This is a genomic window from Odoribacter laneus YIT 12061, from assembly GCF_000243215.1.
GTDB classification, from domain to species: domain Bacteria; phylum Bacteroidota; class Bacteroidia; order Bacteroidales; family Marinifilaceae; genus Culturomica; species Culturomica lanea.
Window position 1 is genome coordinate 1,358,648 of sequence record NZ_JH594596.1, and the last position, 115,343, is coordinate 1,473,990.

Genomic DNA, 115,343 nt, shown 5'->3' on the forward strand with positions numbered 1-115,343 from the left:
CACTCAAGCGGTCTTCCCTCACTGTCCAATGCCGGGACAGGCGAAAAGAAGGGGTATTTTCAGGAGAACGAAGATTACGGCGATACCAAAAACCGGGCAGGTAAAATAAACAACTGTCCTGACGGAAAGGTAATACCAAACGCTGGGAAAAATGGAAATATACATCCTGATGAGCTGTCAGCGTCACTACCAATTTTTGTGTACCGGAATTTCCCGTTACCCGACGTACAATCTCTACAGGAAGAATATCCGTTGCCGGCCAATGTGCCGGACAGATTCCTTCTTCGTCCGATGCGGCATTTAAAGGGTAAACAATAGCCGCATTACCCGGTTTTTTCAAAACGATCTCCGATTTTAAACAAAGCGTATTCTCTCCATTCACACCCTTGAAAAACCCGAAGATCCCCACAAGAATGATCCCTATATATTTCTGAAGCATATTTTCCGATTAAAAATGTTTATGATTCTTGTATTTTCATTTCTATTCTTTGACGGTTTTCATTTCAATAAAAGGAACTTCTGCCTCCAGAGCCGGTTCTTCTTTCCGGACGCTCGGCCAACCTTTTTCCCATTCGACACGATCCAGCATCAATACCCGACCTCCCGGTTTTCTTCTATCAAACGCATGATAAAAAATCCAGTCTTTTCCCGCATCATCTGTCACTATCTCTGAATTATGTCCTGTACCCGCAAAAACATCGTTTCCATGCAGGAAAACTTCAAAATAATTTTCCAGTAAAAGTCTTCCTGATTTGTCCGTATACGGTCCCCAGAGATTTTCAGCCCGGCCGACAACCGTGGTATAAGTACTATTCACCCCTTCACAACAAGTCCCGATAGAACCGAAGAAATAATAATATTTTCCTTTTTTATGAATGTATGTCGCTTCGAAAGCAGTACCAGCAATCTGTTTCTTTTCCGCTCCTTCCTTGAGAGATAGTCCGTCTTCACTCAATTCTATTCCGAATATCCCGTGGAAGCTCCCCCAAAAAAGGTAATTCTTCCCCTGATCGTGAATATAAAAAGGATCAATAGAATTTGTTACGCCTATCGTACTACTGCGAAATAATATTCCCAAATCCTGAAAAGGACCTGCGGGCTTATCCGCTATCGCCACCCCAATACCACAACTTTCTACTCCGCCCCACTTCGACATCGAATAGTATAACACATAACGCCCTCCAATAAAATTGATATCAGGCGCCCATAATCCCCCTCCCGGTTCAAAATCGGGACGGGAATTTTCTGCAAAAACAGATCCGCATAATGTCCATTCCACCATATCCCGGGAATAGAAAACCGGCATATTGCGGATGTCCTCAGTGGCATATAAGTAGAACATTCCATCTTCTGCCTTTATGACAGTAGGATCGGGAACACTGTAGGCAAGGATCGGATTCCGATATTTTCGAACTTCCTTTTCTTTCTTCTCTCCTGAAAGACTGCAACCGACAGTCAACAACAGAAGTATTCCGATTATAATTTTCTCCATCTTTTTATCTTTTATAAATAGCATCTGTAAAAGGCCCTTCAATCACCATCTTATCCGGTCCCTCCTTCTGGGAAACAAAACGTACATAGCCGATATGCATGGTACGGGGGTGAATTTCCTCTGCACTCCAATGGGCATGGAACACAATTCTCAATTTTCCCTCTTTATCGGTAAACAAAGCACTGTGACCGATTCCGACCATCCCAGCTGTTTGCTGCAAGAGAGGATTATCGGCATATTTTACCCACGGACCTTTTATATTTTCAGCCGTAGCAAACCCAATTCCATAGTAAGGACTCTCATAACTGTTAGCAGAATAGGTCATGTAATAGGTCCCCTTGTGCCGGATCACAAAAGCCCCCTCGTTCACCCGGGGCCATACCTGCTCCCATTCCTGGGAGACATGTATGCAAGGATACATTGTTTCTTTGCGAAGACTCTGCAAATCTTCGTTTAGTTCAGCCCCCCAGATATTTAGTCCGTCGTTAAAGCGGTCAAAAAACAAATAAGCTTTCCCGTCCTCGTCTATAAATAAAGTGTTGTCAATACTTTTCTCTCCTGTCAGCATCGGCTGTTCTCCTTCCTGACGAAAAGGTCCCAAAGGAGAATCAGCAACGGCCACACAAATCTGCTCTTCTGCCGTATAATACATATAAAAACGCTCTCCAACCGCATATACTTCCGGTGCCCAAAACCAACGGTCTCCCCACACATCTTCTTTTCTCAAAGCCAATCCGTCTTTTACATCTGCAATTTCCCACTCCTTTAAATCCTCCGAGACCAAAACCTGAATCCCATTTTCAGCAAAAGTGCCATAAGCATAATATTTTCCTTCAAACAACATAATAAAAGGGTCTCCCAATAATACCGGCCCGGATGCGTTATGATCCGGAATGCTACCCCACACCAGGCAAGGCATACAAAAAATTCCGACGAACAAAAACCACATCTTACTTTTCATATCCCCTAATTTTCTGTTAAGGTATGATAACGCACCAATCCTTCCATGGGAGAAATGACGATACGCCCTAAAGGCATATGGTATTTTTCAGCCACTTCAGCCAATATATCCTGAAAATAATAAGCCACAGAACCGATACAATTAAACGAATAGGTTTCATAAGCCGGATAACGGCAAACCAATTTCTCAAAAAGCTGTTCAAAAGCGTTCCGAACGATACCCATCAAATAAGGATGAGCCGTCGGATCCGAAGTGATAAATTTACAAAAACCGGCACAAAACCGATTGGCCATAGGCTGGGTATAAATCCGGTCGATCAGTTCATCCGCCGTATAACCGTATGTTTCCCGGAAACGGGATCCAACTTCATCCGGCATTTCCCCCCGTATATAATCGCATACCAACTTCTTGCCGATATATCCTCCGCTCCCTTCATCTCCCAAAATAAACCCCAGAGAATCAATGTTATGAGTAATCCGATTCCCATCGTATAAACAACTGTTGGTCCCGGTACCCAGGATAGCAGCAAATCCGGCATTTCTTCCTAAAAGAGCCCGGGCCGCAGCCAGTAAATCCATAGCTATAAAAATCCGGGCATGCCGGAATACTTTCGACAAAGCATTCCGCATAAAATCGTATTTATCCTCTGCACAACCCGCACCATAAAAGTGAACTTCCTCCACTTCGTCCCAGTCATAACCCGGAATTAAACTTTCCTTTAAGGAAGTAACCAGATATTTTTCCGTAATATAATAGGGATTATAACCCTCCGTAAAGAAAAAACGAGTATCCGTATGCCGACCTGTCACACACCAGTGAGTTTTAGTCGATCCTCCATCTGCTATCAGTATCATAATATTTTCAGCGATTATTGATTTTTATTTTCTCCACGATTATAGGGAGTATGTTCTTGGGAAAACAAGCGGGTTGTCCATACCAAAAAAAGGACCCGTATCCTTCATAGTCTGCAGCCCGGATATGCGGATCAGTGGGCAGATAACTCGGCACATCGTTACAATAAGCAGCCACTGAAACGAGTTGATCAGGCCATATATTACGGATAGCTATACCGTATTCTGTCACCGCTTCCCGCGACAATCCGACAAGTTTCCAGTTACCAATCCGGAGGGTTTGTACATATACCGGCATATTAACCGGCATGCAATTCTCCTCATACCGCTTTAACATTAAGTCTGCCCAGCGTACATTTTTTTCGGCTTCTAAATTTCCAGCCTGACCGCTGTTTTCCTCTTTAAAGTTTTTTATTTTTTCTTTATCCCAAGCCTTTATCGGAATCAATACAGAATCCCAGCCCCAGGAAAGCTCTCCCCGAATCTCTACCAATTGTCCGGACAAAGCTTTTTGTACATCTGCCGCCAAAATCTCACCGGTTTTCCAATGATCCTCGTGCATCGGATTAATATCCCCTGCACAGCCCTGAATAAACAAAGCATTCTTTATTCCCGCAGCTTCTACAAGCTGACGGGCTACTCCCGGAAAATTCGGGCTGATCCGGAAGCCTTCCGCTCCTGCATTGCGAAAAACCGCATGACAACCTGTGAGAAACAAAACATTTTTCTCTCCATTTTTGGAGTCTACGGTCTCCAATACATCCAGAGTCGAATCGTATAATGCCTCCTCTCCGGAAAGACTCCGATTCCCTCCGATAGAGGTATGCGTACGGGCAAAATAAAGGCGAACTTCCCGCCTGTTTTTCAAAGCTTCAACAGCCGCTTTCACCAATCCCGGTTTTACCACTCCATGCAGATAAAGGGTATCCGGTAGTTGGTTGTGTTCCGCCCAAGTATACCATCCTTGAGAAACCGGAGCAAAATGTGTATGGGAAGCATTTACTAAAATAGCTTCAGCCGGTATACCTGTGCGGGCTTCGATTTCTGCCTTTACTTCTGTAATCATAGAAATATCAAACCCACACAAATCCGCTGTTATCACCAGTACAGTCTTTTTTCCAGAGGTTAAAGCCAATGCCCGGGCTGTCAATCCCCCTTCCGTACTGTGAACGGCCTTGTAGAGTTTTCCCTCTTTTCCGACAGCAAAAAGCCGGTTCGCAGCCACAGCAATCTGGTAAACCGGTTCCTTCCAGTTTATCCCATTCTGATACCCGATTTTTAACCAGGGAGTATACGTTTCTCCCCAAGGATGTTGCCATAAAATCTGATTGGCCGTAAGAGCATACAGACGATCTTGTGCTACCGCCAAACCCAGCACTTGCTCCGCTTTTCCTATTTTTCGCCAACCGATATGATCGCGGTCCGGAACCCCTTCCCACATCTCGTCTTTATCTGTTGCCAAATAGAGTTTTCCATTTCCGGAAGTGAATCCTCTCGCGGTATGCACCGTCTCCATCTCCTTCCACTTCCTACCGGAAACCGCCTTTACCCACAATCGATTTTTACTGTCTATGGCATATATTTTATTGCGGCAAACTGTTATAAAACAAAAATCCGTATTTTTTTCCAACGTTTTCCATTCCAACCGTCCTTTCTCCCATCGTCCCCGACGTAATTCCCCCTCAGCTGTCAAAGCATATAAGCCTTTTTCCTCTCCCGCCAATCCTTTTACACCAGGGATTTCTCCGCTCTCTTCCCATTTTAGCGTAAAACGACCCTCTCCCGGATAACCGTATCCGGCTAAGGAAAGCGAAAACACAGAAGAATCAGGTTCTATACTTACCCGGGCAGTACCGGCTAGGTATCCGTCAGCCCAGCATTTATACTGTAATAAAAGCAAAACGAATCCGCAAATAAATATTTTATATCTCATCGTATCCCGATTTTAATGACTTTTAAAATTTTTCTTTCACTTTTTTTATGACCACATCGAAAACATTTTCCGGAAAAAGACAAGGCTGTGCATTCCAGAAAAAAGAATTATATCCCTCATAAGTACCCGCTTTAATATGCTCTGCATTGGGTAAATAACTGGGTACATCGTTGCAATATCCCAAAACAGAGATATATTTGTCCGGCTGTAAGGCCTTTATCGCTATTCCATACTGGGTAACGGCCTCCCGGGAAAGCCCTACTAACCGCCAATTCCCGATGTTGATAATTTGTATGTAAACAGGCATGTATTGCGGCACAGTACCAGCTGCATAATGTGAAAGCATCATATCTGCCCAACGCACGTTTTTCTCGGCTTCCACATCTCCCTCCTGTCCCCTGTTTTCTTCCCGGAATTGCCGGATCCGATCTTCACTCCATACCCGGGCCGGTAACAAAACAGAATCCATTTCATACGTAATTTTTCCCCTCAAGGGAATACCTTCTTTTTCTATAATCCGCAGCACCTCATCTCCCAATACCACTCCCGTTTCCACCGGGTCCCAAGCCCGGGGATTAATATCTCCGGCACATCCCTGTAAAAACAATGCCATGTCCGCCCCGGACTTCTCTTCTATGCGGCTTCGGGCGTAACCGGGAAAATTCGGACTAATGGTATACCCCGAACGCCCTTCGTTCCGGAACACAGGATGGCAACCCGTCAGAAATATAAATCCCTTGTGATTTTTCGCCTGAATCTGAATGACATCCAAAGCTGAATCATATAAGGCATCCGCTCCGGAAAGACTGCGGTTCGCTCCAATAGCTGTCGTTCCACGTCCGAAAGTCAGCTTTGATTTCTCCAGGCGGTCCAAAGCCTGCTCAATCGCTTCTATCATTCCTTTTTTTACAAATTCATTTAAATATAAACTGTCCGGCAATTGCTGGTGTTCTCCCCAAGTGGGAAAAGCTTGTGCCACCGGAGCAAAATGAGAATGAGAAGCATTGATCAATATCGCCTCGGCCGGAATCCCTCTTTTTCGGGTAATTTCTCTCTTTACGGCCGCTCCCAGAGAATAATCAAATCCCGTTAAATCAACCCCTACAATAACGGCTGTTTCTTTGCCGGATTTTATAGCTACTGCGCTGGCAGAAAGGGCATGTAAACTGCTGTGTTCAGCAATATACACCACTTCCTCCTCCGATAATCCGTACAACCGTCCCCCTGTTACGGCAATCTTCTTCATACGAACGGCACAGGTAGAACCGTTTAACCAGGCTATTTTCAGCCAAGGCTTGTCTGCTCCCAAATACCTCTGCCACAGCAATCCGTCTGCTGTTAAGGCATACAACCTCTCTCCGTAAGCCGCCAAAGAGATAATAGAACCAGCCTCCCCAACTCTCTTCCAGCGAAGTTGCCTATTTTCCCACCTTCCTTCCCATAAACCCTTCCCTTCCACTACTGCATAAAAACATTCACCAAGGGTGGTTAAAGCCTGAATTCCCGGGAAAGTACCCACTTTTTTCCAAGCTCCCGGAAAATTTTCCGGTTTCCCTTTCCAGATATTCCCGGTTTTATCACATGCATACAAATCTTTCCCCAAGCCCGCCAACAGGCAAAGAGAATCGGAAGGAGCACCGATAACTTTCCACTCTCCTTTCTGATCGCTGATTTCTCGTTTTAATAAACGGCCGTTTCTATTCAGGGCATAGAGACAACCGGCATAACCGGTCATCTCTGTAACATCCACTCCCATGCCCTTTTTCACCCATTCCAATGTAAACCGGCCTTCACGCGGATAACCATATCCGGCTAAAGGCAATGAAATCAAGGAACAATCGGGCTCTATACTCACCCGGGCAAAACCCACTTCATATTCCGATTGAGCATTTGCCACAAACGAGCATCCCCAAAATAACACTCCCAACATAAAACTCCGTTTCATACGTTCTTATTTTATTTTTTATCCTCGCAGAAGAACAGCATACTCCCAACCGATACGCTTCATTCCCCTGCTTTTTTCGTTTTTAAAGTCTGTTTTTTAACTTTACAAGCGGTTCCCTATTTCGATTTCTGATGAATAAAAATAGTCGTAGCAGTAGTACTTCTCTTTCCGGAAGGAGCTACCGTTATAGCTTTCAGTTCGCGCTTTTGTCCCTCCGGAACAATGATCCGGAAAGGCTTCTCATACAGATAATCCGTCTCCCGGGCAGGCTGTCCTTCGAAATTGTAATAAATCTTTCCTCCTTCCACCGGAACTTTCAGACTAACAGTAAATTCAGCCCCGTAAAGAGTATCCCGTTCCATCCCGATCGGTTCCGGTACCCGGTAAATAATTCCGGTAGTGTCCAGCCAGGCCAAATGTACCGGCAAACGTTCTTCTTTAAAATTTTTCAAATCTTTTACTTCCGGAACAGACCAGGCAATCTCCGACAAGGCCATTAAGCGGGGGAACAACATATACTCTGCCTTCCGGTAGGTATCTATATGTTCGGTCCACAAGGGAGCTTCTACCCCAATGATATAGGGACGATGTTCGGGAGCCAATTGTTCGGGAACCGGCTCATACACATACACTCTTTCTGTCGGGTTATATCCCCAACCAATGGCTAATGGTTCCTGTGCCCGATCTCCCTGAATATAATCGAAATAAAGAAATGCGTTCGGAGCCATAATGACATCGTGATGCTGACGGGCCGCTTTAATTCCTTCACTCGTATCTCTCCAATTCATAACCGTAGCTCTCGGAGCCAATCCCCCTTCCAAGATCTCGTCCCAGCCGATAATCTCACGCCCTTTTTCATTGACGAATTTCTCTATCCGCTTTACAAAATAGCTCTGTAATTCAAATTCGTCTTTTAAACCTTCCTCTTTTATCCGTTTTTGGCAATACGCACATTTTTTCCATCTTTCTTTGGGACATTCATCTCCACCGATATGAATATACTTTCCCGGAAATAATTCCATCACTTCCGTCAATACGTCTTCTAAAAAACGGAAAGTTTCCTCTTTGCCGGCACAATAGACATCCTCATATATTCCCCACCATTCTGCCACCCGGAAAGGTCCCGGCTGATCCCCGCAGGCCAAATGCGGATAAGAAGCCAACGCAGCCAGCGAATGCCCCGGCAACTCGATTTCCGGAATAATAGCTACATGCCGAGCCTGGGCATAGGCTACAATATCTTTCACTTCTTCCTGAGTATAATATCCTCCGTAAGGAATACCGTCCCCACCTGTCATTTCCTCATCATAATTACTGACGCAGGTCTGAGCCCTGTATGCTCCTACTTCCATCAGTTTCGGATATTTCTTTATCTCGATCCGCCATCCATGATCTTCCGTCAGATGCCAATGGTAAACATTCAGTTTGTATTTGGCCAGCAAATCAATCTGTCTTTTGATAAATTCTACCGGAAAAATATGATATCCGACCTCTTGCATAATACCCCGGTAAACGAAACGAGGAGCATCGTCTATCTCAGCACAAGGTATTTGCATTTTTCCCTTTCCGGAAGCTACAGAACACATTTGCATCAGAGATTGCAAACCGTAAAAACCCCCTGCTTCCTTCCCCCGTATTTCTATACGGGAAGGAGTTACCAGAAGATGGTAAGCTTCTGCCCCCATCTCCTGGGTTCCGGAAGATTGAAAACAAATTGTCTCTTGGTATTTCTTTTTGGCACGGTCTGTAACAGGCAGATCCAAACCGAAATTCCGGCATAAATATTCCTGGAATAAACGGGCGTTAGCTAAATCCGCTTCCGTTTCATACAAAATAGCCGCCTTTTTTACATTCGTAATCTGAAAATATCCCGAATGAACCTTCACGGACAAAGGTGCCGGAATAATTCCCAAGTTCCGGTCAGACACTTCCGCAACTGCCCCTAAAGGCATATATCCTGCAATCAAACCGAATAAAATGATTTTCCGTATACTAGTAAAACAAATTTTTCCCATACTTTTCTTTTTATACATTTTTACCGGACCGAATAAAGTCCATGGCTTTTTGCACATTCCCACACTTTAAGATAAGCGATTTTGCTTCCTCGTAATCCGTCAATCCCATTTCCACCATCAGCGTTTTAGTTGAACGATCTACCAGTTTATTATTAGTCAGCCGGGCATTTACCATTCGGTTGCCTTTTACCCTCCCCAGCCGGACCATTACAGTCGTACTGATCATATCGAACAACATTTTCTGTACTGTACCACATTTCATACGGGTACTGCCTGTTATAAATTCCGGTCCCGTAATGACTTCTACCGGATAATCCGAATACGTTGAAATAGGAGAATCGGGATTTCCCACGATAGACCCGCAAGGAATGGAATGTTCCCGGCACTTTTTCAACGTTTCCAGTACATAAGGAGTTGTTCCGCTGGCCGAAATTCCGACGACAATATCTGCCGACGAAATTTTTGCCTCCTGTAAAGTTTCCCATCCCTCTTCCACATCGTCTTCTTTTTCTTCCAAAGCTTCCACCAAGTGTTCCACCCCACCGGCCAGAACCACATTTACAATACCTTTCTCTATTCCATAGGTATTGGGCAATTCTATGGCATCCAGGACTGAAAGCCGGCCTCCGCTTCCACATCCCAGATAAAACATCCGGCCTCCGTTTTTCAGCTGTTTTTCGACAGCCGTAATCAAGGCAGCAATATCCGGCAATACTTTTTGTATAGCCAAAGCCACCAGCTGATCTTCCCGGTTGATATCCCGGATTAATTCCTCTACCGATTTTTTCTCCAAATCCTTGTATTTAGAGGGTTGTTCTGTCAATCTTTCCATGATTTATTTTTTTGTGTTAGTGTGTTAATATTATTTTGATTGAATTCACTCTTAAAAATTTACGTCATAAACTTGCTGTAATTTTTTTATGTATTTACCGAACATTCTCTCGGAAACGACCACCGGATCTCCCTGAGGAACTGCCGGATATTTTTCCTGTCCGTTTACCCATTCCCACTCCCAGCTTCTTACCCTGTCGTCGCTTGCAGTATGATCGTATTTCCGGCCTGTTTTTATGCAATCGTATACTTCATCGATAAACAATTGCCAACGTCCTTTGTAAAATCCCTTAAACAAACCCGACCACTGTTTACTGGCATAGTCGTGGAGGACAGCATCCTTTCCTCCCCACAATGTAATCTGATCCCGGGCATTTTTTTCATACAATTGTTTTTCCGAGGCTGTCTTTCCCCAACTCCTGGCATCTTCTAACCATTTCCCTAAAAGAAAAGCCTCATGAGTACCCATCAACTCGTCCATATCGTCTATTAATTCCATAAATTCCCGACTATTCCGCGTAAATGCAGGTAAATCTTTTGTCCGGTAGTCTTCTCCGAATTTTTGCTGGATAATCGTAGCATAGTTGGCCAGAACTTGTTTCCCAACCAAAATCAAATCATAGCGATAACACGGATTTTCACCCAACCGATCGGCAGCCTGAAGCAAATATTTCCATGCTTTTATCACTTCTACCGGATTATAAGGTATATCCGTATAAGCCCAATTGTTGTGCTTCTCAAAAGTCGGACGAGCCGTTATCGCACTTTCGTAATTTCCCTCGTTGGCATAAACCGTTTTGCGGAGAATATCCCAGGCTTTCTCAACAGCCTCATCCCGGCAGCCATAACGGCTTTCCAGATAAGTCTCAAACCATTCATCCAGCTCCACTGCCGTATTCCTCCAGATATGACTGAAAAGTAAACTATAGATAACCGGGTTTTGTTCTATCCCTTCCGGAACAGCTCCCAACCCTAATAGCTGCCCTTTAGCCGGATCAGCCAATACCCGGGACGGTTCTTCCGCCAATTTAAGGGCATTTCCAAACAACATATTACGGCCTCCGAAATTGTGCAACATACACCAAATCCAAGGTTTCCCATAGAAAGCTTCTGTCCGGTCCCAAATCGGAAATTCTTCTCCCCAAAGATCTAATACAATCAAATGTTCATCCGGAACAGCCCCTAAATAAGCTTTCATTTGTGCCGGTTTCCAAAAATCCCGTTTGTCGTGGAACAACCACCCCTGCATCACCCATACTGCTTCCGGATCTACTGCCGCCATGGATTGATAGACAGCTTTACTGATTCCATCCAGATAAGTAGAATCTTCCGAAGGAGGAAACATCTCATTAAACGTATCGGCCCCGTATAAATGATCTGTACCAAAAGTCCGGATCTGTTCTTCCATAAAACGATTTCCGATCGTCTGAAACAAAGGATCATCCGCTTCTAACAAATAAGTATCGTCGAAACGTCCTTCCCAGTTCACCTGCCGGAGACGGGCCTCCGGGAAATGCTCTTTAAAGGTAGGAGGTACATGCCCTGTAAAAGCCGGTAAAATAGGCGTCATACCTAACTCCCGCTCCCGGGCCAATATCTTCTTCTGCAATTCCTCATGACTTTCCATCCAGCTTTTCGGCAAAGGACCACACCAACCATCGATATTTCCGGCCCAAAACCACATAAAGTAACCGGGACCGGTAAAAAAGCGGTCCATATCCTCATCCGTAAAGCCCATACTCCGGTATACACGGTCCCACACCGCATTCTGCCCGGTCATAGCCAAAGGCATATTCACTCCGTGCAAAGCCATATAATCGATCTCTTTCTGCCAACGCTCCCAATCCCACCACGCAGCCGTATAACTAAACGTACAGTAGTTAAAATAATGCCGGTAAACATAAGGGGTTACTTTTCTCACCTTCTGTTTCACCTCCGGAAGCGGATCCGGCAACTGCATATGAGAAGCATTCCAACCATATTGGCAATGAGCATATTCGTTGAGGTAATGGTTCAATGCACTGGCTACAGAAATACCATTATTTCCCCTCAACACAATCTTTTTCCCTTTCTGTTCCAGCTCAAAAACGTCTTTTCCATTCTCCCGGGCCACATATTCTACCTTAAAATGGTCGGCTTTCTCACCGACGACCCGTTTAATTAAAGCATAGGCCGCTTCCTTATCCAGTGTTCCTTTTTTATCAGTACACCCGGCAAGCATACAGCCGATACATAGCCATACTATCCCTATTATATATCTCATACCTTATAAGTTTTTTAATTATTCAGTTTCCGTATTTTCTTCCTCCGCTTTCAAAGGCCAGAAAGCCCTCGGATCAAACTCATACCGCCAGAGATCTCCATTGGCATCCAAAGCCAGCAAATCCGTTCCGCACACGACCAACTTTTCGAAGATCCAGCCAGATCCCACTTGTCTCCTAGCACTCGTAACATAATCATCACTTAGAGGTATTTCCCATAAATTACCTCCGGCTTCCAAGGCCAGAATAGAATTCCCATAACACAGGATTTGTTTATAATCCCCCCACCCCTGACTTTCAATATCGGAGCAATTGGGGAAATCGAAGTCTCCATTCTGATTAATCGGGTACTTTGTCAATGCATCCCCATTGACGGCTAAAAATGCCAGATTTTTGAAAGGCACGATTTGAGAGGCTCCTCCCCAACCCCAGCCAATCTCACGCTGTCCCAGGAAGTTATACTGATCGTCGATTATATATTGCGCCAGATTCTGATCAGGATTCCGGATAATAAACCGATTGTCGGGCATATAAAACATCACGTCGATACCATTCCAGCCCTGGCCGATCTGACGAGGCTCCTGAAAAATACCGTCTTCATCGGACTGATACAATTGCAAATTATCGTTTTCATCTATCCGGATCAGATCTTTCTCCCGGCAAAGAAGCGGTTTTGTCACGGCCTGCCCGAAAGAATAAACCTTCACGGAAGGTACCTGTCCGGGCAAATAAGAACCGGTAAAAAGGAAATAAGTCGTCTTGTAATTCTCCAACACCGGAATTTCACTGTTTGTCTCTGCAAGGGTCACCGGCAGTAGATAAGAATCCGGCACGGAGACATACCCCATAGCACTTACATTGATATAAAGCGGTAAGCTCTGCTGATTCCCGGCCGGGATGTAAGTTTCCTGTTGCGGAAATTCCCAGCATTCCCGGGGAAGTAAACTATAATCCGTCCCTTGACGGGCATTAAATTCTTCCACTAATTTTTCATCAATCTGAAAGGTAATATGAATATCCGAATCCGCCGCTTGCGGTCCCCCCAGATAAGCAGCTACCAAATAAGACTGTACCCCTTCTTTTACATATACCGTCTGATTGGAAGGTCTGTAATAAGCCTGCGGCATATAAAGAGAAGTATACTGTCCCGGATCGGGAATATCTTCCAGATAAGCTTTCACTTCGTCCGAACAAGCTTCTGACAACACAAACAGTCCGGCCAATATCATATAGAATAATCGATTTTTTTTCATCACTTTAATATTACAATTATACAAGCTGTCATTGCGACTAAACAATCTATTCGGATTTGATAAACTTACCAACCCGGATTTTGTACCAAATTCGGATTCTTATCAATCTCATCCTGGAAAATCGGGAATAAATAATGAGTAGGAGCTTTAAATATACGGTTCTCTATAAGAGTACGCTTGTAATAAGCCTCATCTTGTAAAGAAGCCCCGGCAGAAATATTCATCCCCCAGATCGGACCGTTATCTGTTTTTTCGGCAATCTTCCAACGGTGGCAATCAAAATAGCGATGGGTTTCGAAAGCCAGTTCGATCCGTCTTTCATGCCGGATTCGCTCGCGCATCTCCGATTTCGACAAGTCCTTCGGTAATGCAGGCATACCGGCTCTATCCCGAATCTGATTTACGTAATAATAAACATCGCTAACAGGCCCTTCCGCTTCATTTAACGCCTCCGCATAGTCCAGATAGATTTCTCCCAAACGGAACAATATCCAGGTTTTCAAGGAGAAAATTCCCTGAGGAATATTACAGGTTTCGTCTACATATTTTTTCAGTAAATAACCGGTCGTACAATAATCCCGCCCTTCATTTCCACGGCCGTCAGCTCCGGTATTCCACAATTCTATCTGTTTGTCTTTAAACATAGCTCCATTGTAAGCTACAGTAGCATAAAAACGAGGATCCCGGTGAACATACATATTTCTGACACCTGCCGGCCAACGTCCCGCCGGACCGGCTTCTTCGGCATATCCCGTTTCTTTATAGCCGGAACGGGAATCAATGATAGGAGACCCATCGCTGGTATAACCGGTGATCGGAATAATTCCATTGTCCATTTCGTAGGCATCCACTTGCTGCTGAGTAACATTCCAGCCGGCCCATCCGCCCTGACTACGCGGGAAACCGCATTTTTCCGGTACAGGTTCTACCCCACAATTACGGCCCAATATCACTTCGTCATTATAACGATCCAAAAACAGACGGTAATAGTTTTGTACCGGATCATCATCCGCTGTCCGATAAAGCGTATAACCTGCAGCTTCACATTCTTCAATACATTTTTTTGCGGCAGCAGCAGCCTCAGCCCACCATTTCTCTTCTTTTACCTGCGGAAACAACTCGACCCCCGCATTATCTTTAAAATTCGCATAGTCCGGATTGCCGTTCCATAAATCACTGGCTCGGTAAAGAAGCAAACGGGCTTTTAAAGCATAAGCGACAGCCGCAGTCATACGCCCGGTCTGACGATTGTTAATCGCCCGCATAGGCAATAAAGGTATAGCCCGGTCGCACTCCCTCAACACAAAGTTGATACAACTATCTAAGGGCTGACGTCTGATTTGAGTAAAATCGTCCGAAACGTCGGCAGCATAATTCATGATAGGACTAGGGCCGTAAACACGCATGACATAAAAATGATAAAGAGCCCTCAATAAAATTGCCTCTCCTATCCAACGGTCTTTGTCTTTCGCCGTAAATTCCTCTGAAAGCGGAGTGATGTGAATATTGTCCAGGAAAATGTTGGATTTACGTACTCCTTCATACATATTAATCCATACCCTTCCGGTGGCATTATAAGCATTCCAGGCTCCCCGGTTCATCAATTTACCGAATTTCTCCGGCCAGGGCACATTAAACTCATCAGAAGCCAACACAAAAGGATTTATATCCGCCATATCCGTAAAATGAATTTCCATCGGTAAATCCGCATAGGCATCTGTTAAAAAACTTTCGGCATAATTCCGTTGCAGGAAAGCTTCTTGTATGGTAATATCTTCCTCAGGCGCTTTGTCCAGAAAATCCGAACAAGAAAAAGCCAGTAAGGTCAGGAGGACTCCAGCTGCTATTTTAAATATATATTTCATTTTTAATCTTTTTTACAGAATTCAACTAAAATCTTTCAAAGGAATGTTTTAATTAAAATCGATCTGGAAACCGATATTAAAGCTTCGTTGCAACGGATATTGTCCCCATCCGTCGTTTGATTCCGGATCCATAATTTTTACATGATCCCAGGTATGAAGATTCATTCCGTTGAGGAATACCCGGAACTGACTGATTCCGTATTTTTTATTGATATTTTTCAGTGTATATCCAATCTCTGCATTCCGGAACCGCAAATAATTTCCATTCTTTTTCCACACCGTAGAAGTAACAAAATTATTGGGGTTATTTCCTACATCGATAGCCGGATAACGAGCGTTGGGATTTTCAGGCGTCCAACGATTATCGTAGTATTCTTTCAAAATGTTGTTTGAACCCAATCCGTCGTAAAAAGCCCACATTCCAAAACCTCCAATATCTACAGTCGCATGAGCTGCTCCGGTAAAATATACACTTAAATCAAATCCCTTGTATCCGACAGTACCTCCGAATCCGAAAGAGATTTCCGGTAAACGGGGATAGCCAATGGCCACCTGATCATAAGAATCAATCACCCCGTCTCCATTAATATCTTTGTATTTTACATCTCCCGGACGTACACTACCTAAAGCTTGATAAGGACTACTCTGTATATCGGCTTCATCCCGGAAAAATCCTTCTGCCACAAACCCGAAAGGTTGATTTAAACGTTTTCCCTTTCCGGATAAATAGGGATATTTTTTTGCCGGTTCGTCATTTTCAATCACCTTATTGCGGGCAAATGTAAAATTCCCCCTGAAAGAATAGAAGAAACCGGAATTCGTTGTATTTCGGACTTCCAATAAAGCATCCACTCCCTTATTCTTTATTTTACCGATATTTCCATAGGGTATGGACCACGGATAAATACCCGTTACCTGCGGAATCGTAGCCCGTTGTAATAAAATACCTTTCCGGGATTCATGGAAAAAGTCTACTTGCAAAGAAATTTTATCGTTGAACAACCCCAGATCGAAACCAACATCCGTTTTGGTAGATTCTTCCCAAGTCACATTCGGATTGCCGATTGCATTTTCTTCCATTCCTTTATACTGCGTCTGTTCGTCTCCGAAATAATAATACTGACCATCCGTATTGACAGTACTCAAAAACAAGAAACGCTGTCCAATTTGATCGCTGAATTCAACTTGCAAATGCAACAGAATTCTGATTAATAATTTGTTTAAATATTTCGTTTGGCGTGAGGTATCCAAGTCTTTTACGAGGTCGATTATTGAGTTTATTTTCAATCCACTTAATCTGTTTGTTGGTTACTTCACTAAAGTCCTTACCCTTTGGGATATACTGCCTGATAAGCCCGTTGGTGTTTTCATTGGCACCACGTTCCCATGAGTGGTATGGTTTGCAAAAATAGAATTTTATTTCCAATTTTTGCGCAATTTCCTCGTGCTTTGCAAACTCCTTTCCATTGTCAGCCGTAATTGTGTGTATTAAGTTTTTCACTTTCCGCAGTGCCCATACTGCAATCTTAGCTACCGGGATGGCTTCTTTTCCCGACAACTTGCGTATCCAGACCCTGCTTGTTGCTCTGTCGTTAATGGTAAGAATGGCACCTTTGTGGTTCTTACCAATAATTGTATCTATCTCTAAATCACCAAATCTCTCCTTCAGTTCCACTATCTCGGGACGCTCATCAATATCCACCCTGCCTGGGATAAATCCTCGCCCTGCATTTTTAGAACCACGTTTGGCATACCTGCGACCTTGTCTGCGAAGATATTTGTGCAGTTTGCCACCCCGCCGCTTATCCTCCCAAATCCAGCGATATATCGTTTCGTGAGATACCATCGCAATTCCCTCCAAGCGGCTCCTGCCGACAATCTGCTCCGGGCTGAATCCTTTCTTCAACAGCTTTATTATCCGTTTTCTCATTGCCGGTGTAAGCACTTCCTTGCGATGTTTTTGCTGCTTGCGCCTGTCTGCTTTTCGCTGGGCAAGCTCCATGCTATAGCTACCACTTCGGGCGTCGCAATTGCGCTTTATCTCCCTGTAAACAGTGCTTTTATCTACTCCGATAGCTTCCGCTATTGCTTTTTTGCTCATCGGTATTTGCAACATCATAGAAATTGCATACCTTTGTTCCTCGGTTATATGTTTGCTCATCTGCAACTTTTTTTTCTTTGGACGGACAATTAAAGCAAAGATAGCAAACTTTATCCATTCAGAGTGAGAGAAAGGGGGACATTGTCTCTCTTTCCTCTCTGAAAAATAAATGTTTTTATTGCTTATTATCCGCACCCAAAAAGTTGCATTTATAAGTTGAACTCAAGATCATTACCCACCTTACCATAAGATACTCTCAACTTCAAACGATTAATCGCATCAATTCCCCAGAAATTTTCATTCGACACTATCCACCCCAAAGACCCGGAAGGGAAGAAACCAAATCGTTTTCCTTTCGGGAAGTTTTCTGAACCGTTATAACCAAAATTCCCTTCCAAAAGATATTTATCAGCAATACTATAAGTAATACGTCCGGCAAATCCACGACGACGATACGGGATATTTCCTCTGGAATCCGCATTCAGATCCACATATTCCCGTTGGTTGAATAGTAACATACCGGTAATATTGTGCATCCCAAAAGTCCGGTTGTAATTTACCTGAGCTTCCAGATAAATAGCCCGGTTAGCACTATTTTCCCGTTCATACCCTAAAGGTTTTTCTTCCCGAAATACAGGACTGTATAAATCTTCTCCGGTTTCCGGATCTTTTCCCAAATAACGTTTTACTTCAAATTCCTTAATCCGTACGTTATTGGTCTGGGTATACCGATCGTAAGAGAATAATCCTCTCAAAGACAATCCTTTTAATAAGAAATCCAACTCCCAGTTTGCACCGAAACTCGCCTGCAGAGTCGTCCGGTCCTGAGTAGAATACCCCGATTGGGTTACCCGTCCCCAAGGATTAAATCCGACATAAGCCTGAGCTCCTCCCGGTGTCCCGTCCGGATTACGAGCGGGATAAGCTATCGGAGAAATCATCTGCATGGCTTGAAAAATATCAGGAGAACTAAAGCCTGGATAATTTCCGTTCTGAATAATTCCTCCCAATCCCAACTGTAAAGTGAAGTTTTTAGCCAAAGCCACATCGATATTACTTCGGAAATTATAACGCTTTACATTGGCATTCGTGTTGTATTTATTGGATGGATCTTCCCGATACAATCCGTCCTGTAAGGTAAAACCGACATTCATATAATACTTGAAAATATCTGTTCCTCCGGTCACACTCAAGTTATTAATGGTTTGCCAGGAAGTTTTATGCAACACCTCATCTGCCCAATCTACACTCGGATAAAGGTAAGGATCGGAACCGTCAGCATATTTTTGTAATTCCTCTGGCGTCCATCTTTCCTGTTGACCGGAAAAACGCAAGGCCTCGTTCATCAAAGAAGCATATTCAAATCCATTGACATATTTCGGTAAACGTAAAGCCTGTAATACAGCAGCTTCCGCCCGGAAAGTAATATGAGGTTTACCCGTTACCCCCCGCTTGGTGGTAATCAGAATCACTCCGTTCGCCCCCCTGGCTCCATATACAGCCGTAGCAGAAGCATCCTTCAGTATAGTAAAACTTTCCACTTCCTGAGCATTGATCTGATTTAAGTCCCGTTCCACTCCATCAATCAATACCAAAGGATTATTGTTTCCGAAAGAAGCAATTCCCCGGATATATACCTGCGCTTGATCATAACCCGGTTCCCCGCTGGTCTGACGACTGATAATACCCGGCATTTGTCCGGCCAAAGCATTCGACAACGAAGGAGTAGATACTTTTAACACTTCCTCAGAAGCAATGGTAGAAAGTGCACCGGTAACCGATACTTTTTTCTGTTTTCCATAACCGACCACCACGACTTCTTCCATCGCCTGAGCATCGACCTCCATCTTCACTTCCATCTCCGGCTTTACCACCACCTCCATATCTTTATACCCGACAGAAGTAAATAAAAGCTTTTTAGTTCCTTCTGGCACCAACAGAACAAAATTACCGTCGAGATCCGTTGTCGTACCGGTTCCTGTGCCAGGAATACGAATGTTTACCCCAATCATGGGTTCCCCTTTTTCATCTGCGACATACCCTTTCACCGTGATCTTTTTCGTCTGCTGTAAGCCCTCGGAATCGTTTTCATAAAAACCGGGAATAAACAAATTTTCCTTTTCGAAGGAGCCCGGGTTACCAGTAAAAGCGAAACTCGTTTTTGCCGGTAAACTCCCATACACGGCTCCAGATTCCCAAGTTGGTAATAACGAAAGGAATGCTACAGCTACCGCAGAAGCAGTAAACTGTCGTCTTCCCCAGTACATTTGAACAATTTTAGATTTTTTCATAGAATGTATCCTATTTATTAGTTAGATGTATAATATTCTACTGCGGAATTATTTCTTCTCTAAAGAATTACATATTTCCTTATTGATTTCCCTAAGTTTATTTTCATCCAATTTTACTTTTTCCCGGTCATAAGTCATAAAGCCATTTACTTCCCTCTCGACATCTGTTGTTTGAGTATATACAGCTGCTGAAAATCCTCTGCAAATCAGATTTTTAAGTATTGTGGCATATTTTTCATATTCTGCCATCGCCTCCTCGTTACTTGTAAGTTCAATATACCCCCAGTTGAGGGAAGGCTCCCACAAATGCTCTTTGCAAACCAGACCGATTCCGCCAAATTCGCCTAAAACAGTTGCCCGCTGCGCATCATACAAATAAAGCTCTGGAGTAGGATAATTGTGGAGATCCAATATATCTCCGCAGGTGTAATGATTTCCTCCACTGGCCGGATTCACCAGCCGGCCCGGATCGTAATCTTTTGTCCAGCGAACGATTTCCTCCGTTTTAAATTGCCCCCAAGCCTCGTTGAAAGGCACCCACACTCCAATACAAGGATAAGAATAAAGATGATCGATGATCGATTGCCATTCCTTGCGGTAGACGGATTCTGAAAAACTGCTCCGGACGTATTCTGTGCCTTTGAAATAATTCCGGTTTTGCCATTCCGGACCGCGGTCCCCGTTTGGCATATCCTGCCAAACGATCATGCCCAGACGGTCGCAATGGTAATACCAACGCGCCGGCTCTACTTTAACATGCTTGCGGATCATATTAAATCCCCATTCCTTCGTCTTTGCAATATCGTAAAGCAAAGCCGAATCGCTCGGAGCCGTATACAATCCATCCGGCCACCATCCCTGATCCAAAGGACCATACTGAAATAAATCCTGATTATTCAACTGCAACCGCACAATACCGCTTTCATCCCGCTTCACCGAATATTTGCGCATAGCGGCATAACTTTTTACCCGATCCACACAACGGTTTCCCTCCCACAAAGAAATAGACAAATCATACAAAAAAGGATTCTCTGGACTCCACAACAGCATATCAGCAGGCATAGGCACTTCTATACGCTGACCGCATAAGGAACGGGAAGAAGAAACAGTTTTCCCTCCAGCGCTCACCTCGACCTGCACAACCCCTTTGCTTTCCGTAGAAACCTCTACCGACAATATCCGCCGGTCGATATCGGGAGTTACCCGTAAATAGGAAATAGAATGTTCCGGCACCGGCTCCAGCCAAACCGTTTGCCAGATCCCACTGACAGAAGTGTACCAAATCCCTTCCGGACGCCTCACTTGTTTTCCCCGGGGTTGAATTCCCTGATCCGTAGGATCGCTTACCCGCACTGTCAGCCGATTATCCCCCTTTACCAATGCCGATGTAATATCGAAAGTAAAAGGAGTATACCCCCCACTATGATTTCCCACTTTCACGCCATTTACCCAAACATCCGTTTTCCAGTCCACCGCTTCAAAATGTAAAAGGATTCGTTTCTTTTTCCAAGCAGGATCTATTTGAAACTCCCGCTTATACCACAATTCTTCATTCGCCTCTAAAACCCGCCCTACTCCGGAAAGAGCAGATTCCAACGCAAAAGGCACCAATATTTGCCCTTCATAAGTCTCTGGTTCAGGGCTCCCCATCGGAACCACTGCATATTCCCACAGGCCGTTCAGATTTTTCCAAACTTCCCGTTCCATAATCGGACGGGGATATTCCTGCCATACCCGATCCGGCCTCAATTCTTTCCCCCAACGCGTCATCAGCCGATCACCGGCAGGCTGCCATTGAGCAAAAGAAGAAAATCCGGTCCAAACAATTATTAAAAAAAGTATTATTCCACGCATAAGTCACAACTTTTATTTTCGAGAATTAAATTTCTCTAACAAAAGTATATGACAACCTCCTTCCTTTTAAAAACAATTATCCCAGATAATAGAACATTCGTCTCAATCCTTTATTTTCCGGCAAAATCCTTAGGTAGTACTCCAAATTGTTTTAAAAAACACTTGGTAAAATAAGAAGGGGTATTAAAACCGACGAGATAACAAATCTCACTCACCGGATATTTTCCTTCCTGTAATAATTCAGCCGCTTTTTTCAATCGTTCCAAGCGCAAATAATCATTCGGGGTTAAATCCGATAATCCGCGAATCTTTCTATAGAAACTGGATCGGCTCATATAAAGAGCATCGGCTACATCGTCCATGCCAAAATCCGGGTTGTGTAAATTAGCCCGTATAATTTCATGCAATTTTTTCAAAAATTCCTCATCTGCTTTCGACAGGGCCATCGTATTGGAAGCTACTAGAGGGGAACGGGCATAAGTTTCCCTCAATTTCTCACGGTTTTGCAACAAGTTAGCCAGAGTTGCATATAAAAATTCAACTGAAAAAGGTTTTTCAATATACGCATCCGCTCCCATCTCCAAGCCTTCGATTTTGGATTGCATATTGGTTTTAGCCGTCAGTAAAACGACCGGGATATGACTATAATTGACATCCGATTTCAAGCGATGACAAAGTTCAAACCCATCCATACAAGGCATAACGACGTCGCTAACGACTATATTCACATAGGTGGAATCCAAAATCTCCAATGCTTTTTTTCCGTCTATTGCTTTTATTACATTATAATATACGGACAATTGACGTTCCAGAAAAACCAACATATCCGGATCGTCTTCCACAATTAAAGCAATGGGTTTATTTTTATTTATCGCCTTGTTCTCCCGGATATCCAATTCCCTGTTATGCTGTTCCTGAACTTCCGGTTTTAAACGGATTACTCCTTTTTGAGTAATGGGCAAGAGCAATACAAAACAATTCCGGTCTGTTTCCTCTGTCATCTTCAAAGATCCCTGATGCAGTTCTGCCAGAGAACGTGCCAAGGCCAGGCCGATTCCGGAACCTCCCGTCACCTCTTTAATTTCCTGATCCTGATATTGAACAAAAGGTTTAAAAATTTCTGTTCTGACCTCGGGGGGGACAATAACTCCGTCGTTGGCCACTTCTATCGCGAATCCGTCAGCTTGCCCGGTATCCAGCTTTACCGTAATGCGAGTATCCCCATATTTTACAGCATTACTAAATAAATTACTGAGGATTTTGGTAAAGGCTTCCTGGTCCACATGGGCCATAAATTCTCCTTCTGGAATATCCATAGAAAATTCTATTTCCTTTTGTTTCGCCAAAGGCAAAAAACGCAGTCCTGTTTCCCGGATCAAAGCTGAAATGTTACGTTCTACAAAATTTAACCGGAATCCTTTCACCTCTGTTTTCCGGAAATCCAGCAACTGGTTGGTCAAATTCAACAACCGTTCGGTATTTCGGTTCATAATATTCAAATCCTCTTCTACCTCCGGTTGTATTTCTTTTTTCATCAGTATATTTTCCAACGGTCCTTTTATCAACGTCAAAGGTGTTCGGATTTCATGGGCCACATTTGTAAAAAAATCGATTTTCGCCCGATAGATTTCCCTTTCTTTTTCCCTTTCAAATTTCTCCGCCTGTAATCGGTAATGACGAGCATTCCGTCGTCTGAAATAAAACAGGGTATAAAGAATAGAAGCGATACCCAGTAATACATATAAACTATAAGCCCATCCGGATAAATAAAAAGGAGGTAAAACAGATACATATAATATTCTTTCCTGCTCATTCCATACCCCATCGCTATTGGAAGCTTTCACTCTAAAAATATAATCTCCGTGTTTTAGGTTAGAATAAGTAATCAAAGGACCGCGGTCCGAAGGTTGCCAATCTGAATCGAATCCGTCCAGCCGATACATCAATTGATTCATCTCCGGAGCCTGGTAACTGAGAGCTGCGATCCGAAAAGAGAATGAATTTTGATTCGACTTGAGTACCAAAGTGTCTGAAATAATAATGCTTTTTTTCAAAGGAGAATTCTCCTCTCCTACTTCCACCCGATTATTGAACAGCCAGAAATCTGTAACGGCAACCGGAGGAATGTATTTATTCTCTTGAAAATTCTGGGGATCAAACACGATAAACCCCTCTATACTTCCCAAGTAAATCTTTCCATCCGGTGTTTTTAAGCTCGAACGATAGTTGAATTGGTTACAAAGCAATCCATTAGCAATCGTAAACGATTTAAACTCCCCTTTCTCCCGGTCAAAGCGCAATAATCCTTTATTCGTCGTCAACCAAAAGTATCCTTCTTTATCCTCCACAATTTGATAGACGACATCATTAGGCAATCCTTCCCGCATAGTATAACGCACAAAGTTTTCCGTCTCCGGACAATACCGGCAAAATCCGCCTCCCTGGGTGGTCAGCCATACCTGACGATGAGTATCTTCGTATATGCTCAATACTTTATTGTATGGAAGACTGCTTGTATCCCTGTCATCCTGTAAAAAATTTACCCATTTCTTATTTTTCACATCAAACTTCCAGGCTCCGTTTGCATACGTTGCCAGCCACATATTTCCCTGAGCATCCTCTTTGATATCGTGAATAAATTTTCCTTCCAATTCCGGTATACGAATAAAACAATCCTTTTCCCGATCGTATTGCAGTAATCCGAAAAGAGTCCCCAACCAAATATCTCCGGCAGAAGTTTTAAAAATGGAAAAAACACTGTTATCATTTAAACTGTTCGGAGCAACACCGCGGGAATAACTTCTTATTTTACCCGTTTTAGTGTTCAATACTTTTAAACCTTTGGAAAAAGTTCCGATCCAAAGAAATTCTCCGTCCATACACAAAGCATGTACATTCCGGAACTCCCGGCTCGGCTCAAAAAAATAGAATTTTTTCGTCACAGGATCAAAACGGTTTAATCCGCCGTCTTCTGTTCCGATCCATACAGAGCCGTCTGGAGCCGGACAAAATTCCCTCACCCGCCTTCCATGCAAACTATTGGAATGATGAAGAGGATAATATTTTTCAAAATAAGTATAAGGAACCGGATAATAATCTACTCCTCCGAAATAAGTGCCAATCCATATTCCCCCTTCCTTATCTTTGCAAAAAGAGTAAACAGCATTATCCGAAAGGGCATACGGATCTTCTCCGGAAGTTATCAAGTGAGTGTAATGATCCGTACGTATATTATAAATAAATACTCCGGATTCCGAACCGACCCAGATTTCAGCGTCCGAATAAAGACAAATATCCCTCACCCATAAATTCTGACGATTTTCATCACTCACCAGTAAATCCCGGACTTTACCCGAAGTCAGGTTAACCTCTCTCAACCCTCCTTTTGCAGAAGCGACATACAAACAATTATAAGGCCCGGGCAGTATACGCGAAACAATGTCTTCCGCAAAAACCTTCTCTCCCCTTGGGGTTTGAAAAGGGACAAGCGTTTCCAATCCATCTTCTGAATACCACAGGCCTTCCCCAAAAAAGCCGATCCACATCCGGCCTTTTCCGTCAAATGCAAAACATTGTACATTTGCCTGATGGTTTTTTTTCCGGTTTAACGGATAGTTTCTCAACTCTTTCTTTCCCGGATCATACCGGAAAATTCCCTGTCTCTCCACTGCCATCCAAATCTGTCCCACGGAATCATTTCCGATCATAGTAACCGTTTCTTCTATCTGAACTCCTTCCCCCGTAGAAACAGCAAAACGATCAAATTCCTCTTTTTCCGGACGGTAAATATATAAACCAGCATCCGTACCTACCCACAAATTACCGTCTTTACCTTCATACAAGGTCGTAATAATATTATTTCCTATACTCCGGGGGTTACCAAACTCCCGCCGGAATACTTTTAAAGAAAGGCCATCAAAACGATTCAGGCCATCTTTTGTGCCGAACCACATAAATCCTTGCCGGTCCTGTAAGACCGTATTTACCGTATTCTGGGAAAGTCCTTCTTTAATACTTAAATTCCGCAGATAATATCTTTTATCTCCCGGCATACCCCAAGCTTCCGATACGCTCCCGATGCACATAAAATAACACCCTGCTATTATTTTTGCACAAACACAAAGAGAGCTCTTTAATCCCTTATTCATACAATTGTAAATATTTCCCAATAACTGTTATTCTTCAACAAATATAGTACATACAATATTCGTTTGCAAACATTCAAGTTTGGAAATATCTATTTAACAGAGTTAAATACACCCGAAGGAAACAGAGAGAAGTTTAGGAAACTTTCGTATTTTCTCCCGGTACAAACATTTCAGCTGGATATTGAAAAATTTTTAAATTAAAATGAGGGACAACAGCCAGAATATGATCGAAGATGTCGGATTGTACCTTTTCATAAGCGATCCATTCCTGTTTCAAGGAAAAACAATAAATTTGAATAGGGATTCCTACAGCCGTCGGTTGCAATTGCCGGACCATATGCGTCATATCGTTATTGATATCGGGATTCGCTTCTAACCAGAATTCCATATATTCCCGGAAAATCCCCAAGTTTGTCAGTTTCCGTTCATCCAGAATTGTCCCTTTGTTTTTATTCATATTTTCCAAGGTAGAAAGCATTTTTTCAATGTATTCTTTCAGATAAACGGACGATCTGAAACCTTCTATTTCTTCTGGAGACAAAAAATGTACCGTGCTGATATCTATGCTTACATAACGCTCAATCCGCCGGCCGTTGGATTCCTGCATTCCTCTCCAGTTAATAAAAGACTGAGAGACCAATTGATAAGTAGGAATAGTAGAAATCGTCATATCCCAGTTTTGTACTTTCACGGTATATAAATTAATTTCCAGCACCACTCCGTTGGCATTATTACTCGGCATTACAATCCAATCCCCGATCCGGATCATTTTATTGGCCAATAATTGTACGCCTGCTACAAAACCCAGAATCGAATCCTTAAATATCAACAGCAAAACAGCAGCGAAAGCACCCAATCCCACAATCAGATGTTCCGGAGATTTATTTACCATAATACTGATGACAATAATGACTACAACCGTATAAATAAATGTCTTTAATACCTGAATAAAAACCCGGATAGGACGATTTTTGGCTATCGGATAACTTTCATAAATATTATTAATTGTACTCAACAAGTTACTGAATATAATCATACTGACGACAACCATCCAGATATCGACCAGCCGTTGCAGTATATAGACTTTAGCCCAAGGTATATTCTCTAATATAATATAAGCAGCCAAGGGAGGAATTAAATAGGAAAGTTTGTTGAAAAAACGTTGCTTATATATAATGTCATGCCACGAACGCTTGGTTTTCCCCATGATTTTCCAAATCAGTAAAGACAACCATTTGTTGATTACAAAATAAAGCAAGGCGGCTATCAGCGCTACAATAACAGAGTGAAATATGATATCAAGAATGACTTCCGTATGAGGATTATGCACAGAAATGCCTAAAAAATCCAACCATCCTTTTTTATCCATAAATTTTATCTTTTAATTAAAATTTATACGGAGAAAGACAAGATTTGTTAGCTGTAACCCGCCCTTATTGGCACAAGCTTTAAAAGCTTTCAAAGAATTGAAGAGTTTTTACTTATCATTATTTTTCAAATAAAATATTTTACAAAGTCATTATTTTTATTATTTTTACGTCGTTTAAAAAGAAACAACTTTTTAACCAACTGATTGCGCGTCTTATTGTCTTATTAATCAACTAACAATTTAACCTAATGACACACGAAAAGAAAAACTACGCCATGCCGTTAGCATTCGTCGGCATGATGTTTTTTGCGATAGGATTTGCACTTGGGATCAATTCCTATCTCATTCCGGTACTAAAAGGTTCTCTGGAAATTTCGTCCGGAGTATCGTATTTTATCATAGCCGTAACTTTTTTACCTTTCCTTATATTCGGTTATCCGGCTTCCATGACCATTAAAGCTATGGGTTATAAGCGGACCATGGCTTTATCTTTTCTGATGTTTGCCATAGCTTTCGGACTCTTCATCCCGGCTGCTCATCAGGAAAGTTTCTCTTTGTTTTTGGTTGCTTGTTTCATCAGTGGAGCAGCTAATGCCTATCTTCAGGCCTCTGTAAATCCTTATGTAACGATTTTAGGTCCCCTGGAAAGTGCGGCCAAACGGATCAGTATTATGGGGATCTGCAATAAACTGGCTTGGCCGGTGGCCCCGCTCTTCCTCACCTGGATCATCGGTAAAAACATAAAGGACACGGTAATCGCCGATTTGTTTATACCATTCTATATTATTATAGGTGTATTTATTTTATTGGGGATTATTTCTTTGCTGGCTCCCCTTCCCGAAGTAAAAGCCGTCGGGGAAGACGAAGACAATGCCGATGCTTGTCCTTATGCAGCCAATAAAACGAGTATTTTTCAGTTTCCTCATTTGCTTTTGGGTTGTTTGGCTTTATTTTTCTATGTAGGAGCCGAAACAGTTGCATTGAGTAGTTTGGTAGATTATGCAACTTACCTGAATTTACCTTATGCAGACCTCTATGCCTGGATTGCTCCCATCGGCCTAGTGATCGGTTATATATGTGGAATTGTTTTAATACCGCGGTACTTAAATCAAGCTACAGCCTTGAAAATATGCTCCGTAATTGCTATACTCGGCTCTTTATTAGTCGTGCTTGTCTCGGATAGCCTTTCGATCTGGTTTATCTCCCTGATTGCTTTGGGTTGTTCTCTGATGTGGCCGGCATTATGGCCGTTGGCAATGGCCGATCTGGGAAAATTCACAAAAGCAGGTTCTTCTTTGCTGATTATGGCGATGGCCGGACCGGTAATCATTTTGCCTTTGTTAGGCTTTTTAACGGATAATTACGGTATGCAAAATGCCTATTGGATCTGCTTACCTTGTTTTATCTATATTTTGTATTATGCCTTAACCGGACATAAAATCAGAACAAAATAAACAGTATGCCTCCGTGCTTTATTGCGCGCGCAAGGTAAAGCACGGAGGCTACTTTAAATTATAAAATTGTATTAAAATATTATGGAAAATAGACTGAACAGTATTTGTAACCAGTTTCAACTGGAAGGAACGATTTTAACAGTTAAACCGCTTGGAGAAGGTTTTATCAACGACACCTTAATGATTACCACAGCAGAAGCTACTGCACCGAATTATATCCTGCAACGGAAAAACAAAAATATTTTTCAGAATATTCCAGCTATGATGGAAAATATTCAGCAGGTAACCACGCATTTGAAAAATAAAATTGTCGCCCAAGGAGGCGATCCGATGCGGGAAGCTCTGACGATTACTCCGACAAAAGACGGGAAACTGTATTATCAAGACGAAGACGGTGAATACTGGGCAGTATGTGTATTTATCGGGGATACGATTGCCTATCAAAAGGCCGACACACCGGAACTTGCTTATCAGGGAGGCAAAGGGATCGGAAAGTTCCAGGCCATGTTATCCGATTTTACAGAACCTTTAACGGATATCCTGCCGGGATTCCACAATATACGCTACCGTTTCCAACAATGGGACCAGGTATTAGCAAAAGATCCTGTGGGACGGAAAGCCACTGTCCCCAGCGAAATTCAATGGATCGAACGCCGGCGGGAAGAAATGCTGCACTTCTGGGAATTAGTGGAAAACGGTACTATCCCGACCCGGGTTACCCATAATGACACTAAAATCAATAATATCCTGTTCGATAAACAAGGCAATGTGCTTTGCGTGATCGATCTCGATACCGTATTGAGTAGTACTTGTCTGAACGACTACGGGGATGCAATGCGTTCTTATACCAATACCGGCTTGGAAGATGACGAGAATTTGGACAACGTATCCATGAATCTGGATATATTCCGGGGTTATACCCAAGGTTATCTGTCCGAAACTGCCCAATTCCTTAATCCCGCCGAAATTGATTATCTGGCTTTCTCAGCCAAATATATTACCTACGAACAAGTTCTCCGCTTTTTAATGGATTATATAGACGGAGATAAATATTATAAAGTGAAAAATCAGGTACACAATCTGGTCCGGGCAAGAGCACAACACAAGCTTTTACAAAGTATGGAAGCTCAATATGAACAGATGTGTTCTATCGTAAAAGAAGAAATTGCAAAGTATAAATAAACCGAAAAAGGTATCCCCAAAATCCGTTTCTTGCAGGATATTCCCACACCTGAAAAAGCTCGTTCGGCTATCTATCAGCCAAGAAGTGAACTGTTTTCAGCAGAAAGTATGAATTTCCTATTTTCCGGAACAGGATTTTTCGGATACCTTTTTCCACGCTATCGCCAGCTATGTTTCAGGTTAAAAAAATTTCCGCCCTTCGTCCCGATTCTTTAAAAGAAGCCGGTATACTTTTGGAAGAAATTCCAGCCCAGCCTGTCCTCTGTAACAACTGGCCGGAACAATATCCTTATTCTCCTCTGGTTCAGTTTCGTATAGCTCATAATGATCAGGAAATTTTTATCCGTTTTGATGTCACAGAAAAATATACGATGGCTAGGGTAAATACGGATAACGGTCCCGTATGGACTGATTCCTGTGTAGAATTTTTCATTGCACCGGATGAGGCTGGATATTATAATTGTGAATTCAACTGCATTGGGAAAGCCTTAGTCGGTTACCGTAAAAAAGGAGAAACAGCCTTGCATGCCCCCTCTTTATTGATGTCGTCTATAAAACGATATTCCACCCTCGGAACAGAAAATTTTGAAGAAAAAAACGGAAATAACCGTTGGTCTCTCCTGGTTTCCCTTCCGGTTCATCTTTTATTCCGACACAATTTCCGTCGTTTATCCGGCCTGCAGGCTAAGGCCAATGTATACAAATGCGGAGATCATCTTTCAGAACCTCATTTCCTATCCTGGTATCCGATCGACACAGCCCAGCCCAACTTTCATGTTCCTCAGTTTTTTACAGACATCGAATTCCAATAGATGCTCAAATGGAAAAGGGAATTGTTCCCAAAGGAAAAGTTTTTCCTTTGGGAAATCTGTATGCCTTCCCAGCACAGAGGTGTGGGGTTGCTGACAGACAGCATGCAAAAGACCGTTTAAACATTCGAGTAAACGCCACTTATTCTTCAAGCCGCTTAAAACCCAGTCCCAGAATCTCCTGCGCATTGAGTATAGTGGTAAAAGCCTGAGGATCTATTTTATAAATAGCCCGCTGCAACGTAACCATTTCCCGTCGGCTAACTACAGTCATAATCATTTCTTTTTCCGTACGGTTAAACATCCCTCTCACCGGCATGATCGATCCCCCCCTATGTAATTCGACCAGAATATATTGCCGGATTTCTTCTATTTTATCCGTTACAATAAAAAAAGTTTTATCACTTGAATACCCTTGCATGACAATATCAATCACTTTTCCCATCAGGAAAATAGTCAGCCAGGAATAAAAAGGAATTTTCCAGTCCTGAAAAACCAATAAACCGCATAATACAATAGAGGAATCTACAATCATCTGTAACATCCCGATAGGTTTCCGGGTTAATTTACTCAATATCGAAGTAAATACATCCGTTCCTCCGCTGGAAGAGCGGGTTTTCAATATTAAACCGACCCCTATCCCGATGACGACACCCCCAAAAATACTGGCTAATAGTACTTCATCCTGTAACTGAAAAGGATCGTACGGATGGGGATGCCCGCACTTTTCCAATAAAAAGGGTACGCCATCAGCAAAAAAAGCAACCAGAATAAAGCAAATGAATGTCTTCAAACCAAATTGCTTACCCAAGACTTTTACACCCCATAAACTCAACGGCAAATTGAAACACAAAGCCGCCATACCGATAGGAAAACCTAATTTATAATGCAAAATCGTAGCAATACCATAAATACCGCCCGGTACAATTTTATAAGGAGTCATAAAAAAAGTATACCCCATGGCCAGGACAAAAGAACCGATCACTAATAAACCATAGGTACGAAACCAAGCCGCAGAAAAAATTTTTTCTTTATAAAAAACAGGATTTAAAGCATTCATTTTTACAAAATTATTTTAATCAGTTAACACTCCACTTTTAATTCTGATGGAACGAATGTTTCCTATTGAAAAGACTGCATTTCACTTTCAATCTGGCCTTACAAACGCTCTCTCTTATAAACCGAATATCTTTCTATTTTTAAAACGGCTCAAATATAAGGGGGTCTCCCAGAAAAAAACATGATTTATATCAGATCTTCTCCTTTCCCTTCTTTGCTTTATAAGTTTCCGGGCTTCCTAAAAGTCTGTTGGAAAAACTGAAAAGCTTTTCCACCTGATTGACAATTCCGATGAAAGCACCCAGGATACCGATAAACATTTATGCTGTCATCCTGTCAGTTTTCCGATTCTGGCACAACAATTGTCTGTAGAAAAGCGTAAATTTTAGCATATAATTAATCATATAAAATACAAATGTTATGACAACAGGAAAAATAGGTGTTTCAACGAAAGATTTATTTCCAATTATCAAAAAATTCCTTTATTCTGACCATGATATTTTTCTGAGGGAAATCGTTTCCAATGCAGTAGATGCAACTCAAAAATTAAAAGTACTGGCTTCTACGGGAGAAATAAAAGAGGAACTGGGGGACTTGAAAATCCGGGTAAAAGCTGACAAAGAGGCAGGAACATTGACGGTTTCGGATCATGGAATCGGGATGACCCGTGAGGAAGTAGAGAAATATATCAATCAAATTGCTTTTTCCGGAGCAGAAGAATTTCTGGAAAAACATAAGGACGATGCAGCAACCATTATCGGTCATTTCGGACTGGGTTTCTATTCTGCCTTTATGGTAAGCGATAAGGTGGAAATTGTCACGAAATCTTATAAAGAAGGGGCACAGGCTGTAAAATGGACTTGTAGCGGCGATCCGGAGTACACCTTAGATGATATTGAAAAAGCAGAAAGAGGTACAGATATTATTATGCATTTGAATGCCGATGAAAAAGAATTTCTGGAAGATAACAAAGTCAATGAATTACTGAACAAATATTGCAAATTCTTACCGGTAGAGATTATTTTCGGCAAAAAGAAAGAATGGAAAGACGGAAAATATGTCGATACAGAAGAAGACAATGTCATTAACGATATCAATCCGGCTTGGACACGTAAACCTTCCGATTTAAAAGAAGAGGATTATCTCAAGTTTTATCATCAACTATATCCGATGGCTGAAGATCCCCTCTTCCACATTCATTTAAATGTAGATTATCCCTTTAATCTGACAGGTATACTGTATTTCCCTAAGATCAATAACAAATTCGAAATACAGAAGAATAAAATACAATTATACAGCAATCAGGTCTATGTAACAGATTCTGTGGAAGGGATTGTCCCGGAATACCTGACGCTTTTACACGGAGTGATCGATTCGCCGGATATCCCGCTGAATGTATCCCGTTCTTATTTGCAAAGCGACCGGAATGTCAAAAAGATTTCCAATCATATTACCAAAAAAGTAGTAGATAGCTTAAGTGATATTTTCAAAAATACCCGGGAAGAATATGAAAAGAAATGGGATGATTTGAAAATTTTTATCCAATATGGTATACTGACGGATGAAAAATTCGCAGAAAGGGCAAAAGATATTTATTTATTGAAAAACACCGACGGTAAATATTTCACTTTTGAAGAATACGATAATCTGATTCAGGCCAATCAAACGGATAAAGATAAAAATATAGTTTGCCTCTACGCCACAGATGCTACCGAACAATACAGCTATATAGAAAAAGCCAAGGCAAAAGGATACGATGTCTTGTTAATGGACGGTCAGTTAGACACTCATTTCATTAACCATCTGGAACAGAAAAATTCAGACCATAAATACCTGAGAGTAGATGCTGATGTGGTAGAAAAATTAATTCCGAAAGAAGAGGCCCGTCAATCCGATCTGAGTGAAGAAGAACAAAATAACCTCCGTCCGGTATTTTCCTCTCCCTTGCCTAAAGACAACGGTATGTTTTTAGTCAGCTTCGAGGCTTTGGGAGAAGACAGTGACCCGGTTGTCGTTACCCGTTCCGAATTTATGCGCCGGATGAAAGAGATGGCAGCTTTAAATCCCGGCATGGGCTTTTACGGAGCAATGGGCGACCAATATACTTTAGTGGTCAATACAGATCATAAATTGGTAAAAGATGTACTGGCCGACGAAAAGAAAACAATGAACGCTAAATTGGAACCCCTCGATTTCGAAATCAAAGAAATGGAAGGGAAAAAGACAGAACTGAATGAACTGAACAAAGATAAAAAAGAGGAAGAGATCCCTCAAGTCGATAAAGACCGCTTAAAAGAGTATGACGAAAAAATCAATACCATGCGTCAACAAAAAGAAACATTGCTGGCAGAATATGGAAAAGAAAACAAGATTGTGGGACAATTGATTGATCTGGCTCTTTTAGCCAACGGCCTTCTCAAAGGAGAAGCGCTCAACAAATTTGTAAAGAGAAGCGTAGAGCTGATCAAATAACCCTTTCCTGTCATTCTCTGGAAGGTTGTCCAAAAAAATTTTTGGACAACCTTTTTATTTAGGATGGCCTCTCTGCTAGGATAAAGGATAAGTAAAAATAAGGGTGGGCGCTTCCGAATCGTTCGGATATACTTCATAGGTTCCTCCAAAATAATGAATCAAGTGGGAATTAATCTCATTCCGGACTAAAGTTGTTCTGTTTCCTTGAAAATCCTTGGCCAAAGGCGTATTTATCACACGAAACACCAGCTTCTTCTCTGCTTCATGTTGTTCGATATGAATAATCGTCCGATAAATATCCGTATTACTTTCCTTCTTAAAAATAATAAGACTTCGAAGCAATGCCAAAAAATTTCTCCGGTCTGTCGTGATGGATATCTCTTGAATGGTCGTCTGTAGAAAAGGCTGAACTATATTTTTTTCAAATTGACGAGCCCTATCTATTGCTTCCCGGCACATTTCCATAAGGTCGCAGTTTTCCTGCTGATATTTGATTTTACCCGATTCTAAACGGGAAAGTTCCAGGATATTATTGACATAGTCCAACAGTTGTTCTGCATTTTCCTGTATGATTTTTCCGTATTCTACTTTACTTTCTTTATCGAAATCCGCATCCACCTCCATTAACAATTCTGCGAATCCGACAACGGCATTCAACGAGATCCGTATATCGTGACTGATTTCTGTTCGCAGACGTTCTTTGGCCCGGTTATTGGCTTCTGAACGGGCAGCAGCTTCCGCAGCAGCTTTCTCGGATTGGACAATTTTCCGGGAAAGAGAGCGCGTATAAATATAGAAGAAAAAAATCAACACAAAAAGTATGGCTAAAACACTCAGTATCCGGATCAGATTCGTATTACTGATCTTTTGTTTTTCCAACAACAGCTCGTCGATATGATAAACTTCCTTCACTTGGTCCAATTGACTGGCCGAGAAAGCATTATTCAACGAGTCCTGGGTGTGTATCAAATACCGAAGTGTCGTAATGGCTCCTTCAATATCCCCCTTGTCTTTTTGAGTCATAGCTTTGTAACTCATTAACATCCCAAAAGTATAGACATAATTCTTCAGTATTACAGGGGTCACCTCATCTATCAAAGCAATACTTTTATCGTATTCCCGGGTTTGGGAAAAATACTGCAATTGCATCAGTTGTACATTTAGCCAAAAAACAGGATCCACATGAGGAGCTAAAAGAGCTTTCGCTTTTTCAATGTGTTCTTGTACCTGGGAAAAATTCTTTTTATTTAAAAAATGCATGATATATTTCACCTGACAATCTATGGCCATATTGGTCCAATTATTTTTTGCCTCCGGTTCCTTCGTCATTACCTCCTGCAAGACTTCCGTCATTTCCTGTAAATAAGGCATTTTTGCACTGTCTTGTCCGATATTTCCATAATTACCCGCAATACGGGATAGTATATCCACTCGCAAACTCAATTTTGTCCGCTCTGTAAAACGTTTATGTGCCTTGATTAATATTTCTAATGATTCCGACCGACGACTGGAAACCGAATAAGCGCAGGCCAAGCTGTTATAAGCGGCGATCTCTCCGTTATGGCTACGATAACGTATGGCTTCCTCCAAAACGTCTTTAGCGGTATATATCGCTTTCTCTACCTTTCGTTTAGAAGCCTGCGCCCGACTAAGAGCAGCTTTTTGTTCCAGATAATAATCATATGTTCCCCTTTGAAGAGCCATCTCTTTTAATTTATCGACCCAATACGATAAACTATCCGGATCATGCCGCTTATCAAAGCAAGTTGCCATATAATAAGCTCCTAAATTTTCATAATAGGCATTCTCCTGACGGATACTTTCTTCCCATAAAGAAGCAGCAAAAAATTTATCCAAAGGCGGATATTGGTGGCAATAAGCCATTCGCTCCAGATAGGACAAACGGGTACTGTCTGCTGGCAATAATTCTATTACTTTCTGAAGGCTATCCCGGTAGTGTATCCCTTCTACCTTATCTCCTCCAAATAGAAAAGAAAAAGAGCCCATAGAAATATAGATCAGTAATAGAAATTTTTTCATCCGTAATTTTTATAGGGGAGATTTATACTTCAAAGGATGCGTAAAGCAAAAACGTGCCCCTTGCATGTAATGAGGGTCCACCCAAAGTCTACCCTGTATATGCTTTACAATCAATTGGCAAATAGAAAGCCCTAACCCGCTCCCTTGTACAAAATCATTCAGTTTCTCAAAACGTTCGAAAATCAATTTCTGTTTTTCAAGAGGAATTCCGCAACCCGTATCCGTCACAGAAAAAAGGGCCATCTCCTCATCTTCCGGACTGATTTCCAGTTTTAATACAATGGATCCCTCCTTCGTAAATTTTGTAGCATTTACCAATAAATTGATTAATACTTGTCTGAGCCGGGCATCATCTGTATCCAAAAATAATTCAGAGAGTTCCGTTATAAAAGATAATTCTACCTGAAGCTGATAAGAAGCCCGTATGGTTTCTATCACGTCCTTACAGATTTTTACAGCATCACTCTGCCTGATATTAAATTTTATATTTTCTCCTTCAAAATCTGAAAAATCCAAAATATCGTTTACCAAATTCAGGAGTTGCTGAGAATTCACCTTGATAATTTCACAATATTCTTTTTCGGAGGCCGCATCCAGATCCATATCTTCCGATGCCAATAAGCCGGAAAAACCGACAATGGCATTTAAGGGAGTGCGTACTTCATGACTCATATTCGATAAGAACAGATTTTTCCGCTTGATTGCATTTTCAGCCTTCCTGGTCATTACCTCCAATTTCCGCTTTGACAACCTTAACCGGAATATTTTTTTCCAACTGAAAAAGGAAAATACAAGCAATAATACTACACACAATATAATTCCGATTGTATAATACCGCATGGATAAATGTCTGTCTCTTTCATTCTGGTAGGCCAATTGTTCGGCCTGGAAACGGGTTGTCAGCTGGTCAATCTCCTTGGGATAGTTTTTTTCGAATGTCGACTTTATATAAGCATAAATCGCATTATACTGTTCATACGCTTCCTCTTTACGTCCCATCACCCGGTACAAATCCGCCTTATTTTTCAATGCAATCACATACAAAGCGTGATTATTATAAATATCCTTTGTCTTAAAGAATTGTTCATAGCTTTCCAAAGCTTGCTCTTGCAAACCTACCTTCGTCAAATACATCGCTTCGACAATAAAGAAATGCCGTAAAACAGCAGGTGGTAAAACAGAAACAAATGAAGATACCTTATCCAAATACTGCTTGGCAGCAGAAACATCTCCTTTCGAAATTTCATAATACGCATTGAAAATATACCGGATTGCCTGCTCCGTTTCCAAAGAAGCCCCGAGCGGCATTTTATTCAGCCGTTCTATACACTCTCCTGCCCCTGTCGGATAATTGATATGAAGATAATATTCGGTAAGTTCTACCAACAATATTTTTATCAATGCCGGATCTACCTTTAATGTATCAAAAAGAGTCAAAGCTTTTTTATAGGCATCTCCAGCTTCCTGATCTCTTCCCGTAAGAGCATATACTTCTCCGATTACATTCAGCGCCAATGCCCGGCCCAAAGAATGATCCAAAGCCACGGCCTTAGAATACATCCGGTCGCTTTCAGCAATAGCAAGCCGTGTCTCTCCCCGTAAAGCTTTTGATTTAATGGCGATCCGCCTCAATTCAAAATAAGAATCATATTGCTTTTCCCCCTCCCAAACAAACAAAAGACTATCTATATCTTTCTGGGTTTTACCTTTTTCAGGCAAATACGTAAAACCCAAGCTATTTCGAAAAGACTGAATGATTTCTTCTTGTAAAACAGTCTCCGGCCAAGTAATTTTTCGCCTTTCTCCCGCCCATGCCGGATGGATAAGCCATAAGCCACACACACATAAAACGATATGTTTTAAAAATCTATTCATCGGCACCCGATCCTTATCCGAATTATAATGGACAAAGTTAATCTTTATTCTTATTCTTCCAATTTTCCGATTCCCCCAGAAAGTATAAAAGCAAAATAAGGATAAAATAAGTTCTTCTAAAGTCCAGTTGTAAAATTTTGAAAGCTTTTGAATTAAAAATTGATATAGTCTAACAAAAATTAATTACTTTCGTTAGATTAATCCGAACGAAAGTTCATAAAAAAGGAGCTATGAAAATTATTTACAGTAAAACAACTTACAGAAACGCAGTATACCGTGCCCTGATATCCATCCTCATCGGCATCGTTCTGATTATATGGCCTCATGTAGCCTTGAAAACGATAGTCATTGTAATCGGCGCCTTGTTTTTACTGACCGGTATGATGGCCTTTATCATGTCTTACCGCCAACAACAAGCAGCCCAACGTTCCGACGGACTTCTCTCGTTAAATGGAATCGGAAGTATTATTCTGGGCATATTACTCGTGTCGATTCCTCTTTTTTTCACTACTGTACTGATGATCATTTTAGGCTGTATTCTGATTCTGGCTGCCATCGCCCAATTAGCAACTCTTGCAGCCGCCCGTCAATTCGGCCCTATTGCTGCCATTCATTATTTCTACCCCATCATCATTTTATTGGCCGGCTTAATCGTCATTTTCAAACCTTGGGGCAGCGCAGAATATGTCGTCATTATCTTGGGAGCTACAGCTATATTTTACGGACTGACAGACCTCATTAGCCAGTACCGCATCAATAAACTACGAAAAAAAGCCCATGCTACAGAGCAGCAAAACAAAATGGGAGGAGACTCTATCGAAGACACCGATTACGAAGAAGTAAAATAGAATTATTCTCTCCAGCAAACAATGGAGATAATAAAAGAGAAATTCATCTCAGAAAGCTAAATTTTATGTAGATTTAATTATAATATAAAATTTAGACTTTATACCTAGTTACAAAATTATATAAACCTCAAGGAAGGGAGTTTATTGAGGAAATTAGAAAAAATCCTAATGTATACACTATACTTATAGAACTTTCAAACTTAATACAAGAGGCCTCAAATATAAAATTCACCTCTGAATGATAATATAAAACAGAAAATTTTCTCTCCATTGGGGGCAAGAGAAATTTCTGTAAGTACAGAAGAAGCAGGGGTAAATTTTATAAAAAATAGAATTAATTTTTCACAAGCCTGGTGGAAAGTTTTATTGAATAGCTATAATAAAAATAAGGTTTGTGACAGATTCCAGGGGATTGATCTTTTTAAATGGAAAGGATAAGGAATAAATCGAAAGTTTTGGGGTAAAAAGTGTGCCGGAAGAAGAATTTCCGGCCAGGTTCCTGCTTCCTAACAGGAGTCTCTTAGCCCTCTATTAATGGAAGACAAGAAATTGAACGACAAAGATGTGAACAAAGTAAACGAGAAGATGTACAAGCATCCTCCTAACGTTACTGTAAAGCATTAAATTCCGAGTAAAAAACAGTGTATATTAATTAACGAACTTAAAAATACCCTTATTGCCGTTTTAACAGTCTCTTCAGCACTTAATGGAGAAGGAATAGGAAGAACAATGTTTACAGTTTAATATAGCATTGAACCATGATGAAATATTCTTTATCTCTTTTTCTTCCGGAGTCTTCTATTTTATATTTTCGATCAACAGCTCTAAAGCTTTTACTGCCGCTTTAGCAATATTCCGTTCCCGGGTAAAAGAAAAGACAAATTTTCGAGCAATTGTTTTTTGAGGAGTTGCAACCGCAATCCAGACCGTACCCACTGGTTTTTCGGTAGTTCCTCCATCGGGTCCGGCTACACCGGAAGTAGCAACGGCATAATCAACCCGCATCAGTTGCTTCACCCCCTCTGCCATCTGCCGCACCACACTCTCACTTACAGCCCCCCACGTTTCTATATCCGCCGCCCCTACTCCCAATATTTTCTCTTTTACCTCATTGGCATAAGCCACCACACATCCCTTAAAATAAGCAGAACTTCCCGGAACAGAAGTAATCAGATGAGCAATATATCCCCCTGTACAACTTTCAGCAGTGGCGACACTCACCCCCTTACGGAGACATATTTCTCCGAATTGTTTTTCGACAGTTTCTTCTTCTCCTTCCACATAATGTAAACCTGCCAATTCCGCTTTTAAGGTAGAACTATAAGCGTCTAATTTAGCGACCGCTTTTCCCTTAGCTGTAAGACGCAGTTTTACCAAACCAGGTGAAGGTAAATAAGCCAGTCCCAAACCTTCGGGTAAAGCTTCTTCCCATTTCTCCAAACGCTCTGCCAATTCAGATTCCGGTATATCGTACACCTTCAGCATCCGGTATTCCAATTGCAAATTCGGATAACGTCTTTTTAACTCCGGTATGACCGTATTTTCCAAAAGATGTTCCATCTCAAACGGAACTCCCGGTAAAGAAATTAAAGACTTCCACCCCTTTTCAAACCACATTCCGCAAGCCGTCCCCTTTTCATTCCTCAATATCCGGCAATTATCGGGTAGAATAGCCTGTCCCTTATTATTTTCATTCAAAGCAATTCCCCTTCCCTTTAACAATTCCTCCAACCATTCCATCGCCTGAGCATTGACTATCAACTTGGAACCGAAATATTCTGCCAGTACTTTCTTGGTCATATCATCTTTTGTAGGTCCCAATCCCCCCGTTACCACAACTAGTTCGGCTTCTCCCATCGCATAATCCACCGTACCGTATATTTCATCCTGTTTATCTCCGACAGTAAGCATTTCTTTCACTTCCACCCCTATCGCTGTCAAATGCTCCGCAATATAACGGGAATTTGTATCCAGTATCTGCCCTAATAGTATCTCATCTCCAATAGTAATAACAATTGCATTCATATGAAATCAAATTTGAACGGTCAGCAAAACTACAATATTTTTCCCTCTCTTATTTCTTTTGCCCTCTAAAGTTATGAACAAAAACGGCAAAAAAATGAATTTATATTTTTCGTCTGCTGCCCTCTTCAAACGCTAGCTTTACCGGTTTTATATATCCGTTCTCCTCAAACTCCACCCTATCGACACAAACCTTCCGGTGATTTCCATTTCGATCCCCTAAAGGATGAGGATGATTAATTATATACCATTCATCCGTTCCCGGTATATTCACAACAGCCTGATTCCCCCTCCCGTCGCATTGAGATCATGCTGTTGTAAAATTTTTTCCCATCCATTCCTTTATCAATCTTTTTGATTTCCAGCCATTTGTCGCAAAACGATTTCAGCCATTTTTTTCGAACTGAATGGATCTTGCCCGGTAATTAGATTACCGTCTACCACAACTTTCGGTATCATAGGGATAAGTGATTTGCTGTAATCGCTCCCACGTTCTTTAAGTGCGGCTTCAAGATTAAACGGTACGACCTTACTCCTTCCGGCCAAAATTTCTTCCACCCAACTGAAACCGGTAAGTTTTTTACCTTTTATCAAATATTGGCCTGAGGACAGTTTCACATGCAGTAATCCACATACGCCATGACAAATTGCCCCGACTTTTTTATTATCTTCGTAATGGTTTTTGATAATCGCCTGCAAAGCTAAATTATCCGGGAAGTCAAACATAGAGCCATGGCCGCCTGCCAGATAGACAAAGTTAAACAACTGTCCACTGACCTCCTTCAAACTCTTCGTGTGGCATAGCATATCCCGGAATTTCGGATCGTTCCAGTAGTTTCTGGAAAGTTTGTCAAGATATATCGGCTTTAGACTCACGGGATCTATGGGGATACCGCCTCCTTGCGGACTTGCTACGGTAATAGAATACCCCTTTTCTTTTGCGCCGTGATAGATATGTGTAAACTCACTTAGCCATAATCCTGTTTTCAAATCTATATTAGGGTACTTGCCGGTTCCTGTTACAACCAACAGTATATGTAAAATATCCATAGTTGATAGTTTTTTGAGTAATGTATAATACGGGCAAATAGGTTAACGTGTTACATATGAAGTACTCCACAACAATTAGTTTGCATTAAAATGAAATCATTTCGTATTCGTTCCGTTTCCCCTATCAGCCATGTATCCGCTGGGTGCATAACGCCATGTATCTTTGCTCAGCTAATTCCCTGGACAAGCTCTTCTTTCTGGAGTTTTCTCCAAAAAGTCCCTACAATATTCAAATGCAACAGATATGGAGGCAAAAAGAAGAGGAACAATCCTTTTTTCTGCCAACATAGTATTCTCTCGCCGATATCTTTCGTTTTGTGTATTCTCGTATTATCCAAGACAATAAATGTTATACGGCTTATGTAAAAGACATCTTTTCGAAAAAGCTCAAGATAAATTCGGGATTGATATTCTTCTCAGTAATTTGCCAGAAATATTGGCTTTGTCCGTTAATCAAACCAAAGCAGTTAAACTGATAAGATTTTTCCGAGAAGAAACAAACATCCTCATTGAGAAACTACCAATCCTAAGGGACATAACCTTCAGTGCAACCAAGGGTTTCATCTTCGTCATAAAGGTTTATTTCATTTCTCAGGTTCACGTTCTCAAGCCCTTGGAGTTCCTCTACCGCAAGTGGATAGCACTCTTCCAGAAGGTGACCTTTAGGCCGTGGTGGAATTTATTTTCTCCAAATTTCGTTTACTATTTTTTATTTAAGCTTAACAGAGAGTTTATAGGTATGAATACAGTCTACAATTTCGTTTTGAAACAAACTTATTTTTTACCCCGAAGAACTCCTCCTTTCTATAGCCGCTATTCTTTTCAATAAGGAGGGATGAGAATAATAAACAAATTCATACCAAGGGTGAGGAGTAAGATTACTCAATGCTTTTACAGAGATCTTTTTCAGACCGGAAATCAAATCTTTTGCTACCCCCTGCCCGACAGCAAAAGCATCTGCTTCGTATTCGTTTTTTCTCGACCAGGCATTCATAAACAAACCAATTAGCATACTAACGGGAGTATAAAGAAGAACAAAAGCCACTAATCCCAACTGGAAGTAAACCCGTTCTCCTCCCAATGCTTCTGACAAGGCCGGTTCATTCACTAATAAGGAAAACAACCACAACATTATACCTGTCTGAAGAATAGAGGCAAGCATAAATTGTACCGTATGATGCTTTCTGTAATGCCCGATTTCATGGGCCAAAACAGCTACAATCTCTTCCTCTGTCAGCTCTTTTATTAAGGTATCGTATAAAACAACCCTTTTCTCGGGTCCAAAACCTGTAAAATAAGCATTGGCCTTCGTAGAGCGTTTTGACCCATCTATCACATAGATATTCTTCAATTTAAAACCTGTCCTTCGAGCAAAATTTTCTATTTTATCCCTCAAACTTCCTGCTTCCAAGGGAATTTGTTTATTAAAAAGAGGCACGATCAAACGAGAGTAAAATAAGGCCATAAACAAAGAAAAGAAACTGATGATTCCCCAAGCATAATACCAAAAATAGGTCCCTGTCCCTCGATAAACCTCCACGACAGCCGTTAAAATAATACCACCGATAAGTAGGGACAGGAAGAATCCCTTTAAAGCATCCCATCCCCACGTCTTTCCCGTCATTTTATTAAATCCGTATTTTTCTTCTATCCGAAAAGTAGCATACCAGTCAAAAGGCATTTCCAACAAGGTAGAAACCACAGCTAATCCCAACATAAACAATAACGTCTGCAAAAGGATTTTATCCGTTATCCCCACGACCCAGGCATTATACCAACCAAACCCACCGGCACTGAAAAAAATAATCAGGACTATAAAAGAAAAAGCGGAACTCACACGATTAAACCGATGGGTCTCCCGCTTATAATTCTGAAAACGCTCGTATTCTTTTTCGTCATAAATTCCCTTCAGCTTTTCAGGCAAGCAGGGAGACATATCCCGTATATTCAAAGCATCTAATACCTTTTCGATAATGAAATCAGCACTTAAAAAGATAATGATGATCCAAAAGACAAATTCGCTATCCATTATTCCTCTAGATTTATCTGCAAAACGATACCCTCCTTCCTCCTCTTTTTCATAAAAAAGCAAACAAATATAGAGAAAATTACAAACAATCATCCCTTTTGAAAAAACGGAATGTTTGTTTTCGAATTAGAGAAATTTTTCTTTAAAATTTTTAGTCATTTTCACTTATTAATCTTAATTTCGTTGCCGAATATTATTCAAGTGGTATTGTATCATTTATAACTTTATAAAACCATTAACATCATGGCAGAATTTAAATATCAAGAACCGTTTCCCTTGGAAAAGGACACAACGGAATACCGTCTTTTAACAAAAGACTATGTAAAAACGGTAGAATGCGACGGACGTAAAATATTAAAGATAGAAAAAGAAGGACTGGAATTATTAGCCCGCGAAGCCTATGCAGACGTTTCGTTTTACCTTCGTGCTTCTCATTTGCAAAAGGTAGCTAATATTTTAAAAGATCCGGAAGCCAGTGATAACGACAAATTCGTAGCCCATACGTTATTGTTAAATCAAGTCGTTTCGGCTGAGGGTCAGTTGCCCACCTGTCAGGATACCGGTACGGCGATTTGTATTGGAATGAAGGGACAGGACGTGTACACGGGCTATAATGACGCCGAAGCCATTAGTAAAGGGGTATTCGAAACTTATCGCGACCGGAATCTCCGGTATTCTCAAGTGGTTCCTTTCACCATGACAGATGAAAAAAATACGGGGACTAATTTACCGGCTCAAATTGACCTGTATGCAACTCAGGGAAATGCCTATAAATTTCTGTTTATGACAAAAGGAGGAGGGTCCGCCAATAAAACCTTTTTATACCAGCAGACAAAAGCTTTATTGAACGAAGAAACGCTCACTAAATTTATTTCTCAGAAAGTATTGGACCTGGGAACTTCTGCATGTCCTCCCTACCACTTAGCCGTTGTCATCGGAGGAACATCTGCTGAAGCTTGTCTGACTACAGTCAAAAAAGCTTCTGCCGGTTATTACGATAATTTACCCACTTCCGGAAATGAAGGCGGACGTGCTTTCAGGGATTTGGAATGGGAAGAAAAAATCCTGAAAATCTGCCAGGAAAAAGGTATTGGCGCCCAATTCGGAGGCAAATACTGGGTACACGACGTCAGAGTGATCCGGCTTCCCCGCCATGCAGCTTCCTGCCCTGTTGGTATAGGAGTAAGTTGTAGCGCAGACCGGAATATTAAAGCCAAAATTACGGAAGACGGAATTTTCTTGGAACAATTAGAAAAAAATCCAGCCCGGTTCTTACCGGCAGAATCTCCGGCCTTAGCCCCGGCCATCAATATTGACCTCGACCAGCCCATGGAAAATGTACTGAAAGAGTTGACAAAATATCCGGTAAAAACCCGCCTGAATCTTTCCGGAACTTTAATTGTGGCCCGGGATATCGCTCACGCCCGTATTAAACAGATGATAGACGAAGGTAAACCCATGCCTGAATATTTCAAAAAACATCCGGTTTATTATGCCGGACCAGCAAAAACGCCTCAAGGTATGCCATCCGGCAGCTTTGGTCCAACGACCGCAGGACGTATGGATCCTTACGTCGATTTATTCCAGTCCCTGGGAGGATCTATGATTATGGTCGCTAAAGGAAACCGCTCTCAGGCCGTAACAGACGCCTGCAAAAAACACGGAGGTTTTTATCTGGGCTCTATCGGCGGACCGGCTGCAATCTTAGCCAAGAACAGTATTAAATCTGTAGAAGTGGTTGACTTTGAAGAATTGGGTATGGAAGCCGTACGTAAAATACGGGTTGAAAACTTCCCGGCTTTCATCATCGTAGACGACAAAGGAAATGACTTTTTTGCCGAATGGTCCCATTAAAGTTAAATTAAAATAGAATTAATTCGTCCGAAAAATCGTTTTTCAGCTAAGTAGACGAACGCTTCACTGATAACGCATCCCTTTTTCTGACTAAAGCATAAATCAGAAATACCGGTTTTGTTACCAGTAAGTAGGAAAGAAGCCTGGAGTGTCAGGAAATGCTATTTATCTGAAAAACGAACTTTTCGGACTTTCATTTTCAGAAGGGTTTAAACGTAAATTCCTCCTTTCTATCTCTCCACTTCCTTAAACAATTCTTTACGAAACTGCGTACAATGGCACATGGAGCAGCAGCAAACAAAATTAAGCCTGATCGGACTTATTGCCATTGTGGTCGGCGGAATTATCGGTGGCGGAATTTTTAATATCGCTAAAATTTTAGCCCACCAAGCTAGTTTGGGTGCAATTATAATCTCCTGGATTATTTCGGGAATAGGTATTCTGGCCATTGCACTCACTTTTAAAACCCTCATTTCTGTTCGACCGGATCTTTCCAATGGTATTTATTCTTATACCCGTAGCGGATTCGGGGAATACGCCGGTTTCAATATTGCCTGGGGCTATTGGATGGGAAACGCTATCGGAAATGCAGTATTAGCAATCATGTTAAATGATGCATTCGGCCTGTTTTTCCCCTTGCTTTTAAAGCACAGTTGGCCAACACTGATATTTTGTTCTATTTTCACCTGGCTCTTTACTTTCATCGTTGCCCGAGGTATGAAATTAGCGGCAACCATTAACACCCTTTCCACTATCCTCAAGTTTTCTTCTCTTTTGCTGATTATTTTTCTCCTTTTCAGTTTCGCCGATTATTCCCTGATGGATTTCGATTTCTGGGGAAAAGAAAGTCATTTGGGACCGCTTTCCGACCAGATTAATAGTACCATGCTGACGACTCTCTTTTTTTTCATGGGAATAGAAGGAGCTATGGTCGTTTCTTCCCGCGCCTTACGGCAAGCCGATGTGGGAAAAGCAACAGTCATCGGTTATATCATTTGTTTATTTCTGAATGTGATTATCTGCATCCTCTCTTTCGGTTTTATGCCGCAGAGCCAACTGGCCCAATTAAACGATCCTTCATTAGCACAGATTTTAGGAAAAGGTGTCGGTGAATGGGCCCGGATATTCGTCAATGTCAGTGTTATCATAGCAGTAGCAGGAGCATGGTTGGTAGGAACAATTATTGCGGCCGAATTACCGGCACAGGCCGCACGGGACCGGGTACTGCCTGCTTGGTTTGCTAAAACAAACCGGTATAAAGCCCCTATCGCTTCTTTGCTTATCACTTCCGCCTTTATCCAATTATTTTTTTTTCTGGTCATAAAAGCTCCCCATTTTTATTTACTCAGCATCGATATCTCCGGTATATTAATTCTTCCTACTTATATTTTCAGCGCCATGTTTATGGTAAAATCCGGACTACATAAAGAAATCTACCAAGACAAAAACATCCTCCGACAAATAGCCATTATCATCGGGACAACTGCCGTATTGTATTGTCTGTGGGTAATCTATGCAGGAAATATTCACCTCTTATTATTATCTTCCGGGGTTTATATAATCGGTATCCTCTTTTATGAAATCACTCATTGGAACGACCGAAAAGCAGGGATTCCTATATTTAAAATAACCGACCGCTATGTCATAGGACTCCTGGCAGCCGCCTTATTTTTCTCTCTTTTAATCGAATGGAAATTTTTAGATTTCAAATAAAAAAAATCGTTTATGAAAGGATCGGCCTACGCTCTGGGAACAGTCATTATTTGGTCGCTTTTAGGCGTCGTTAACCGCTACTGTATTCTGAAATTCGATGTGAATATCATCGTCTTTACGTCTTTCCTTGTTTTTTCTGCCGGAGTGGCCCTCTTACTGATCCGTCAACAAGTCGCTCCCGAAAGCTGGAAAAGCGGTGTACGCTACTCCTGGCTGTATACAATTATGCAGATAACGAAAAGTTTTTTTATGATATCGACTTACCTCTATATTACCACCACAGAAACCAGTATTCTTATCAACATAGAAGTAGTCATTTCTTACCTTTTAGCCTATCTTTTTTTCAAAAGGATTCCCCACCGGGGAGATTATTGGGGTATACTCGTCATCTCAGGCGGATTTATCCTCTTCATTTATTCCCTTTCCCCTTCTATCCGCATACCAGCTGTCGTACTCTTATTAATTGCAGCTACCGCGAGTTGTATCCGATCTATCGTCGTGGAAGAAACGACTCTTAAAAACCCGGACACAACCGTCCGCCAAAAATGCGGTATTTCCGGTTTTACAATGTTTATCGCAGGCCTGGCTTTAATTATCTTCTTTTTCTTTATAGCCATCCTGAAATTTGTTATCGGATCAAATCTACCGGCTATTTTCTCGTTTCTCCATTATCTACCCACTATATCCGATGTTCTCAATCCAGCCACTATTATCAGCGCTTGTATTGCCGGTTTCTTTATCAATGCTGCCTCTGTTTATTTTTTCTACGCCGCACTCAAATGGACAAAAACAGAAACCTTTATGGCCTTCCGTGTCTTCCAGCCAGCTTTAACATATAGTTTCGAATTATTCGCTGCCGGCTTTTACACCGCAATGAAGCCGAATCTGGATATCAAAGATTATCTGCTCGGAGGGTTTATTCTCTTCGGGTCTGTCTTGATATTGGTCATGCCCACGAAAGCAACTATCAACGCCCGTTCCAAGAGTTTTATTACCGAATAACGTTAAATTATTCAAACGCATAAATGTTTGAATACTCCCAAATTGATGGGACTCCTTCCCGGAGAAATGTCCGCTTCATCATCCGCTGATAAAGAATCTTTTAATTTCGCCTTAAAAAATGGATCAGGGATGTTAACCAACTTCTGCCAACAAACAGCGCTCTGAGAAAAGAATTATTATCCACTTGAACATTTAATTTTCTCCCTTCCCTTCGATCCACCGGAATATATTTTCTTTATCATCGGGATGAAACCAATGAATAGCCGTATCCCGACGAAACCAGGATAATTGCTTTTTAGCATATCTCCGGGAATTCCGTTTAATCAAACGCACCGCTTCTTCATAATCGATTTTATTATCGAAATACTCAAAAAATTCTTTATATCCCACTGTGTTCAAAGGATTTAAATGTCGCAAAGGATAAAGAGAACGGGCTTCCCCTTCCAAACCTTCTTCCAACATAATATCGACCCGCTTGTCAATTCTGTCATACAGCTCAGTTTTCTCCCGATTCAATCCTATTTTCAGGATATCAAATTCCCGTTTTTTCGGTTGGTTCGTACGGAGAGACGAATAAGGTTTACCGGCCATCATACATACTTCTACCGCATGTAAAACCCTCTTGGCATTATTCAAATCCACCTGTGCATAAAATACAGGATCCAATTTTTTCAACAAATCCCGGATAGCCTCTACTCCCTCCACCTCCATTCGATTCATCAATTGCTCCCGAAGCTCCGGATCAATGGTCGGAATATCGTCAATACCTTTACATAAAGCATCTATATACATCATAGAACCACCTACCAGAAGAACCACTTCTGCCGTATGATGCAACTCCCGGATTTTATCCAATGCCTGTTGTTCAAATTGCCAGGAATTATAATAATCTTTTACCGATAAAGTATGAATAAAAAAATGAGGTACAGCTGACAGCTGCTCCCGGGAAGGAACCGCAGTACCTATCCGCATCTCCCGGTAAATTTGCCGGGAATCGCAGGAAATAATCGAAGTGTGAAAATGACGGGCAATTTCGATACTCAACTCCGTCTTTCCGACACCGGTCGGTCCCAAAAGAACAATCAGTCTTTTTCCCATAATCGTTTAGAATAAAATGTCCAGAAAGGAATTACAATATCACTTTCCGGACATTTCCCGATATTTTTTCTTCAAGTATCCGTTCCTTTTTGTCGTATCTTTCAATCATTTAAGTCAGAACAAAACACCTAAACAAATACAAAATAAGTTTCACCAAATCAGTCAGGAGCTTATTACAAACGGTCGATATAATCGTCTATACTTTCATAGCGATCATCATATCTGCCCTTTCCTCCGAATTCATCTTCTTCGTCATCGTACCCTCCTTCTTCCTCATCTCCATAATTCTCTCCCTCTTCGGTAAAATCAGAAAATTCCTCCATGAAACTATCGTCGTATTCCTCATCCGATTTTCCATAGGCCCATTTATCATTATCTTCTATCTCCATTTGCTCCGGAATATCTCCGTCACAATACAAGCAAACCGGCAGTACATCTGCAGAATCAGCAATATATTCCCCAGCATACTCTACCCGGAAATAACGGTTGTTGAAAAAGTCAAAGACATATTCCAATTCAATGCAACTGGCATTCACGATTTCTCGAATCAAGGTAACATCCATCACCAATGTGTTGGCCTCTTCATCGTCCGTCGACATTTCCATTAAAGCAATCTCCTTCACCCGGTTTCCCATTTTATCGAGTGTATAAAACGAAGCCATTTGGGAACTATCATACCCCAATACTTCTATAATTTTATCATGCAATTGCTGAAAAGTCTGATCTCCACTTATAGCAATTTCACACCTGAAATCCGAACTATTCGGTAAACTAATCTCAAACCTGTAATTCATAATTTCTACTATTTTATAATCCGTAAGCCGCCGCCCCAATACCAGACGCTACTATTCCACATATTACCAGAATAAAAAATAACATGACAAAAACCGAAAGACAAATAGCTATAATCCCACATACCCGTCCGGCATTTATGTTCTTGTATGAACTCTCGGTGTATAATTCCGGCTCAGCTAAATAAGCTTTACGGGGAGCTCCCGACAAGGCTACAGCAATAATCCCCAATACTAAACCGATTATTCCATAACACCAGCAGAATACAAGTGACAATATCCCTAATACCAGAACAGTCGTTGCATTAGGTAAATCTCTCTTGTTTTGTTCAAAAATTTCCATAACTTTTTATTTATTTGAATCCCCGGAGGATAATAATTACAAAACTTCAACCTCCTTTTTCTTTTACAATAATATGTTAATTTATTACGATTGTTAATTTAAGCAAATATGAAATTAAAATTATTGCTAAACAAACAAAACCCATAATTTTTAATAATCCCGGCTGAATTTTTTTCATACCACAAATTTTCAAAACTGCCAAAATAAAAAACAGCAGCAAGGGAAATAATCCCGGATAAATCCGAAAAGAAGCCAGGAACTCTCCCTTGATCAACAAAAGGACCGCTCTCTGCATTCCACAACCGGGACATTCAATACCGATTACGGATTTTATCCAACAGGATAACTGATGTGCTTCCAGCCATTCGAGCATGCTTACGTTTATAAGTTTATAACTGTTACAAAACAGCCAGGCTTCTGCTGTATCCGACCCTTTATCAGGCTTTTTTGATTACCCCTTCGAGGATATCCATCGCTTGTGCCACCCATTCCAAATTAGCCTGAGTACCCATATGTCCGATCCGAAACACTTTCCCCGCCAATGTCCCGTAATTTCCACCTACTACTACTCCTTCCGCCCTCAATGCCTCGTCCAGTTTTTTCCACTTCATCCTGGGAGGAACATTTAAAGCGGTTACCGTAGGGGACAATATTGCATCCGAAGCGGGAAATAATTCCAAACCCATTTCCAAAGCCCTCTGCCGGCAATAACGGGCGACCTTTTCATGGCGAGCCAATACTTTCGATAATCCCTCTTCCAATATCAATTGGCAAGCTTTGTGTAATTGGGCCGTACCCTGCCAATAAGGTGTATAGGGGAAATAACGTTTTTTTACTGCTTCCCGAAAAGGTTGTAAAGCTTCATACCCCACATATCCCACCTCTTCTATGATTTCCCAAGCCTTTTCGCTGACCGACAAAAAAGCCATATTAGCAGGAGCCGAAAGACATTTTTGCGAAGCTCCCAAACAAAAATCAATATGCCAATCGTCCGTTTTAACCAAACTCCCTCCTATACCCGACACAGCATCTACATATAACAAAGGTATTTCATATTTCTCTTTCAGTATTCCGATCTGATCCACCGGATTAATTGTGCCGCTGGGAGTTTCACTGTGCACCATCGTAATCATCTTTGGACGAAACTCCCGGATCGCCTTTTCCACCAATTCAAACTCCCGAATCGATTCGTTAAAACCGAAATCCATTATTTTCACTTCACAACCCAATGTCTCCGCCATCATCCCAATGCCATAACCAAACAAGCCTGTTGACAAAGCCAACACTTTATCTCCCGGCAACAAGGTACTTTTTAAAGCACTCCATAAGGCAAGCATCCCCTCTCCCGTCTGGATTACAATCTTATGACGGGTATGCATTATTTTTTGTAAAGCTTTCTCGGTAGATTTGTATAACGTAATGTACTCGTCTTCCAAATCCGGAGAACCATAATTAAAAGCAGCCACCTCCAATATTTCAGGCGGAACCGCTACAGGGCCCGGAACCATAGGTATTCTATACTTTTCCATAACTTGCATTTTGTTCGCAAAATTAGCATTTAAAACGTAAAAATACGGTATTTTGAACAGGAAGTTACAGCAAAGAAAGTAAGCGTTTTTTACTCCCCTTCGCCCGCTATCTAAAATGATATTTCCCATCCCATTTTTCTCGTGAATAAATAAGAATAATTTCAGATATTCCTCCGGATTAAGTCGCAGAGTCTTTAATTTTTAGTTTTAAAAATGTATATTTGTACCTTCAAATCGTTGGGAAATTTCATAAAAGATAAGTCTTATCAAACTTATAAAATATAAATAGCCCCAAGATAAAGAAGAGGAAGGAATAAATTTTTAAAACAAGAATTATTTTATTTCTAGAATACAGATTTTTTTAACTACAAAATGACAGCTAAAACTGAATTTTTTTCAGTATGACAAAACAGGAAAAATTAGTAAACAAAATAGCAGAAAGTCTGGACGAAAATAAAGGACACCAGATTGTAAAAATTGATTTAAGGAACATCGAAAACTGTTTTTGCAATTTCTTCGTAATATGTCATGGAACTTCTAATACTCACGTCTCAGCCCTTGCTGATGCCGTTGAAGATAAAATTTTGGAAGATTTACATGAAAAACCCTTCCACATAGAAGGGAGAGATCAGGCACAATGGATCGTTGTAGATTATGGAGATGTCATTGTGCATGTTTTTCAAAAAGAACAACGGGAATATTATCAATTAGAAGATTTCTGGGGAGACGGTATCAAAGAAGAACTGAGCAAGGAATAACAAAGTTGAAAAAGACAACTAAGCAATAAAATGAACATAGATTTAAACGGTTATAGAAGCCGGAAAACGCAGCGAGTGAATCATATGGCAGAAAACACGGAAAACAAACAGGAAAAGAAAAATAAAAAAGAAAATTTCAATTTTCCACCCATAGGGAATGGCAAAAACATAAAAACACCTAAATTCGGCGGAATTTGGCTGTATGTACTTTTGGCCTTAATTTTTATCGGTTTTAATTTTTTCAATTTGCGGACAGAACCGGTAAAAACCAACTGGCAGGAAGTAAAAACCAAAATGCTGGAAAAGGGAGATATTGAAAAATTTGTAGTCATTACCAACAAAGGATTGGTCAATGTATTTCTGAAACCCAACCGGGTAGAAAATTACTCCCAGTTAAAATCCAAGGGTTTTAAAAATTCTGATCCAGGACCTCAATTTACATTTGCAATTGGTTCTTTGGAAGGATTTGAAAAAAATGTAGCAGAAGCTCAAAAGGATATTCCGGGAGCTGCAAATACTACCATTGAATACGAGAAAGAATACGATGGCTGGGGAGACATCTTACAGCTCCTGCTTCCTTTCGGATTACTCATATTGATCTGGATGTTTTTCTTCCGGCGGATGAGTAAAGGTTCAGGAGGCGGAGGCGGTATTTTCAATGTGGGAAAATCTCAGGCAAAACTATTCGATAAGGAATCCAATATTAAAGTTACCTTTAAGGATGTGGCCGGTCTGGCAGAAGCCAAACAGGAAGTGGAAGAGATTGTTTCTTTCCTGAAAAATCCGGATAAATATACAAAACTGGGAGGTAAGATTCCCAAAGGCGCCTTATTAGTAGGTCCTCCGGGAACAGGTAAAACCTTAATGGCTAAAGCAATGGCAGGGGAAGCGAATGTACCTTTCTTCTCGATGTCCGGTTCCGACTTCGTGGAAATGTTTGTAGGCGTCGGAGCTTCCCGCGTCAGGGATTTGTTCAAACAAGCCAAAGAAAAAGCCCCTTGTATTATCTTTATCGACGAAATAGATGCTATCGGCCGGGCCCGGGGAAAAAATCCCAATATGGGTTCAAACGATGAACGGGAAAATACGCTCAACCAACTGTTGACGGAAATGGATGGATTTGAAACGAATTCCGGGGTCATTATTCTGGCTGCCACGAACCGGGCAGATATCTTGGACAGCGCTTTATTACGCGCAGGCCGTTTCGACCGCCAAATTTATGTGGATCTTCCGGAATTAAAAGATAGAGAAGCGATTTTTAAAGTCCATCTCAAACCGCTGAAATTAGCCGGCGATGTAGATATCGATTTTCTGGCAAAACAAACTCCCGGTTTTTCCGGTGCAGATATCGCCAATGTCGCCAATGAAGCCGCATTGATCGCTGCCCGCAAAAACAAAAATGCCGTCGAAAAACAAGATTTCCTGGATGCCATTGACCGGATTGTAGGCGGATTGGAAAACCGGAGTAAGGTAATCAAATCCAGCGAACGCAAAGCGATCGCTTATCACGAAGCCGGACATGCTACGGCATCCTGGCTACTACAACACGCCCATCCTCTGTTGAAAGTAACGATTGTACCCCGCGGTAAAGCATTGGGAGCTGCCTGGTACTTACCCCAGGAAAGACAAATTACCACCAAAGAACAATTGCTGGATCAAATGTGTTCCATACTGGGAGGCCGAGCCGCTGAGGAACTGGTATTCGGACAAATATCCACCGGGGCACAAAATGATTTGGAACGAGCAACCAAACAAGCCTATGCCATGGTGACTATCTTTGGAATGAGCGATAAAATCGGCAATTTAAGTTATTATGATTCTACAGGACAAAGCGATTATAGCTTCACCAAACCTTATTCGGAAAAGACAGCAGAATTGATAGATACTGAAGTAAAAAATCTTGTAGAAACCGCCTATGCCCGGGCGAAACAGATTTTATCCGAACATCGGGAACAACACAGACAGGTAGCAGAATTACTCATCGAAAGAGAAGTCATTTTCAGCGATGATCTGGAACGCATTCTGGGAAAACGTCCGTGGAAAGAAGAGGAAGAAGAGGAACAACTACTACCGGAAAATACTCCTCAACCAGAACTGACAACACAACAATAACCTTCACTTCCGTTTGTGTACTATGGCTACACAAACGGAAGCCTAAATTAAAATAATATGGACAACTGGACATCGGTTTTTGAGACAGATCAGCTCTATAAAGCAGAGTTGGTAAAGGATATTCTCTGTAATAACGATATCGACGCCGTTATTCTAAACCAAAAAGATTCCTCTTACAACACTTTCGGAGAAATCTATGTCATGGTAAGCGAGGAAGAAAAAGGAAAAGCTGAAGAAATTATAAAAACAGTTCGTTGTGAGTAATTTTTGGAAGCGGGCGATAAGCGGATTTTTATTTGTAATTATCCTGACAGGTTGTATTTTCCTGCACCCAATTTGCTTTTTTGTACTTTTTTTTATTATTAATATTGTCGGCCTGTACGAATTTTCGAAAATGGCCCGAAGAATGGAGATTTATATCAATCTTCCTATTTATCTCTTCTGCGGAAGCCTTTTGTTTACAGCAGGTTTTCTGGATGCTTATATCGGTTACCGGGATGGCTATCTATGGTGTTTTCTCGCAACCTTTGTCATGAGTATTTGGGAATTATACCGCAAAAAAGTCAATTCTTTTCAAAACTTGGCTTTTTCCTATTATGGACTCCTGTATTTAAGTTTGCCTTTTACATTACTGATCTATCTTCCTTATATGACCAGTGACGAATGGCGTCCTGAGATCGTTTTTTTTCCTTTCTTGCTGGTATGGTTTAACGATACCTTTGCTTACTTATTCGGTTCCCGGTTTGGAAAACACAAGTTATTTCCCAGAATCTCTCCTAAAAAATCCTGGGAAGGAGCCATCGGAGGCGGCATCTGCACCATAGGCGCAGCCCTTTTTATTGCTCCCTATCTGGAAGGATTGACTGTTTATAATAATATTATCATCGCCTGTATTGTTGTATTTTTCGGTATATATGGAGATTTACTGGAATCCATGTTTAAAAGAAATATTGAAATTAAAGATTCCGGAAGTATTATGCCTGGACACGGAGGAGTCCTGGACCGCTTCGATGCCGTCTTATTCGTTATCCCGGCAATCTTTGTCTATCTGGAATTCGTATACTAAATTTACTGGTTGGAATCTGTCGTTATTTCTTTTAAAAGCTATCAATTTTTTAGAATATATGACTTTAAAAGTATAAACGCTTCGGTTTTCGACTTAAAAAATTTAACTTTACCGCCAGATTCATTATTAATTAAACGAACTGAAATGATACTCCATAAAGCAGGTTATTCATTATTACTAAAGATACTGATTATTCTGATTTTATTGAATTGTTGTACCTTTTACTTGATTGACAATCGAACTGTCGTCTATACAATTTTAGGTATTTCTATTTTCTTTTATTTGCTAACTGTCAATTTTTTTCGTTTTCCAAATCGTCATATTACGCTGGATGATAAAACGATTTTAGCTCCCGCTGACGGGAAAATTGTGGTTATCGAAGAAACAGAAGAAACAGAATATTTTAAAGATCGCCGGATTCAGGTCTCTATATTCATGAATATTTTCAATGTACATATCAACTGGTTTCCGGTAAATGGTATTATTAAATATTTTAAATACCACAAAGGGAATTTTGCAGCAGCATATTTACCGAAATCTTCTACTGAAAATGAAAGAACAACGATCGTCATTGAAAGCAATAACGGTCAAACGATATTAATGCGTCAAATTGCCGGTGCTATGGCGAAACGAATTGTTTCTTACGCCCCTGTCGGAGGAAAAGCCCGCCAGAATCAACATGCCGGTTTTATAAAATTCGGATCAAGGGTGGATCTTTTCTTACCCCTAGATACCCAAATCAAAGTAACATTAGGACAAAAAACAGTAGGCTCTCAAACACTTATCGGAGAATTAGCTGAAAGGAAAAAAGAATAGCAAACAAAGCATTCACTTTTGGTCAGCTTATCTGTATTATAACATTGAAAATATGTCAGTTGAATCTAAAGCAAAAGTAGTAACTACCCATGTTTTATACGAAATGAAACAAAGGGGAGAAAAAATTAGTATGCTCACAGCCTACGATTATTCGATGGCTCGTATCGTCGATGCCGCAGGTGTAGACGTGATCCTTGTCGGAGATTCGGCCTCCAATGTAATGGCAGGAAACGAAACCACTCTCCCCATTACACTCGATCAAATGATATACCACGGAGCTTCTGTCGTAAAAGGAGTAAAAAGAGCTTTAGTCGTAGTGGATATGCCCTTCGGAAGTTATCAGGGAAATAGTAAAGAAGCCCTCTGTTCAGCCATCCGGATTATGAAAGAAACAGCAGCAGATGCCGTGAAGCTGGAAGGAGGCGTAGAAATAGTCGAATCCATTAAACGTATTCTCTCCGCCGGCATTCCCGTAATGGGACATCTGGGACTTACCCCCCAAAGTATCCATAAGTTCGGAACTTATACCGTACGGGCAAAAGAACAAGCCGAAGCGCAAAAACTCATCGAAGATGCTCATTTATTGGAAGAAGCAGGTTGCTTCGGAATTGTGTTGGAAAAAATACCAGCAACTCTTGCGGCACAAGTTTCACAAGAACTTTCTATTCCCATGATAGGAATAGGAGCCGGGAACGGAGTAGACGGGCAAGTATTGGTGATCCACGATATGCTCGGCATCAATAAAGAATTTTCCCCCCGGTTTTTACGTCGTTACCTGAATCTCTTTGATGAAATGACAACAGCAGTATCCCATTATGTAGCAGATGTAAAAAGCCGCGATTTTCCGAACGAAAAAGAACAATATTAATACCTTATAAATATGCTGGAAATTTTATACGAAGACAATCATATCATCGCCATTAATAAAAAGACTTCGGATATTGTACAAGCCGATAAAAGCGGAGATGTCCCCCTAAGTGAGGAGGTTAAAGCTTATATCAAAGAAAAATACAATAAACCGGGAGAGGTATTTTTAGGAATCCCCCACCGGATAGATCGTCCTGTCAGCGGAGTAGTTCTGTTCGCACGGACCACCAAGGCTTTGACACGTCTGAATAAAATGTTTCAGGAACACGACGAAGAAATAAAAAAAACCTATTGGGCCATCGTCGGTAATCTTCCTTCCCAAGACAGTGCTACGCTTATCCATTATATGGTACGGGATACCGAGAAAAATAAATCGCATGCCTACGACAAAGAAAAAAAAGGAAGTAAAAAAGCCATTCTGGAATATAAATTAATTGGACGCTCCCAAAGATACTACCTTTTGGAAATAAAGTTACTCACAGGTCGGCATCATCAAATCCGGTGTCAATTGGCTAAAATCGGTTGCCCCATTAAAGGAGACTTAAAATACGGTTTCCCGCGTTCGAATGAAAATGGCGGAATCAGCTTACACGCTCGGGAAATCAGTTTTATCCATCCTGTAAGCAAAGAAAGAATCACGATCACCGCCACCCCTCCTTTGAAAGATAACCTTTGGAAGGAATTTTACCAGAATCTCTGAAGCGTTTTTACAGCCACTTGTTCGAGGAAAAGAACTGAATCAACCCGATTTTTTATATATTCGGCAAATAAATGAAAGACTGTTGGAATAAATAAATTGAAACACAAAATACCAGACAAAATAGCTTCTCTGAACGGACCGTTTTTGTAACAGGTAAAATGAATTGCTAAGAATGAGCCTCTCCACTAATACCCATTATTTATTATCGGAAATTCTTAAAAAAGAAAACGAACGATTTAAATTGGATAAAATCGGCTTCATCCGAAATCTGACATGGGAAATAGACTATGTTCTCTCTACACTTCCTCTCTGTAAAATACCTCCCGAAAATTTAGAGTCTTTTCGGAAATGGAAATTTTCTCTGTTAGAAGAATATTATGAAAGAAAAAGATTTTCTGACTTTGTCTCTACCCACCTGGAAGCCCCTTCTTTTCGAAAAATGGTGTTCGATTTATTTCAGACCATCCTGAAATACCGGTATGCACATGAGCCACGTACGGAAACCGACCGCTACCTGGCTCCTGCCGGCGAAACACTTTCCTATCTCCTATGCCAAGAACGCCCCTCTTTTTATAAAAACTATTTTACACCCTCTTCACTTTTCAATTCTCCCTCCCGGCTACACAGCTATTGCCAGGAAATTTGCCAAAAAATCTTTCCCCTATCAACCGCAACGGTGATAGACTTTTTGAAACAAAATAATAAACCTTGTTGGGAAAAACTTTGTATCCGTTTAAAAACACTTACCGAAATTGTCACAAAAAACAAACTTCAGTCATATAATGATGACGCTATTCAAGATATATGGACGGAAACCTGTTTTGAACTGAAAAAAGCCCTACAGCAGGAAAAACTACAGCAGGATACCCCGGCACAAAGTGTAATCGCTTATGCTGCCGGAATTGTGCAAAATAAAATCCGGGAATTTTTCAGAAAACAGAAGAAAGACCCCTATCTGTTTATAGAGAATTGGGATCAGGAAACAGTAGTGAAAAATAGCGGGATGTATACAAATACAGCTATGGAAAACTCTGCCAGAAAAGATTTTTTAAATCTGCAAGAAATCGACCAAAATAATGAATACGAATTTCAAATGGCCCTGAGTTGTATATTGTACGATCAGACCCATCCCCAACACAGGAAACTGACAGAGGGAATGGAAGACAAGATAAATACCTTGTTGGCTCATTATCTTAAAAACCAATCCTATGAAGAAATAGCCAAAGAAAAATACGGTATTTTATCTGATAAGGACTTACAAAAAAGAGCTAATAAACTCCGGCAAGACGTTTCCAGAGTGAAAATTAAAATAAAAGAACGTTTCCAGGAAATACTTTCTTCAAAGAAAAAGGGAAAAATTTCCGGATGACAAAACAAGGAAAAGAAAAATGGAAGACTGCAAATATACTACCCAAGATATCGGCCGTTATTTACTCAATAAAATGAGTCCTGAAGAAGAAACCGACTTCCAATTTCATCTCTATCATTGCGAAAATTGTCACGCCAAACTTGAAGAAATGAGACGTTTAGCGGATAGTTTGAAGGATATACCTACAACCATCCATATTAACAGAAAAAAAGGAAAAATAAAGTTTCTCTATTTCTATAAAGTCGGAGCAGCTATAGCAGCCTTATTCCTGATCAGCTATTTTATTTCCTTTTCTTTTCGTAAAGAAAGTACTCCGATTTATCAAGGCCTGCAACCTCATCCCTTTCACCAAATCGATACCGTAAGAACCGATACCGCTTCTTTCACCCGGGATTCTTTTCCAACACAATAAGAATCCCCGTTTCCGGAGGCTACTGTGGATTTTCAATAAATTCCGTTAATCAGCGGACCGAAGGCAAGCATGCATCAGCACGAAAATCGTTAATCTCTTTTATATATAGGAAATTAAGAGAGATATCTACAAAAACTGCCGGAAAATCATTCCCGGCAGTTTCTCAAAATCTAGTTGCTATTAATTTTCTTTAGCAGCTTTCTCCATTTCTTCGTCAAATACTTTTTTGAATTTTTCGTATTCGAAATCAGTCCGTAATTTCTCATCATCCTGAATACGATTTTGCATGGATTTAGCAATTTCCTCTCCGGCTAATTCTACTGCAGTATATACTTTATACGCACCTTCAGGGGTTTTCATCGTCTTTTCACAAATAACCCGAGTCCCTGCCAATTTTTCATTTACTACAACACGGGCCAAATCCTGAAAACGAGATCTGGCTTCTTCCTGTTCACCCAATTGGTAAGAAGAAGCATAGTTATCCGTTACCCTTTTCACAGCAGCATTGACGGAAGTAGCCAATTCTGCACGAGCTTCTGCCAAAGCCTTTTTCTTTGCCATCATCATATCATTGCTAAAACCCATTGCCGAAGCCCGGAAATAGCTCTTATCCGTCATATATTCCGGTCCGGAACACGGCACAACAACTTCCACATCACCCTGAGTCTGTACCAAAGCTTTCTGTCCCCCACAACCCATCAACATACTTACTATTGCAACTCCCAAAACATAACAAAAATTCTTCATAGCTTTCTTTTTTTAGTGAATGAATAAAATTATTTATAAATCTATTTATTGGCTTTTCTTATCTTTCAAACTGGATTTCACTATTTCAAATCTCTCAATTTAACCATCCCTTTATTGTTACTGAATTGTGCAAGTTTCAATAGGAGGGTCTTCGTCAAATAAATATTCAGCTGGGTCGGGACATCCGGCAATATCATCGCTCTTACATTCCAGGCAGATTCATCAGAACCTAATTTCATGGATTCAATTTTCAACTCTTCTCCTTTTTCGTTGATCATCATTTGAGAATTCTGGAATAATTCCAGTACATAATCTTCCGGAGTCCGGTTTATAACCTGAAATTCAAAGACACTCTTATTTCCATAATCTTTTTTCCCTATATACCGGATAAAAATTCCCTCAGCAAATTCTCCTTCTATATAAGTCGGAACAGGCGCTGTTACCACGATAGGCTTCCTTTCCGGACGTTCCCGAACAGGATCAGGAGGGGTAGGAGTAGGCGTAGGGGTTGTTTTTTCCACATAAATTTCTCCTTCCAGTTGAACCTCCATATTTTTCAAAGCAAGAGCCAACTGCCGATTTAGATTCTTTATCAACTCCCGGGTAGCCGATGCTTGGGCATTAGCTGCCGACGTTCCTTTGGGAACAACAGTCTTTAAGTCTTCTATATTATAATCTAATAAAGCCGAACGATTATGGTTATTTACAATATTTACCGTTACTCCACTGAAATATTCTGTAAAATCATACATTTCTCCCTGAGCGTCTCCGCCTTTCCGGAAAGTACTGCTTACTTCCACAGTGACATCAGCTACTGCCGGATCCGTTACAATATTGAAATAATTGTTTGTCAATAAACTCCGTACAGCCCTGACAATATTTTCATTACTGCCGGTCTTTGTTTTCAATAAAGCATTTACAGCCGTTTTCTCCAAATCGATATAAATCACTCCCATAGGTAAATTTTCAGATACATGTTGCAGCATTCCTCCATATACCGTATCTTTATATTTGCGGAAAAGAGCCTGATTCACAAAAATATGTATTTCTTGCCGGGCTAATTTTGAAGAAATATTCTGTACATAAAGCCGCACTTCTCCCCTTTCATCCGTAATTGGATTTTCGGATAAACGACCCGCCCCGGAAGCAAATTTATACTCCAATTTCAAATTCCGTAAAGGTACATTTTCCCGGCTCACCCGGATAATCACCGGTTCGCTTATCCCTTGAAAAGCCCTGCCCTTCACTGAGGAAACAGAAGGGACGATAGAAATTCCGTTAAAGACACCCTTCATAGAAGCATATAATTCATTCCCTATATCTATTTTCTTCCCCTCATATTCACATATCAACTCTTCATTAATACAAGGCTGAAGGGCATCCAAACCTTTCATAAACATTTCTGCAGCCAAGGTCAGATCTCCGTTTTGTAAGGCCTCCCGCCCTTTCCACCAGCAATCAAATCCCTGACGGATTACCTGCTGCCGCCTTTTTTCCATATACTCCTCATAATCGAATTTGTTCAACTCATAATACACCCAATATTCCGTATCATTTTCCCAACTGTCCACCAATTGAAAACGTTCGATATCCTGTTTAGCTTGTAAACGAATATTTTCTTCAAATACAGATTTCACTTCCTGCCCATTATCCAATTGCTGCAAGAGAGAATTCCCGGACACTTCCACCCGGATTTCTGACACCAAGTCACTCAAAGCATTTTGTTTTGCCTGCTGTTGGTAGTTCGCCTCCGATTTCAAAGCCCGGCCTATCCCAATATAAAATAAAGTGTTTACCGGCCTGCTTTTCACCCAATCCGGTCGCTCCTGCCCGAATCCGCTCAATGCGATTACCGACAATAGAAATAATAATATTATCCGTTTCATATCTTCCGGTTTAAAATTTATATTCTTTATGCCCCTTCCATCCTTTCTCACTCAATAATAATATAGATTGTATTTCCATCTACCTTTTTCCGACACGGAATATTCAAATCTCCTCTTAAATATTCCCAAATACTGAAAGCGAAATCATTGACATCCAAAGCATTTCCGTTTTCATCCCGGTTGGGAATCTGTATCTGATCAAAAATAATTGCTTCCGCCACACTACCTTGCACATGGTATTTACCCCCTACTGCATTTTTCTTAACCCATAAACGCAGTAAATCCGCCAGCGGATAAGACTGAGGCCCGACTTCTGTCTCCATATCCTGTACCGCCGTTCCTGCAATAGAAACATTTAATACTACCGTATTTCCTTTTACGATCTTATGAGCAAAACTGGTCGCTATATCTTTCAGAAAATCGTCCAGAATATCATTGACCGCATATACACACAACTGATCCATTGCGGAAGTTTTGAAACGGTTAGAAGAAGACTGACGGGAGGCTAATACATTTCCACTAGCCGTCTCATACCCCTTTAAAGTCAATGCAACCCGACTCCCCGTTGGCGCAATATCTTTATAAATATCCACCGTTACATACACATCTGACCCGGAATTCCGTAATAATTGTTTATCAAAAGACTCTGCACTATTCGATTCGTATTGCATCGCCCTCTTAGCTGCATTTAATTTAGCTTCAAAGTCTACTGTCATCACCCCTTTTCGGTTAAATCCCTCCTGTACTTTCGCAACAGCCATACGTTTGTCGTAATCATTCTTCAAAATCTGCTCAAATGTACGCCCTGCCTCTTTATAAGGAACAACCATTATAGTCGGCAATTGAATTTGTTCCTGCGTCTCTTCCATAGAAGTCCGGTCCGCCCCCTTTATCGCAATTTTATTTAACTCCAGATCTCTTCTCAACAATTCTTCCTGAAAAGTCAGACGTACTGTTGCCTTAAAATCTTTTGCCCTCAATTTTTCAGGATCCCCTTCCGGAATAGCAGCCCTTACGAAATTACGGTATCGGCCCTGCTCAAAAAAACGATCGAAATAATCCCGGTAATTTATTTCATCTTCCGGTTTCAATAACGGTTTATCATCATTTAAACCGGGTATACCAATAAAGAAATAAGTGTAAAAAGCCGATTTAACAGCCATTTCTGCTGCATCTTTTTTCTTTTCGTGGATCCCGGAAGTTCTGACAGTCACCGCATTCTTATCTTTATTCAACAAGGTCACATCATTTGAATAAGATTGCCCGAATCCTACCGTCATATATAAAAAACATAGTATACAACAAATCAGTCTTTTCATAATATCCTGTTTATAGTTACATTATTTTACTTCCAAGGCCCCTTATTTCATTATTTCTTTGGTAGTCTCCCAAATATTAAAAGCTTTCTTCCCACTTACTACGATTAATTCCTGCATCTCCAGATTCGCTTCCTGGATAGCTTCTCCCCCCTTTGTTACACGACAAAGAGTCAACTCTTCTCCCTGAACGTCTATCGCTTTTAAGGTCCCGATATTTTGTCTGCCACTCTTACCTGCGGTGTTTTTTTCAATAAATACATCAAATAACTGCCCTTTGGTTATACCTAAATCTGAACCGCAATCTATGTATACCGTCTCTGCCTTCTTTTTATTTACTTTTTCGATAGAAATAATTCGATTCTCGAGTTTAAAATTTTGGTTCACAAACCGTTGCATAGACATTTTAATATAATCTGTCGTATTAATGACAGCCTCATTCGGCGTTTGTCCGGTCTTTGCATTCAAACCAGCATACGAAAAAGGTTTACTGACCTTTACCGATCCATCTATTACATTCACTACTTTTAAATCAAAAGCAATTTGACCGTCATAATAGTAAGATCCATCACTCATTTGCATCCTCACTCCCTCCATACGGGTAATGTTTCCGGTTAAAGCATAGTTCGCTCCCAATCTTTGCATTACCTGATTACGTGCCACAGGATCTCCCATTGCCCTCTCATCCTGACGCCTCCCTTCTTCCAATTTTAAAGTAGGTTCCATTTCTACATCCACAACAGTCAGTCGGTTGGTCTGCTGAATACCAGCAATTACAGCATCCCGCAACATTTTAGCATAGGCCTGATTTACATTCCCAGAAACAAAATAATCTACTAATAACACTTCTTTCTGATTTTTTTGAGCCTGTACACTTACTAAAATACACATCAATAAAATCACAATGGTCGTTAATCTTTTCATGAGTCTAATCTGTTTATTAATCTATTTGTATTACCTATTAATGTCTGATTTTTGTTTTCTTTTCAATTCAAAATATCCCGGCTCATGTTAAAGGTTCTCAAGGTATGATCTTTGTCATAATCAAAAATCATATCCCCTGTTTGCCGTTTTAATGTAACTTCATTTAAACGGAACCAGATAAAAGCTTTTCCTACCTGTATACCGTCTATAATTTCCACTTTCAAATCATTTCCCGCTATGGGAATGACCCGCATGCGACTTCCGTCTTTCACCTGTACTTTATCAAAATTTACAGCCTTCCCATTTTGAGTTTTCATCTGTATAATCCCCTCCTCTCCCCGGATAAATTCAATCTTTCCTATATTTTTATAGATTGCAGGACAACGGGTTTTAAAAGTAGGGTTGTACTGATCCAAAGCTTGAAGAGCCATCAATCCACTTACAGGCGTATCGTGCTCCTGTATCATCGCAATAACAGCTAACAAACCCGCTAAACCTTTATCCGTCTGATTATTTACCTGATCATCAGCTAATTCCTTTAATTGCTCCGACATATTCAGCACACTCATCTTCTGCTTGTTAGAAGCTGCCAGTTTGGCAATCCCTGTCCATCGGTTAAAGGCCCCGGCCACAACTACTTCTTCTTTACGAGTAATGTATATACCCGACAAAAAAGAACCTACTGCATCAGGCTGTATTTCACTTTGCAATACTTCTCCCTTTTTTCCAAAACGAACAATATAATTAAATCCGGTTTTTTCTTCATTGGGTTGTAAACCAGCCCCGGATGCCCACATCACTTTTCCTTCAGGAGCAATCCCCGCCGTAAATAAATCACTCCCCGCCTTAGCCTGAAGCCGGATTCCACCGAAATCAGCATCTTTTTCAAAAGTCCCCGACAACAAAATCCGATTTCCATCTATTTTTAAATGATGAGGCATATTTACCCCTTTTCCTCCCAAAGGTAAAACCCATTCAAAACGATTCTGATTATCTACCTTAGCCACAAAGATCATCCGATTTTTAGCCGGTACAACAAAGCGCTTGGAACCATCTTCAAATTTATGCTCAAAAATTCCTGCTACATATACATTCCCATCCTCTGCAAACTGCATCAGGCTCGAACGATTTAAAATTGTCCCTCCCGCCTTGTCTATCAAAGCAGCAATACGATCTTCACGTTCCCGGGTAATCTGACGTCCCATCACGGGAATTACATCCACTCTTTTCCCTATAAATTCAGGCATACCCCTTCCTATTCCAGCTCCCATATAAGTCGGATCACATACAGTATATAATTCCCTGCCATATTTCACATAATCCCCTTTTACCTCCTCCGGCAATTTAACAGCAGCTGCCACATGCCCCGGATAGCTCAATCCTATTCCCGGCAATCCCGTCAACATATCCACTAAACGAGAAAACAAAACTGCCCGGTCTTCACAATCACTGTAAGGATAAAAAAACATTTCTTCCGAAAAGAAATATTTTTCGTGCCCAAATTGTTCTTCATCTGTTCTATAAGGAAAGGCCTGCTGCAAAAGACCCAATATCCATTCCACTCTTTTCTCCTGAGACATTGGCTGTAAAACAGACCGGAAATTCTCTTCTATACTTTCTTTTAAAGTAGCCGATAAAGGAGTCTCGAAATAAACATTCAATTCCGTAGAAGGGTAATCTTTGAAGAAAGCTGTCACCCCCTGGTTATAAGAAATAGTGTATTCCTGCCCTTTGTAGTTCAGCAACCGCTTTCCAGAAAGTTTTGTAGAAAAATTCAAAGAAGAAGAAAAACGCAAATCCGGACAACGATTACTACCTGAAAAATTTTTATCGTAAGTATAAAGGGACTTATTTAAAGGCCGGGTAATGTAATAACGAACCCCATCTTTTACGATAAAAGATAAAAAGAAAATATCCTGAACTGCCGGCAATAATACAGCAACCTCCCCCCCTCCATAACCTATCCGGGCCGAATATCCCGATTTATTCATCAAAAACCAAATCAACAATTGACGTGAATTTTCATCTTTTACAAAAATTTCCGCACATCGCCCTAACAACATATAATACCCCCAATCATTCAATCCCAACTGTTCCTTCCATCCGAATAACCGATCCAATAAATCATCATAATTTGTACGGCTCATTCTTAACCAATAATCGGCAAAAGCAGTTTCCGTCAATTTACCCGTAAAAGGCATACACAAATCTTGATCCACCCCCAGCTTCAGACGGTTTCCATAAAAATTCACATCGAAACGAAGGAGCGGATACCCCTTCTGAATACTCTTTTTCACCCGTGGAAGCGGCGCTGCAATTAAACGGGTATCCTCAGCAGGCCTTTCGGTTGTTTGCAATTCCACTATTGAAGTCCTGGAATGTTTTTCCGCAACCGGAGCGATTTTAGGTTCCGGATCCCGCCGCGGTAAATTCCCCTTGAATATTTCAAATTCCGTCCATCGTTGTTTGAGAAACTCTGCAAATTCCTGATCTCTCTGTTTCACAAAATTATCATAGTCTTTTTGCAATTCTTCCAATCCCCGATTCGTTTCTTTGGCAAGACGGTCGTATTGAGCCCTCTCTTGTTTCACCCATTCCTCATAGGTCTGAGAAAATAATGGCTGAAAAAGACCCAATAACCCGAAGCATATAAACCATATTTTCATCATACATTTTTTTAATGAATTTATCTCTTGTCTGATAAGTTTTGTTATTTTCTCCGGTTTTGTGACACAATCTAAAAACTTTTTTTCACATCTTAAAAGGTGAACCACATTCATTGTGTAAAATTAATAAAAAATACATAACTCATCTAAATATTTTTGATATGTCTTGATACAAAAAGAAGAAAAAATTCAAGTCCTCTCCCCGTTTATTATTTTCCTCTTTCTTATTTCGCTCTTTATAATCCTAAAAAGAGGCAGATTTAATTTGCTTCCCCTTCTTCGGTTGTTTGCGTTTTTCAGTCATGCTTCACTCGCTTTTCTGTAAGCTCAAGCTCCGTTAAAACACCAAAACTTCCTCCTTTTAGACAGGCAAAGCCTGTCTAACGTCGGCGGACAAATGGTGTTTTTTACACTCCGCTTTCGCACAGAAAGACGCTCCTTCCCGCAATGACTGAAAAACACAAACGACCTCCGATACCCGCTAAATCCTTCCCTCGTTGCTTCTTTAAATGTTTTCTCAAAGTTCCTGTGTTTGAAGCCGGAGCCTTGTTTCGGGAAAGAGATATGACGGGAGAGAGCGTAATTTTGTCAGGAAGTCGTACCGTTAAAAAACGCAGGGTTGTCCGCCGACGTTAGGCACACGAAGTGTGACTAAAAGGAGGAAGCATCTGCGTTTTAGGGGAGACTGACTATACAAAATAGCGAACGGAGTCTCCAGCTCTTTCCCGAAATAAGGCGGAGGAATACCTAAGAAAAATAAACAAGCAAGTTAAATCTAGGATTAAAATAGTCCAAAATTCTCATTCCGGACTATTTCAACATTTAGATTAATACAGATTAAAATACTGATTTCAAAATGATTTGGAGATCATCCGCTATCAGATATCTTTTCTTCTCTTTTTTCAGACTTATATACGTTGCCACCGGAACTTGCTAATTTTTATTGATTTTTAAAATAATATGATCGATCCATAATTTTTGTGACACCTTTAGAGCCAAAAAATTCTCATTTTAAATAGTTTTTTTCGATGTATTTATAAAAACATATGATCAGATTTATACAATCTTTTCTATTTTTCGTTGTATTTTTGAAAAAAAGAAAAATAGAACTAGATAGTAATTATTAAAAATAAGGTTATGAGTGAAATTATTTGTCATTGTTTTGAAGTAAGCCGGGAAGAAATTGAAAAAGCAATTCGGGAAAAAGGATTAAAAACAATAGAAGAAGTAGGAGAAAACACAAACGCAGGAACTGGTTGCGGTGGATGTCAGGAACAAATTCAGGAAATTTTGGATAAAATCAATAATCAATAGATAAAAATTCAGAGTTTCTTCTTTGCACTAAAAAACTGTCGAAAAATTTCTCCGACAGTTTTTTGTTTATACACAAATTCTATTTCCCTATTGAATACCTTTCTCTTTTAACCGTATAGTTTCATACCTCATGCCAGGGATTCCTCCTTCCTCCTAAAAGGTATGATCTTCCGATAAATGAACTATTTCCGTTCCCATTAAATCCTTCTTCCCCCCCCGCTCATCACCTTCTCCAAACGTTTTTCCGGAACATCAGTGTTTCAAACCGGAGCTTTGTTTCAGGAAAGAGATCTGACGGGAAAGAGTGTAATTTCGTCAGGAAGTCATATTAAGTTTAAACGAAAAAAGCTCTTCTTATTACATACTTAAAACATCCTGAAAATCAACTGAAAAACAAAATATAAACTTTAGTATAGAAAAAATTACACAATAGGGCACGTCCCTAATGGGTAAAAATAGTGAATTTGAATCAATGTATATAGCAGGTAAAATAAGGTATAAGAAAAGAAAACAGCCGGCAGATATTCTGACTTAAAAGGAAAGTTTGTTGCAACATGCCTTGTAAAAATTTCTGCCCTGCCGGACTGTTTTCGAATGCAATTATTGGTCCTTTGTTCTCATCACCAACTCCAAGAGTTATGCGTCAATTCTCGCAGACAATAAATTGCCATCGTATAGAGTCAATCTAGCAGTCAAGTAAACCTACAGACTGGGATCGACTCACATTGCACCAGAAAGGCGGGTAAACCATCGGGAAGCAATAGAGCAACCCCACGTCCGTAGGCTATATCGTACCATTTTGTATATGGTTGTACATATCCCCGAACGTGAGCGTTGCCATCCCGCTCCAATTCCCATATTTTTTACCCTTTTATCTGATTTGGAACGTTCCAGAACACTTACGATACTTATAAAGGTTTTTACAAACCTTTTTCGCTTTGTACTGGACAAAGAAAACGAAAAACTTTCAATTTTGCAATATATGTTTAAAATATTCACGGTTTTCTTTACATTTTCTAAACAATTTCTATTTTCGTTTCCGTATCGATAAGTTTTCTGACATTAATTTATGATAATCGTTATCAAAGAATCTTTAGCTAAAGAACGTCCTTCGTTACTGATTTGCAAATTGAAAATATAATCTCCCCGGGGAACGGTATGGTCCCAAGGAAGCTCTATTACGCCTTTGCGAATCATTCGGAACTGACGGATTGCCTCTTCCTGTCCCTGTTTACAAACAATACTTCTTATTTGATAGGAAATCGGCAATGTACCTTGTACTCCTTCAATAGGAGTGGTTTGCCAGGGAATTTCAAATTGAATGCGACGGGCCTCCTCCGGATCTTCCGGGTTCAATACTGCTTTGAAATAAACTGTATCGGGACGATAGCCCGCATTTCGCACGTCCAAATACCCGACAGTTGTATGATCACAACCTGTTCCTAAAACAAGTCCAGCTAATATTCCCAGTAGGTTAAGCATCCTTTTCATCACTATTTTTATTAAAGTTCAGTCATTTGATAAGTATAACTCAAAGCATGTACCACTCCATTGGTTGTTTCAATATTGGATGAAGCCACTTTAGCCTGATACCCGCTTTTCAAAGCATGAATCCCCAAACCTTCTTCTCCTATATCGGGCACTCCCATAAAAGGATTCTTTATCCGGTAAACCCGTAAATCTATACCAGAAAGCGTCTTTACGATTGTTCCCCCTGTTAAAGTACCTTTTACTTCGTAATCGAATTCTTGCTGCATCTTTTTCCCGGGAATAATATGGGATAACAAAATCCGCCTGCACATCTCTTCGGGGATATCCCGAATACCTTGATATTTCATCGCTTTGTTTTCATCTAAATTTTTCACTAAAAATTGATTTACAGACAAATTCGTTATCCCAAAAAAAGTAATCTCCTTATACTGAGGGTGTGTACCGTCAAAAATATTCACCAAACCGGCCCGTTCGATCATCATCACGACAGAATCCCAGTCTGCGTGATCTTTCGCAAAATACTCCCACATGCTACAATCGTGCTTTCCATAAGCCAAGCCCGTATCATGAAATTCATTTTTGTCGCAAGCATATACGGCTAAAATAATTCCTATATAACATAAATATTTTTTCATAATTTATTCCTTTTCAATTAATTGTCAAAACCATTATTCAACCAATAAGTCGTCTGTTTCATAAGCGTGTTATTTTCAAAAGCACTGCTTATTACCGGAATATAAAGCGCTCCGTCGGCAACCTCTTTATCTGTCAACGTCCGGAATTTTCCCTTCAATTCTTCCCGGTAAAATCCATTTCTTACAATGTCATTATAGCGCATCGCAAACCCTTCTAAAAACAATTCCCTCACTCTTTCCCGATAAATAAACCAAAGCAAATCTCCGTCTGCCGGGGAGTAATCCCAAGTTCCCGCCCGCCTCCGGATGAGATTTACATCTGCAATAGCACCCTGGGTATCTCCAAGCCGAGCTTTGATTTCTGCTCGTAAAAGGATAATTCCAGCCAGACGGATCAAGATTAAGTTATCTTCATACCCTTTAGTCCTACCGGCAAAAAGACCAGTCTCATAAAAAACGATATGCCTCCATTTGTAAATATACGCTGCTCCCTGAGTAATCGAAATGTTGACATTTGCCATGGAATCCAATTTATAAAAATACGACTCCCTTCTTTTATCCCGGGGATCGGGATACAATTCCAGTACCGTGGAGTTATTAATCCTCGTATTTCTTTTCGTAGCCGGAGTAGCTAAACGCCCTAAGGGCCATGTCTGGCATGCCCCAGCAATTCCTCCTCCCAACATTAAATCGAAATCCGAATTCTGAAACTCTATTTCAAAAATCCCCTCCCGGCTATTTCCCAATAAAACAGTAGTACACACCTCTTCCGGATCGGATACCAGAGAATAGACGCCACTGTTTATCACTTGATCTGCCGCATTCAAAGCTTTCGTATACAGTTCCGGTTCTTTATTCAAAGCCGCCTTCCAAGCATAAGCGTGAGCTAAAATAGCATAAGCCGTCCCTTTACTAGGTGTTTGTTTGCTCTGTATCATTTTCCCCTGACTATCGACAAGGGCATCTGCTTCCGGAAGTAACCGGGTAGCTTCCTCCAAATCCCGAATGACAAAATCTATAATTTCCTGCCAGGGGATTCTCGCTTTTTCCCCTACATCTTCACTTTCAACAATCAGGGGAGCGTCTCCCCACGTCTGTGAAATATAGAAATACAACCAAGCCCGGATCGTATAGGCCTGACCGAGATAAAAGTTATACCTGTCTTCCCGGAGGTTTGCCCGGTGCAGGTTGTCTATCACTGCATTAGCATGGGCAATTGCATTATAACAATTTATCCAAGACAAAGAAGGATCGTTCCTCCCCCATCTTTTGCTCAATTCATTATTCATTATATCCGTATCATAACTGCTGAATTCATCAAAAGGCAATCCCCGGTCCCGCCCCCATGCTTCTCCCCCGATAAAAGCATAACGTAAGCTCCCGTACATACCGTATACCGCACTTTCTACATCTTGTTCTGTCTTCCAGAAATTACTATAAGTAACCTGTCCTTCCGGCTCCTCCGTAAGAAACTTTTCGCAAGCAGAGAAAACTATTCCCAACAAACAAAAGACAATGCCGAATATCCTTTTTCTTTTCATCTTTTTACAATTTAAGGGTTAAACCAAAAGTCACGCGGGTCGCCAAAGGATAATTGGTCAAATTATCTACTCCCGTTATGATGTCCACACTCTCCGGGTCCGGACCGGAATAATTGGTAATCGTAAACAGATTTTCCGCCGAAATAAAAATCCGGGCCCCGAAACCCAATTTTTCTTTCCATTTAACAGGCAAAGTATATCCCAAGGTCAGCGTTTTTAATTTGAGATAATTCACTTTTTCAATATTACTACTCAGATAGGTAGAAAAATTCATTAATCCGTCTTCCAGCCGATTGGCAGGATAATCGGCCCTATCACCCGGTTTCTGCCAAAAAGAGACTTTCGAAAGGTCTGCAAAAACCGGTTTCGTTAATTCCTTCTCAAAAGCACTCATATAGGTTCCCAGGGAAGCTCCTTTTCCGGCGTTGAGTATATGCCTTCCGATAACGTAATTGAAAAGCAAATTCAAATCGAAACCTTTCCAATTCAAGGTACTTACAATTCCCCCCTGTGCTATTGGCAACGGAGAACCGCAATATACCCGGTCTTCTTCCAAAGGTAAGCTCGTGCCGATCCGGCCATTTCCATCGTAATCCTGGATAATACGGTCACCGGCCCTATAAAACAAACTTCCAACCCCCAAAGGTCTTTTTCGTCCGTTTATATAACAAAAAGGAACCTCATTATCATTCTGATACACACCGTCTGTCCGATAAGCCAGAATCCCATTCAAAGGCTTCCCGATCACATTAATATTACTAGGAGCCGAGACAAAACCGATTCGGGCCGTTTGAAAATCTCGTCCCCAAGTACTCTTTTTCAAACGGTTCCAATTACGGGCAATATTGAACGTAAGGGTCCAGTCTACGTTTTCTTTCCGAATCAAAATTCCTTTCAACTGTATCTCCAACCCGGAATTAGCGATAGCAAAATAATTACCCCATTGTTTAAAAAAACCGGAATAATTCCCCGGAAGAGGCATTAAATAAAGCAGTTTATCTGTGAGACGATGGTAATAGTCGACCACCACTCCGAATCTGTAATTGAAAAAATCCAGATCTAATCCGACATCCCATTGTTTCGTCTCCTCCCAAGTCAATTTCCGGTTAATTAAACCGTATTCCCAATTGGGATATACCGTAGGATGCCCCATAAATGAATCCCCTGGTCCCAACACTCCGTAGGCAATATAAGGCTGCTCAAATTGCCGCCCGCTTTTCCCGAAACTCACCCGGATTTTGCCATAATCCAATACATTTTTAATTCCCTGCATAAATTTCTCCTCGGAAAAAGCGTAACCCAAAGCATAGGAAGGAAATGTCCCCCAACGGGTATTTTCACCAAATTTACTGGAAGCATCCCTCCGAACAGTGATCGATGCCAAGTATTTCTGTTTGTAATTGTAACTGATGCGACCGAAGATTCCGACCATCGTACTTTTTTCTCTTCCGGTCATAAAATCTTTTAAATTCCGGTTATCTTCCACATCGTAGACATTTCCCTGCCAAGTGACGTAATGAATCAAATCGCTGGGAGCTCTCTTCCCCCATCCTTTTATCAGATTATTCTCATCGGACTGAAAAGCGATTCCAGCTAAAAGTTCCAGGGAATGAGCCTCTCTAAAGGTCTGTTTATAACTCAATATATTCTCATTGAGCAACATCAGGAAGCGTTCTAACTGAGCAGCCGAATAGGTATCTCCATATTGATCTATATCGGAAGGCTTAAAATAATTGGATTGGTGCTGGGAATAATCCAAAGCCAAAGAAGATTTGAATCTTAAACCGCGAATAAATTCATAAGCCAGATCAAAACTGGAACGCAGACGATAAGTCTCATTTCTCTCCAAGGTTTTCTCATAACGCTTAATCACTTCTTCAAATGCCGAAGTTCCCGGTCCTGGTAAAATAGTAGAGGTTGTCAAAAGTTCCGAAGGAATTTCTTCCAGTTCCACTGCACTATATCCTCCGTCATTATCGAGCGTTCGGGAGGTATTTTTTCTGCCTGTACGGGATAAATAAAATCTCAGATTAGCCTCCATATTTTTCAAAGGCTGAAAATATAGATTCGTCATCAGTTTCACCCGGTCAAAACCGGTTTTTCGCAATACTCCCCTTTCTGTATAATATCCTAGCCCTACATTGTAAGCTATTTTCTCCGACCCTCCACTGATTTGTAAGTTTGCATCCGTTACCCGGGCTGTACGAAAGTAGTAATCAAATAAATTCGTACTATTGTTGTAAAAAGGATTTAAACTATCCTGATAAGGCTTTACAGCCGCTCCATTCCCTTCGTTCCAAAAGAAATCATAAGGTACTCTATTCCGATAAGCCTCTATATAAGAATCCGGATATTTATAGGTATTGGTTTCCGCATCATAATAAGCAGTCTGGTAATTCCTCAGCGCTTCCATACGCAAATGTCTTTCGGCATTTCCCCCGGTCAGTTCCGGAAGTTTTGGCTTGAAAACCATCGTATGGGAAACATTCACAGTGAAACGAGCCTTTTGGTTTTTGTTGCCTTTTTTTGTAGTAACCAATATAACACCATTAGCAGCCCTGGAACCGTATATAGCTCCGGCAGCAGCATCCTTCAATACCTGTATACTTTCTATATCATTCGGATCTATCTCTGCCAAACTGTTTGTTCCCGTAACAGGCGAAGTAAAGGATTGTACCGGAATCCCGTCGATTACCCACAGCGGATCGCTATACCGTCGTCCGGCTTCTACGGATAAACTATTGAACCCGCGGATCGTCACATTGATTCCACCTCCACCCGGTGACCCTGAAGAATTGATCACATTCATCCCGGCAACCCGTCCCTGCAGCAGATTGGCAATCGAAGGAGAAGGAATATCTTTTATGTCCTCGGCTTTTACCGTCGAAATCGAAGCAATCACTTCCCTCTTCCGTTGAGTTCCATAGGCGATAACCTGTACCTCATCCAACTCCGAGATGTTCTCTTCCAAACGGATAAGCAAGAATTTACCGGCTTGAAAAGAAACTTTTTGCGTTTTATAACCGATACAGGAAACGATCAAGACTCCTTCTCTCTGATAAGCACGTAGGGTAAAATTACCTTCATTATCGGAAGCTCCTCCCCGGGAAGTTCCGTCAAAACGAAGCGTCACCCCCGGCAAAGGATGCCCTTTTACATCCGTTACCCTCCCCTGCAGCAAAGTAAAAGACTGTTGTTGCGCCTCAGTACCTCCCAAAGGTTGCCCCCGGGAAATAAAAGGCATACTCGTTCCCAGGAAAAATACACAAAAGTATAGTATAAACCTTCCTCCAGCATTTACAGGTTTTCTATACTCTAAAACTTTTTTTCTAAAAGTTTTCCTCATAATTTTGTAGTTGTTAGTTAAACATTAGGTTAATTAGCAACAAGGGACGATTGTCAGGCCGCCAGCCCAGGGCTTTCGCCCTTGTTTTTATGTAATTTTTTCGCAATTTTGCATGAAGGCAAATGACATAAAGTCATTACAAAAACGGATTAAATGTGTAGATTGCTTTATTGTGTAGTCGGATAGAAAACAATATCCGGGAAGAAAATTCGAATTCACACAAACCAAAATTGGATTATATATTCCAACAATGCAAATATATAGTATATCTATGACTATACAAAATTTTTCAGAAATTTTTTTTAACTTCAAACAAAATTTTGAAAATCATGAATGAAAAACTCACTGCAATAGAGTTGTTTGTAATAGAAGCCGTAAAAAAACGCAGGAAAATAAGGAATATGACTACACGGGCTTTATCGGAAAGCATCGGACTGGAAGAAAGTTTCGTAGGATTAGTAGAAAATCCTAAAACCAGAACAAAATACAACCTCAATCACCTGAATGAAATCGCTAAAATTCTGAATTGTTCCCTAGCCGATTTCTTACCTTCCTCTCCCCTTCCGGAAAATTGTATAAAGGAATACAAAGAGATACAAGGCAAAAAGTCTGTTTTCTAATTAGCATAAAGGTAAGAAAGGTTTTCCCCAAAGACAAAATTTTACCTTCGGGGAAAACAAATGTCCCTTTTCAGGAAGGAGGTAGCGCAATATTGACTGACAGAACAGAGGTCATTGACAAAAATCTATTTATCCAAAACACAAGTTCGTCAATTAAAGAGCGCAAGATCCAGCCCGTCCGGATTGAAAAGCCGTTCTTCTGTCCCCAAATCTTTTTTAGACTTTCCTTCCGTTTCCGGGCGATAAAATGCTTTACCTGTTTCCAGCAGCCTGAAGAGTACTCCAATCAATCAAGCATTCGCTTTGTTCAGCTTCATACTGTTTTTTCTCCACCGCTCCTTCTTCAGTTCTTCGCTCGAGTTTTAAAGTAGTAGGTAAATGAGATACCTGCATATTAAAAAAACCCGTCTTGTCAGTTTTAGCCAAATGTGACTCCTCATAACCTAACTCTGTTACAAGTACATTTTCAAAAGGCTGGTCCGTTGTATTTTCATACACTATGCCGCTTATACTAAGCGCAAAAAAATTGGCCTTTATGGGAAAAGCCAGGCAAATTACCACACAAGTCAGAATACCTGCAATTAAAATTTTTGTTTTCATTCTACATAAATTAAAAGATTTGACATTGGAATAACCGTCATTCCTATTTTTCACACGTTGCAACGCTATAATTTACGACAAAAAATCAGAATATCCAAAACAAATATTCTTTTTAACCTTCTGATATTTATTTCTTTCGTATAAATTTTCCAGAGAAGTTCACAAAAATTTATTTTCGAATCGAATTTATAGGTAAAGGATGAGTAGAATAGCCAAAATCCCATCTATACCGATAAAGATGGCGTTCATTTGTAAGGGTTTTCACACAATGATCCGGATAAAACTCATAATGAAAAACGACGGTTTCCTCTCTTTCATTTCCGTCCCAACCACGGATATACATTCTGCAAGAAGTGGGTAAATAAGGCAAATGGATAAATCCTGCCCAAGCCAGGCAATCAAGCGTATGATCAAAACCAGGATCCAAAATATAAAAGGCAATTTGCGAATTTTTGTTGACTATTTTCTGATCATACTGATAATTTACAGCGCTTTCTAAAGTTCCGTAATCATCTGCCATATAAATGGAATCTTTTATTAAATTGCCCTCTTCATCGAAAAAGAGCATTTCTCGGGTTTTACAATTGCTAAAAGCTTCTGAAAGCATGGTCTGTTCAATTGTAATCAACCGGTCGCCATAAGTAATACGTCCCTCCATATGTTCAGCCCCCCTTCCCGTTTCCGGACAAGCTTCATAATCTTTGACGATAGTAAACGGTAAGCCTTGCTCATTTACGGTAATGACAGCCTTACACAACAATCCACCACTCCCTTGCTCCTGTGTAAGAACAATTTTACCCGGTAAATAAGTCAGATTATATCCGCCTTTTGTCACTCTTCCCTGAGAATCATACTGCATTTCATACAAATCTTTCAACAATAACTCATTTGTTTTTATTTCTGTAACCTGAGTAAAAGCAGCAGTCAATATACCTTCCCCTCTGTCTTCCTCTTTCAAACATCCTCCCAGAAAAACGAGAAAAGAAATCATTATAAATTTTATATATAGCTTTATTCTCATTTTATTACGGTTAAATCCCTTTTTATAAGTAAATTAAAAGGTCATTTTTAACAGATTAAAATTACATTTTTTTTCTTAAAAAAACAAATTTTATTACGTTTAACGTCTTCAAAAGGTTTTTTATAAAATATACTTTTCTTGATTTTTATAGGATTGAACCGCAATTTTTTTCTTCGGAATTTCTCCCGATTTCATTTTCTCCTTTTATAAAAACAGAAAAACATACGAAAAAAAGATTTGTTTCTTCCCAACATATAGTGTGAAAAGGCGAAAAACTCTCTTTTTTCTGAGCAAAACCCGCACTTTTTCAGATTCGCATTTTATCAAAAATAATAATGTTTCTTTAGGTTTTCGATCTCATCCGATAAAATTAAATTGTTAGTTGTATAGAAATATAAAAGCACATACCACCAAAAAATAAAAATCCGGAAAGCCTGTCTTTCCGGTTATCGGCATCTTATCGCTTATCAAAGTTACTCCTTTGTCTGAAAGAAAAATAAACTTTTGCCTCTCCTCAATAGAAACAATCAGAGAGGTTCGTTCCATCGGCAGGGAAGAATTAATCAGTTTTCGAATTTTTCCATTTTTTAGCCCACTCACAAATCGTAGTACTCTGTACCTGAACGCCATATTTTCGGGCTTTCAATAAAATCCGGTGAGCCAATTCCGGTTTTCTATCTTCAGGAGCATACCTGAAATAAGCCTCTGCAGCCCGTACGTGTACGGCATCAGGCATCGGAAATTCCCGAATTTCCGGAATACCGAAATCCGAATCCTTTAACTCCTGCCTTTCCTCTGTGGTCAATTTAGCAGAGTTTTTTTTGTTTTTATTCATAGTCGTTATTTATCGGTTGTCTCTGCTATAAACGACAGAATTAAAAAAAAGATCAGGATTTAATAATTTTTAATTTCTCCCTGCAATTTATTATCTCAACTTATTCCGGTTAAAATGAGGTCCGGCTTTCCATACAAAGTAGAAAGCAGAAATAACAGTCAGGCAAGCTCCGAAGAGGTATGCATGATTGAATCCATTGAAAACCTGAGCAATGGTTCCGCCACTCATCAACCCGATTCCAATCCCTACATCCCAACTGGTTAAATAGGTAGAGGTCGCCGTTCCCCGCTGACTGTTGGGAGCCAGATTTACAAACAGGGTATTAAAAGCCGGAAACATGGTTCCGAAAGCAACTCCCTGCAAAAGAGCTATGCCCAAAAATAGATGAGAGGTAAAGGTTGCATTCCAAAGCATTAATCTCTCACAAGCGGACAATGCAAAAAAACTGGCACTGGCCAGGTACATCCCCAACGAAATAACAAGTGTAATCCGTCCTTTATCGACTTGCCGCCCAGAAAATATACGGGACACCGCCAGTCCTACAGCCATAAAAGTAAAATAAAGCCCCGAACTGGTTTGAATTCCGATTTCTTCTGCATACATCGCAATGTAACTGGTCGTCATTCCGTAAGGAATAGAAAGTAATAAAAGCGATACGCCGGCAGGTAGACCTTTGAGTAAAAAAAAGCGGTCGAGCGAAAGAGGTTCTCGCTTTATCGGTTGCTTATAAGGCGTTCTCACTAAACTCGCCATAATAAGTCCAAGACTCCCTGAAATCAGAGAACAACTGAAGATAAATGCATAAGAACAAGTCCCGTGCATAAACAAACCCGCCATCGGTCCGAAACTCATGGCGATATTATTGGCAAGCCCATAGTAACCCAAACCCTCTCCTCTACGGGAAGAAGGCAGAATGTCAATTACAATGGTATTCCCGGCTACAGAAACCATACCGAAAGCAGCCCCATGCACAATCCGTAAGGTAATAAACAATGCCAATGCTCCCGCAATCATATAACCTCCGAAAATAATGGTAAATACCAGATAAGATAACAAATAAAGAGGTTTACGGCTAAATGTATCCAGTAAATAACCGGAAAATGGACGAATACACAAGCAGGCAAGGGTATAACAGGACAATATAAATCCAATCATTGACTTGCCGGCCATAAATTGTTCCTTGAGATAAAAAGGTAAAACCGGTAAGAGTAAATAAAATGCAAAAAAAAGCAGAAAGTTAGCTGCCAGAATGTAACAAAAGTTCGGAGATAATAATTTATCTTTAGCCATATACCTTGGTAATTACAACACTCTTTCCCATCCTCTCGAATTTTGGCAAAATTAAAAATAAAAATTGTTGCTCCTACTGCCTGAGCCCGAATTCTCAAAATAAAAAACGCCCCGGTATAAAAGGTTCAAAAGTAAAATATCCGATTTTTTCTAATTTTCGGATTCATATATCCTCCAAAAGGAATTTGCACTCCGCTGACGATTAGAACGAATGCCCCCGACCTATAATCAATGAAGAATGATCTCCCCAAATAAAATGCTTTAAAAAAAATTGACGTACCTTTCAGAAACTGATCGGTACGCGATAAATTAGCGGAAATAGCTCCTGCCCTTCTATTGATTTATCAGAATTTATAGATTCGCCAAGCGAAGGACAGTAGCATCCATTGTAGCAGTTAATTCAACACCCCGCGAATCCGGTCTTCAAAAGCAGAAAGTGCAGCTTTCGCTCCCTCTCCCATCGAAATGATTATTTGTTTATAAGGTACGGTCGATACATCCCCCGCTGCATATATTCCCGGTATAGCAGTACGACAAGAAGTATCCGTTATAATCTCTCCGGCCCGGTTCGTTTCTACGACTTCTTTAAATACACCACTATTGGCGGCTAAACCGATCTGTACAAAAATACCGTCCAGCTCTATCGTCCGTTCTTCAGCCGTATGCCGATTCTTGACCCGTATACCTCTCACTTTTTCCTTATCTCCTATTACTTCTACGGTTTGGGAACTCACAAAAATCTCGACATTGGGTAAATTTTTTACTTTTTCCTGCAAGACCTGATCTGCTTTTAAAGCATCTAAAAATTCAAAGACCGTCACCTTTGCACAAGTACCAGCCAAGTCGATAGCAGCTTCTATACCCGAATTTCCGCCTCCGATGACAGCCACATGTTTTCCTTTATAAAAAGGACCATCACAATGAGGACAAAAAGCCACCCCCCTACCGATATACTCTGCCTCACCAGGTATGTTCAGACGTCTCCAACTGGCACCAGTAGCTATGATTAAAGCAGGAGTTACAAATTTTTCCCCTCCCGTCACTTCTATTATTTTCTCCTGATTTACAACCTTCACGCTCTCTATTTTCCGGTGTTCAAATAAATCAATCGGATAGCACTGCATATGGGTCCTCAAATCCACCGCTAACTGACTACCCGTAGTTTCCGGTACAGATATCAAATTCTCAATCCCTACCGTTTCTTTTACTTGCCCCCCTATACGTTCCGCCACAACAGCCACCTTTAACCCTTTTCGCGCAGAATAAATAGCTGCCGACGCACCTGCAGGTCCTCCCCCTACTACGACAACATCGTAATTCCACATTTTCCCTGCTTCTGCCTCTGCCCTACGTCCATATTTTTTCTCCAATTTTTCCAATAATTCTCCCAATTCTCCCCGTCCTACATGTATCAATTGCCCATCAGCAAACACAGAAGGGACTCCCTGTATTTTTCTCTCTTCTACCTCTGTCTGGTAAAGAGCCCCATCGACCATTTCATGCCGAATTGCCGGATTCAAAATAGCCATTACATTTAAAGCCTGTACCACATCCGGACAATTCGTACAGTTTAAAGAAACGTAGGTGGTAAGGTGTATCGGTCCATTTAAGGCAGCAATCCGCTCACAAATTCCCTTATCCGGAATATTTTTTCCTTTCCCGTCACTATTCAAAATAGCCATGAGTAAAGAGGTAAATTCATGCCCATTGGGAATCCCCCTAAACCGTATGCCAGTATCCTCCCCGTTCTTCAGCAGAACAAATGCTAAACCTTCCCCTTCCTTTATCTGTAATCCGATATGATCCGAACAATCTGCTACGTCCTGCAAAAGCTCCAACAACTCCTTTCTGTTTTCATACAAAGAAGATACGGTAATATCAAAAGTATATTTTGCTTCCAAGCCTGCAAAAATATTACGTAACTGCTCTTTTAAAGTCTCTTCTAACATATTTCTCTCTTCTAATTATTTTTCTTTCGATAGTTTATTCTTTTTCGGTAAAAGATGCACAAAAGGATTGTCCCAAAAGATCTTTTAAACAGGTGAGTGTGTTCCAATACGGATTATCAAGATTACTTCAACCTTTGACTTTGCGAGACAAAACTGTAGTTCCGACAATTAAAGATTAAATCAGAAATTTTAATTCCGCCCATCAGTATTGAGCCGATTATTTCCCAAAAGCCATAAATACGACTTTTGGGAAAAATCTCTCCTGCCCCTTCTTAAATTTTACCCACCAGGTCAATGCTCGGCTTTAAAGTCGCTTCTCCTTTTTTCCATTTTGCAGGACAAACTTCCCCGTCGTGAGTGGCGACAAATTGCGCAGCTTCTACTTTGCGTAATAATTCGCTGGCATCCCGACCGATATTATTGTCATGGATTTCCACTACTTTAATTTTTCCTTCCGGATTTACAACAAAAGTTCCCCTGTATGCCATCCCCTGATCCTCTATCATAACGCCGAAAGCACGACTTAAAGCCCCCGTAGGATCAGCCAACATCGGATATTTAATTTTCCGGATATTCTCAGAAGCATCATGCCATGCCTTATGCACAAAATGAGAATCTGTACTTACCGAATAAATCTCTACCCCCATTGCCTGAAATTGATCGTACTTTTCAGCCATGTCAACCAACTCCGTCGGACATACAAAAGTAAAATCCGCAGGATAAAAGAAAAAGATAGCCCATTTTCCCTTTACATCTTCACTGCTAATTGTTTTGAAACTTCCGTTTTGATAAGCCTGCACTTTGAATTCAGGTAATTGAGAATTAATAATTGATTCCATAGTTATTTGTATTAAATTGTTTTTGTTTTTCTTTCCGTACAAAAATATATCAATTATTTCGATAAATAAAACAATTACAATTGAATTAATTTATATATACATAGAGAAGGCAAATATCTATTTGCAATTCATAGTATGCCAGCACAATAGAAAATAGAAGACATAAAAAAAACTGCCGGAAAGTTTTTTCCGGCAGTTTTAAATCTTTTATGAAAAGCTTATCTTATAATTTCAGCTACCGCACAACGATTCCATTTGTTATCGTCTTTGTAGAAGCTTTCGTCTTTTCCTTTGAATTGTACATCGATCCGATCTGCTGCAATACCGTATTTATCGGTCAATATCTTTGCTACAGCTTTTGCACGCTTTTCAGAAATCTTCAAATTCACTTCACGGGTACCAAATTTATCAGCATAGCCCACAATACGTACACGGCTATCCGGATGATTCTTCATATAAACAGCCAAGTTGTAGATCAGCACCTGATATACCTCATCTACTTTACTCCGGTTAAATCTGAACGGAATGGTTACAGGTATCGGAGACTCTTCTGCATAAGCTTTCTTTACTTTAGCAATCTCTTGTTGTAAATCCTGAATATCTCCGGTCAATCTGTTATTCTGATTTTTCAAATTATCAACTTCATTGTTCAAACGAGTATTCTCGTCTTCCAAGGTAGATACTTTCTTGCCTAATCCGATAAACTGCTCATTCTGTAAACGAATAGCATCCATATCTATAGCTTTAAAGTTCTTCTTATTGAACCGATAAGAAACTCCCACACTTAAACCTCCGATACCATCATTCGGGAAACCACCTCTAGTCACTAAGTCGTCATCCAAAATCATTCCTTTGAATTCCAGGTTCACACTCCAACGCGGATCAATATCGTAACGGGCCTGTATACCTGCATCAATGATAAATGACTGATCTTTTTTCCGCGTCATTCCTCCAATTCCGATAAACGGCACGATATCAAATTTACGGTTTTCCTTATATTTAGCAAAGAAATTAATCAAACCAAACGTAAAATCAGCATGTGCATACATATAATGCATATGAAGCATTTCAGTAGCACCCGGTCCAAAACCATGAAGAGCTCCGCCTCCGCCTTGCAAACGTACTCCCCACCAAGGATTAAACCACTTTCCTACTGTAATAGCAGGCATAAACGTAATTGTATTCTTAAATTTGGCATCTTTAAAATGCTCGGCAAATAATGCATTTCCTCCAAAATTTACTCCAACATACCAATCCTGCCAAAATTTTCTGGTCTCGAAAGTTGTCCTATAGCCAGGCAACTTAGCACCTTCTGTTTCCTGAGCAAAAAGGGTAGCATACATTCCCAAAACCATACAAATCAATAAAACACTCTTTTTCATACTACTTTGATTTTAAATTCAGCTTATACAAATCTTATCTAATATTTTAAAATACCTATCCAGTATTTAACCAATAGATACTCATGCTCTTCTTGAGAAGAAAGAATCGGACGCCAAAATTTCCTACTACGTTTTTATATTCGTCCGAATTTACACATTTAACAGTACAAAAGTATATAAATTTTACAAACTTTAATAAATTGGTCTTATTATTTTTAACTTAAAAAAGAGAAATTTTGTCTCCTACTATAAGAAATTGAATTACAAAATATTATAATAGAATGTAAAGCTATGTTTATTTTATCTTGCAGAAGATACATTAAAATTTTATCTTTGAAAAAGCGTGAGTAAATAATTCTACGATTTTATGACAGCCTTTATGAAGTTAAAGTTATTTCTTTTCTGTTTTCTAGGACTAGCAGCAGGCAGCTGCACAACGCCTTTCTCGACTTCTTCCGAATTGGCACATATCCAATATACATTCCATGCTTCTGTTTCTTCCATCAGCCAAAACGGAGATATCCTGTTTATTGGATTGGAAAATGGAGATCTTATCGTGAAGGATAAGGACGAACAAAGATGTTATTCCGTAGGGAATAACCGAATTTATGATGTTTATGCTTACCGTCCCGATTCTCTTTTCATTGGCATAAGGGACGAAGGCCTAAAATTGGTTTCTTTGCGTAACGGGAAATGTCAAATAATCCAAAGGTATACCATTAAAGGAAAAGACAATCATTATGCCGTTTATCACATCACAGCCGACCGGGCAAATCGCCTTCTTTACTTGGCGAGTAGTAACGGATGTTATAAGCTGAACTTGCAAAACTCACCCGCCATAGAGGAACTCTCTCCCTTTTTATTAAACTCTACCTCCCATTCCGGAATTAATAAGATTCTTTTGTATAAGGATATACTTTATGTAGCCGCAGACTCCGGTCTGTACGCTTATCGTCCGAATCAGACACAAGAATTTCTCAGCGGAAGACGAATTCACAACCTTATTCTTCGCCAAGATACCCTTTATGCATTAACGGAAAATGCAATTCTAAAAAAATGTATACAAACGGATTCTCTGTGGAAAGTAAAATCTCAGAAATACTACGCTTATGAGAAGAGTAATGATGCCGAATGGCTCCTGGCAAAAGATTATTTACTTTATAAAAAAGGACAACAAAGCTGTATTCACCCCCTCCCAGGAGGTATTAGCGTAAAAGGAAAACAAATTAGCCTGATGACCCGGGATTATTTTTATGTCGCTTACCGCGAAGAATTAATCGCTTTCCCTAAACATCAGAACCTCTCCGGAAAGGTCGGAAATGTAATTGCAGTTACACCTAAAATGGAGAATGAAGATAATGTTTATTTTATAACCAGCGATTTGCGCCTTCATAAATATTCTTTTTCTTCAACAACTTATCAATCAAAAGCATGGGGTAAAATCAAAAACCTGCGTTTGGAAAATGATATTGTCAGATTCGTACAGGCCGGCAAGGAACTCTTTTACTTAGCAACAGATAAATCGCTTTACAAAATTAAAAACCGAAAAGCCCGGCTGATCAAAAAATTCGGTAAGGACGAAAATAATGATTTCCGCTCCCTTCTCTATACCCCAGCAGGGAAATTGTATGTGGGGACCCGGCGGGATTTAAGTTTTATCAACACTCAAAAAGAGGAGGATACGTTGATCCCTATCCCTGTCAAAATTAATGGTGTACTGGAAAATAAGGATCTTTATGTCACCGACCTGTTGGAAAATAAAGATACGCTTTATTTTACCACATTAAATAAAGGATTGTTTAAAAAAGCCCCCCAAGCAAAGGAGTTCTACAGGATTTCTACTGTCGAAAAGCAGGGAAGCGCCCAAGGATTAATGGTACATTTAGATAATTTGATGGTACAGACTTCCCAAGGTATATACCTATTGGACAAGGACTCTTTACTCTCTCTCGAGATTCCGGAATTTCGTTATGTCCGCTCTATACAAGGCAATCCCCAGGCAAAAGACTGTCTCATATTGTATTATCATGGCCTGCTTTCTTCTCCTATCCATGTTGACAGCCGGCATCCTCACCAAAATTTTATCTCCTTTAAAGATATTCCCTTCCATAAAACCCGGGTAGCTTTATCCGCCGAAAAAATAATTTTGGGCTCCCGCTTCGGACTGTTTGAATATAAAAACAACTCTACCCTAAAACCGATTGCCATTGAAAAAGAAACTGACTATCGTTTTTGGGGATCGGTATTACTTTTTATCGGATCCATATTTCTCATTATTGCTATTTATACCCTAGTCATTTTTCAGAAAAATCAAAAAAACCGGAGAGAACAGTTAAGAGGGTTCTTACATTATTTAGAAACCCTCTCCCCCTGCATCCAAGAACAGGTCAGAAGAGAAAAGCAAGCGGATTTACTTCGCAAAACGAAAGGCCTCTCTCAGGAACTCGAAGCCTATCTGGAAGCTGCCAAGAAGATAAAAATTTCCCATCTTGCTTACTGGAAGGAAAAACTGAATCAATTAAAACAAGAAGTAGACAAGGCGGTTCTAAAAGTAAAAGAACAAATAGAAGTTTATCTTTCGCAAGCCCAAAGCAGATTGGAAAATATAGAAAAATATCCCAATATCCTAGACGGAACCGATACGACTAAATATACGGAGATCGTGGAAAAAAAGAATAAAATAAAAACTGGAAACGATTATTATACTCTCGCTTATACAGAATCCCTATTGGACGATATTAAAGAACTTGAAACGATTTGCCGGGAACGGATTCAAAATGAAAGCGCCCTAAAGACAACCTTATCCTTACCGGAAATAGAAGCAGAAATTCAACAAATGGAGGAAATGGTCGCAAAAAATTATAAATCCTCTCAGATAAAAAAATATTGCAGAGATTTTATCGATAAAAAATGTCCGGAATTGAAAAAGATTTTTCCTTTTTTCGGAAGAGAAAAAGGCGATAATAAGGATCGGTTTTATGTGGCCGTCCTCTTCTTTATCCCGGAAATTGATTCTCAGAAAATAGTGGAAGCACTGGGATTGTCAGGAGATAAAGAAACCGCCTACATCAATAAGACCAAATATTCGATTCGGGAAACAGTAAAAAAAATCTGTAAAGAACACCCGGAAATCAAAGAAAATCCTTTGGTGTATTTATTCTGTGAACGCCTAAAAATAAACAGATAAATCCATGGGCATCAACGATCGCTAAGCGTATTTAAAATGAATTATAAAAGATTTATAAAAGACTTTTCACTATAAGATAACATTATAATTATCAATTGTTTACACCAATAAAGAGCTACCGGGGATATATGTCTTTCCCCGGTAGTGGCATATCCTCTTTTTTCAGGTTATCAGGCGAATTATAAAGGACACTACAGGTATTTCAGAGATATAAAAGATTGCAGAAATCTATTTCTTTGTCTTGTTCCGAAGAGGAAAGTGAATATTTCATTTTCAGTCAAATTTCCGGGAAATAATCCTAATGATAATTTATAAACGAAAAGAGTATGAAAAAATTAGTTTTAATCACAGTTTGTCTGTTTAGTATGCTATCCATGTACGGACGGGAATACAAAAACATTATTTTTATGGTAGCTGACGGCACTAGTACTGCCGGCTTGACACTCACCAGATGGTATAACTATTACCTGGATTCGACCCGAACCCAACTTGCCTTGGATCCTTATTTCTGTGGGATGGTGAAAACCCATTCTTCGAATGCTCCTATCGGAGATTCAGCTCCGACGATGATGCAGTATATGACCGGCTTTTTATCTCAAACCGGCTTTTTGGGAATGTGTCCACCTCCCGACCCCAACGATCTGCTCTACATAGATCCCCGTTCAGCATACCGGCCCCGAATGACTGTTATGGAAGCCGCCCGGATTTTCAAAAATAAAGCCATAGGACTTGCTTTTACCTGTGAATTTCCACACGCGACCCCTGCCAATACTACTGCCCATTGGCATAAACGGTCAGAATATGCCGTTATTGCCGATCAAATGGTACACAACCAAATCGACGTCGTTTTCGGAGGAGGAGCCTCTCTTTTGTCGACGGAAAATCAGAAATTTTTAGCGGAACAAAATTATACTGTATGCTTAAATGACCTCACCAAATTCAGACAATTGCAAACTCCTTCCTGTTGGGCACTTTTCGGAGAAACTGCCCTGCCCAACGAGCTTGACCGGGATACTCTAAAGTATCCTTCCCTAGCCGAAATGACCCGTAAAGCAATTGAATTGTTAAACCAGCATAAAGAAGGTTTTATCCTGATGGTAGAAGGAAGTAAAATCGACTGGGCCGCTCATCGGAACGACGCCATCGGAATGATATCTGAAATTCAATCTTTCGATGCAGCCGTACAAGAGGCTATCCGCTTCGCACAAGCAGACAGCAACACCCTGGTTGTCGTCGTCTCAGATCACGGAAACTCCGGCATCAGTATCGGCAATTCCCTCGGAGACAATTTTTACGATAAGCTTTCGCTTTACGATCTGATGGAACCCTTGGCCCACGCCCGGATGACAGCAGAAGGATTAGCCAATTATCTGATTCCCCTAAGCAAAGACAGCATTCCCGTGATCTTAAAAAGAGAATGGGGAATGGAAATTTCTATACCCGAAATTAATTTGATCGAATATGCCCGGCAAAATTACCGGAAAAACCCCAACGGGAGAAACAAAGATTCCTATATTGACCAGATTGCCAATGTTATGAAACAAAGGAGTTATATCGGATTTACCACTCATGGACATACAGGGGAAGCCGTATTCCTGGCCATCTATTCCCCCGATGGGCAACATCCCCAAGGCCTGATTACGGCTCCCGAATTAAATGCATATCTATGTGAAGCCAGTGGTATTCACGATAAATTGAATCAACTTAACGAAGAGTATTATTGCCCTGTCACCGATCTTTTCCAGGAAAAGAGTTATAAAATAGAAACGATCGAAAAAGCAGGAAAATTCTACTTAGTCATACGAAATAAACAGCACCAAATCCGATTAAAAGCTTACAATAATCAGGTAGAACAAGGTAAAAACAAAATGTATTATACCCAAACTCCAGCTATTTATGTAGATAAAACCGGAAAGTGGTATGTCTCTAGAGAAATCAAACATTTTTTTGAATAATGACCTAATCAAATTCAGAAAGTGACTGATTTTAAAACAGAAAGACTCATAACACCTTCCAGAAAGATAAACAATATTTTATTTTAAAAATCATAAAATGATGAAAAGAACCTTACTTTTCGGCAGTATCTTCATCGGTATACTCTTAGGCAATCTCATCGGTATATACCTCTTACTATCCCGGAAAGATTACCGCATAGTCTCCCGCTATAATCACTTCCAGATCATCGAAAAAAATCAAAGGATGGGAATCATGAATCCTCAGGGAAATATCATATTCCCCCTCCTTTACGAAAAGATCGATTCCTTCCATTATGGAATAGCCCGGGTCACAAAAGACAAGAAAATCGGATATGTGGATACTACAGGAAAATGGAAAATTCCCCCAGTTTACGACGATTTGTATTTATTCAACAGCTTTGGTTCAGCTCTAGCTTTACAAAACGGGAAATACGGCTGGATTAATAAAAGGAATGAAACGGTTATCCCCTTCCTTTACAAAAATGTCCAATCGGACTTTAATCGGAACGGACAAACCATAGTAAGTAAAGACGGACAGAAATACGGCTGTATCAACCTAAGAAATGAAACGATTTTAGATTTTATTTACGACCGGATCGAACTTTTTGACATCTATATGCTGGGAGAAAAAGATTCTTCTCAGGGTTTATACGATCTTCAGGGAAAAATCCTCCTCCCTTTAACATACGAACGGATACAAAAAAGCGAAGGTCCGGTTATTCCCTTTAAACAAAACGGGAAATGGGGCATTTACAAAAGTATTACACAAGAAAAAGTATATCTGCCTTATGATTCTATCGGAAGTTATCAAGAAGGACTAGTCTGCGTTACTAAAGACGATAAGTTTGGCTACCTCGATCTTAGCGGAGAACCCGTAATTCCCTTAAAATTCAATTTTGCTACCGGCTTTCACCATCAACATGCAAATGTAAGCACGCACGGTTATAGGTTCTCCATCGATAAGGAAGGAAATCGTATTCCTCATCGCCCTATCAATTATTTTTTCGGAATTCTCATAAATAAACTTTAAAACAAAGCCTTATGTACACAAAATTTGCACAAATATTGAGTGAAAAAAATGATTATCAACTCATTCACATTTATCAGGATAAAGAAAATTACCAACCTTTATTTGTAGAGCAACTCCTCACAGAAATAGAAAAACGTCAATTGATGCCCGCATTGGAGTTTATTGAAGAACTCCCGCTAGTGACAGAAGAAGAACTGAAATATATGCAGGAACATCCCGACGAATATATTCCTTTTGTCCGGCCTTATATCGAAAAAGAGCTCAATAAACGAGAAAAAGCAAAGGAACTGCCCCTCACACCTTTTTCTTCTTCTCTTCCACAAACAGAGGACAAAGCAGAGGATGAAGCGGATTCAACCACCCGCTTCAAAGGATATTTTATCGATTTCATTTTATTTACCTTATTGGAATTCGGTATTCTTTCTTCTGTTGAACCCAAAGATGACGATATTACTTTGCTGTGTATCGTTACTATTTTTCTGTATTATTTCCTTTTTGAATGGTTCACTTTTGCAACCCCCGGTAAATGGATAACAGGCACAAAAGTGGTCAAAAAAGACGGCAGTAGACCTTCTTTCGGATATATTCTGGGCAGGACAGCCGCCCGCTTTATTCCTTTCGACGCCCTGTCTTTTCTTTTTTATGCCAACTGGCACGATAAAATCTCCGGCACAAAAGTAATAAAAGTACAAAAAAATACTACCCACGTTCAGTCCTAATAAATTATACCTTTTTAATCCGTAAAAAAATGAAAACGAATATCACCCTCGAGACACTGACAAAAGCAATAACCTGGTCGGTCCTGAGTTTCATATTTTTCCGCCTGGCTTTAGTAATCACCAACGCCTTTTTTCTCAGTTCTTCCGATAAAGACTTTATCTATCTTCATCGGACACTCTATCCGTTTTTTTCAATAGGAAACGGGCTATCCAGATTTTTAATTATGGTGTTCACCCTTGGTTGGTTCTTTCTGGCAGGTAAACAGCTTCAACATCTGCTCCTCCGAAAAAAACGCTATACACGTTTGACAATAGCTCTTTCTGTCTGTTTTCTTCTCTACTATTTTTATCTTTATTACAATTATAATTATTTCTCTGACTGGTATTATGCCCAGACAGCTCTGATAATAGGCTTGGTCGTTTCCTATTTTTTGTTTACCTCCTTGTTTCAGCTTTTTAAATCGTCCGGACCGGATAAGAAAGAGAAGGACACTTTGTATTCCCCCTTTCGTTTTAAAATAATGATCGGCCTCTGGATAATTTCCCAACTTCTGTCCTATTTAACTTATATAAGAGAAGATGACTATGCCTCACTCATTGAAAAACTGATTGTTTACGGCATACAGATCGCCGTCCTCTTTCTATTTCTATTCCTGCTTCAACAATATTCCCGAAAAGCTTCTCTGCTTTCTCCCGGTCATAGCCCCCAAGAAAATTCTGTTTTTTCTCAGAAATAAAGAAAACTTTTCAAATAGAAACATTATGAAGACACCTACAAAATCAGGATTACTTTTTATATTCCTGTTCGTTACAGATACAGCCATAATCATTCCGTTATCGCTTCTGGCCAATTATTATTCCATAAGTCTTTTATTCGGCTGTATACTGATTTATTTGATGATCGCCGCTATCGTTTTAAATTTTAAAATTTTAAAACTATGTCAAGAAAACACTCTTTTTTCTTCTCTTTCTGCTTTTCTTCTACCCCTCTTATTGCTCATTACCTCTTGTTTCTATAGCACGGATTTCCCTCGCTATACGATTTATCAGGAAAACGAAAAATTAGGTATGGAGCATTGGCCCACGGGTATTAAATATACGGAAGCCATTTACGACTCTATTTCAGAAGAAATCCAGGCAGTCTCCGGTGCTACTTATATGTACGACACTTACGAAGGCCGGGGACACATTCAATATTCTTCTAAGCCGGTCTTCCAAACAAAAATATCCGGGAAAACCGGCATCAGGAGTATAAGGGAGGAAATTTTACCTCCCATTTACGATTCCCTCCTCATTCGTTCTCTGCCCGTAAAAAATCCTTACAACCACACAGAAATCAGCTGCGATTTTCTCATCACTTATCTCAGGGGAAAATGTGACACCTTAAGTTTCGGGAATTGTCCTTATCCCATCTCTATCCCTTATCAAAAGTACGATACGACCCCTGTTGATTTATAAATAACCTTTTCATAAGTAATTCAAAAATCGTTTATCAACTTAAAATAAAACTCTGATGAAAGGCAAATATGGGATTTTGTCCTTACTTCCCTATCCGAACATTCCGCCCCCTTAGCCTGGAGAAAAGCCCTTATCCTTTTCCCATCCTCTACAAAAGCTTTAACTCCGTTCCCCGTATTATTACACACTAGGGACGTGCCCTTTTGTGTAATTTTTATTTTTATAGGAAAAATATCCTTTTACTTTTGTAAAATTACACAAAAGGGCACGTCCCTAATGTGTAACTTTTGCATGGCTAAACTGTTTTACAGCTATCATGAGAATAACAGAATTTAAAAATCAGATATTACCCCTGCGGGATAAGTTATTCCGATTGGCTCTGCGGATCACTCAAAACCCGGCAGAAGCAGAAGATATTGTTCAGGAAGTAATGCTAAGGAGGTGGAATTGCCGGGAAGAATGGACTAAAATTGAAAGTAAAGAAGCATATTGCTGTACAATGAACCGGAAGATAGTATTGTTCAAAATTTTATCAGACAAAGTTCCGCATTCCAGCTCCTGATAGCTGAAGGAGAGTATTCTCAAGCATTAATAAAAGACGAAAATAATTTTATAAAAGGAAATCAGGGGGATGAGTTATTAAACATAAAAGACAAAGGAAAAGTAATAAAAATATTTGCACTGGCTAAAACGCAGAAAGACATTAAACAACTATTTATCAGTATTTTACAAGAAAAAAAATAAGTAGCCATTTTTCCACAAGTCAAGGGAAATTTTTCCACCGATATGATACAACAACTGGGAAAAATTTCTCATCCGTAAAAATTATTTTCCCGGGGGATCGACTGAACAGGCTTACCCTCCTCCCCCCGGGCAATAGAATCAGCATCTCCTTTCAGTTGTGGATCAAAAGTTGAAAAATTTAATTTTCCACTTTGTATACCATTCCCTATCGAAAATTTAAAAGCTTTTTTTCTTTTTCTATTTTCCTATAAAAATAAAATGTCCTCTTCTGGAGCAGTTAAATAAAAATAGCTACAACTCTTTTTCCCATCCAAACGTAACATATACGTCATATTTCTGTAACATAGTTGGTTTAAATTCGACCATTCTTTTCATTTCCTTAAAGTTATTGGTCACTCATGAAAAAAAATGGAAAATACGACACAGAGATTTATATAGAAAGAGATATCAGTTGGATGTATTTCAATCAGCGTATCCTGCTCGAAGCTGAAAAGACATCTGTGCCTTTACTCGAGCGACTTAGTTTCTTAGGCATTTATTCCAATAATCTGGATGAATTTTTTCGGGTCAGGGTAGCCACCCTCAACCGGATTATCGAATACAAAGGAAAAGCTATCCAACAGGAAAAAGCAATAACCATCAATACATTTAAAACGATAAACCGCCTGAATATTTGTTATTCTACAGAATTTGAAAATACATTCCATATCATCGATGAATCCTTAAAGCAAAATAATATCTGGCTGTTAAACGAAAAAGAGCTGAATCCAGAACAAAAAAATTTCATTTGTCATCTTTATCACAACCGGCTCAACGGATCTACCACTCCGCTTTTTATTTCTACTTTTCAACAATTAGACGAACAACCGGATGATGCCATCTACCTGGCAGTATTATTGAATTCCAAAAAGAATCCAGCTTCTGCCCGCACAAAAATAACTTATGCTTTTATCGAATTACCGGTTAAAGAATATGGGCGTTTTCTACGTTTACCGGATGCAGACGGTAAAACCTGTCTTATTTTTCTCGACGATGCAGTACGTTTTTGCCTACCCTTTATCTTCGAAGGGACTCCCTTTTGCGGATTTGAAGCTTACACGTTTAAATTTACAAAAGACGCTGAAATGGAACTGGACACCGATCTGAGAAATAGTGTGATGCAAAAGATCGCTAAAGGGGTAAAGAGCCGTAAAAAAGGGGAACCGATCCGATTGGTATACGATGCCTGTATGCCGGCGAATATGTTGAAACACATCGCCCGGATGCTCAATATCGATAAATGGGATACCCAAGTAGCAGGAGGCCGGTATCACAACATGAAAGATCTGATGAAATTTCCGGATTGCAACCGTAGGGATTTGAAATATAAACCCTTATTGCCAATTTTTAAGCCCGAGTTTACCAGTAGCGATAGTCTGTTGGAAATCATCCGGCAGAAAGACCGTTTTTTACACTACCCTTACCATAGTTTTTCTTCTTTTTTAAGGGTACTGAGAGAAGCGGCTATCAGTCAGGACGTCACGACAATCAAAATGACGCTTTACCGGTTGGCAAAGGATTCAAAAGTAGTCCAAACCCTGATATCTGCTGCCCGAAACGGTAAAAAAGTAACCGTAGTAATTGAGTTGCTGGCCCGTTTTGACGAAGCCTCCAACATCAGTTGGTCCAAACAGATGCAAGATGCCGGTATACGGGTCATTTTCGGAGTAGAGGGGCTGAAAGTACATTCAAAATTACTCTTTATCGGAAGCAAAAAAGGAGATATTGCCTGTATCAGTACAGGTAATTTCCACGAAGGAAATGCCGCTCAATATACCGACGTCACTTTGTTTACCGACCGTAAAAAACTGGTACAAGAAGTAAACGCCGTATTCACTTTTATTGAAAAACCTTATGTTCCCGTACATTTCCGGGAACTACTCGTTTCCCCGAACGATATGCGAAAACAATTAATCCAGCGTATCAACCGTGAAATAAAAAATGCAAAAACGGGAAAAACAGCTTATATACTGGGAAAAGTAAATCATATCACTGATAAAATAATAATTGAAAAATTATACGAAGCTTCTACCGCCGGAGTCAAAATTGATTTACTTGTCCGCGGGAATTGTTCTGTTGTGACAGGTTTAGCAGGAATAAGTGAAAATATCCGGATAAATGGAATTATCGACCGCTATCTGGAACATTCCCGTATTTTCATTTTCGCCAACGGAGGACGTGAAACTTACATTTTAGGCTCAGCAGACTGGATGCCCCGCAATTTTGACAATCGCATTGAGGTTATGACACCCGTATACGATAAAAATATACAGGCAGAACTCAAAAGAATTGTCGAATACGGATTACGGGATACCTATCAGGGAAGAATAGTAGATGGAAGCGGCCGGAATCTGCCGTGGATTCTCTCTTCAGGAGAACCTTTGCGTTCACAGACCGCATTATACGAATACTATTCGGAACAAGCCGGTCCCCAGAATAAACAATGTCAATTTTAAAACAATATTCTTATGAGTAAAATAAACTACGCCGCTATCGACATCGGTTCAAATGCAGTACGTTTACTGATAAAAAGTATAGATCCCGAGGTTGAATCGCCAGCATTTAACAAAGAACAATTATTACGTGTTCCTTTACGCCTGGGAGAAGACACTTTTTCCAAAGGTGAGATATCGGAAAGAAAAGGCAAAAAATTACACCGCCTCATTAAAGCCTACCGCCAATTGATGAAAATATATGAGGTCAAAAACTACCGTGCCTGCGCCACTTCCGCCGTACGGGATGCCGCCAACGGAAAAGAACTGATCAAAAGTATTTCCCGGAAGACCGGTATCCGGATTGAAATTATCAACGGAGAGGAAGAAGCCCGCTTGATCTATGACAACCACATCGAAGAAATACTCGACAAAAATACCAATTATATTTATGTAGATGTAGGTGGAGGTAGTACAGAAATCAGTCTGATCAGCGAAGGGAAACTAAAAAATTCCCGTTCCTATAACATCGGGACAGTACGTCTTCTGGAAGGCACAGTGAAAAAAAATACAACTGCCCGGTTCCGCCGGGATCTGGCAAAGTTTGCCACACTTTATCCCGAACTCCGCATTATCGGCTCCGGAGGAAACATTAATAAATTATTCCGCTTGGCCGATATTTCCACTCCAAACAACATTGAATTACCTGTAGAAAAACTGAAAAAAATCAACGAAACCCTCAAATCGTTCAACACAGAAGAAAGGATACAAAAATTCAGTCTACGTCCTGACCGGGCAGATGTCATCACTCACGCTGCGGATATTTTTCTGGAAGTGGCTACTCACGCCGCTGCTAAAATGATCTTGGTTCCGACCATTGGATTGGTAGACGGCATCATTGACAACCTCTATGCCCAAGACATAAAACAAGAAGAAACCAATGAGGGAAATCTCCAAAAAACACCTGTTTCCTGATTCTCTCACTAAAGTTAGTTCCGATGTCAGAGCTTATCATATGCTTCGTTGATAATTAATAAACGGATTTTATCTGAACTAACCGGAGGCTGGTTTTCTCCAGCCTCCGGTCAGTTTTTGTTCATTTTAAAAGACGAGAATACTCGTGCCAGGATCTGCTTATTATTTGCTTTCCTAGGGAATGGCTACTGCAAAAAGAAGCAATCCCGAATCCCACACAGCTGTCCAGTTTTTACTTTTAAACTGATTATCGATTTGGATAAATTTTTCCAGATTTAAAAACACGTACATATAATCTGCCGGGTTTGTCACCCTTGTAATACCCCGTAATACAATTACTCCAGAGGGTAAATCTTTTCTATTTTCCAAGGTACTGAAGGCTGCACATAAATATTCTCCATTATTATCTCTTGATCCTCCGCCCACCAGATAGCTTTGGGTTGAAGAAAGATAAATATATTCCAAATGTGGAAGATTACTGAAGTCGATGTTTTTAACCCGTGTATTTTCCAGACCGATCTCTTTCAGATTGCCACAATTTCTGATCGTAATTCCCGGTCCATTCAGATCGCTTAACGAATAGGTCGGTTCTGCCTTTCCTATCCCTTCCGGAATAGAAATACTTTCATTTGCCCATTCCGCAACAGGTCCCTCTACCTTGTAATAGCCATTCGCTTCAGGAGTACTGGCAACAGTTAATCCAGACGGTCCTTTAAGGGTTTGCGGTTTATAAACAGACCGGCTCGTAGCAAAAATTTCCAGATTTTCACAATTCTCCAATGTCACTCTGGAATCCAGCGTTCCTACCAAATAAAGTTCTCTCAGATTATTATAACCCGTAAAATTAAATTCCTGACTTATAAACCCCTCTCCTCCTATAATCCGGATAGATTCCAAAGCTTTATTCAATAACTTTATATCGAAATTTTCAGCACCTACTCCATGGGTAAGGTCGAAGGCAGTCAAAGCCGTGCTCTCTGTAGGAATTTCTTGTCTCCAATCCAAAATTTCTGCAATAATAATCCTGTGTTTCTTGCTTTCAGCAAAAGTATGAGTGGCAGTGAATTTATATGCTGAGGATACATTCACAGGTAAATAGTAGTTGGTCGCCTCCTCAGCGTCCTGATCCCAAATGACCGCAATATTCTTGGTTGTTGTTAAAGTAAATTCCGGAGTAGTACCCGTATAGTCAAATTCAATTAATTTCAAATACTTATCATCCGGATCCCATTTTCCCAAAGTAGGCCCGTAAATATTCCGAATAAATTCCTTATCCCGAACAGATAATTCAGATTTGCAATCTTCTTTATATTCGATGAGTGGAATATTTTGAGCTATCATTTCATAGAAAGGCCACGTCATTACCGATTCCGCATCGTAGGAATTCGTTTTAGATATCAAAAAAGCATGATCCAGAAGCGGGTCCAATACCATTTTTTTCAGTTCTTCCCAAGTGATATAATCCCCCAATTCTTTCTTCCAATATTCGCGTATCTTTGTCTCGTCCACATTGCCATTTTCGTCGGTAATCCAACCCGGAGTGAAATTTGGATGACGGAATTCCAATTCCAAACCAAGTACCTGTCCGAATGCCCTTAGTACGTCGCTGCGCTTAATCTTATCGGAAACAGAGTGCCATTGTGCAAAATGAACCGTAGGTTCTTGCTGTTGTTCGTATAACTGTATATGATCGGTTCCCGTTATTGCCCAACTCGACATCATGCCCGAAACACAGTCGAAGCCGATACGAATCAAGGCATCCTCATTATCCTGAACAAAATAGAATTTGACGCCTGCAACCTTTTCCCATTCTTTTACAGTCCCCTTGACTAACTCCCGATAATATTCCGTACCATTAAGAAATTTAACGGTAAGACTTTCTTCCGCTATCGGTCTGTTCCAAGTCTTTAATACATTCGCCACACCACGCGTTTCCGGAGCCGGATTCTCCAACCGGGCCATCCCGTAAAAATGCGGAATCACAGCTGTATTTTCGCCATCTGGCTGTCCTGGTTTAAGTCCGTCGTCATTGCTGCAACTGCAAAGCAAGAACAACACTGTCGATAATAAGAACAATCTTTTCATAGCTATTTATTTAATAAATAATGAGAATTCCAGTTTGTACCCATATCTTTTTCTCCTATCCCTTTATTTTCCTTCTTTCTCTCTAAAGGAAAACAAAAAATGTTGTGTTATTTTAAAACAGGTTAAATATAACAAAATTAAATTATAATTCAAAATATTATATTAATTTATAAATATTTAATACTTATTTACAACTAAGAAAATAAAAGAGGATAAAATTTATCTTTTAAAAGGCAAGTAAAAACAAGAAAACATCTATTTTCTGACTTTTCAACGAAAGTATTTTTATCTGTCGAGGTAGTATTGAATACTTCGCTGATAAACGAAACAAAAGTTACGGATAAAAAGAATCGGAACCGAAAGTTCGTCTATCAGCGAAGTGTTATGTTTTTCTTAAAAAAGTATCTTTTCAGAAGTTGTTTTTTATTTCTTATTGAATTTCTTTCACTAAATATACCAATGAAGGAAAATGGTCGCTATAACCATTTTGAAAAGTTGACCCGGAAAAAGTCCGGAAAGGATAACCTTTATATTTTCCTTCTTTCTGAATCAAAAAATCCCGGTTAAAAATTTCCACTTTCCAGAACTTCAAAGTAGAATAATCTTTTCCCAATAATCCATAAGATAAAATTTGCTGATCGAAAAGATTCCATTGATCCTGATAACACAGAGAACCAATTCCTTTATCCCATAAAGCCCAAGTAGCATTATAAAGTCCGCCGGCTTCCACCTGGCTTTGTTTTTTACGGGCATTCAACACTTCCCGGCAACTTTTATCATCGGGATCGTCATTAAAATCCCCCATAATTACAATTTTCGCATTCGGATCGATCCGGTAAAGGGAATCTACAATATGCCGGGTAATAGTAGCCGCGTATTCCCGCAAAGGAGAAGACTTATCTCCCCAACGGGACGGCCAGTGATTTACAATGACATGAAAAGCCTCTCCGGCTAAAATTCCACTTACCAGTAACTGATCCCGGGTTTTAAAAGTAGAATCCGTAGGCAAACGATAAGGATAAACCCGGGAAGAAGTCAGACGAAATAATTTGGGATTATACAATAAAGCGACATCTATTCCCCGACGATCGGGTGAATCGTAATGTACAATTTCGTAACCGATTTTTGCTATTTCTCCGGTCTTCACCAAATCTTCGAGTACTCCCCGATTTTCTACTTCCCCTACGCCCAATACTGCCGGTCCGCCCGGACAATATTCCCGGGCTAAACGGGAAATCACCAAAGAAAGTTTAGCCAGTTTTTGCCGGTATTTCTCCGGCGTCCAGTTGTAAGCTCCCGTAGGAGTAAAATCCTCATCCGCTATTCCCTCATCGTCCTTGGTATCAAACAAATTTTCCAGATTATAAAACCCCACAGCATAGACACCTAACTTATGTTGGGCAAATAATGGAAGGGTGATAAACAACAATCCGATACAATACAGGTACTTTTTCATAAAATTTGTATTTCGGCTTAAAAGTCCCAAAGTTACAGACCGGTTACTTCCGTTTTTCTATCACTTCAGGACTTATCAACTTATTTTTTCAAAGGATCCGGAACAATCGGGCCATCTCCGCCACCTCCCTCCTGCGGATCCGCAGTAAGCTTGATATTATCTAAACGCAAACCCAAAGTATTCTGACCGGCAGATGCAAAAAATTCAATCGTAACGTTTTCTGCAATTGGAAGATTATCAATCTCTATGCTGTAAAATTTACCATTGTCTCCATTGGCATTCGATACCGGAATACTGGGCACGTCCAAAGCTGTTCCATTACATTTTACCGTCATCGCATTCAGATCCATAGCTTCCCCGGCGCTGTACAAATTAGCTGCCACTTCATAACTCAACACAATCCTCTGATGTCCCGTCGTATTAATTCCGCTTATCGTCAGATAAGCATCTTTATTGGCCGGGAACCAAACATGGGCTCCATTCCCTCCCGACATACTCCGGATATCGGCATTTCCGGAAGCATCACTATAAGTTATAGGACTCTTCATATCAAAATCCGTAAAATCAGCAATTTTAGGTCTGTTTCCCGACGGATAATATCCCTCTCCAAAGGTCTCCATAAAAATCACGGTTTCTTCTCCTACCGGAGGCTGTTGTCCTTCTCCTTCAAAAGAACCGATATCGTCTCTTGTGCGCACCGTCAACTGCCAGGAATCATTAAAGCGACCTAAAATTCCGGTTATCGTACCGGTTCCTTCCGGAAGTTTATCGGAAGCAAAATCTGCATAATTACTGGTACGTACGTCTATCGCATTTCCCTGAGCATCTTTTAAGACTTGGGTTCCGTATCCCGTAGTAGGAGCAAAGGTGCCTTTTCCTCCGTTTGTGAAAGAAACCCCATTTAATTGGACTAAAGTGTAAGTCAACCGCTCGACATGCTCGTTCAGTTTACTGATATCATTGGCTTGCACCGGCACTAATTTCGTCTCATCGGGCCAACCATTTAAAAATACATGAGCAACAAAATCCTCCCAGGGAGTCCGATAAAGATAAGCCCCCGGATAGCCCAATTGCAACTGTCCTCCATAAGCAGATACACACATTCCCTTTAAATCCACAAACACTTCCTGCCCTACCCGGTAAGTCGTATATACACTATTCTGGTCTACACTGATGGGAATTCCCCCCGTACTATCCTGAACAAAAATTTGCTTAAAAATATTTCCGGACTCATCGTTAGCGCTAACGATGGCTTTCACGACCAACTCCTCTTCAATCGTAATCGGATTATCCTGAGTGGCAGCCGCATAGTCTTTCTTTAAAGCGGCAATGGTTATATTGGCATCTGCTCCTTCGTATTTAGGTTCATTTAACGGAGGCATATCATAATCCCTCTCACAGGCCACTATAGCCAGCGTCAGCAGAAACAAATAAAGAATTCTCTGTAAAGTTTTCATATGAATATTTTTTAATAAATTACTGAATAATAAAACGGCCTGATTTTAAAATTTATAACTCACATTCAGGAAGCAATTGATACCCTGCATATAATAATATTTGGACCCGAAGCGGTTCGGGTAGGTAATATCCATGCGTCCCTGTTCATATCCTCCGGTCCGTATATTTTCTTTATTCAAAAGATTATTGACCGACAAGTTGAAATTAATAGAACTTCTACCCGGCAAATAAAATATTTTGCCAATAGATAAATCGATCGTATAACTGTCGTCAAAACGTTCCTGATCCACCAAAGAGCGATATGCTTCCATTGTTTCCGGGACCGTCGGATCCACATTATCGTAATTGGAAGCCAACCGGCGCAAAGGAGCCACCTCTATATAATTCCGGGCAAAACCGTTTATATTAGCTCCCAAGAACCAATATTTGATAAAATAACGTAAGCCGAAAGTACCGGCAAATTGGGGTGTTCCCCCTACATAAAAGTTCCTTAAATACACTTTTTCTTCCCGGTTGTCAATCTTCCCGTTTTCCGAATTAATAGTCCCCATGGGATTATTGTTATAATAATATTCCGATAAGGTTCCTGCTAAATCGAAGCTCCAGTGATTATTGAGTTTATAAGTAAGTCCGACTTCCATTCCCCGATGAATCCGGTTGATCCCTGTCACTACATGATTAATGAAGGTTCCGGAAATGCCATCGTAGTAACTGATCCGGTCCATCTGATCGTAGAAATTGGTCTGAAATACCCCTACACGCCCATTCAAAGAAGGTAATGAAAATACATAATTCAGGTCGGCAGAAAAATAACTTCCGCTTTTCAGGTTCTTTACGGTTTTATCCGTTATACGGGGAGACACATAAGAATTATTCGGCAGAGGAGCTTCTGTGGCATAACTGATATTTCCCGTAATAAAATGCCTTCCATTGATCTTATAGGTCAGTCCTCCCTTCAATGCAATATCCGTAAAGGAATGGGAAGCGCCCTTACCATAAGAAGTCGTCGGATAACGTCCGTTTCTCATCTTTCCATCCCGTTGGAAATAAGTATAAGTCAGTTTAAATCCGTAATAGTAATCGAGCTTGCGCGTACTGTACTGGTTTAACACCCAAGCATTAGCCGAATAAATATTCAGATCGAAATTATAACCGAACTTATCTCCTTTCAGCGCCTTCCGGTCGGGATGATTTAAATTATTCTGAAGCTTTTCCGGATCTCCGGAAAAATCCTGTTCTGCAAATTTATCAATATCCAACACATAATGAGCCCCCAATAAATCGTCTACAGTCTTAAACTGCCGGGAAGTCGTCGCTCTCAACCCTATACCGGCAAACAATTTCATATTGCCTTTCATCACAGCATTCAAAGTCGAGTTAAAGGAAGTTTCGTACAAATCACTCCTTCTCTCCTCCACCATATAAATAGCAGATCCATTTCCCTGGGTTATATTCAATTCATTGGCCCGGTATAATTTATCCCAGTTGATTTGGGTAAAGGTCCGGTTTTTACTCCTCCACAAAGCCGCATATTGTTCCTGGATAACCGTATCTTCAAAATAAGAAGGCAAATAACGGTAATAATCGGGTCTCGGGTCGGGACCGTTATACCAGTTTAAGGCCGTATTGCCATATCTTCCGTAGTGAAAAGCGATGCCGGAAGTAAGACTGGTATTCTCATTGATTTTCCAAACATGGGACAAAATCACCGTAGGATCGAAGGCCTTTACAACTTTGGCATTCCTCCGTTTGCCATTCTGGTATCCCCAATTAGGATTATAGAGATTATTTCCGGTCAGATCATACACTTCCTGGTAGGAAGCTCCCTGTTGTCCTCTCTCCACCGGTGAACCGAAAGTCGTCAGCGACAAACTGTGACGTCCTTCCTTCCATTGTTTCTCCACCGATAAGGCATAAGAAAAGTTCCGGTAATAGGTACCTTCAATATTCCCTCTGTCCGAATAACGTCCGCCGACAGAAACAGTAAAAGCCCAGCCTTTATCAGTCAATCCCGTAGAATAAGTTGCCATTCCCCTCAGATAATAGTTTCGGTTGGTATAAGAAAGGGTTACCTTCGTACCCGAAGCATTGTTTCCAGCCCGCATATTTATATTTTCAGCTCCTCCGATCGAACCAAAGGTAAAAGCGGAAGGACGGTTGTAATTTGTAACATCCCCATTGCGGGTCATATCATTCAAAGCGCCGATAGCGGCATAATTGAATACTCCTCTCAGCTGGTCGTTAAAACTAACCCCGTTTATATATTTTTGCTCATAATAGCTATCGTATCCTCTTACCCGGAAACGTGCAGGTGACAGTTGATAAGCAGCTCTGTTCAAATAAACATCGTTGGACAAGATGACGGTAGAGCTGATCTCCTGCGAAGAACTCTCAGCATCGTCGTCTGTCAATACTTCATCGATAACGCCTACTAACGACATATCTTCAACGGCGTTTAAATCCACCACCTGAACATCATTCAGAACAGTAGGCATTCCTGCTAAAATATCCACAGGGATTTCCTGCGGACGAATACTAGCAGCATTCAGGGAAAGAGTGTCTTTCCCCACAGCTACTTTCTGAAAAGAAAACAGCCCTTTGGAATCGGTTCTGGTCTGCCGATCCTGCCCTCTTAAGGTTACAATAACCCCCGCTACCGGCTTTCCTGTCACCGAACTGATCACATTTCCCTTTACTTCTGCCGGCTGTTGGGCATAAACGAAAAAAGGGAAAAGGAATACTATAAAAAATAGTAGTTTTTGCTTCATACTCCTCGTATTTTCAAATTTGTTTTGGATAGACTCCGAAAAACATGTATGTATGCTTTTAATTCCGCACGCCAAAGCTTCTCTCTTAAAAATTCTAGTCAAGAAAACAAGCCTCCCGAATACCTCAACTAAACATTCTTTATAACCTCATAAAAAGAGAGAAAGAGGCTGCTAAAATCACTTTTAGCCAGCCCCTTTATTTTAATTCATTTTTATTTATCTCCGACAAGTTTTATATCATCGATACGTAAGCCAAGATTGTTGTCAGCCCCTAAAGCTACAAATTTTAGTTCAGCATTAGCAGAAGCCGTCATCCCGGTAGAAATCACCAACTCATAAAATACATTCGCATCCCCATTATCCTTGGATACTACTTTACTGGGAACCGTCAATTCTTGTCCGTTCCAATAAACTTTCAGTTTATTCAAATCGATACTCGTTCCCGCATTATATACATTTGCAGCGGCTTTGTATGTCAGTTTGATATTGGTATACCCGGCAGCATTGATGCCTGAAATTTTTAAAGAAGCATCTTTATCGGCAGGAAACCATACATTATTGTTAGCTGTAGATTTTAAATAACGAACATCAGCCGTTCCGTATTCATCGCTGAATATAAGTCCTACACCATTATCAAAACCCGTATAACTACCGATTTTTACTTTAGAACCACCAGACAAATCCTGACCATCAAAACTTTCGGTAAAGATATTCTGTGTCTGAGGCGTTCCGGATTCAGCTCCGCCAACTTGTTCCGTTACATTAGAAACTACACCGCTTTCCACATTTCCCAACACTTTTACGAACTTTCCTTCTAATTCCGGATGGTCTACCAAATTCAAAGCTTTCTGAATATCACTCCCGTCTACCAATTGTACCAACACACATTTAGAGGGATCGGTTTCTCCTGCTGTTTTCGCCAGCAAAATATTGGTCTTGACCGTATAGGCTCTTGTTTGCTGCACACCGGCTACATATCCGCCTACCCATACATCATTCTGAGTCAAAGTTAAAGCCTGATCCACAGTATACGGATTTTCTTTGCTTCCATCTCCCGGAGTGGTATTTCCGAAATCAATATTGATATTCTGTTTCGGAGCATCTATCCAATCTTCAATTGTAGCGCTGATAGAAGCCGTTACGCCCCCACCACTGTTTCTTAACTCCACATCATAGGTATATTTTTTGCCTTTTGCATATTCCTGATTTGCCGGAATTTCCCAACGGAAAGCACCTGAAGGCAAAGTAAATACAATGCTTCCTCCATTTAATGCCGCAACCGGCAGAATAATGGCTTCTCCCACTACACCTTCCACGGCAGGACTCAGCTTCACTGACAGTTCTTTTCCGGAAGCATCCTCTACGTTCAGAGTGCCATCAGCCAAGGCAAATGTAGCCTGTGTCTTCATTCCACCCAGAGTGATACTCAAACCCTCCAGACTGGAAATGCCCGTACCGGCTTTAATATTGAATACCATTTTCACCAACTGATGGGAGAAAGACAAGGCAGCCGCCGCATTGTCCTTATTCAGTCCTTTAGCGTTATTGGCATACAACAAATCGATAGCCGGTTGAGAAGTCTGATTCTCTACATTTACCGCATACTGATAATTGTTAATGACAGTATAAGGATAATAAGCAATAAAGTCAACATTACTGCCATCTGCCGGATAAGAAATAGTCTGTCCGACAGCAGGCGCAAAACGACCATCTCCTGTAGCCGTTACATATTCTTTATTTGCAGCCCCGTCTACAATATTTGCATCCGATAAAGCCTGTCCGGCTTTCAGCATAAATACACCGATAGCGTCGTCGGAATCCCAACCACTACCTGCAGCTCTCGACGGAATCAATCCCTCGATCGAAGAAGAAAATTTCACCGTTAATCCGTCATCAGTACGGACATCTTCGTCATTATCGCAGGCTACGAAAAACAACGAAGATAACAGCATCATTCCTAAAATGTTTTTAATTTTCATAATTTTTGTTTTTATTATACTAAAAATACTACTAAAAGCGGTGCTTTTAAAAGCATACAAATAAACATTCCTTTTGTTACTTTTTATAAAACAGAATGTCACATTTCTGTTAATTCCAACGACTTGTTTCAATTTTCGCTTTCACAGCATCTGTAAGTCCCGGGAAAAAAGTAAAACCAGTTTCTGCTTCCAACTCACTAACAGACATTCGGTAAGCATTGTAATCAGTATTCGAAGGGGCTTTATTATTCATTTTAAATCCTATCGTATAGTAGGTATTCCCCACTTTTTGAGCCAATGCTTTAAAATAATATTTCGGTTTTGCCACATTCTTTTTATCGTTATCTTTTACATAAGTAATATTCCGATCCGTATCGGTGGTCACCATAGCCCCGGTCACCACATACAAGGTGTCGCAGGTACGCATCCACGTTCGGATCCGATTTTCCAACTGCGCCCACATACCTTGATTCAAGGTAGAGTTCTGGGCTGTCATATTACTGTAATAAAAAGTAGTCGCATTCCCGGCTCTGCTATAATTGCGGTCTGCGCTCGGAATTTGATGCCCCCGGTCAATACCGGAAATACCAAATGCGTTTTTCAAATAAGGCTGCAAACTGGGCTTGATTTCCGGATCATAACCCCAACTATCCCAACGGCCTGAACTGACATAAGAGGCATGCAAAGGATAAGCGACCCAATAAGCCAATTTTTGAATCGTATCATATAACATTGCATAATTTCTGACTCCCGCCCGGTCCGGTAAATAATGAGTCACATAAATTGTATTTTCCATATCACCCGTCGGAGTCTCAAACCAAGTCGGCAAAGAAGGTTTTTCTTCTGCTCCTCCGTTTTTTAATACAATATCATAGGTGTAACGCTTCCCTTTCTCATAGGTAAATCCTTCCGGAATTTTCCAATCGTAAGACTTTGAATGAAGATTAAAACGAATAAAAGCTCCTTTTACGTCCGCTTCCGGCAAAACCATCGCCTCTCCCACTTTTCCTGTTTCTGTAGACACCAAGGGAACGGTGATCTCCCCTACGGAACGGTCGTCTATGACCAAGGTACCCTCCGCCAAGGCAAAGTCGGCCTTTGTCTTTAAGCCGGAAAAAACCACGTTCAAACCGGTCAGGTCTTTTATCCCTTCACCGGCTGTGATATTCAATATAACCCGGGATAACTGATGAGAAAAAGACAAAGTAACCCTCTCTTCTCCCATGGCCAATCCTTTAGCACCGTCAGCATACAACAAATCGACACTGCTTGCCGTCGGCTGATGCGCTAAATCGACTTTATAAATATAATCCGTCAGGTTTTCCTGATAAGGATAATAAGCAATAAAATCCACTTTACTTCCATCTGCCGGATAATAAATCCAACGAAAAGCCGCCGGTATAAACATTCCCTTTTCGCCGGCGGTATACTCCAAATTATTAGCGTCTTCTAAAATAGTAGCAGCAGAAAGTAACTGCCCGTTTCTTTTCATAAAGATACCTATGGCATCCCCGCTATCCCATTTCGTACCCGTAACTCTGGATTGAATTTCTCCGTCTATTCCGGAAGTAAATTGCACCGGCAAACGATTTCTCTCTTTTTCCGAAAGGGAATTATCCTCACAAGAAATAAAACCTGACACTAAAAACAGGAGCGCACCTAAAACATTTCTAATTTTCATAATTTTTTTTATCTATCGGAAATTCTTCTTTCCGAATTTCCCGGTTCTCATATGATCTCAATTGTCGTTACAAAACAAATATACGAATGTTATATTTCTGTTAACAAATTATGACATAGTAATTAATTTGGGGCATTGAAGTTAGAAAAGAAAAAAGAGAAAAAAAAGAAAAAAGTTCAAAACTTTAATTGAATTTTTAAACAATTAAAGTTTTGAACTTTCAAACAAACCTAAGTCTAAAATCTACTTTTTCCGGTCCAATTTTTCCAATAATACCTGAACGGCCTTTTCCAATTGCTCGTCCCGGCCTTTAACAATTATATCCGGCTGATTCATTATTTTCACATCCGGTTCCAACTGCTGGTTCTCCAAATAAGAGCCATCGGCTAAACGATACCCTACAATCGGAATACCAAAAACCAAAGAGGGATCCTGCAAAGTCTCCCAAGAGACACTTGTCATTGTTCCCGGTACCGGCATGCCGACCAATTTCCCGATGTCTTTATGTTTATAAACCCAAGGCGTTCCGTGGGCATTGGAATAATTGGCTTCTCCGATCAACATCACCGAAGGCTTATTCCAGCGACGACTCGGCATATCACAGGCTTCTTTTCCTCTGACAACCTGGGTAAAATATTTTTCTCCGCTGAACAATACTTCAATATCTTCATGCAAACGGCCTCCTCCATTGAAACGGGTATCGATGACAATGCCTTCCCGTTCGTTGTATTTGCCCAAAATATCGGAATACACAGACCGGAAACTGGGATCCCCCATCGATTCAATATGTACATATCCCAAACGTCCTCCGGAAAGCCGGTCAACTTCTGCCGCCCGTTGTTTTACCCAACGTTTGTATAATAAATCGTTCCACCTGGAACGGCTAATCGGAATCACTACCTCTTCCCAATGTTTTTTCTCTGCCGGCCGATAAAGAGAAATCAACACCTTTTTCCCGGCCTTCTTATTCAATAAGGGAAAATAATCCATTCCCCGGAGGATTGCTACCCCATCAATTTTTTCCACAATATCCCCCGCCTTTACCTGAGAAGCTTCTTTATCAAAAGGTCCCTTATCTACTACTTCTTCGATATATAACCCTTCGCTCCGGTCATTCCAACGGAATAATAATCCCAATTCTGCCGTATTATCCCCCGAAGCAGCAGGCCGGTAACGTCCTCCCGTATGGGAAACATTCAATTCCCCTAATAGCTCACTCAGTAATTCCGAAAAATCATAGTTGTTGTTAATGTAAGGTAAAAATTTCTCATATGTTTTCCGTAAAGCAGGCCAGTCTACTCCATGCATGTCTTTGTTGTAAAAACGCTTCAGCTCCTGCCGGTATACCCGATCAAACATATAAGCCCTTTCCTCCGCCTTATCCAACTTTATCTCTGCCAAGAAAGTGATATTCTGCATTTTACCGGAAACAGGATTGAATTTCATCATTTTATTTCTTCCCAGCAAAAACAAATCTTCTCCTTTTCCGTCCCATTCCAGATGGGCCCAGCTTCCATTCAATTTGTGCAATAATTTAGTCTCTTTTTTCCGCATATCCGTTTCCCACAAGTCATATCCCTTTTCGAAAGTAGCCAGGTAATACAATTTCTCTCCTTTTTTATCGATAATAGCTCCTCCCAAGCTTGCAGAATTAGGGGTCAATCGCACTATCCGGTCCTCTATATTTTTCAATTCCACTTTAATATCGGTTACCCTCTCCGTTTTTTCTCCTTTCTCTTTTCTCGGATAAGCCAATTCATAATCTTCAGGGCTCATTTTATAACGATCATAGGCTTCCTGATTCAAAAAAATCAACATCACATCGTTCAGTGATCCCCAGGAAGCGTGATTCCGCATTCCGTAACGTTCCGAAATAAATAAAATAGCATTTCCCTCCAAAGCCCAGCGAGGACTGCCGTCTGTATATCCACTTTGAGTCAGGTTTACAATTTCACCTCCCTGAGCGCTTACGATCGCGATGTCTGAATAGGGATCGTGTTTATTACCGCTATATTCAAACACAAACCACTTCCCGTCTGGCGACCAGCTATAATCAAAATGACCGTTTGTATTGTATTGTTTTTTCCCGTCTGTAATTTGCCGGACCTTACGTGTTTTCAGATCGATCACCATTAAACGTGCGCGGTCCTCTATATAAGCCAACTCTTTTCCGTCCGGAGAAAAGGAGGGAGCAAAACGTTCCGTAGCCGAAGGTTTGAATAGAGCTTCTTCCCGGATTAAAGTCGCATTCGAAAAGTTAGGATCTTCCTCCCGGGCTATATGAGCCAGATAAATATTCCAGTTACCCTCTCTTTCCGAGGCATATGCCAACGTCCGATTGTCCGGAGCAAATGCTAAATCAGCTTCTCCCTGGGGAGTATGAGTAATTTGCTTGGTCGTCTGATAATCGACAGAAGTCACAAATACCTCTCCTCTTACAGTAAAAGCCACTTGTTTTCCATCCGGAGAAGAAATAGCCTCCGAAGCATCCTTTGTATACGACAGATATTCTACGTCTTCGATGTTCGATTCTCCGATAATTTCAATTTCGACTTTCCGAGGTTCAGCAGTTCCCTTTTTCACGTAGATTTCCCCGTCATAACCGAAACAAAGGGTCCCGTCGGCGGAAACCGAAAGGAACCTCACCGGATTCTTTTTAAAGAAGGTCATTTGTTTTACCTCTTCCGGACGGGAAGTAGAAAGTGTATATACATTCAAAGAACCATCCCTCTCGCTTAAAAAATAAATTTCTTTATCTCCGGGAGCAAACACCGGATTCCGATCCTCTCCAGCCCGCTGTACCAAAAAAGTATGTTTCCCGCTTGGGATATCGTAGAGGACAATATCCCGGGTTACGGAAGACGTATGATGCTTCCGCCAGGTATTCTCCGAACCTTTTACGTTTTCATACACAAAGGTTTCCCCGGAACGGGCAAAGTTGACATTTTCAGCCGCTACTGCCAATAATTGTTCCGGACGTCCTCCATCGGTGGAGACCTTATACAGTTCCGTCAAAAAGGCTTTCGGGAAAAGCGCACTCTGAGCCGGATCCTGAATTTGTGCCCCATATACGATATATTTTCCATCAGGAGTAAAAGCATAAGGGATCTCTTTGGCAGAATGTGTCGTTAACCGCCGGGGTTCCCCTCCTTCCGCCGGCATCAGGAATACATCAAAATTCCCGTTGCGTGCACTGGCAAAAGCAATTTGCCGGCTATCCGGCGACCATACCGGAGCAAAATCATAAGCCGGATGAGTGGTCAATCGTTGAGCTTCCCCCCCTGTCGAGGATACTTTATAAATATCTCCCTTGTATGCGAAAGCGATTTCTTTCCCATCGGGCGAGATCACCGGATAACGCATCCATAACGGAGCAGCAAAGGCAGACATCCCAGTCAATATACCTCCTAACAAAATTAAAAACACCCGCAAAGTCAGATTACCCAATAAAAGGGAACCTTTCAAAGTAAAAATTGTCTTCATTGAGATCAGAATTGTATTAAATTATGCACACGTTTGCGTTTCCTTAAGTATAAAATTTCTTTATCAGCCGGTAAAGGAAAGCAACTCTTTTTTACTTGCCTTAATATTCGGTTTTTTCTTCGCTTTCTCTCCATAAGCGGAATTCTTCTCCAGCCGGATGTTCCCGCCGGTTCAGGAAAGGGATAGTCCGTTCCGCTTCCGGTAAAGCAATTTCTTTATAGATAAAGGAATCGTCAAACCCTGCTTCTGCAGCATCTTCTTTCGTACAAGCATAATAAACGCTCTCCGGCCGGGCCCAATAAATAGCCCCTAAACACATGGGACAGGGTTCACAACTGCAATAAATTTCACAACCGGTCAACTGGAAGGTTCCCAACTGCCGGCAAGCCGTCCGGATGACGTTTACTTCGGCATGAGCCGTCGGATCATTATCCGGAGTAACCGTATTCCCGCAAGCTGCTACAATTTGTCCGTCCTTTACAATAACAGCCCCGAAAGGTCCGCCTTTTCCCTTTTCCACATTTTCCACCGCCAAGCGAATGGCCTCTTCCATAAATCTCTTCTCGTACATATCTTCACGTTAAAATCTTCAACCTCCTATCGTTTTGCTTTTACGCCCCGCTCTGCTTCTTTGCTCTTTTTTACCTGCGGTTTTTCTGCTCCAGTTGCCGGACTTACCGCCAATTTATGTGTTCTACTGTAAAGCACCATTCCTATTCCTAACACCACAAACGGAATACTTAACCATTGTCCCATATTCAATGCCATATCTGCTTCCCAAGCTTCTTGCGGCTCTTTGAGGAATTCGATAAAAAAACGGGCCGTGAAAATCAGGATCAAAAACATTCCGAAAAGGAATCCTAAATGTTCTTTTGCTTTGGTCCTCCAGTAAAAATGCATCAATATCCCGAAACTGATCAAATAGCAAATGGCTTCATACAATTGGGAAGGATGCCGGGGGGTAAGGGGATCGCTTATTCCAGAAGCATGGATAAACCGAAATCCCCAAGGCATATCCGTAGCTTTTCCGATAATTTCCGAATTCATCAGATTTCCCATTCGGATAAAAAAACCCGCTAAAGCAATCGGAATGACAGCCCGGTCTAATATCCAGAATACCGATCTCTTACTGACCTTTTTCGAATAATACCACAATCCGACAATAATCCCGACCGCAGCTCCGTGACTGGCTAAACCCTGATAACCTGTAAATTTAAAAGTAGGATCCCAACGGAAAGGCAGGACGATCTCTAAAGGATGCTGGCTATAATAAGCCCAGTCGTAAAACAAACAATGCCCTAAGCGGGCTCCGATCACAGTAGTGATAGCCACATATATCCACAACTTATCCAACCAAACCATACTCAGTCCCTCGGATTTAAACATCTTTTCTTCGATTTTATAACCGAATACAAAAGCCAATGCGAAAAGCAAACCGTAATACCGGATAGAAATTCCACCCAGATTAAAAATCTCGGGACTGACATCCCAGTTGATAAAGAGTGATAACATATTTTCCGTTTTAATGATCTGAAAAAGCTTTCTTGTTCAAGATATTTTCTCCCCCTGCTATTTTCCTTCTAAACAGTTGTCATGCGACCGGAATAAGAAGACCATTCTTAAACCGGTCCGCCCGACAAAAAGGTATGCTTACTGCCTCGTCTTTATGCATTTTTCCCGTGACAATTCTTATACTTCCGGCCGCTTCCGCAAGGACAGGGATCATTTCGCCCTACCTTGGGTCCGACTTTCACCGGTTCATGCTTCGGTTGTTGCTGATTCGGAGCCGTTGCCGGAGCCTCCGAACGCCCTTCTTTCAGCCGGCTCAGGTCAGTACGTTTCTCCCGGGCCTCCCGCACGTCTTCCGGTTCCTGCATCGGAATTTGTCCCTTCATCAAAGTAGATACTATCCCCCGGTTGATCTTTTCCACCATCGTTTTAAATAAATTATACGATTCAAATTTATAGATCAACAAAGGATCCTTTTGTTCATAAGCCGCATTCTGTACAGACTGCTTTAATTCGTCCATTTCTCTCAGCTGTTCTTTCCAGGCATCATCTATCTGAGCCAGGATAATCGCTTTTTCATAAGAACGCATCAAATCTTCTCCCTGAGAACGATAGGCCTTTTCCAAATTGGTCACCACACTGTACACCCGCTGACCGTCGGTAAACGGCACTACAATATTTTTAAATACATCCCCACGGTTTTCAAATACGTTTTTAATGACCGGATAGGCCTGCCGAGCAATATGTTCTACTTTACGAGTATATACTTCTCTCACTTGCCCGTACAACTTTTCAGTCAGATCTTCCGGTTTCAGTTTCTGGAATTCCTCGGGTTCTATGGTAAAATCGATCGTCAGCACCCGCAATATCTCCAATTTAAAACCTTCCAAATCATTTTCCGGCTGGTATTCATTGACAATCGCTTCGCAGACATCATACATGTCGTTGGCCACAGCCACCCCGATACGTTCTCCCAACAAGGCATTCCGGCGCTGTTTATAGATCACCGTACGTTGGGAATTCATCACATCGTCGTATTCCAACAAGCGCTTCCGGATGCCGAAGTTGTTTTCCTCCACTTTCTTTTGTGCCCGCTCGATCGAATGAGTGATCATGGAATGCTGTATAACATCCCCTTCTTTATGCCCCAAGCGATCCATCACCCGAATAATCCGCTCGGAACTGAACAAACGCATCAGATCATCTTCCAGCGAAACAAAGAACTGAGAAGACCCCGGATCCCCCTGTCGTCCGGCACGCCCCCTTAACTGCCGGTCCACCCGACGGGAATCGTGACGCTCCGTACCGATAATTGCCAAACCACCGGCATTTCTTACCTCCGGACTCAATTTGATATCGGTACCACGACCGGCCATATTAGTTGCAATCGTCACAGTCTTCGACTGACCGGCTTCCGCAACAATATCCGCTTCTTTATGGTGCAACTTCGCATTCAACACATTATGAGGAATATTCCGTAATTTCAACATACGGCTCAACAATTCCGACACTTCTACGGAAG

Annotated in this window: 85 protein-coding genes (2 of these 85 running past the window's edge); 30 read left to right on the forward strand and 55 right to left on the reverse strand. The window is 40.6% G+C overall.

What is annotated here, in order from left to right:
- From HMPREF9449_RS05700 to HMPREF9449_RS05780, 17 genes are all read right to left on the reverse strand, one after another.
- Positions 1 to 439, reverse strand: partial view of a hypothetical protein gene (locus HMPREF9449_RS05700; protein WP_009136289.1) — the beginning only. Its footprint begins 1,598 nt before the window's first position; only the first 439 of its 2,037 coding nucleotides appear in the window; its start codon is at positions 437 to 439; its stop codon lies beyond the left edge, outside the window.
- A 42-nt stretch (positions 440 to 481) separates the two neighbouring features.
- Positions 482 to 1,492: a family 43 glycosylhydrolase gene (locus HMPREF9449_RS05705; RefSeq protein ID WP_009136290.1), complete on the reverse strand. Its 1,011-nt coding sequence runs from the start codon at positions 1,490 to 1,492 to the stop codon at positions 482 to 484.
- Between the two features lie 4 nt (positions 1,493 to 1,496).
- Positions 1,497 to 2,453, reverse strand: coding sequence for a glycoside hydrolase family 43 protein (locus tag HMPREF9449_RS05710; RefSeq protein WP_009136291.1), 957 nt, complete (start codon positions 2,451 to 2,453; stop codon positions 1,497 to 1,499).
- A gap of 5 nt (positions 2,454 to 2,458) precedes the next feature.
- Positions 2,459 to 3,307, reverse strand: a complete 849-nt coding sequence (locus HMPREF9449_RS05715) for a hypothetical protein (protein WP_009136292.1) — start codon at positions 3,305 to 3,307, stop codon at positions 2,459 to 2,461.
- A gap of 7 nt (positions 3,308 to 3,314) precedes the next feature.
- Positions 3,315 to 5,237 (reverse strand): hypothetical protein, encoded by a 1,923-nt coding sequence (locus tag HMPREF9449_RS05720; RefSeq protein WP_009136293.1) that lies wholly within the window; start codon positions 5,235 to 5,237, stop codon positions 3,315 to 3,317.
- Between the two features lie 22 nt (positions 5,238 to 5,259).
- The gene (locus HMPREF9449_RS05725; RefSeq protein ID WP_009136294.1) at positions 5,260 to 7,182 is read right to left on the reverse strand and encodes a hypothetical protein; all 1,923 of its coding nucleotides are present in this window, start codon (positions 7,180 to 7,182) and stop codon (positions 5,260 to 5,262) included.
- A 116-nt stretch (positions 7,183 to 7,298) separates the two neighbouring features.
- Positions 7,299 to 9,197 (reverse strand): beta-N-acetylhexosaminidase, encoded by a 1,899-nt coding sequence (locus HMPREF9449_RS05730; protein WP_009136295.1) that lies wholly within the window; start codon positions 9,195 to 9,197, stop codon positions 7,299 to 7,301.
- A 10-nt stretch (positions 9,198 to 9,207) separates the two neighbouring features.
- Positions 9,208 to 10,029, reverse strand: coding sequence for an N-acetylmuramic acid 6-phosphate etherase (locus HMPREF9449_RS05735; protein ID WP_009136296.1), 822 nt, complete (start codon positions 10,027 to 10,029; stop codon positions 9,208 to 9,210).
- 51 nt (positions 10,030 to 10,080) lie between these two features.
- Positions 10,081 to 12,291 (reverse strand): alpha-N-acetylglucosaminidase, encoded by a 2,211-nt coding sequence (locus tag HMPREF9449_RS05740; RefSeq protein ID WP_009136297.1) that lies wholly within the window; start codon positions 12,289 to 12,291, stop codon positions 10,081 to 10,083.
- A gap of 18 nt (positions 12,292 to 12,309) precedes the next feature.
- The gene (locus HMPREF9449_RS05745) at positions 12,310 to 13,542 is read right to left on the reverse strand and encodes a DUF1735 domain-containing protein (protein ID WP_040611233.1); all 1,233 of its coding nucleotides are present in this window, start codon (positions 13,540 to 13,542) and stop codon (positions 12,310 to 12,312) included.
- A 65-nt stretch (positions 13,543 to 13,607) separates the two neighbouring features.
- Positions 13,608 to 15,407 (reverse strand): RagB/SusD family nutrient uptake outer membrane protein, encoded by a 1,800-nt coding sequence (locus HMPREF9449_RS05750; protein ID WP_009136299.1) that lies wholly within the window; start codon positions 15,405 to 15,407, stop codon positions 13,608 to 13,610.
- 48 nt (positions 15,408 to 15,455) lie between these two features.
- Positions 15,456 to 16,604: a SusC/RagA family TonB-linked outer membrane protein gene (locus tag HMPREF9449_RS05755; RefSeq protein ID WP_009136300.1), complete on the reverse strand. Its 1,149-nt coding sequence runs from the start codon at positions 16,602 to 16,604 to the stop codon at positions 15,456 to 15,458.
- The gene (locus HMPREF9449_RS05760) at positions 16,588 to 17,568 is read right to left on the reverse strand and encodes an IS30-like element IS4351 family transposase (protein ID WP_009136301.1); all 981 of its coding nucleotides are present in this window, start codon (positions 17,566 to 17,568) and stop codon (positions 16,588 to 16,590) included. Before HMPREF9449_RS05760 ends, HMPREF9449_RS05755 begins: the two co-directional genes overlap by 17 nt.
- A gap of 149 nt (positions 17,569 to 17,717) precedes the next feature.
- Complete coding sequence (locus HMPREF9449_RS05765; protein WP_009136302.1) at positions 17,718 to 19,799, reverse strand: SusC/RagA family TonB-linked outer membrane protein; 2,082 nt, start codon at positions 19,797 to 19,799, stop codon at positions 17,718 to 17,720.
- A 48-nt stretch (positions 19,800 to 19,847) separates the two neighbouring features.
- Positions 19,848 to 21,653 carry a glycoside hydrolase family 2 protein gene (locus tag HMPREF9449_RS05770; protein ID WP_009136303.1) on the reverse strand — a complete coding sequence of 602 codons (1,806 nt, stop codon included), beginning with the start codon at positions 21,651 to 21,653 and terminating at the stop codon, positions 19,848 to 19,850.
- A 110-nt stretch (positions 21,654 to 21,763) separates the two neighbouring features.
- Entirely contained in the window at positions 21,764 to 25,738 is a 3,975-nt protein-coding gene (locus HMPREF9449_RS05775; protein WP_147640131.1) for a hybrid sensor histidine kinase/response regulator, read from the reverse strand.
- A 196-nt stretch (positions 25,739 to 25,934) separates the two neighbouring features.
- Entirely contained in the window at positions 25,935 to 27,170 is a 1,236-nt protein-coding gene (locus tag HMPREF9449_RS05780) for a mechanosensitive ion channel family protein (RefSeq protein ID WP_009136305.1), read from the reverse strand.
- Between the two features lie 248 nt (positions 27,171 to 27,418).
- Between HMPREF9449_RS05780 and gluP the strand changes: the two genes are divergently transcribed.
- The 3 genes from gluP to HMPREF9449_RS05795 all read left to right on the forward strand — a co-directional run bounded on the left by gluP (position 27,419) and on the right by HMPREF9449_RS05795 (position 30,618).
- A complete protein-coding gene (gluP, locus tag HMPREF9449_RS05785) occupies positions 27,419 to 28,624 on the forward strand; it encodes a glucose/galactose MFS transporter (protein WP_009136306.1) in 1,206 nt (401 codons plus the stop codon).
- A gap of 81 nt (positions 28,625 to 28,705) precedes the next feature.
- A complete protein-coding gene (locus HMPREF9449_RS05790; protein ID WP_009136307.1) occupies positions 28,706 to 29,806 on the forward strand; it encodes a phosphotransferase enzyme family protein in 1,101 nt (366 codons plus the stop codon).
- A 170-nt stretch (positions 29,807 to 29,976) separates the two neighbouring features.
- Positions 29,977 to 30,618, forward strand: a complete 642-nt coding sequence (locus HMPREF9449_RS05795) for a carbohydrate-binding family 9-like protein (protein ID WP_009136308.1) — start codon at positions 29,977 to 29,979, stop codon at positions 30,616 to 30,618.
- 139 nt (positions 30,619 to 30,757) lie between these two features.
- On the opposite strand, the gene HMPREF9449_RS05800 is transcribed toward HMPREF9449_RS05795, so the two are convergent.
- Entirely contained in the window at positions 30,758 to 31,675 is a 918-nt protein-coding gene (locus tag HMPREF9449_RS05800) for a YitT family protein (RefSeq protein WP_009136309.1), read from the reverse strand.
- 419 nt (positions 31,676 to 32,094) lie between these two features.
- On the opposite strand from HMPREF9449_RS05800, the gene htpG reads away from it, so the two are divergent.
- Entirely contained in the window at positions 32,095 to 34,146 is a 2,052-nt protein-coding gene (gene htpG, locus HMPREF9449_RS05805; RefSeq protein ID WP_009136310.1) for a molecular chaperone HtpG, read from the forward strand.
- A gap of 75 nt (positions 34,147 to 34,221) precedes the next feature.
- Here the strand turns inward: htpG and HMPREF9449_RS05810 are convergent, their stop codons facing one another.
- Both HMPREF9449_RS05810 and HMPREF9449_RS05815 read right to left on the reverse strand, forming a co-directional pair.
- A complete protein-coding gene (locus tag HMPREF9449_RS05810) occupies positions 34,222 to 36,186 on the reverse strand; it encodes a sensor histidine kinase (protein WP_009136311.1) in 1,965 nt (654 codons plus the stop codon).
- A 9-nt stretch (positions 36,187 to 36,195) separates the two neighbouring features.
- A complete protein-coding gene (locus HMPREF9449_RS05815) occupies positions 36,196 to 38,061 on the reverse strand; it encodes a tetratricopeptide repeat-containing sensor histidine kinase (RefSeq protein ID WP_009136312.1) in 1,866 nt (621 codons plus the stop codon).
- Between the two features lie 230 nt (positions 38,062 to 38,291).
- Between HMPREF9449_RS05815 and HMPREF9449_RS05820 the strand changes: the two genes are divergently transcribed.
- A complete protein-coding gene (locus tag HMPREF9449_RS05820; protein WP_009136313.1) occupies positions 38,292 to 38,909 on the forward strand; it encodes an HdeD family acid-resistance protein in 618 nt (205 codons plus the stop codon).
- 270 nt (positions 38,910 to 39,179) lie between these two features.
- The gene (locus HMPREF9449_RS16565) at positions 39,180 to 39,347 is read left to right on the forward strand and encodes a hypothetical protein (RefSeq protein WP_156793295.1); all 168 of its coding nucleotides are present in this window, start codon (positions 39,180 to 39,182) and stop codon (positions 39,345 to 39,347) included.
- A 360-nt stretch (positions 39,348 to 39,707) separates the two neighbouring features.
- On the opposite strand, the gene HMPREF9449_RS05825 is transcribed toward HMPREF9449_RS16565, so the two are convergent.
- The 4 genes from HMPREF9449_RS05825 to HMPREF9449_RS05840 form a co-directional block, all read right to left on the reverse strand.
- Positions 39,708 to 40,934, reverse strand: a complete 1,227-nt coding sequence (locus HMPREF9449_RS05825; RefSeq protein WP_009136314.1) for a competence/damage-inducible protein A — start codon at positions 40,932 to 40,934, stop codon at positions 39,708 to 39,710.
- Positions 40,935 to 41,276: 342 nt separating this feature from the next.
- A complete protein-coding gene (locus HMPREF9449_RS05830; protein ID WP_009136315.1) occupies positions 41,277 to 41,981 on the reverse strand; it encodes a type 1 glutamine amidotransferase domain-containing protein in 705 nt (234 codons plus the stop codon).
- Between the two features lie 167 nt (positions 41,982 to 42,148).
- Positions 42,149 to 42,319 carry a transposase gene (locus HMPREF9449_RS16995; RefSeq protein ID WP_187118591.1) on the reverse strand — a complete coding sequence of 57 codons (171 nt, stop codon included), beginning with the start codon at positions 42,317 to 42,319 and terminating at the stop codon, positions 42,149 to 42,151.
- Positions 42,320 to 42,762: 443 nt separating this feature from the next.
- Positions 42,763 to 44,103 carry a M48 family metallopeptidase gene (locus HMPREF9449_RS05840; protein WP_009136317.1) on the reverse strand — a complete coding sequence of 447 codons (1,341 nt, stop codon included), beginning with the start codon at positions 44,101 to 44,103 and terminating at the stop codon, positions 42,763 to 42,765.
- 150 nt (positions 44,104 to 44,253) lie between these two features.
- On the opposite strand from HMPREF9449_RS05840, the gene HMPREF9449_RS05845 reads away from it, so the two are divergent.
- The 3 genes from HMPREF9449_RS05845 (at position 44,254) to HMPREF9449_RS05855 (ending at position 48,579) form a co-directional block, all read left to right on the forward strand.
- On the forward strand, positions 44,254 to 45,864 hold the full coding sequence (locus HMPREF9449_RS05845) for a fumarate hydratase (RefSeq protein ID WP_009136319.1): 1,611 nt from the start codon (positions 44,254 to 44,256) through the stop codon (positions 45,862 to 45,864).
- A gap of 282 nt (positions 45,865 to 46,146) precedes the next feature.
- Entirely contained in the window at positions 46,147 to 47,577 is a 1,431-nt protein-coding gene (locus tag HMPREF9449_RS05850) for an amino acid permease (RefSeq protein WP_009136320.1), read from the forward strand.
- A 12-nt stretch (positions 47,578 to 47,589) separates the two neighbouring features.
- Positions 47,590 to 48,579, forward strand: a complete 990-nt coding sequence (locus tag HMPREF9449_RS05855) for an EamA family transporter (protein WP_009136321.1) — start codon at positions 47,590 to 47,592, stop codon at positions 48,577 to 48,579.
- A 192-nt stretch (positions 48,580 to 48,771) separates the two neighbouring features.
- On the opposite strand, the gene miaA is transcribed toward HMPREF9449_RS05855, so the two are convergent.
- From miaA to HMPREF9449_RS05880, 5 genes are all read right to left on the reverse strand, one after another.
- On the reverse strand, positions 48,772 to 49,677 hold the full coding sequence (miaA, locus tag HMPREF9449_RS05860; protein ID WP_009136322.1) for a tRNA (adenosine(37)-N6)-dimethylallyltransferase MiaA: 906 nt from the start codon (positions 49,675 to 49,677) through the stop codon (positions 48,772 to 48,774).
- A 173-nt stretch (positions 49,678 to 49,850) separates the two neighbouring features.
- Positions 49,851 to 50,471, reverse strand: coding sequence for an IS1096 element passenger TnpR family protein (locus HMPREF9449_RS05865; protein ID WP_009136323.1), 621 nt, complete (start codon positions 50,469 to 50,471; stop codon positions 49,851 to 49,853).
- Positions 50,472 to 50,484: 13 nt separating this feature from the next.
- Positions 50,485 to 50,811 carry a CCC motif membrane protein gene (locus HMPREF9449_RS05870; RefSeq protein ID WP_009136324.1) on the reverse strand — a complete coding sequence of 109 codons (327 nt, stop codon included), beginning with the start codon at positions 50,809 to 50,811 and terminating at the stop codon, positions 50,485 to 50,487.
- Between the two features lie 76 nt (positions 50,812 to 50,887).
- On the reverse strand, positions 50,888 to 51,184 hold the full coding sequence (locus tag HMPREF9449_RS05875) for a DUF2752 domain-containing protein (RefSeq protein WP_009136325.1): 297 nt from the start codon (positions 51,182 to 51,184) through the stop codon (positions 50,888 to 50,890).
- Positions 51,185 to 51,248: 64 nt separating this feature from the next.
- On the reverse strand, positions 51,249 to 52,340 hold the full coding sequence (locus HMPREF9449_RS05880) for a pyridoxal-phosphate-dependent aminotransferase family protein (RefSeq protein ID WP_040611668.1): 1,092 nt from the start codon (positions 52,338 to 52,340) through the stop codon (positions 51,249 to 51,251).
- Between the two features lie 401 nt (positions 52,341 to 52,741).
- On the opposite strand from HMPREF9449_RS05880, the gene rsfS reads away from it, so the two are divergent.
- From rsfS to HMPREF9449_RS05925, 9 genes are all read left to right on the forward strand, one after another.
- Positions 52,742 to 53,098, forward strand: a complete 357-nt coding sequence (rsfS, locus tag HMPREF9449_RS05885) for a ribosome silencing factor (RefSeq protein WP_009136327.1) — start codon at positions 52,742 to 52,744, stop codon at positions 53,096 to 53,098.
- An 84-nt stretch (positions 53,099 to 53,182) separates the two neighbouring features.
- Entirely contained in the window at positions 53,183 to 55,210 is a 2,028-nt protein-coding gene (gene ftsH / locus HMPREF9449_RS05890; protein ID WP_040611669.1) for an ATP-dependent zinc metalloprotease FtsH, read from the forward strand.
- A gap of 57 nt (positions 55,211 to 55,267) precedes the next feature.
- A complete protein-coding gene (locus tag HMPREF9449_RS05895; RefSeq protein WP_009136329.1) occupies positions 55,268 to 55,474 on the forward strand; it encodes a putative signal transducing protein in 207 nt (68 codons plus the stop codon).
- On the forward strand, positions 55,467 to 56,276 hold the full coding sequence (locus HMPREF9449_RS05900) for a phosphatidate cytidylyltransferase (protein ID WP_009136330.1): 810 nt from the start codon (positions 55,467 to 55,469) through the stop codon (positions 56,274 to 56,276). The genes HMPREF9449_RS05895 and HMPREF9449_RS05900 overlap by 8 nt, the downstream gene beginning before the upstream one ends.
- 144 nt (positions 56,277 to 56,420) lie before the next feature.
- Positions 56,421 to 57,092, forward strand: a complete 672-nt coding sequence (locus HMPREF9449_RS05905) for a phosphatidylserine decarboxylase family protein (RefSeq protein ID WP_009136331.1) — start codon at positions 56,421 to 56,423, stop codon at positions 57,090 to 57,092.
- A 52-nt stretch (positions 57,093 to 57,144) separates the two neighbouring features.
- A complete protein-coding gene (gene panB, locus HMPREF9449_RS05910) occupies positions 57,145 to 57,960 on the forward strand; it encodes a 3-methyl-2-oxobutanoate hydroxymethyltransferase (protein WP_009136332.1) in 816 nt (271 codons plus the stop codon).
- A gap of 15 nt (positions 57,961 to 57,975) precedes the next feature.
- Positions 57,976 to 58,659 (forward strand): RluA family pseudouridine synthase, encoded by a 684-nt coding sequence (locus tag HMPREF9449_RS05915; RefSeq protein WP_040611670.1) that lies wholly within the window; start codon positions 57,976 to 57,978, stop codon positions 58,657 to 58,659.
- Positions 58,660 to 58,831: 172 nt separating this feature from the next.
- The gene (locus HMPREF9449_RS05920) at positions 58,832 to 60,028 is read left to right on the forward strand and encodes a hypothetical protein (RefSeq protein ID WP_009136334.1); all 1,197 of its coding nucleotides are present in this window, start codon (positions 58,832 to 58,834) and stop codon (positions 60,026 to 60,028) included.
- Positions 60,029 to 60,047: 19 nt separating this feature from the next.
- A complete protein-coding gene (locus HMPREF9449_RS05925) occupies positions 60,048 to 60,440 on the forward strand; it encodes an anti-sigma factor family protein (protein WP_009136335.1) in 393 nt (130 codons plus the stop codon).
- Between the two features lie 180 nt (positions 60,441 to 60,620).
- Here the strand turns inward: HMPREF9449_RS05925 and HMPREF9449_RS05930 are convergent, their stop codons facing one another.
- From HMPREF9449_RS05930 to HMPREF9449_RS05950, 5 genes are all read right to left on the reverse strand, one after another.
- On the reverse strand, positions 60,621 to 61,187 hold the full coding sequence (locus HMPREF9449_RS05930) for a hypothetical protein (protein ID WP_009136336.1): 567 nt from the start codon (positions 61,185 to 61,187) through the stop codon (positions 60,621 to 60,623).
- An 80-nt stretch (positions 61,188 to 61,267) separates the two neighbouring features.
- Entirely contained in the window at positions 61,268 to 63,073 is a 1,806-nt protein-coding gene (locus HMPREF9449_RS05935) for an LPP20 family lipoprotein (protein ID WP_009136337.1), read from the reverse strand.
- A 47-nt stretch (positions 63,074 to 63,120) separates the two neighbouring features.
- Positions 63,121 to 64,392, reverse strand: coding sequence for a DUF6175 family protein (locus tag HMPREF9449_RS05940; protein WP_009136338.1), 1,272 nt, complete (start codon positions 64,390 to 64,392; stop codon positions 63,121 to 63,123).
- 42 nt (positions 64,393 to 64,434) lie between these two features.
- On the reverse strand, positions 64,435 to 65,313 hold the full coding sequence (locus HMPREF9449_RS05945) for a hypothetical protein (RefSeq protein WP_009136339.1): 879 nt from the start codon (positions 65,311 to 65,313) through the stop codon (positions 64,435 to 64,437).
- A 62-nt stretch (positions 65,314 to 65,375) separates the two neighbouring features.
- The gene (locus HMPREF9449_RS05950) at positions 65,376 to 67,979 is read right to left on the reverse strand and encodes a hypothetical protein (RefSeq protein ID WP_040611235.1); all 2,604 of its coding nucleotides are present in this window, start codon (positions 67,977 to 67,979) and stop codon (positions 65,376 to 65,378) included.
- A gap of 1,137 nt (positions 67,980 to 69,116) precedes the next feature.
- On the opposite strand from HMPREF9449_RS05950, the gene HMPREF9449_RS05960 reads away from it, so the two are divergent.
- Positions 69,117 to 69,293 carry a (2Fe-2S)-binding protein gene (locus HMPREF9449_RS05960; protein WP_009136341.1) on the forward strand — a complete coding sequence of 59 codons (177 nt, stop codon included), beginning with the start codon at positions 69,117 to 69,119 and terminating at the stop codon, positions 69,291 to 69,293.
- A 1,062-nt stretch (positions 69,294 to 70,355) separates the two neighbouring features.
- Here the strand turns inward: HMPREF9449_RS05960 and HMPREF9449_RS05965 are convergent.
- The 4 genes from HMPREF9449_RS05965 to HMPREF9449_RS05980 are packed head-to-tail and all read right to left on the reverse strand — an operon-like array spanning position 70,356 to position 76,306.
- Positions 70,356 to 70,784, reverse strand: a complete 429-nt coding sequence (locus tag HMPREF9449_RS05965; protein ID WP_009136342.1) for a hypothetical protein — start codon at positions 70,782 to 70,784, stop codon at positions 70,356 to 70,358.
- An 11-nt stretch (positions 70,785 to 70,795) separates the two neighbouring features.
- Entirely contained in the window at positions 70,796 to 71,419 is a 624-nt protein-coding gene (locus HMPREF9449_RS05970) for a fasciclin domain-containing protein (protein WP_009136343.1), read from the reverse strand.
- A 17-nt stretch (positions 71,420 to 71,436) separates the two neighbouring features.
- Complete coding sequence (locus tag HMPREF9449_RS05975) at positions 71,437 to 72,960, reverse strand: RagB/SusD family nutrient uptake outer membrane protein (RefSeq protein WP_009136344.1); 1,524 nt, start codon at positions 72,958 to 72,960, stop codon at positions 71,437 to 71,439.
- Positions 72,961 to 72,964: 4 nt separating this feature from the next.
- Positions 72,965 to 76,306, reverse strand: coding sequence for a SusC/RagA family TonB-linked outer membrane protein (locus HMPREF9449_RS05980; RefSeq protein ID WP_009136345.1), 3,342 nt, complete (start codon positions 76,304 to 76,306; stop codon positions 72,965 to 72,967).
- A gap of 329 nt (positions 76,307 to 76,635) precedes the next feature.
- On the opposite strand from HMPREF9449_RS05980, the gene HMPREF9449_RS05985 reads away from it, so the two are divergent.
- Positions 76,636 to 76,926, forward strand: a complete 291-nt coding sequence (locus HMPREF9449_RS05985; RefSeq protein WP_009136346.1) for a helix-turn-helix domain-containing protein — start codon at positions 76,636 to 76,638, stop codon at positions 76,924 to 76,926.
- A 252-nt stretch (positions 76,927 to 77,178) separates the two neighbouring features.
- On the opposite strand, the gene HMPREF9449_RS05990 is transcribed toward HMPREF9449_RS05985, so the two are convergent.
- The 7 genes from HMPREF9449_RS05990 to HMPREF9449_RS06020 form a co-directional block, all read right to left on the reverse strand.
- Complete coding sequence (locus HMPREF9449_RS05990) at positions 77,179 to 77,526, reverse strand: hypothetical protein (RefSeq protein WP_040611237.1); 348 nt, start codon at positions 77,524 to 77,526, stop codon at positions 77,179 to 77,181.
- Between the two features lie 169 nt (positions 77,527 to 77,695).
- Positions 77,696 to 78,547: a hypothetical protein gene (locus HMPREF9449_RS05995; protein ID WP_147640028.1), complete on the reverse strand. Its 852-nt coding sequence runs from the start codon at positions 78,545 to 78,547 to the stop codon at positions 77,696 to 77,698.
- 559 nt (positions 78,548 to 79,106) lie between these two features.
- Positions 79,107 to 79,382 (reverse strand): hypothetical protein, encoded by a 276-nt coding sequence (locus tag HMPREF9449_RS06000; RefSeq protein ID WP_009136350.1) that lies wholly within the window; start codon positions 79,380 to 79,382, stop codon positions 79,107 to 79,109.
- A 90-nt stretch (positions 79,383 to 79,472) separates the two neighbouring features.
- Positions 79,473 to 80,672 (reverse strand): MFS transporter, encoded by a 1,200-nt coding sequence (locus HMPREF9449_RS06005; protein ID WP_009136351.1) that lies wholly within the window; start codon positions 80,670 to 80,672, stop codon positions 79,473 to 79,475.
- Between the two features lie 395 nt (positions 80,673 to 81,067).
- Positions 81,068 to 82,621, reverse strand: coding sequence for an alkyl hydroperoxide reductase subunit F (gene ahpF, locus HMPREF9449_RS06010; RefSeq protein WP_009136352.1), 1,554 nt, complete (start codon positions 82,619 to 82,621; stop codon positions 81,068 to 81,070).
- Positions 82,622 to 82,893: 272 nt separating this feature from the next.
- On the reverse strand, positions 82,894 to 83,460 hold the full coding sequence (gene ahpC, locus HMPREF9449_RS06015) for an alkyl hydroperoxide reductase subunit C (protein WP_009136353.1): 567 nt from the start codon (positions 83,458 to 83,460) through the stop codon (positions 82,894 to 82,896).
- Positions 83,461 to 83,678: 218 nt separating this feature from the next.
- Positions 83,679 to 84,842, reverse strand: a complete 1,164-nt coding sequence (locus HMPREF9449_RS06020; RefSeq protein ID WP_009136354.1) for an OmpA family protein — start codon at positions 84,840 to 84,842, stop codon at positions 83,679 to 83,681.
- 379 nt (positions 84,843 to 85,221) lie between these two features.
- Here HMPREF9449_RS06020 and HMPREF9449_RS06025 point away from each other — a divergent pair, with 379 nt between their 5' ends.
- From HMPREF9449_RS06025 to HMPREF9449_RS06065, 10 genes are all read left to right on the forward strand, one after another.
- Positions 85,222 to 88,029, forward strand: coding sequence for a ligand-binding sensor domain-containing protein (locus HMPREF9449_RS06025; RefSeq protein ID WP_147640029.1), 2,808 nt, complete (start codon positions 85,222 to 85,224; stop codon positions 88,027 to 88,029).
- 326 nt (positions 88,030 to 88,355) lie between these two features.
- Positions 88,356 to 89,984, forward strand: coding sequence for an alkaline phosphatase (locus tag HMPREF9449_RS06030; RefSeq protein ID WP_009136356.1), 1,629 nt, complete (start codon positions 88,356 to 88,358; stop codon positions 89,982 to 89,984).
- A 97-nt stretch (positions 89,985 to 90,081) separates the two neighbouring features.
- The gene (locus tag HMPREF9449_RS06035; protein ID WP_009136357.1) at positions 90,082 to 91,035 is read left to right on the forward strand and encodes a WG repeat-containing protein; all 954 of its coding nucleotides are present in this window, start codon (positions 90,082 to 90,084) and stop codon (positions 91,033 to 91,035) included.
- A gap of 11 nt (positions 91,036 to 91,046) precedes the next feature.
- Entirely contained in the window at positions 91,047 to 91,754 is a 708-nt protein-coding gene (locus HMPREF9449_RS15850; protein WP_009136358.1) for an RDD family protein, read from the forward strand.
- 29 nt (positions 91,755 to 91,783) lie between these two features.
- The gene (locus tag HMPREF9449_RS06045) at positions 91,784 to 92,491 is read left to right on the forward strand and encodes a hypothetical protein (protein ID WP_009136359.1); all 708 of its coding nucleotides are present in this window, start codon (positions 91,784 to 91,786) and stop codon (positions 92,489 to 92,491) included.
- 25 nt (positions 92,492 to 92,516) lie between these two features.
- Entirely contained in the window at positions 92,517 to 93,212 is a 696-nt protein-coding gene (locus tag HMPREF9449_RS06050; RefSeq protein WP_009136360.1) for a hypothetical protein, read from the forward strand.
- Positions 93,213 to 93,528: 316 nt separating this feature from the next.
- Complete coding sequence (locus HMPREF9449_RS16200) at positions 93,529 to 93,774, forward strand: sigma factor (protein WP_071987182.1); 246 nt, start codon at positions 93,529 to 93,531, stop codon at positions 93,772 to 93,774.
- Entirely contained in the window at positions 93,702 to 93,956 is a 255-nt protein-coding gene (locus HMPREF9449_RS06055) for a DUF4252 domain-containing protein (protein ID WP_009136361.1), read from the forward strand. The genes HMPREF9449_RS16200 and HMPREF9449_RS06055 overlap by 73 nt, the downstream gene beginning before the upstream one ends.
- A gap of 398 nt (positions 93,957 to 94,354) precedes the next feature.
- Positions 94,355 to 96,451, forward strand: a complete 2,097-nt coding sequence (locus tag HMPREF9449_RS06060; protein WP_009136362.1) for an RNA degradosome polyphosphate kinase — start codon at positions 94,355 to 94,357, stop codon at positions 96,449 to 96,451.
- 12 nt (positions 96,452 to 96,463) lie between these two features.
- Positions 96,464 to 97,402 (forward strand): Ppx/GppA phosphatase family protein, encoded by a 939-nt coding sequence (locus HMPREF9449_RS06065; RefSeq protein ID WP_009136363.1) that lies wholly within the window; start codon positions 96,464 to 96,466, stop codon positions 97,400 to 97,402.
- Positions 97,403 to 97,576: 174 nt separating this feature from the next.
- Here the strand turns inward: HMPREF9449_RS06065 and HMPREF9449_RS06070 are convergent, their stop codons facing one another.
- The 10 genes from HMPREF9449_RS06070 to secA form a co-directional block, all read right to left on the reverse strand.
- Entirely contained in the window at positions 97,577 to 99,487 is a 1,911-nt protein-coding gene (locus HMPREF9449_RS06070; protein WP_009136364.1) for a zinc metalloprotease, read from the reverse strand.
- Positions 99,488 to 99,917: 430 nt separating this feature from the next.
- Positions 99,918 to 100,943 (reverse strand): endonuclease/exonuclease/phosphatase family protein, encoded by a 1,026-nt coding sequence (locus HMPREF9449_RS06075; protein WP_040611238.1) that lies wholly within the window; start codon positions 100,941 to 100,943, stop codon positions 99,918 to 99,920.
- Positions 100,944 to 101,023: 80 nt separating this feature from the next.
- Complete coding sequence (locus tag HMPREF9449_RS06080) at positions 101,024 to 102,400, reverse strand: DUF5689 domain-containing protein (RefSeq protein ID WP_009136366.1); 1,377 nt, start codon at positions 102,398 to 102,400, stop codon at positions 101,024 to 101,026.
- Positions 102,401 to 102,445: 45 nt separating this feature from the next.
- Positions 102,446 to 105,169 (reverse strand): TonB-dependent receptor, encoded by a 2,724-nt coding sequence (locus HMPREF9449_RS06085; RefSeq protein ID WP_009136367.1) that lies wholly within the window; start codon positions 105,167 to 105,169, stop codon positions 102,446 to 102,448.
- A 212-nt stretch (positions 105,170 to 105,381) separates the two neighbouring features.
- The gene (locus tag HMPREF9449_RS15855; RefSeq protein ID WP_009136368.1) at positions 105,382 to 107,148 is read right to left on the reverse strand and encodes a fimbrillin family protein; all 1,767 of its coding nucleotides are present in this window, start codon (positions 107,146 to 107,148) and stop codon (positions 105,382 to 105,384) included.
- A gap of 109 nt (positions 107,149 to 107,257) precedes the next feature.
- Entirely contained in the window at positions 107,258 to 108,829 is a 1,572-nt protein-coding gene (locus tag HMPREF9449_RS06095; protein ID WP_009136369.1) for a fimbrillin family protein, read from the reverse strand.
- 243 nt (positions 108,830 to 109,072) lie between these two features.
- Positions 109,073 to 112,219 carry a S41 family peptidase gene (locus tag HMPREF9449_RS06100; protein WP_050810430.1) on the reverse strand — a complete coding sequence of 1,049 codons (3,147 nt, stop codon included), beginning with the start codon at positions 112,217 to 112,219 and terminating at the stop codon, positions 109,073 to 109,075.
- Between the two features lie 193 nt (positions 112,220 to 112,412).
- The gene (locus HMPREF9449_RS06105) at positions 112,413 to 112,883 is read right to left on the reverse strand and encodes a nucleoside deaminase (RefSeq protein ID WP_009136371.1); all 471 of its coding nucleotides are present in this window, start codon (positions 112,881 to 112,883) and stop codon (positions 112,413 to 112,415) included.
- Between the two features lie 26 nt (positions 112,884 to 112,909).
- Positions 112,910 to 113,824, reverse strand: coding sequence for a prolipoprotein diacylglyceryl transferase (gene lgt, locus HMPREF9449_RS06110; protein ID WP_009136372.1), 915 nt, complete (start codon positions 113,822 to 113,824; stop codon positions 112,910 to 112,912).
- A gap of 152 nt (positions 113,825 to 113,976) precedes the next feature.
- Positions 113,977 to 115,343: the 3' portion of a preprotein translocase subunit SecA gene (secA, locus tag HMPREF9449_RS06115; protein WP_009136373.1), read on the reverse strand. 1,921 nt of this gene lie beyond the right edge of the window; 1,367 of the gene's 3,288 nt are visible here — the last part of the coding sequence; its start codon lies off the right edge, out of view — the gene reads right to left on this strand; it ends in the stop codon at positions 113,977 to 113,979.

Coding starts and splice junctions, on each gene's coding strand:
- HMPREF9449_RS05705 (WP_009136290.1), bottom strand. CDS start 1,492: ATGGAGAAAATTATAATCGGAATACTTCTGTTGTTGACTGTCGGTTGC.
- HMPREF9449_RS05710 (WP_009136291.1), bottom strand. CDS start 2,453: ATGAAAAGTAAGATGTGGTTTTTGTTCGTCGGAATTTTTTGTATGCCT.
- HMPREF9449_RS05715 (WP_009136292.1), bottom strand. CDS start 3,307: ATGATACTGATAGCAGATGGAGGATCGACTAAAACTCACTGGTGTGTG.
- HMPREF9449_RS05720 (WP_009136293.1), bottom strand. CDS start 5,237: ATGAGATATAAAATATTTATTTGCGGATTCGTTTTGCTTTTATTACAG.
- HMPREF9449_RS05725 (WP_009136294.1), bottom strand. CDS start 7,182: ATGAAACGGAGTTTTATGTTGGGAGTGTTATTTTGGGGATGCTCGTTT.
- HMPREF9449_RS05730 (WP_009136295.1), bottom strand. CDS start 9,197: ATGGGAAAAATTTGTTTTACTAGTATACGGAAAATCATTTTATTCGGT.
- HMPREF9449_RS05735 (WP_009136296.1), bottom strand. CDS start 10,029: ATGGAAAGATTGACAGAACAACCCTCTAAATACAAGGATTTGGAGAAA.
- HMPREF9449_RS05740 (WP_009136297.1), bottom strand. CDS start 12,291: ATGAGATATATAATAGGGATAGTATGGCTATGTATCGGCTGTATGCTT.
- HMPREF9449_RS05745 (WP_040611233.1), bottom strand. CDS start 13,542: ATGAAAAAAAATCGATTATTCTATATGATATTGGCCGGACTGTTTGTG.
- HMPREF9449_RS05750 (WP_009136299.1), bottom strand. CDS start 15,407: ATGAAATATATATTTAAAATAGCAGCTGGAGTCCTCCTGACCTTACTG.
- HMPREF9449_RS05760 (WP_009136301.1), bottom strand. CDS start 17,568: ATGAGCAAACATATAACCGAGGAACAAAGGTATGCAATTTCTATGATG.
- HMPREF9449_RS05765 (WP_009136302.1), bottom strand. CDS start 19,799: ATGAAAAAATCTAAAATTGTTCAAATGTACTGGGGAAGACGACAGTTT.
- HMPREF9449_RS05770 (WP_009136303.1), bottom strand. CDS start 21,653: ATGCGTGGAATAATACTTTTTTTAATAATTGTTTGGACCGGATTTTCT.
- HMPREF9449_RS05775 (WP_147640131.1), bottom strand. CDS start 25,738: ATGTGCATCGGGAGCGTATCGGAAGCTTGGGGTATGCCGGGAGATAAA.
- HMPREF9449_RS05780 (WP_009136305.1), bottom strand. CDS start 27,170: ATGGATAAAAAAGGATGGTTGGATTTTTTAGGCATTTCTGTGCATAAT.
- gluP (WP_009136306.1), top strand. CDS start 27,419: ATGACACACGAAAAGAAAAACTACGCCATGCCGTTAGCATTCGTCGGC.
- HMPREF9449_RS05790 (WP_009136307.1), top strand. CDS start 28,706: ATGGAAAATAGACTGAACAGTATTTGTAACCAGTTTCAACTGGAAGGA.
- HMPREF9449_RS05795 (WP_009136308.1), top strand. CDS start 29,977: ATGTTTCAGGTTAAAAAAATTTCCGCCCTTCGTCCCGATTCTTTAAAA.
- HMPREF9449_RS05800 (WP_009136309.1), bottom strand. CDS start 31,675: ATGAATGCTTTAAATCCTGTTTTTTATAAAGAAAAAATTTTTTCTGCG.
- htpG (WP_009136310.1), top strand. CDS start 32,095: ATGACAACAGGAAAAATAGGTGTTTCAACGAAAGATTTATTTCCAATT.
- HMPREF9449_RS05810 (WP_009136311.1), bottom strand. CDS start 36,186: ATGAAAAAATTTCTATTACTGATCTATATTTCTATGGGCTCTTTTTCT.
- HMPREF9449_RS05815 (WP_009136312.1), bottom strand. CDS start 38,061: ATGAATAGATTTTTAAAACATATCGTTTTATGTGTGTGTGGCTTATGG.
- HMPREF9449_RS05820 (WP_009136313.1), top strand. CDS start 38,292: ATGAAAATTATTTACAGTAAAACAACTTACAGAAACGCAGTATACCGT.
- HMPREF9449_RS05825 (WP_009136314.1), bottom strand. CDS start 40,934: ATGAATGCAATTGTTATTACTATTGGAGATGAGATACTATTAGGGCAG.
- HMPREF9449_RS05830 (WP_009136315.1), bottom strand. CDS start 41,981: ATGGATATTTTACATATACTGTTGGTTGTAACAGGAACCGGCAAGTAC.
- HMPREF9449_RS05840 (WP_009136317.1), bottom strand. CDS start 44,103: ATGATTGTTTGTAATTTTCTCTATATTTGTTTGCTTTTTTATGAAAAA.
- HMPREF9449_RS05845 (WP_009136319.1), top strand. CDS start 44,254: ATGGCAGAATTTAAATATCAAGAACCGTTTCCCTTGGAAAAGGACACA.
- HMPREF9449_RS05850 (WP_009136320.1), top strand. CDS start 46,147: ATGGAGCAGCAGCAAACAAAATTAAGCCTGATCGGACTTATTGCCATT.
- HMPREF9449_RS05855 (WP_009136321.1), top strand. CDS start 47,590: ATGAAAGGATCGGCCTACGCTCTGGGAACAGTCATTATTTGGTCGCTT.
- miaA (WP_009136322.1), bottom strand. CDS start 49,677: ATGGGAAAAAGACTGATTGTTCTTTTGGGACCGACCGGTGTCGGAAAG.
- HMPREF9449_RS05865 (WP_009136323.1), bottom strand. CDS start 50,471: ATGAATTACAGGTTTGAGATTAGTTTACCGAATAGTTCGGATTTCAGG.
- HMPREF9449_RS05870 (WP_009136324.1), bottom strand. CDS start 50,811: ATGGAAATTTTTGAACAAAACAAGAGAGATTTACCTAATGCAACGACT.
- HMPREF9449_RS05875 (WP_009136325.1), bottom strand. CDS start 51,184: ATGCTCGAATGGCTGGAAGCACATCAGTTATCCTGTTGGATAAAATCC.
- HMPREF9449_RS05880 (WP_040611668.1), bottom strand. CDS start 52,340: ATGGAAAAGTATAGAATACCTATGGTTCCGGGCCCTGTAGCGGTTCCG.
- rsfS (WP_009136327.1), top strand. CDS start 52,742: ATGACAAAACAGGAAAAATTAGTAAACAAAATAGCAGAAAGTCTGGAC.
- ftsH (WP_040611669.1), top strand. CDS start 53,183: ATGGCAGAAAACACGGAAAACAAACAGGAAAAGAAAAATAAAAAAGAA.
- HMPREF9449_RS05895 (WP_009136329.1), top strand. CDS start 55,268: ATGGACAACTGGACATCGGTTTTTGAGACAGATCAGCTCTATAAAGCA.
- HMPREF9449_RS05905 (WP_009136331.1), top strand. CDS start 56,421: ATGATACTCCATAAAGCAGGTTATTCATTATTACTAAAGATACTGATT.
- panB (WP_009136332.1), top strand. CDS start 57,145: ATGTCAGTTGAATCTAAAGCAAAAGTAGTAACTACCCATGTTTTATAC.
- HMPREF9449_RS05920 (WP_009136334.1), top strand. CDS start 58,832: ATGAGCCTCTCCACTAATACCCATTATTTATTATCGGAAATTCTTAAA.
- HMPREF9449_RS05925 (WP_009136335.1), top strand. CDS start 60,048: ATGGAAGACTGCAAATATACTACCCAAGATATCGGCCGTTATTTACTC.
- HMPREF9449_RS05930 (WP_009136336.1), bottom strand. CDS start 61,187: ATGAAGAATTTTTGTTATGTTTTGGGAGTTGCAATAGTAAGTATGTTG.
- HMPREF9449_RS05935 (WP_009136337.1), bottom strand. CDS start 63,073: ATGAAACGGATAATATTATTATTTCTATTGTCGGTAATCGCATTGAGC.
- HMPREF9449_RS05940 (WP_009136338.1), bottom strand. CDS start 64,392: ATGAAAAGACTGATTTGTTGTATACTATGTTTTTTATATATGACGGTA.
- HMPREF9449_RS05945 (WP_009136339.1), bottom strand. CDS start 65,313: ATGAAAAGATTAACGACCATTGTGATTTTATTGATGTGTATTTTAGTA.
- HMPREF9449_RS05950 (WP_040611235.1), bottom strand. CDS start 67,979: ATGAAAATATGGTTTATATGCTTCGGGTTATTGGGTCTTTTTCAGCCA.
- HMPREF9449_RS05960 (WP_009136341.1), top strand. CDS start 69,117: ATGAGTGAAATTATTTGTCATTGTTTTGAAGTAAGCCGGGAAGAAATT.
- HMPREF9449_RS05965 (WP_009136342.1), bottom strand. CDS start 70,784: ATGAAAAGGATGCTTAACCTACTGGGAATATTAGCTGGACTTGTTTTA.
- HMPREF9449_RS05970 (WP_009136343.1), bottom strand. CDS start 71,419: ATGAAAAAATATTTATGTTATATAGGAATTATTTTAGCCGTATATGCT.
- HMPREF9449_RS05975 (WP_009136344.1), bottom strand. CDS start 72,960: ATGAAAAGAAAAAGGATATTCGGCATTGTCTTTTGTTTGTTGGGAATA.
- HMPREF9449_RS05980 (WP_009136345.1), bottom strand. CDS start 76,306: ATGAGGAAAACTTTTAGAAAAAAAGTTTTAGAGTATAGAAAACCTGTA.
- HMPREF9449_RS05985 (WP_009136346.1), top strand. CDS start 76,636: ATGAATGAAAAACTCACTGCAATAGAGTTGTTTGTAATAGAAGCCGTA.
- HMPREF9449_RS05990 (WP_040611237.1), bottom strand. CDS start 77,526: ATGAAAACAAAAATTTTAATTGCAGGTATTCTGACTTGTGTGGTAATT.
- HMPREF9449_RS05995 (WP_147640028.1), bottom strand. CDS start 78,547: ATGAGAATAAAGCTATATATAAAATTTATAATGATTTCTTTTCTCGTT.
- HMPREF9449_RS06000 (WP_009136350.1), bottom strand. CDS start 79,382: ATGAATAAAAACAAAAAAAACTCTGCTAAATTGACCACAGAGGAAAGG.
- HMPREF9449_RS06005 (WP_009136351.1), bottom strand. CDS start 80,672: ATGGCTAAAGATAAATTATTATCTCCGAACTTTTGTTACATTCTGGCA.
- ahpF (WP_009136352.1), bottom strand. CDS start 82,621: ATGTTAGAAGAGACTTTAAAAGAGCAGTTACGTAATATTTTTGCAGGC.
- ahpC (WP_009136353.1), bottom strand. CDS start 83,460: ATGGAATCAATTATTAATTCTCAATTACCTGAATTCAAAGTGCAGGCT.
- HMPREF9449_RS06020 (WP_009136354.1), bottom strand. CDS start 84,842: ATGAAAAAGAGTGTTTTATTGATTTGTATGGTTTTGGGAATGTATGCT.
- HMPREF9449_RS06025 (WP_147640029.1), top strand. CDS start 85,222: ATGAAGTTAAAGTTATTTCTTTTCTGTTTTCTAGGACTAGCAGCAGGC.
- HMPREF9449_RS06030 (WP_009136356.1), top strand. CDS start 88,356: ATGAAAAAATTAGTTTTAATCACAGTTTGTCTGTTTAGTATGCTATCC.
- HMPREF9449_RS06035 (WP_009136357.1), top strand. CDS start 90,082: ATGATGAAAAGAACCTTACTTTTCGGCAGTATCTTCATCGGTATACTC.
- HMPREF9449_RS15850 (WP_009136358.1), top strand. CDS start 91,047: ATGTACACAAAATTTGCACAAATATTGAGTGAAAAAAATGATTATCAA.
- HMPREF9449_RS06045 (WP_009136359.1), top strand. CDS start 91,784: ATGAAAACGAATATCACCCTCGAGACACTGACAAAAGCAATAACCTGG.
- HMPREF9449_RS06050 (WP_009136360.1), top strand. CDS start 92,517: ATGAAGACACCTACAAAATCAGGATTACTTTTTATATTCCTGTTCGTT.
- HMPREF9449_RS16200 (WP_071987182.1), top strand. CDS start 93,529: ATGAGAATAACAGAATTTAAAAATCAGATATTACCCCTGCGGGATAAG.
- HMPREF9449_RS06060 (WP_009136362.1), top strand. CDS start 94,355: ATGAAAAAAAATGGAAAATACGACACAGAGATTTATATAGAAAGAGAT.
- HMPREF9449_RS06065 (WP_009136363.1), top strand. CDS start 96,464: ATGAGTAAAATAAACTACGCCGCTATCGACATCGGTTCAAATGCAGTA.
- HMPREF9449_RS06070 (WP_009136364.1), bottom strand. CDS start 99,487: ATGAAAAGATTGTTCTTATTATCGACAGTGTTGTTCTTGCTTTGCAGT.
- HMPREF9449_RS06075 (WP_040611238.1), bottom strand. CDS start 100,943: ATGAAAAAGTACCTGTATTGTATCGGATTGTTGTTTATCACCCTTCCA.
- HMPREF9449_RS06080 (WP_009136366.1), bottom strand. CDS start 102,400: ATGAAAACTTTACAGAGAATTCTTTATTTGTTTCTGCTGACGCTGGCT.
- HMPREF9449_RS06085 (WP_009136367.1), bottom strand. CDS start 105,169: ATGAAGCAAAAACTACTATTTTTTATAGTATTCCTTTTCCCTTTTTTC.
- HMPREF9449_RS15855 (WP_009136368.1), bottom strand. CDS start 107,148: ATGAAAATTAAAAACATTTTAGGAATGATGCTGTTATCTTCGTTGTTT.
- HMPREF9449_RS06095 (WP_009136369.1), bottom strand. CDS start 108,829: ATGAAAATTAGAAATGTTTTAGGTGCGCTCCTGTTTTTAGTGTCAGGT.
- HMPREF9449_RS06100 (WP_050810430.1), bottom strand. CDS start 112,219: ATGTCTGCCTTTGCTGCTCCGTTATGGATGCGTTATCCGGTGATCTCG.
- HMPREF9449_RS06105 (WP_009136371.1), bottom strand. CDS start 112,883: ATGTACGAGAAGAGATTTATGGAAGAGGCCATTCGCTTGGCGGTGGAA.
- lgt (WP_009136372.1), bottom strand. CDS start 113,824: ATGTTATCACTCTTTATCAACTGGGATGTCAGTCCCGAGATTTTTAAT.